Source organism: Wolbachia endosymbiont (group B) of Sphaerophoria taeniata, assembly GCF_947179355.1.
GTDB lineage: Bacteria > Pseudomonadota > Alphaproteobacteria > Rickettsiales > Anaplasmataceae > Wolbachia.
The window spans coordinates 115344-230686 of record NZ_CAMXAW010000001.1; the positions used below are offsets into that span (position 1 = coordinate 115344).

The following is a 115343-nucleotide window of genomic DNA, read 5'->3' on the forward strand; positions in this document are numbered from 1 at the left end:
TCTTGTGTTGATCCTCTTAATCCTCTAATCTTATGTTTTATAGTGAGTGTATGCTGTTTTCTGGATTCACGACTTGGTTTGACTAATAATTTATAACCCCTCTTATTATTTTTCGTAGAGTAATGCCTTATTGAGAAACCAAGAAAATTAAATCCTGGCTTTTCTCCATTTTGAGTATGAGAAATCTTTGTTTTTGAAGGTTTCAATTCTAGTCCAATGGTTTTGAGCCATTCTTCAACTATCATTTTTGCCTTCAGAATGATTTCCTTACTCTCATGTATGATGATAAAGTCATCTGCGTAGAAAATTACACTTAATGAGCTTTTTGCTTCTCTACTGCTTGCAACACCACATTTCATCTTCCTATATTGAAGAAGTTCACTCCATAACGTTTCTTTGATATATTGTTCTAATCCATTTAATGCAACACAAGCAAGTAACGGTGAGATCGTCCCTCCTTGAATTGTACCACGTTTTGTGGATTCAAATTTTCTGTTTTCCATTACTCCAGCTCTTAACCATCCTTTTATAATTCTTCTAAAGGTTGGTGTAGTGTTAAGTTTTTCCAACAGAGCATTTTGATTAATATTATCAAAACATCCAGAAATATCAGCATCTAAACAGTACGCTGTTTTCCAATTCAGTGAATTAAATATGGCTTCAATAGCATCATGACATGACCTACCAGGTCTAAAACCATACATGTTCGGTTCAAATCCTACCTCCCACTCTGGCTCTAGTGCCATTTTCATAAGTGTTTCTTTTGCCCTATCTGAGATAGTAAGTATACCAAGAGGGCGATATTCTATTGGTTTTCCAGGTTTTGGAATCCAAACACGTTTTGATGGTTTCGCTTTTTCTCTAACATTTAAAGAATATGCTAATTGCAATCTTTCTTTATGATTAAGATTTGCTTTTCCATCAATACCTGCAGTTTTCTTCCCTCTGTTATCTTGAGTTACTTTTCTGACAGCAAGTAGTTTTGCACTTATTGAATTGAGTAATAATCTTTGAAGTTTATGTACCTTCTTCTTATCATTACATATTGCAGCTTGGTAAATTCGCTTTTGTAGCTTAAATACAAATTTCTCAACTTTACGCCAAGGAATTGTATTCCATTCATACCTAACAAATTGTTGGTCTATAACATATTTACTACTATTCACCACTTTACCTTCCAAATTATAGTGTCCACGTCTGCATATCCCAAATATTACTTTGGGCATTAGCTTCTTGGACAATCCCTCCAATGTAAGTGCTTATGGCTGGCTGCCTACTTACATTCAAATGAATATAAGAGCACCTATATGGTTATCCCGTTTCACGATTTTGTTTCGTGTTAGACTTAGGTTCTTACTTTTTACCGGAAGCTGAGAACATCTATAATCAAAGACATCTAACTTTAATTCCTCGTATGCTTCATACCATTTTGGTCTATGCGTAAAACAACCTTAATTTCGCATATTCAATATAACGACAATTCAATCATAAGTTTCTCTCGTAACCATATCTAACTCTGTTTGCAGGAGTTTGCTATAAGGTTTAGCATTACCTGCTTTTATCTCATGCTTGCATCCTAAAGGTTGCCATTCTTTAAAATGTGAGACATACATTATCCCTGATGTCTAGGGAAGATGGAATCTAACCATCACAAAATCGCAACTTCGGGTCGCACATATGTAATATTATTGGCTACGTTTGGGGAATAGGTGGACCGCTTATGACCGTAGTGATAATAGGAGCAGCTTTACTTGCAATATTTGGTAGAATGCCGTGGCCTGCTCTTTTCGCCCTCGGTGTATTTTGCGCTGTGTTTTTTGGCGCTAAAACTATTGTCATAAAAGTAATGGGTGGTATAAACTCTACAAATGCCTCTTTTATGGAAGAATGTGGAACGGGAGATAAAAAAAAGAGTCAATAGGACTATTTCTTTCTAAAGCAGACTTGGTGCACAGCTTCAACTATATCTTCCACTTGTGGTAATGCTTTCTTTTCTAGGTTTGCAGCATAAGGTAAGGGGACATCCTTGCCGGTTACCCTTACGACCGGAGCGTCAAGGTAGTCAAATCCTTGTTCCATAACCATGGCTGAGAGTTCTGCTCCTATTCCTGCAAATGGCCAACCCTCTTCTATGCTTACTAATCTATTGGTCTTCTTAATAGAGTTAATAACTGTTTCAGTGTCAAGTGGTCTTAAGGTTCTGAGGTCGATAACTTCAGCTTCTATTCCTTCACTAGAGAGTAAATCTGCTGCATTTAACGCATCCATTAGTTTCAATGAAAAAGCAGTGATAGTTACATCCTTTCCTTCCCGTATAACAGCAGCTTTGCCTATCTCAAGTAGATAATCTTTATTTGATAGCTCAGAGTCAGGAACTTCATGCTCATGTCCATAAGCGATCTCGTTTTCTAGAAATATTACAGGATTAGGGTCACGAATTGCAGCTTTAAGCAGACCTCTGCAATCGGAGGCAAAGTAAGGTGCTATTACTTTCAACCCTGGAACATGCGAATACCAAGATGCAAAGCACTGAGAATGTTGTGCTGCAACTCTTGCTGCAGCACCATTTGGTCCACGAAATACTATAGGGCATCCAAGTTGTCCACCCGACATATAATTTGTTTTTGCTGCGGAATTCACAATTTGGTCGATAGCCTGCATAGAAAAATTAAAAGTCATAAACTCGACTATTGGCCTCAGTCCAGCAAATGCTGCTCCAACAGCAAGACCAGCAAATCCATGTTCAGTAATGGGTGTATCAACTACCCTATTTTCTCCAAACTCTTTCAGTAATCCTTTCGTTACTTTATAAGCACCATCATACTCTGCAACTTCTTCACCCATGATAAATATATCAGGGTCATTTTGCATTTCTTCTCTGATCGCTGTGCATAAAGCTTCTCTTACACTTAAGATTGCCATTTGTAAACCTGTAGATTTCAACTGAAATAACTATATCAAAATTACCAGGAAGCGCACAAGTTAAGTTTTACAAGCATCATGTTGCATTGAGCATTGAATACTTACTTCTTTTAATTCAGTAGGTTGCGGTGATAGTGCGTATGTAACTCCACCGACTATCAATGAAGACATCACAGAAGTTGCAATCATCAATAGAATTGGTAATTGGAAGGCTATACTAAAGGCAACACCTACTGTCAACATGATTGCAAAGTTTACAGAAGCAATTTTTAAGAAAGACAGTTGTCTTTTTTCTGTTTTTTCTAGTAATACTTTATTTGCTTTGGTTTTGCTTAATTCACTATTAAGTGTTGTATTCTCGTTTTCCAGATCTTTTATTTTTTGCTTTAGTGATTGATTCTCTTTACTGAGCTTATCAACTATTTCTAACCGAGTCTCATGTCCAGCTACGTCACTCTTTGATTTTTCTAGTTCTTTCTCAACATGTTTTAATTCTTTACCTGGCTTTTCTAACTTCCGAATTTGGCTATCTTTCAACTGAACTTGAGTTTGCAGGCTTTCTAAAGTTTGGTTATCAACTTCATTAGCTGCCCCGTCGTAATTTATTTCGGAGTAGGAAGAAGTATCAAACGTAGTTTCAAGTGCTAAACCGTTGTCGTCACTACTAACGCTTTCACCAATAGGAGTCTGTTTACCACTATATGTAACACTTCCTCTTTGCGGTGACTCAAATTTTTCTACCATATTCTTAACACCAGCATGTAAGTATTGCTCACTTACTATACTGTCACTACTTTCGCACGTCACAGGAGCCTGTTCACCACTACGTATGGTATTGTATTGTTTCACAGAATTTATAACATCTGCTGATACATCAGTTTTTTTCTCATGCTTTGTATAAAAATTTTGTTCTGCTTTCTTTAACATTTCCTCTATAGCTTCTTTATTCTCTGTATTACCAACTATCTCTCTTGGAGTCTTATTTTTACTTTTTAATGAAGGATTGACTCGATTGTCATTTAGTAACCGTTTTACCATGTCTTTATGTCCACAAGAAGCAGCAATATGCAAAGCAGTTAGCCCATCATTTTTAGAACCATCTTTTACTCGAGCGCTAACACTTGCTTTCTTTTTCATTAGAAATTCCGCTATCAAAAGATTGTTGCATGCTGCAGCAAGATGTAACAACGTCCAATCTTCTGCAGCTTCTTCTGAAAATTTTATACTAAATTGATGTTCTTTACTAAAATTTTTACTAAACTTGTTGTACTCTCCTGCATCTTTTCCTTTTAACTCATTCTTTATTCTTTCAAGTAAATTATCTTCATCCAAACCTCCACTTTTACTTACCTCATTTATTATTTCAAAAAACTTCTCCTTCTCTATTGCCACAACCTTTCCCTCTCAATTTATTTTTATCACTGCATAATCTCACAAAAAAGTTAAATTTATCAAAATTCTATATTTTATATAAAATAAAATTTCCTGTTTCCAAAAATTGGTAAGCATGTTTTTGATGAGATTGTAGAAAACATACTTTTATGACACCATTTGTTGTACGAACTAACTTGGCGAAAACAGATGTTCATATAGTTGTGTGGCAAAATGTTTTGCACTAGTTATGCTACTTCGTTTTCCATAACAGTTAAAAAAATTAGTAGCAAGTTGTTGTGAGTTTATGTATTTTGAGGCTGTAATGGTCAAAGGTACATGAAGTATGATCAGAGTTAAAGGTGCAAGAGAGCATAATTTGCAGGGTATTGATGTCAATATACCAAAAAATAAGTTAGTTGTTATAACTGGACTAAGTGGTTCTGGTAAGTCTAGCCTTGCATTCGATACGATTTATGCAGAAGGCCAACGCCGATACGTCGAAAGTCTATCGGCTTATGCACGTCAATTTCTTAATATTCAAGATAAACCAGATGTTGAGTCAATCACAGGCCTCTCTCCTGCAATATCAATTAATCAAAAGTCGATCTCAAAAAATCCAAGATCAACTGTTGGAACCGTTACTGAAATTTACGATTATGTACGTTTGATATATGCACGAGTGGGAATACCTTATTCGCCTGTAACTGGGTTGCCAATAACGAAACAGGCTGTATCTCAAATTGTAGATACTATTATAGCATTACCTTTAGAAACTAAAATATATATACTTGCTCCTATTGTGCGTGGCAGAAAAGGAGAGCACTTCAAAGAGATATTGGAAATTAAAAAGCAGGGTTACGTGAGACTAAAAATAGATGGTGAAACATACAATATAGATGACTTGCCTAAACTCGACAAAAACAAGAAACATGATATTTTTGTTATTGCAGATAGAATCTCCATGTCAGATGATATAGGAAATCGACTACCAGGCAGTATAGAATCAGCATTGAGGCTGGGCCATGGCTTAATGTATGCAGAAATAGTGAACTTACCTGATAACCACAATTCCGAGTATAAAAATGGTCAAACTTTAACTTTCTCAGAGAATTTTGCATGTCCTGAGTCTGGCTTTACTCTTGAAGAAATAGAGCCAAGATTGTTTTCTTTTAACAGCCCCTACGGTGCATGCAGTTCATGCAGTGGGCTCGGTAAAAAACTAAGTGTTGATGCAAAGCTAATAGTGCCAGACGAAACGCTCTCGATATCTGAAGGTGCTTTAAAGCCAATTGGATCAATGTTCCGTCAAGTGCATACAAACTATGGATTGCTAAAAAATGCAATTCTATCACTGGCTGAAAATTGCAAATTTAGTCTTGATGTTCAGTGGAAGAATATAGACCAAAAAGTGAAGGATTTAATACTTTTTGGCTCTAGAGAAATGAAATTTCAAGGTTTGGTCAGTATCCTAGAACGCCAGATGGATTACGATGCATCACTTATTGATAGGTATTGTTCTGTTACTGACTGCAAAGAATGTGCTGGCTATAGATTGAGAAAAGAAGCACTTACAGTGAAAATTGACGAAAAACATATAGGTGAAATATCAAGGCTCAGCATCGATGAATCCCTTAAGTGGTTTGGAAATTTATCAGACAAACTTACAGAACAACAAAGGCAAATTTCAAATAAAATATTAAACGAAATAATCAAAAGGCTGACATTTTTAAAGAATGTAGGGCTAAATTACCTTACACTTGACCGTGAATCTAGCACTCTCTCTGGTGGTGAAAGCCAGAGGATCAGGCTTGCTTCGCAAATTGGCTCTGGTTTAACAGGAGTGCTATACGTGCTTGATGAGCCCTCAATTGGCCTTCATCAATGTGATAATGATCGATTAATTACCACACTTAAAAATCTGAGAGACATGGGTAATACTGTGATTGTTGTTGAACATGATGAAGACACAATAATGGCTGCTGATTATGTGATTGATATTGGTCCTGGAGCTGGCGTGAATGGAGGAAAAATCGTTGCAGAAGGAACACCAGATCAGGTACAAAAAAATTCAGAAAGCATAACAGGACAGTATTTAAGTGGAAAGAAGGAAATTTCAATTTCAAAAAGAAGAAAGCAAACAACTCAGTTCATAAAGGTAATTAATGCTTGTGAGAACAACTTAAAAAATATAAATGTTGAATTTCCTATAGGGAATTTTATTTGTGTTACTGGAATATCAGGAGGAGGGAAATCAAGTTTAGTGATAGAAACATTATATAAATACTCAGCACACAAGATAAATCATTCATCTGCAAGGCATGGTCAATGCGACAAAATAGAAGGCCTTGAGTATATAGATAAAATTATAGAAGTTGATCAATCGCCAATTGGTAGGACCCCAGCATCAAATCCAGCAACATATGTTGGTATGTTTACTCACATCAGAAATTGGTTTGCAGGTCTCCCAGAGTCGAAGGCACGAGGTTACAATATAGGCCGATTTTCATTTAATACCAAGGGAGGAAGATGTGAAGCTTGTAAAGGTGATGGGCATTTAAAGATCGAGATGCATTTCCTACCGGACGTTTATGTGAAATGTGAGCAATGTAGAGGACAGAGGTATAACCGAGAAACATTGGAAGTTACTTACAAGGGAAAATCAATTTCTGATGTGCTTGATATGACAATAGATCAAGCATGTGACTTTTTTGAAAATCTTCCAATGATAAAGGAAAAGTTGATTTCTTTACAGGAAGTAGGGCTTGGCTATATAACGCTTGGACAGTCGTCAACAACGTTGTCCGGGGGTGAAGCACAACGAATAAAGCTGTCTAAGGAACTATCAAAGCGATTTACCGGGAAAACATTGTATATTCTCGATGAGCCAACAACTGGGTTACATTTTGAAGATGTAAATAATTTACTGAAAATACTCCATAGGCTAGTTGATTTAGGAAATACTGTTATAGTTATTGAGCACAATTTACATGTTATAAAAACTGCTGATTACATAATAGATATTGGTCCAGAGGGTGGAGTAAAAGGTGGCGAAGTGGTTGCTGTAGGAACTCCAGAAAAAGTTGCACAGACTCCAAAAAGCGTTACAGGCAAGTATCTTAAAACATATTTATTGGTAGGGTCGAGAACTGGCGCGCCTCTTTAGGGCTTGGTGGCTGATCCATTATTTTCATGTTGGGCCTCAATCCAAAATTCCCATGTTTACGTTTCCAGCTCCCGCCTCGTCAAACGCAGCATGCAGTTTTCCCGCACTACGCTTTCCTAGCAGATTCTTACCAAAGTTTATAACATCTTGTACTGGGGCTGCTTTCGGAACGTAATATCTTAATCTATAGTCTTTATATAGACCTAGTGTTTCGTATATCCATTCGCTACTCCACCTCTCCCAGCCAAATCCTTTTGCTTTTCTAGCTTTCATTAATTTGCGTCTTACTTTCTTCTCTACCCATAGTTTCACGTAGTTAAAGTTTCGACCTGAGTTTCCTATCCTAAAGTAGTTTGTCCACCCTCTCAGTATTGGATTAATGATATTTATCACTTTCCATATTGGTTGCGATTTGTGGTCGCGAAATACCTCCTTCAATTTTTGAAGTAAGTTTGTCCGCGCTTTCATCTGTGGTGTTGTTTGTACCCTCCACTTTCCTTGTTTTGTGATCTTCTCTCGAAAATCAAATCCTAGAAAGCTGAATGTCTCTCTTTCCTTTAGGTTAATTACTTTTGTCTTTTCTTTATTTACTTCTACCTTTAGTTTTGCTAATTCTTCTTGTACTCTTCTATACACTAATTTTTCTAGCCATTCCCATCTCTGGTGCCCATCTATCAGTATCACTAAATCGTCTGCCCATCTGGCGTATTCTATATGTCGATATTTTCCCTCTTTTGTCACCTCTTTTGCCTTCTCTAGCATTTTATCTACCTCATTTAGGTATATATTGCTTATTAGTGGTGAAAGTGGTGATCCTTGCGCTATTCCTCGTTTCCCTCCTACTTTGAGGATTAGCTTGATCAAGTGCATGATTTCTTTATCATTTACTCTTTTGGAAATCTTTTCCATAAGAATATGGTGTCGCACATTGTCGAAGTAGGATTTCAGATCTATGTCAATAACTTTTGTATTGCCTTTGATTGCTGCTTTCGATACTTTATCAATTGCTTCATGCGCTTTTCTCCTAGGTCTATATCCATATGATCCGTCCTGAAAGTCAGATTCAAATATTGGTTCAAGTATTAGCTTCAGTGCTGTTTGCACTATTCTGTCCCGGATGCAGGGTATGTTCAACGTTCTGAGTTTTCCCCCAACTTTTGGTATTTCCTTCCTCCGGTTCCTATTTGGGCTATAGGTTTTGGTTATTAGTTCGTGTCTTATTTGTTGAAGATACTTTTCTAAGCCTTCTGCCTCTATCGATTCAAATGTCACCCCGTCTATTCCTGGTGCCCCTTTGCTCTTCTTTGTCAGCTTATATGCTTCTTCTAGTGTCTCCATCTTGCAGACGTGAACATAGATTCCCCAGAATCGCCATTCCGGTTCTGTTTTCGCTTTGGTATATATCTTTCTTCTCAGGTCTTGTAATTTTATTGGCATTTTTATCATTTTTACCTTTACCTTCCTTTTTGTTAAAAGATTTCTACTAGTAGGGTGCCTTTGCTCCATGAGAGTTACCTCACTTCTTTACTACTACGCACCCATCCGCCACCCTCTCATCTTCGGTTCTTTTCCTGTTTTCCAGTTATAGAACCTACCACTCCAAGGTATTTCTCCTTGGGATGAGGAGGGCTTCTCCAGTTGCTTTGTATGTCCTCATTACCATGCTATCACTACCACCCCGCTGAAGTAGAACAATTGTATCAGTCGTTTTTCAACTGCCTATTCTGCTTTCGCCCATTGACCGCTGGCTCAGCCTTCAGTTCTTATCGTTTTCGAGGCCACCTATATGTTTGCTTTCGCTACGGCCTGGTAATTCGCCATTATCCTATGATAACGTTGTCGGTAGGCTTCAACATTTTGCTTTCCCTCCACATTGCTACCCTAGCTACAGGACTTCGACTTTTATCCTGGTGGGTCTACCTCCCACTGAACATACTTGCCTTCTCTGGACACACGATCAAGTATCGACTATTTCTTAATAATTAGGTTATGAGGAGCATTTTAAAAGGTATACCTAACATATTTAATTCATGAATCTTCTCTTATTAAAAAAAGCTACAGATCTCATATTTCCAAACGTATGCGTAAGTTGTGAACGTATAATTGATAAAAGTTATGATTTATGTAGTGAATGCAATAAAAAAATCAATTTTTTAACTAAGCATTACTGTAATGTTTGTGGTGTAGTAATTCCAGATAACATTGATACATGTGGTAAATGCATCAGTAACCCTTCACCATTTAAAGTATTAAGATCAGTTTTTGCTTATGATGAACATAGCAAAAATATGATTATAAATTTTAAATTTTTTGATAATTTAAATTATGTGAAAGTCTATGCAAAGTGGATGTACAAAGCTAACAAAGACATGTTTCAAAATGCAGAGGTCATAGTTCCCATACCGCTACATAAAATACGCTTATTTAAACGTAAATATAATCAAGCAGCATTGCTCGCGAAGGAATTAAGTAAGTTATCTAATTTATCTTATACACCATTTGCAATAAAACGTATTCGTCACACCAAACCTCAAGCTGGTCTTTCACTTAAACAGCGTGAAAAAAATTTGAAAAATACTTTTAAAGTAAGTAACAGCGAAATTATCAAAAACAAAATCGTGATATTGGTTGATGATGTAGTAACAACTGGCGCAACCGCAAGGTCTTGCTCTCAGGAAATTTTAAACTCTGGTGCAAGAGAAGTGAGAGTGCTATCGCTTGCAAGAACTGTATGAAAATCAGCTTTAAGGTATAATTTTCATTTTTGAAAACTGTTTAGTGTCTTAGTACTAACTTCTGTATCATTCCTCTTAAAAAAAAGTCTAGTTATAGTGTATACGGAGTCTATAATTATAGCTCTTTTTCTAATAGTTCGAATAGCTGAATATTCTTTCTGGCTAAATTTTTTATAACAAACCAATGATTTGATTAAAATCAGGAGAATATGGAGGCAGATATATAACTTCAGCACCGACACTTTTAACAAAGTCACTTATTTTCTATGAAAAGTTGCATTATCCAAAATCACCCAGCAAAAAGCTTGAACTAGCTATTAAAAACGTCTGTATCGCAATAGCCTTCAAAAATCATAGGCGCCATAATTTTTCCCTTATTCAAAGCTGCAATCATATTTTTGAATACTCACTGCATTCAGAAAAAAATAGGTACATGCTAGTGTAATAGCACTGGATGTAATAATTGGAACAAGTAAAAAAGCCTCTATTAGTTTTCTTATAGAGCTGGCTGGTTTAATGCTGTTATTATTCAATGATGCAAAATAATTTTCACTAAGGTTGGCCATCCATTTTGCGCCAGATAAGACCCTCTCACTATTTTTTTTAGATAAGTTGACTTGTATTTGCTTTCCCATGTTTATAATTATGCTAATAATAAATATGATAAGATCAATATAAATTTTTTACTTCCGTGTTTTTTCTATTGTTGTTTATAATGACTATAGTTACATCACATATTTCTTTCAATTAAATGGATCAGTTATTTATTGCAAATCACTGACTTTTTCAATGGTTTCTTTTTTTAAATAATTCCTAAAAATGTGTTTACTTTTGTTTGTAATTGTGTAGTAACTGCAACGTAAAGTTATAGGGGGTAAAGATGGATTTTGAAAATCTGAAAAAGATATTAAGTGCAATTGATAAAGATGCAAGTGTAAATAAAGATAACGTAATTAATAAAATAAAAGAGGTATTGCGAAGGGAAGATACAATAGCGTATCAAGAGTGGGAAAATAAAAATTTTAGTATAAATCATACATTCATCCAAAGTGATCCTGATGCCGAATTTACATTATTAATTGCAGCTGCAGCAGCTGGCTGTAAGGATTTAGTGAATGTTTTATTAGATAGGCATGTGGATGTTCATGTAGAAGGTGAAAATAGAGAGACTGCTTTGCATCATGCCGTTTATAGTCGATGTGTAGGTGTAGTAAATGCTCTACTAAAAAAAGGTGCTGATGTTAATGTAAAAGACAGAAGTGGTAGTACTCCTTTGCATTATGCTACTATATATAAATTCATAGATGTAGTAAATGTTCTACTAAAAACAGGTGCTGATGTGAATGTAAAAGACAGAAGTGGTAGTACTCCTTTGCATTATGCTACTATATATAAATTCATAGATGTAGTAAATGTTCTACTAAAAACAGGTGCAGATATTAATGTAAAAGATGAAAATGGTTGTACTCCTTTGCATTATGCTGCTGCAAATGGCTATATGGAGATAGTAAATGCTTTACTAGACAGAGGTGCAGATGTTTATGAGAAAGATAATTTGCAGAAAACTCCTTTGTATTATGCCATTATAAATCACCAAGAAGATACGGTAGAGAGTATAAAAGGGTTTTTAAAAAATAAAGTAGTTCAAGGTAGTGTAGTTGTTGGTGGCTTAGTTGCCATGTTAGGGAATTTTGTAACATCGACGCTTTTTATAACCGAGACAATGGAAATTACATTAACATCTGTTACGGCAGCAATAGCTGTATCTGCATCAACAGCATTAACATCTGGTTATGCTAAATATCTAATGTCAAAATTCGATAACGAAATAAAAGAAATAAAAGAGCGACAAAACGTAATGGAAGGGAGGCAAAGCTTAACAGAAGGGTGGCAAAGCTTAACAGAAGGGTGGCAAAGTGTAGATCTACAAAGCATATGTATACATAATGCTCTTTCGTAAATTTTTACTTCCGCACTTCTTTAGTGTTGCTTATAATAACTATAGATTTAGATCTTAATTAGAGGCTTTAATTACCTACTTTAAGTTATTGAATTTCTTATCATAGCATCTTTCATTCCAGTACCCTGGAATGAAAGAAAAAGAACACTGAATTAAAAATACAACATACCATCTTATATCTTAATACTGCATAATACCTCGATCATAGATTGATTAAGGATGCCTTAAGTTAGTCTTGCTTTACTATGAAAAGCTTGTACTCTTTAAATGTATTATTTATAAATTAACTGTTTATAAGCTAAAATATGTCTAATAGAGCTAATATAACTTTTTTTATAGCTGGTGCTATTGCTTCCCTTACATTAATTACATCTGGAGTTTTTGCTGTAGCTCCTTACGTTGCATTTTTATCTTCAGTTGCAGCTTTAAATATAGCTCCCCCTGTTATTTTTATTTTATTTGCGCTTTCTGCAGTAGTAATTGTGTTTTCATATAAAATGATTAAACAAAATAAAAAATCTCAAGAAAACTCGAAAGCTGAAGTCGAAGAGCCGAATAAAGGGTTAAGGAAAGAAGAAAATAAGCTAACTCCAATTAAAGAATTAGAAGATGGAAAGGATAAAGAAAATAAATACGGGTTTAGTGATCTAGAAGAAAAAGTTCATAGAATTTCAGAGAATTTTGTAACGAAAGATGAAGTGAATGGGTTAAAAAAAGAGGTTAGTGATCTTTCTGCAAGGTTAATTAATAGTCCTGCAACAAAAAATGAAGTAGAAGCAAAGCTGAATATGGAATTTTACGCAAAAGATGAAGAAAGAGGGTGGAATACAACATTTAGTGATATTATATTACCAAATGACATAAAAGAAAAGTTGAGAGGAATTTGTGAGTCAAAAAGCGGAGGATATCTCTTGTACGGTCCACCAGGAACTGGTAAGACTAGTATTAGTAAGGCAATTGCAAATCAAACTAAATCTCTGTTTGCGTTTATGTCTGTTTCTGCGTCTTGCTTGTCTAGTCAAAGGAATATAGATCAAGTTTTTGAGAAAGCAGAGACAAACAGTCCTTGTATGATTTTTATAGATGAGATTGACGGAGTTGGTAAAAAGCGAACTGTTAATGAGGATGCAGGGCCTTTAACTTATTTACTCACTAAATTGGATAAAGAGTTTTTATCCTCAAAAAATATAACGGTGATTGCTGCAACTAATCATAAGGATCATTTAGATACTGCGTTTACTAGGGGTGGTCGTTTGGAGTGTATTGAGGTTCCTGGGCTGGATAAAGAAAGTACACGTAGGGGAATACTAAAAGAATATCTCAAAGAATTAAGCCCTCTAAATATTGAAACTATTGTAAAGAGTACTAATGGTTTTTCACCAGCAAATCTGATTGGTTTAGCCAAGTATATACGAGAGGAGAAAAGTAAAGGCAAAAGCACTCCTATTTTCACTTTATGTGAAAGATTTAAGAAGGAACATAACATTGAAGATAAGAAGAATGAGAAACATAGTAACGGAAAAACTAAAAACAAGGATACAAGGCTATCATCTGGAAGCTTCTCTAGAAGTTCATCAGTAAGCTCTTCATTGAGTGATGTATCTTCTCGAGGAAGTAAGTGGCAAATCGAGGAATAAAGAGAATTACTACACAGTCTGGGATGACGTCATGCAAGTCGAATCATGTCATTCCAGTGCTTGACAATAGTTTTTATCCAGAAGGGTCATTGAACTTCTAAAAGGGTGTCATTCCAGTACTGGAATCTAGGAATTTTTTGAGCACGCAAGTTATGCCAAGTTTTTTGTTGGTAAGAAAGGCTGGATCCCAGTACTGGGATGACAGGAAGAGGGCTACTCGGGTGACATCGAAGGGGCTACTTGCATGACAACAAAGGGGCTTGCTTGCATAACTCAAATTCAAAGAAAAATCATTTAATGTCATTCCAGCGCGTGACGCTGGAATTCAGAAATAAAGAACAATGGATCCCAGTGTCAGCTACTCGGATGACAGGAAAAGGGCTACTCGGATTACATCCTTTTTTTCCTGGATACCAGTCGCATGACACTACTATATAGTAGGTCCCAATTTTATCCCAGTCTGGGATCTTCTTTCAAAAATTCAAAACAATCTATTAAAAAGGAGAATATTATGTCTACAATAATTTTATCATCAATTTTAAGTAAAGCGGGCAGTATTTTTGGGCCAATTGGCCAGATTGCTGGCTCAGAACTCGGTGCTCTGCTTGGTGCACAGCTTGATAATGCAATATTTGGTCTTGATGCCGAGCAAAAGATAACGCATGGGGCGAGGCTGAAAAATCTGCAAGTTCAAACCTCAACTTATGGCAAAGCAATTCCAATTATCTATGGCACTGCTCGCATTGCTGGAAACATTATTTGGTCACAGCCAATAAAAGAGGAGGCGATAACCACTCAAAATAAAACAGGAAGAGGTATAAATATTACATATAACTACTATGCAACACTCGCAATTGCAATTTGCAAGGGGAAAGTAGAAAAATTAAATAGAATCTGGGCGGATATAAAATCGCTTAGTTTTGATGAAATAGATTATACTTTTTACCACGGCAGAGAAGACCAAAACCCTGATCCGTTTATGTTATCAATCGAAGGTGAGAAGAATGTACCAGCTTATAGAGGAATATCTTACATAGTCATCAAAAATTTCCCTTTGGCAGACTATAGTAATCGTGTTCCGGTGTTTACATTTGAAGTGCAAACTGCACTGAAGCTCAGTGGATTCTCAGTAGCAGAAAACATTAAAAATATCAATATCATACCAGGTTCAGGGGAGTTTGTGTATGATACGAAAATACAGAAGAAAATTGCACGAGAAAAAATAAGCAGTAGTCAATATATTCCCTATGGACCGGTACAAAGAGTAAATCACAATAATCACACAAAAAAGAGCGATGCTATGCTTTCTTTGGACCAATTGAAGGAAAGTTTACCAAATGTTGAATGGGCATCGGTAGTGGTTAATTGGTTTGCAAGCAGTTTGAATATCAAAGATTGTAAAATATATCCTGCAGTTGAATTTCAAGACGATTCTGCTATAGTGCCTGATGATTGGCAAGTGGGAAATATAACCAGGGATAATGCCCAGCTCATTTCAAAAGATAATCATGGAAATCCAAGATATGGTGGTACAGTTAGCGATGCAGCACTAATAAGATATATAGAAGAGCTGCATAGCAGAGGTTATAAGGTGATGCTCTATCCAATGCTCTTGCTTGACACAAAAAACAAAGAGTGGCGAGGAAAATTGAGCGGTACTCCTCAGGATATAAGTGATTTTTTTGAGAATCAGTATAGCAAATTCATAGAGCATTACACGAGCATTGCCAAACAAACTAAAGTGGAAGGGTTTATTATTGGTTCTGAGTTTGCTCAGCTTACCAGAGTAAAAGACGTAGAGGGTAACTATCCTGCAGTAGCAGAGCTAGTTAAAGTTGCAAAGCAAGTAAAATTTCAGCTTGGAAAAGAAGTAAACGTAACTTACGCTGCCGATTGGAGTGAGTATCATTCATATGATGGTTGGTATAATATGGATGAACTATGGTCTTCACAGTTCATCGATGTTATTGGCATAGATGCTTACTTTCCACTCACCGATGGCGAAGAACCTCCTTTTGGCTATTCTGCGAAAGATGTAACGGGTGGTTGGAGCAGTGGGGTAGGGTATGATTATTTTTACGATTACTCAAAAAGTGATCCTGAGAAAATAAAGTATAATGACAGCGAATATGCGTGGAAAAATATCGAGAAATGGTGGAGTGAAGTTCATGTAAATCCAGGTGGTAGTAAAACAAAATGGCAACCAAAAATGAAGAAAATATGGTTTACCGAATATGGATTTCCCAGTATGAACGGCTGCACTAATGAGCCCAATGTGTTTGTTGATAAAGGTAGTATAGAGAGTAAATATCCACGATACTCAAACGGAGAGGTGAGCTTTCTTTCGCAGAAAACTGCAATCGAAGGAACATTAAAAAAGTGGCAAAGCTCAGAAATGGTGGAGAAAATGTTCCTCTGGGCGTGGGATGCAAGGCCATTTCCTTATTTCCCCAATTTATGTGACATGTGGGCTGACTGCCATAACTGGCAGACCGGGCACTGGATTCAGGGAAAAATTTCACAACTTAATGTTTCCGATGTTTTGTCTGATCTGTTGCAAAAGGTAGGTCTCAAAGGCGATCAGTTTGATACAAGTGATGTTAAAGGATTACTATCTGGGTATGTAATAAATGATCAGCAACCCGTACGCTCAATTATTAAAATGCTGCGAAGGTGCTATTTTTTTGATGTGGTTGAACAGAACTCAAAACTGAAATTTATTCAAAAGGGCAGGGGAGTGAAAACTGAAATACCAATTGGCGAGATGGTTACCAATAACGTTGCAAAACTTGTTAATATTAGTCAGCTAGATTTAAATAGTAAAGTCAATGTTGTCTATTTTAACCGCAATTTTGGCTATCCAATTGATGTGAAATATGCTGAACTGCCAAAGCAGGGCAATGCTGCAACAGTTGAAATACCTCTCATTATGGAGGAAGGGGAGGCGCAAAATATAGCTGAAGTTTTACTTTATTCTTCGTGGCAAGAGAGAAATGTATACAACTTTAAGCTCCCGATAAAATATGCATGGCTTTTACCAAGTGATGTCATAGCAATTTCAGATGGCGAGAAAAGACATACGATGAGAATTATAAAAACAAAGTTTGAAAGCATGTCCATTCAAGTAATGGGAGTTGGTTATGATCCCTCTATATACAAGCTCTCCTTTCCTTCAACAAGATCACTTATGCTTAAAGAATACCCTCCTTCTCGCGTCAGTAAATCTATCATGGAAATGATAGATTTACAGCATATTAAAGGTAATATCGCAAGCTTTACTTTAATTGGTGAAGAAGAGAATTGGAAAGGAGCAACGCTCTTTATTTCGTATGATGATAAAGATTATAAGCCTATCGCAAGTGCAAATATACAATCTACTTACGGATATGTAATCGAATTTACCGATGAGGGAATTACAGTAGTACTGCGTTTTGGTAAGATAGACGTCATGAGTCCAACTGTGTTAGCGCTGGTTGGAAAAGAGGTAATAAAATTCGAAAGAGCAAAGCTCATAGGTAAGAATAAATATCAGCTTATCGACCTAATTAGAGGCCAAGAGGGTACTAAGAAATATGAACACACCTCAGGTGAAAAATTTATTCTACTTGATGATTCAATAATTTCTTTTGAAGTGCAAAAAGGTAGAAAGTTTTATCTTAAGGCAGTCACTTACGGTGATTCATTAGATAATACGGAAACAAAAATTGTAAACTGAGAGAGCGTAAGTGAAATCTTAATGTCTAGTTGCATTTTATTAAAAAATCCACTATATTATAAACATAGCAATATAGTGAGGTAAAATAATGATCGGTAATGTAAAAAAATTATCAAATGAAGCGCCAATAATACTAACTTGGGTACCAAGAGTATATGGTGCATCTTTACCAGATGGTAAAAACAGTGACTTTAATTACTTAGATATAATAAAAAATCATAAATTAATAAATAAAGAAGAGAGGGATATATATTTGATTATCAACGGTCCTGGGTTCAAAGAAAATCAAATAGATGATTTAAAATGTGAACTGAAAGGAATTGAAGGAGTACATGTTATAGACTTGCATCAGTATGACTGGAGCGAAATAGATCAAGGATGGAAGATAGATGGTAAAGATACTAGTATCAAAGATTTCTTTAGAGATATGTATAACATGACAGATGAACAAAGAACATACTTTGCTGTTGAAATAGATACTTTTAGATTAGTTGCTCTGGCACTCTTAAAGCAGTTTACAGGACACGAAGGTGGGATATATATAGACTTTGATTCTTTAAAAGCCATTGACTCTCATATAGGGAAGGATATAACAATTCCTGAGGGAATATTGTTAGGGGCTGTATTGGTAATACCTGACCCGAATAGTGGAAGAATTATTCAAATAGCCTTAAATAATGATCTAGTTGCAATAAATGATTCAAGCGTAGCAGCTGATATTTTATCTGAGTATAAGGATAAAATATTAAGCCAAAAAGAAATGTGCAGTGATATAAAACAACGTTTACCATTGTTAATGGATGAACTATTGGATAAAGATCTTGCGAAGCTGAGAGAAAAGAAAGAAATTACAGAGGAACAAATAGAAATAATTGAGGGAGAGGCAAAAAAAACAACCAAAGAAGGGGTAAACAGATACGTAGATGATCTTGAAAAGAGAGGAATAGTAGCGTTGTATGATACGCAACCACAAAATTTTCAATATCTTAATTCATCATATCTTGGTTGTTCTTCAACAGGTTTTAACTTAGGTCACGTACACATTCAAAAGGTAGTTACTAAAGGACTGATTGGTGAAGAAGTTAGCAGATGTAAGTTATTTACTTTTGGAAGGAACAATGGTAATTATGTTTTTAAGCAAGAGAGCGACCTATCCTGGATGAAGGGAAAAGATCTATACCGTGAACGAGTAGATAATAAGCTGGAAGGAGCAGAAGTAGACAGGGTAGCAATGGAAAAGCTATCGCTTACATAACAGTTATTAAAGAACTTTCTAGTATCGTCGATTCGGTGCTAGAAAATTCAGTAAAGTAGTTAAAATATTAGCTGAAAAATAATTTTCTTCGAAACAGTCACCTACATATAGAAACGAGAATGTTTAAGCCCCTAGGAGATTTTATTTGTACGCCGCTAAAATTTCATTATAATATGAGTATATTAATGTGTTGAGGTAAAATAATGATCGGTAATGTAAAAAAATTATCAAATGAAGCGCCAATAATACTAACTTGGGTACCAAGAGTATATGGTGCATCTTTACCAGATGGTAAAAACAGTGACTTTAATTACTTAGATATAATAAAAAATCATAAATTAATAAATAAAGAAGAGAGGGATATATATTTGATTATCAACGGTCCTGGTTTCAAAGAAAATCAAATAGATGATTTAAAATGTGAACTGAAAGGAATTGAAGGAGTACATGTTATAGACTTGCATCAGTATGACTGGAGCGAAATAGATCAAGGATGGAAGATAGATGGTAAAGATACTAGTATCAAAGATTTCTTTAGAGATATGTATAACATGACAGATGAACAAAGAACATACTTTGCTGTTGAAATAGATACTTTTAGATTAGTTGCTCTGGCACTCTTAAAGCAGTTTACAGGACACGAAGGTGGGATATATATAGATTTTGATTCTTTAAAAGCCATTGACTCTCATATAGGGAGGGATATAACAATCCCTGAGGGAATTTTATTAGGGCAAGTTACTGCACATGTTAATCAAGAGACCGGCAAAATTATTAAAACGGATTTAAATAATGACCTGATCGCAGTAAGTTGTTCACGTATAGCGATTAATATTTTATCTAAATATAAAAGCGAAATACTGAGTCAAGAAAAAATGTGCTATGAGTTAGCAGGGCGTTTATCTAATCTTGCGAAAGAAGAAAAATCACGGTTTTTTGCTATTTATAAAGAATTGGGAGAGAAACAGCTGTTAGATGATGAAGCGAAGAAAAAAGGGAAGAGTGTTATAGAGGAATTAGATAAGATAGAGCGCAAAATAGTTGATCTAAGAAATGGTAAGATAAGAGAACTATATGATCCGCTAGTCTGTCATTATTCTAGGTATCGTGAAATAGGTTTAAATTTAGGTCAATTTTATACCGTGGAAGTAGTCCGTAATGGATTGATCGGTCAAGACGAAAGCAAACTAGGGCTATTTTTTTTCGAAAAGAACAATGGCAATTACGTTTGTACAATAAATGGTGACCTATCCTGGATGAAGGGAAAAGATCTATACCATGAACGAGTAGATAACAAGCTGGAAGGAGCAGAAGTAGACCAGATAGCAATGCGCTTGCATAACAGTTGTTAAAGATAGAAAGTCCTTTAAAGCAAAGGTTTTAAATAATTGACAGTCAATAAAATATAATACTAGTATTAATCTATGTGATAGAGGGAATAATATGGCAAAAAAAATAGTTAATGCATTAAAATCTGAAGTGGAAAAGCTCAAGTATGCTGATTTAAAATCTGTGCCAATAAAATCAGATTGTTGGAACTCTGGTTACAACACATATATTGACCTTGGTAGATCACACAACCTTACTATTAATGAGAAAGAAGTGCCTAATGAGCTTATTGAGAAGCTATATTCAAAACATAAAGATCTCATTTTAGAAGATGAGAATGGAAGAAAGAACTATAGTCCATTTCTTAAGCAAATTTTCATAAAAATATTTGAATATGCTGGTGCAGAAGTTCCGAGTGACTCTATCATGGAAGAATTGATAACTAACTATCATCAAGAAGGGTATAATCATTTTCTGTTTCTTCATATATTAAAGGCTCTTTCTCCATTTGGCTTGCTTGTGTTAGATTCTAGCATAACAATAACTTATAGTATGGATTGCCGTGACTCCAATTGTCTAAAATTTAATTTTACCATGGATTGTATAAAGGTGTGCAGCAGTGATCTTGTTAATGATATTAAAACACCAGGTTTTTGCAGTTCAGTAGAATTTAAACTAAAATGTAAGGGTCGAAATGTAACATATGAAGATGGTAAAGTGCTTATTAATATTCCGAAAGAGCTGAAAAATTATAAAGCAAGTGGTAGAAGTTTGTGTGACATTACTATTGAGTATTTTCAAGAATTTTTTGGAAATTTGGGATTTAAATTTGAGACAAAAGTGGAACATAGTCTAGGTGAACCACTTAAAGGTATCCGTTCAGGAGAGTGGTTTAAGAAACAATAGATAAGAGGTTTTGGAAAGGATTGAGACCCCTTTGTTTCCATGTTAAGTATAACGAAATTATCCGTTCAAGGAATGCATTTCCCCGCTTTGATTGGTATCCGTTCAGCGGAGTGGCAGAATAAGGTAGACAAGGTGATCTAAAAAGATAATCATAGAGCAAAAGTGAGGTAATGTGGTAAACCTTTTAGAGCTTTGCAAAAATTTACAGCAAAAAATAGAAAAGTTAGAAGCAAAAATAGAAAAGCTGGAAAGGGAGAATGAAAGTTTAAAAGCAGAGAACAAGGCTTTAAAGATAGAGAACGCTGAATTAAAGGAAAGGCTTGGTTTAAACTCGAAAAATTCATCTCTACCAAGCTCTAGAGAGTTGTACAAAATAAAAAAGGACAAGCCAAAGAGCGACAGAAACGTTGGTGGTCAGGTTGGTCATAAAGGAAGTTTTCGCGCCAAAATGGATGCAGATGAGGTGATAAAAGTAAAGTTGTCATCTACTTGTGAATGCGGAGGAGGGATTGCAATATGCAATGGACCGTACATTCATCAAAAAGTTGATCTTCCGGAAATTAGGCCTTATGTAGTGGAATATCAGATGGAGCATGGTCGTTGCCGGAGATGCGGAAAAAGAAGAAGCAGTAAGTTACCAGAAGGTGTTACGTCAGATACATTTGGTCCAAGGGTTAAGTCAATAATTGCAGCGTTCAGCGGATTCTACAAAAATTCAAAACGCGAAATAGCGAGTGTCGTAAATGATATCTTCAATTTGAACATAAGCGTCGTTAGCATATCAAATAGTGAACATAGAGTTGCTTCAAAATGCAAAAAAATGTATGAGCAGATCGAACAAGAGATAAGTAGGAGTAAAGTTCTACATATTGATGAAACGAGCCATTATAACAAAGGTAAACTCGCTTGGTGTTGGATGTTTGCAAGCAATACGGCAAGTTTTGTGAAGTTGACAGAGTCAAGAGGAATGAAAGTTTTAAAAAATAACGCATGCTGCAATCATAATAGCTTAGTGGTAACCGACAGGTACGCAGTATACAATTACTTTGCTGATGAAAAAAGGCAAATCTGCTGGGCACACTTAGCAAGGGATTTTGAAAGATTAGCGCATAGTTGGAATATTGAAGTCAAAGTTCTTGGCTGTTACTTAAGAAATGTAGCTACTGAATTATTTGCACTAAAAAAGGCTTTGCTAAAAAATGAGATAGATGTTTTTAGATTTGCCAGACGTGCCAGAAAGTTGCGAAAACGTACAAGGTATTACTTGAAGGAAATATCCTACTTACCTGAAGCAATTGGAGCCTCTCGAGTTGCGAAAAATATTTTGAAATCTGAAAGAATGATGTGGAATTTTTTAGATGACCCAAAAAACATTCCGCTGACAAACAACCATGCTGAACAGCAGATACGGCATTATGTCGTTTACCGCAAAAATTCGTATTTTACACAATCAAAGCGGGGAAATGCATTCCTTGAACGGATAATTTCGTTATACTTAACATGGAAACAAAGGGGTCTCAATCCTTTCCAAAACCTCTTATCTATTGTTTCTTAAACCACTCTCCTGAACGGATACTTCCTTGAACGGATAATTTCGTTATACTTAACATGGAAACAAAGGGGTCTCAATCCTTTCCAAAACCTCTTATCTATTGTTTCTTAAACCACTCTCCTGAACGGATACTTTGATTGTGTAAAATACGAATTTTTGCGGTAAACGACATAATGCCGTATCTGCTGTTCAGCATGGTTGTTTGTCAGCGGAATGTTTTTTGGGTCATCTAAAAAATTCCACATCATTCTTTCAGATTTCAAAATATTTTTCGCAACTCGAGAGGCTCCAATTGCTTCAGGTAAGTAGGATATTTCCTTCAAGTAATACCTTGTACGTTTTCGCAACTTTCTGGCACGTCTGGCAAATCTAAAAACATCTATCTCATTTTTTAGCAAAGCCTTTTTTAGTGCAAATAATTCAGTAGCTACATTTCTTAAGTAACAGCCAAGAACTTTGACTTCAATATTCCAACTATGCGCTAATCTTTCAAAATCCCTTGCTAAGTGTGCCCAGCAGATTTGCCTTTTTTCATCAGCAAAGTAATTGTATACTGCGTACCTGTCGGTTACCACTAAGCTATTATGATTGCAGCATGCGTTATTTTTTAAAACTTTCATTCCTCTTGACTCTGTCAACTTCACAAAACTTGCCGTATTGCTTGCAAACATCCAACACCAAGCGAGTTTACCTTTGTTATAATGGCTCGTTTCATCAATATGTAGAACTTTACTCCTACTTATCTCTTGTTCGATCTGCTCATACATTTTTTTGCATTTTGAAGCAACTCTATGTTCACTATTTGATATGCTAACGACGCTTATGTTCAAATTGAAGATATCATTTACGACACTCGCTATTTCGCGTTTTGAATTTTTGTAGAATCCGCTGAACGCTGCAATTATTGACTTAACCCTTGGACCAAATGTATCTGACGTAACACCTTCTGGTAACTTACTGCTTCTTCTTTTTCCGCATCTCCGGCAACGACCATGCTCCATCTGATATTCCACTACATAAGGCCTAATTTCCGGAAGATCAACTTTTTGATGAATGTACGGTCCATTGCATATTGCAATCCCTCCTCCGCATTCACAAGTAGATGACAACTTTACTTTTATCACCTCATCTGCATCCATTTTGGCGCGAAAACTTCCTTTATGACCAACCTGACCACCAACGTTTCTGTCGCTCTTTGGCTTGTCCTTTTTTATTTTGTACAACTCTCTAGAGCTTGGTAGAGATGAATTTTTCGAGTTTAAACCAAGCCTTTCCTTTAATTCAGCGTTCTCTATCTTTAAAGCCTTGTTCTCTGCTTTTAAACTTTCATTCTCCCTTTCCAGCTTTTCTATTTTTGCTTCTAACTTTTCTATTTTTTGCTGTAAATTTTTGCAAAGCTCTAAAAGGTTTACCACATTACCTCACTTTTGCTCTATGATTATCTTTTTAGATCACCTTGTCTACCTTATTCTGCCACTCCGCTGAACGGATACACTTAAAGTGTTAAAAGATGTAAATACATACCATGATAAGAACTTAAACTTGAACCAACAGTTAAGTAATTCAAGATAAGATATTGAGATTCGCATTTTTAAAGCTAGAAAACACATTCATTAAGAGAATAATTTCGCTACTGAAAGCAAAAGGCGTTTTTACAATCTTCTATCTACTACTCCCTCATGAACAGATACGTTAATCTCATCTAACTGCTCACTAACTTCTTCATTACTTGGCAAGTGTCCTCTAAGAGATAAGTTACGTACTGCATGCTGACATCGATCCAAAGGAGTTTGTAATCGCTCAACATATACTTTTGCTAGCAACTCAGCGTCAATTAGCGCTCCATGTAACTCCCTACTCTCTAGTGATATACCAAAACGCTCACACAATGCACTTAAAGAAGCCGGTGGTCCAAATTTCTTTCTTGCAAGCGGTAATGTATCTAACACTCTGTCTGAAGAGATTAATTTGGCATTCAGTTTACCAAGTTCCATGTTCAAAAATTTAATGTCAAATCCAGCATTGTGAATTACCAAAGTATCGCTAGATATAAAATTAAGAAATTCAGATGCAATCTCTGAAAATAATGGCTTATCCTTTAGAAATTCTTCGCTGATACCGTGAACTTTAAATGCACCTTTGTCTATGCTCCTTTCTGGGTTGATGTATCGATGGAATACTTTGCCTGTTGGAATATGATTAATTAGTTCTACACACCCTATTTCGATAATTCGATGGCTATTGACATCAAGACCTGTAGTTTCAGTGTCAAGTACTATTTCACGCAGCCCATCTTGTTTGGAAAGTTCTATACTTAACCTACTACTAGGATCTGACTGACTATTGGCAGCTTGTATCGTTTTTTTTCTTTTAGCTACTAATTTTTTTGTAGCACCTTCACCATCTTTTACTCTAGAGTGTCCAGGCGCTTCGGTTATTGAGCTTTTTTTTATACTATCAAGGATAACTTCTTTATCATTTAAGAATTTTTTACCGTTACCTTCTACATAAAGTGAGGTGAGATTTTTGAGTGCTATATCTCCTCCATAGTAGTGGCGCCACACTCCAACAATGTTGTTGTTTTCTACATTTAATAAAGTAAGATTTGGGAGACGTTTGCTGCCAATCAAAAATGCAAAACCTCTGTCTCCAATATTGTTATTACTTATTTCAAGTAAAGTAAGGTTTTTTAGATTGCCTTGACCTATATATCCTGCACCTTCAAAACCGAGTTTATTGTTCCTTAGAGTGAGCGAAGTAAGATGTGTAAGTTTACTTAACTCTTTTACATCTTTACTATCAATCTCTACATTTATTAAATTAAGCTCGTTAATGCCTTTTTTACTCTGTAGAAAGTTTGCTAGCTCTCTTATATCAATTTTAGCACTTACATCTGATATTGTTAAAGCTTTATCATGTACATATCCACTAAAACCCACCTTACCCTCTGTTAATATACTATGTAAATATTTTAACTGGCATCTCAGTAGCTGTCAATTGCTTATATAAGATCTTAAACAGCTGGTTTAGGTGCTGTAAAATTCATACTTTTTGTGATCAGCTAAGTAAAAAGTCAAACCTAGGGCAACTCACTAAGCTTTTCTGATTTATTGTGATACAGTTCTTGAGTTTTTTTCTTCCTTTACAAAAGAATCTGTTACTAAATCCTTTAAAGTTTTACCAGGCTTTTCTAGCAATTCAGGTTTAAGTAAATACTCAAGTTCATATATTGCTGCTGTAATTGCTATAGCAGCTAAAGCTGCAATTAAAAATGGTGAACTTATTTCTTCTGTTATGAGTGTTAAAGTTATTAAACCTCCTAGAAGCCCAATTACTGGTGGAACAATAATTGCTGCACCTCTTTCCCATAATTGTGGTTTTTTATTGAGCTCATGTTTTTGTTTCTCTTTCTTTTCTTTGTATCGTTTATATGCTCCTTTTTTTCCTTCAAGTGGAATTTCTTTAACTTGGACTTGCTGACAAAATTTGACCTTTTTTTTTGGCTTTATTTTGTCAGAAATAGAAGATTTTGATAACTCAGTGTAGTCAACTTTTTCGTTAGAACCACCCATAACTTTTTCGCTTCATCAATACCTATATTAAATTATATTCTAAATAAAGTCAAGATATTAATTACTATATTAAACTGTACTCTGAAAAAATTAAGATATTAACTACAAGCCTTGAGCCTGTTAAAATCTTCTTCAGCGTGATATGATGAACGGGTTAATGGACTTGATGCAACTACCAAGAAGCCTTTAGAATAAGCAATATATTTATAATGCTCAAACTCTTCTGGAGTAACATATCTATCAATTTTTGCATGCTTTGGAGTTGGTTGCAGATATTGACCAATTGTAATGAAATCAACTTCGGCGCTACGTAAATCATCCATAACCTGAAAGATTTCTTCTTTTGTTTCTCCAAGACCAACCATCAGCCCTGACTTCGTGAAAAGTTTAGAATTAATCTGTTTCACCATCTTTAGCAAATATAGTGAATGAAAATAACGAGCTCTTGGTCTTATTTTTGCATACAGCCTTGGTACTGTTTCGATGTTGTGGTTATAAACATCAGGTGATGCAATAGCTATTGCTTCAAACGCTCCTTTCTTATTTAAAAAATCAGGAGTGAGGATCTCTATTGTTGTTTCCGAAGTTATCTTTCTAATTTCTTCTATACACCTTATAAACTGATTTGCACCACCATCTGGTAAATCGTCACGGTCAACAGAGGTAATGACAACGTGCTTTAAATTTAACTTTTTTATTGCTTTTGCTAAATTTTCTGGTTCATGAGGATCGAGCTTATCAGGAATGCCAGTTGCAACGTTGCAAAACGCACAAGCACGAGTACAAACAGAACCGAGAATCATCACAGTAGCATGACGTTTATTCCAACATTCACCAATATTTGGACACGCAGCTTCTTCGCATACTGTATGTAAGTTATGTAGCTTAACAGTATTTAAGGTTTCATTGAATACTTTACCAGCTGGAGCTTTTGCTCTGAGCCATGTAGGCTTACTATGCATTTGAAACAGCTAGCTCTACCTCTTGTTTTGCTAAAACTTTCTTTAATCTTCTTTTTATCTTTTGCGCTTCTTTACTTAGTTTAATTGTTTTTGTGTTGAGCAAGAAAGCATCAAGATCACCTTTGTAATCTATAGTTCTTAAAGTTCTTGTCGCTATACGAAAGCTAAACTTTTTGTCTAATATATTACTCGTCAATGTAACTTTATGTAAATTTAAGAGAAAGGTACGCTTTGTTTTACGATTTGAATGCGATACCTTATTACCAAAAGACTTTTTTCTATTTGTTAACTCACAAATTCTACTCACTTCAATATACCAATTTATCCTATGTAACTAGGTTAACCTGATATAGTTAAATAGTCAACTCCCTTGCTTGATTTTTATACCGTATACTGCTTTATAGCCAAAAAACACTGTAATTTTTTCTATTACAAGAGAAACCATATGCTGCATTTCTAATGCTTTACTGCCATTTGTTACTAACAGATGCAGAACACCAGAATTTACGTTTTGTGCGTATGAGATCTTTTGTGGTTTTGTACATTCTGCTAATTCCTCTCCAACTATACTTTTCCAGTTTAAAATAAGACGTATTTCATTTTTGCTGATCTTATTTTTCATGCATTTTAATGCATAGTTTTCTATTATAGATTTTAATTTCTTTGGCCCGCTATATTTAAACATCTTTCCAGTGCTTAAAATTAAATTATATTACAACTTTCTTATACAAAAAACTAACTTATTGTTTTCATAATCCTCGGCCTCACACATAAAAAGCAGTATTTATATATCTAGCATTTGCCAGAATTTTGTGTTTCCTACCTTGTAATCATTTTTAATTTTAATTTGTTAAATTATTATGAAGCTAATTAAAATTCGAGTAAAGTATAGTATTTCCAAGAAGATTATCTTTTTACTGTATGCAGTAATTTTCTTATAGCTATCTGTTTTTTAAGATCTTTCTGCAATCCAAGCTGCTTGAATGGCCTCTAATATTTTTTCATTAAATACTTTTCATCATCATCAAACTCTTCTAAATCCAAGACTTTTCTTTTAAGTTCAGTGAATCTAATACTAATTATATCTTCATTTGGAAATTTCTCTTCTAGAGCTTCTGCAATATCTTCTATATCAAGCCATTTCATACTTTTTTAATAAATTAAACTGGTGCCCATGGGGAGACTTGAACTCCCAAGGTCGCAAAACCCACGGATTTTAAGTCCGCTGCGTCTACCGATTCCGCCACACGGGCCTTATGTTGTTTATCTAGAGTAAAATTCTACTACTAAATTGACTTCCATGTCTGCTGAATAGGGGACTTCGGAATATTGAGGCGCTCTCAAATACTTCACTGAAAGTGCTTTGCTGTCTGCCTCTAAATAATCTGGAGCCTTACGTTCTTGTTTTTGTTCAGCCTCTATTAATATAGGAATTTTTGCTGCTCTTTCCCTTATTTTTACTATATCACCAGGCTTCACTCTATAACTTGATATGTTAACCACCTTATCATTAACTGTAACATGTTTATGAGATATAAGCTGTTTTGCCGAGTAAATTGTTGGCACAAAACCAGAGTGATATAAAACAGAACTTAACCTTGATTCTAAGGCACCAATAAAATTATCAGCCGTATAACCCTTTCTTTTGTAGGCATCTAAAAATGTACGTCTAAGCTGCTTACTTGAAATTGCATAGTAGAACTTAAATTTTTTATGTGCAGCAAACTGCTTACCAAAATCAGATAACTTCTTAAATCCAAGAATACCATGCTGACCTGGAGGGTATTTTCTTTTATTGACCGAATCTTTTGCTCTACCCCATAAGTTTACACCAAGCCTGCGACTGATTCTATACTTTCTATTGATAACAGTTGTCATACAAAAATTCTCACAATCTAACTATAAATTATTAATGATTTTAACATTAAGTGTCAACTTGTTTTTGCCACTATGATATAGTATACTTCACTTTTAAGTTTTCCTATTAATACATGAATCATCTACTACTAAAATCCATGGCAAATGCTGTCCGCTTTTTATCAATTGATGCAGTACAAAAAGCAAATTCTGGACATCCAGGTATGCCACTTGGCATGGCAGATGTTGCCACTGTATTATTTGCTAAATATCTAAACCATAACCCTGATGATTCTCAATGGATCAGTAGAGATCGTTTCGTCCTATCAAATGGTCACGGTTCAATGTTGCAATACTCTATATTATATCTGACAGGCTACATTAGTATAGATGAACTAAAAAACTTCAGGCAACTTACATCAAAAACTCCAGGTCACCCAGAATTTGGCTTAACTTCTGGTATAGAAGCAACAACAGGCCCGCTTGGTCAGGGATTTGCCACTGCTGTTGGCATGGCACTTGCTGAATCGATTCTTGAAAAGCAGTTTGAAATCAGTCACTACACTTATGTAATGCTAGGAGATGGTTGTCTTATGGAAGGTATAAGCCATGAAGCAGCGTCCCTTGCTGGGCATCTTAAATTAAATAAGCTGATAGCACTTTTTGACGACAATGACATCTCTATAGACGGCTCTACTAGCCTCTCTTGCTCTGATGATGTAGAAAAGCGTTTTTCAGCGTATGGATGGAATGTTGACAAAATCGATGGGCATGACTTTGATGCTATATCCCTTGCAATAGAGCAGGCGCAAAAGTCTGATAAACCTACACTAATCTGTTGCAAAACTATTATCGGAAAATTTTCGAGCCGTGCTGGCACATCTTCTGCTCATAGTGGTGCCTTTACAGAGGAAGATGTAAAACAGATGAGAGAAAAATTGAATTGGAACTATGAACCATTTTATGTACCAGAAGATGTGAAAAACGCTTGGATGGAAACAGTTAAGAGGGCAAAACAAAACTATACATCCTTGATCAATGAAGAACTACAAAGAAGACTTGAGAAACGTTTGCCGAATAATATCGAGAGTGATTTGGCTGATCTGAAGAAACAAATATGTGAGCTCATGCCAAACGAAGCTACTCGATCTTCTTTCGGCAAAGTAATGGAAATATTGACTAAGTCTATGCCAGAACTAATTGGTGGCTCTGCTGATCTTACCGGTTCAAATTGTACTAAATATAAGCACATGCAGGCAATAGATAGTAATAATTATAGTGGCTCTTATGTACACTATGGAGTGAGAGAGCACGCTATGGCAGCTTGTATGAATGGTATGGCTCTTCATGGTGGGATTATTCCTTATGGTGGAACTTTTTTAGTATTTTCCGACTACTGCCGCCCTGCTATACGTCTTTCAGCCTTGATGAAACAGCAGGTTATATATGTAATGACTCATGACTCAATTGGAGTAGGAGAAGATGGTCCAACTCACCAGCCAATAGAGCATTTAGCTTCTCTGAGAGCTATACCAAATCTGTATGTTTTTAGGCCAGCAGATGCAATTGAAACTTTGGAGTGCATTAGCATTGCACTTGAAAAAAAAGAGTCACCTGCACTATTTGCGCTTTCAAGGCAAAATATTAATTACATGCACTCTTATACTGACCAATTGGCCAACCTATCAAAATTTGGTGCATATATACTATGCGAATATTCAGGGAAGCTAGAAGTGACGATATTTGCTACCGGATCTGAAGTTGAAATTGCAGTTGAGGCAAGAGAAAAATTACAGGAAAAAGGTGTAGGTACAAGGGTCATTTCTATGCCGTCTTGGAGGCTTTTTGACGAGCAAAGTGATGAATATAAAGGGGTAATATTAAATAATGATAGTATTAAAGTTGCAATTGAAGCTGGAAGTGAAGTGGGTTGGCATAAATATATAGGTTCAAACGGTATATTTATTGGCATGAAAAATTTTGGAGAATCAGCACCTTATGAAGCTCTTTATAAGCATTTTAATATTAGCGCTGATTATGTAGTAAAATGTGTTTGTGAAAACGCTTTTTATCATTCCACTGCCCATAAAATTACTTAATGAACTCAGCCAGTGCCGTTATTATGATATATATAACAATTTTACAAAAATAATATCATAGAATTCAAGAATTGCTACGTGCTAAAAAAAGCAAAATGCTGTTTATAAGAATAAATGGCAAACACTCAACCAATTTCTATTTGTAAATCAGGTGAAGTCAAACCTATAAAAAATTTGGGAGTGTTCATACGCGTCAAGAAAGGTGGTTTTTTTAAAAATATCTTAAATTTTTGATCAAAAACTACCTCACTCTACACTTCCGCCATTTTCTTCAATTTAAGCTACAGCACCAGCAAGGACTTTTTAACTTGCCAAACAGGTACAGATTTAAAAGCCTAAAAACTATCTAAACAACTACAAGATTAGTAGTTTGATCAATTTCAACATTACTAAGTGTTGTATTTGCCTTATACAAACAGTAACATCCTGCTGCAAGAAAAATTAATGCGGCTACAGCGAGTGAAAGACACATTGCTAAATGAAACATTGTCAAACTTGCACCAACAGCAGATGCTCCAGATAATACAAAAGAAATAGAGGCGTAACTACCTTGCCTTTTACTATTGTTGCTTGCTCCTAAGAATTTTTCATATTTACTATTTAGCTCTTTATTTTTACCTTCAAATTGTTTTTGTAGATCTTCAAAACGCTTCTCCAGTGTGCTTTCATGTTTCTTGAGTTCGGTTGTTACCATACTCTCTAATTCACTCTTTAGTTGAGTATATTTTTCAGTGATAGTCTTTAGATTATTATCCTTTAATTGAGTGTGTTCTTCAGCACATTCAGTTATTTTAGTAGTGATAGTCTGTAGATTATCCTTTAATTGAGTGTATTCTTCAGTGCATTGAGTTATTTTAGTTAAGTTTTGCCTTACACAATCTAGATCTTGTTTTACGTTGCTGTTCTCAGAATCAAGTTCTTCAAATCTTTCATCGTATTCTTCCTTTAGATTGTTAATTTGAGTTTGTATATGCTCAGATGTCTTAGTTGTTGTTTTAACCAATTGCTGTAGAATAACAACAACATCTGAATTACTATTTGCAGAGTTGTGACTTTCTACATTATCTGCATTATCAATATTAACATCACTGCTACAATTGGGTTTAGGACTATTAAGTAATTCTAGACCACCATTAACTTGCTCACTTTCAGGCCCTTGAGATTTCTTCTTCTTAATTGCCTTAATGAAGTGATTCGTGTTAATAGTGATTTTTCCTTCAATTTTAGAAAAATATATAATATCCCATGCTGTTTGATTTATTAAATCAACTATGTTTTTTTTTAATTTTTCATTTGTATAATTTTGCAACTTTACCCAACCATATAGATAATAAAAACCCGTTTGTCATAGAAACAGAATTCTATATCAAACAGCTACTGCAACAATTTCCGTTTAAGCTATGTGAACAAGCACTTTAAGTTTGTGTGGATGCACAATATTCATTTCAATTACTGCTATGTAAATTTTTAAACATTCAAATTAATTGCCTCTTTAAGCCTTGCATTAGCAATTACTATAATTTTACGCATTAGAGCTGTTATAGCTACCATCTTCTTCTTACCACTTTCAACAAGCTTAGAATAAAAGGTGCCAAGTGCAGATTTGGACCTTGCAGCAGACATGGCAGATGTAAAGAGCTTTGAACGAATATTACTTCTACCTCCTATAATCCTTCGGTAACCAACAGTTTTACCACTTTCCCTAGGATGAGGTGCAACTCCGGCAAGACTTGCTACTTCTTTTCTACTTAAGTAACCAAGCTCTGGCATTAAACACAGAAAATCTTGTGATAGCTTTTTACCTATTCCAGAAACTGTTTTAAGGATTTTTTGACGTTGTTGTAGTTCATGGCTTCTATCAATAATTTTTTGTATAGTATCATTGAGTTCGTTTATTTGACTATCGAAAAATTCAATGGTCTTCTGACAACTTTTCTTTATATGATCATTTTCAGGAGCTTCCAGTCTACACTTTTCCTGAGCTCTCATTTGCGTAATGTCATCACGACGTTGACAAAGTGCAACCAGGGTTGATTGTTCTTTTGATGTAGGTACAAATAGAGAGAGAGTTCTATGGCGTTCAAATCCATATTGAGCAAGAGCCCTCGCATCTGATTTATCAGACTTTGCTACAGTTCCGTGAGACAAGATAAAGCTTTTTACTTTACGAGTATTAGCTCGATGTACTGCAATATTCTTGTCAATAAGAAAATGTGACAAACCAAGCTCATATTTTCCTGTGTTTTCCAAAGTTACTAAAGAATTAGGTAGAATATCTGAAAACTTTTGAAATAATTGTTGCCAACCATCAGAATCATTGTCAAATTTGACAGCGTTCTTCTGTTTGTGAATTGCAACGACATTTTTAAATTTTCCGATGTCAATGCCAATAAAATTTTGATAAGATGTAACCATAATAAACCTCGATAGTTTTAGTTAATTTAAGATTGTAAACGGGTGCATATATATGTCCCAAGCAACTATTCAAACGTATCGAGAGATGGGCTAGTGTACCTTGATTTAAACGGTTGTAGTACCAATATTCTTCCGGTCGCACACGCCCATGATAGTCCTATTCCTATAGTGAGTAGGGCTATCTTTCCCTCTTATCCTCTTTTATATCACATTTTCAACTTACAATATTCTAACTCAGCTCCCGAGAAACCATCAGTTTTATCTGCAAGTTTTTCAGTATTTACTTTAACTTCCAACTCTTCAGTATCTTTGAATTTTTTTATATACAAGTTCAATATCTCCTCACGCTGGGTCTTATCTGGCAAAGGAATTTCAATATGATTAGAGAGACGGCCTGGTCTAATAAACGCTTTGTCTAAAACATCTTTACGATTAGTTGCAGCAATCACTGTTACACCTTCTAGTGGGTTGAAACCATCAAGCTCGGTTAAAAACTGATTCACAAGGCTATTAGCATAAGCAGAATTGCCGTTACCACGTTCTGCAGCAATACAATCAATTTCATCTATAAAAATTATACAAGGAGCATTTGCTCTTGCCTTTTTAAAAAGTTCTCTTACGTGCGCTTCACTTTGACCAACATACGATTTTTGAAATTCAGAGGCAGAAACACTAATAAACTTTACGTTGGCTTGACATGCAATTGCACGAGCAATTTTGGTTTTACCATTTCCGGGTGGACCATAAAAAAGGTAGCCTTTTTCTGCTTTGTGACCTGTCTTTTGAAGTAATGCTTTATTTTCTTCTGGAATAATATCAAGAATCTTGTTTAGCTCCTTTCTCAAGCTTTCTGGAATTATAATCTCATCAAGTGTTGTTTTATTTTCCGATTTAGCTGGATCAAAAATTTCTATTGAAGAGTTACTTTGTGTGAATTTATTTATCAAACTATCTATTATTCTAAAATTTTCTGTACCTTTAACATCAACTTTTTTAAGATCAGCTAAAGCTTCTGCTCCTTCATCACCGATGTTGTTGCAACTTACATCAAGTGAAGTAAGGTTTTTAAGATTACCATTAGCTAAAGCTTTTGCTCCTTCATCACCAATGTCGTTAAAACTTAAATTAAGTGAAGTAAGGTTTGTAAGATTACCATTAGCTAAAGCTTTTGCTCCTTCAGCATCAATTTTGTTCCAACTTAAATCAAGTTGAGTAAGGTTTGCAAGATTAACATTAGCTAAAGCTTTTGCTCCTTCATCACCAATATAACAGCTTTTTAAACTAAGCTTTGTAATACTAAGATTGCTCTGTAAAAAGCTTACTAATTCACTTATGTTTATTGTTTTCGAGTGCAAATCAAGAAAGTCGCCTCGAACAAATTGACTAAAATCCATTTCGTTTCTCCATTAAATATATAGATATTTTAGCCTATATTTTAATAATTATCAAATTTTTAATAAATCTAATGAAAAATTATAGAAAATGCTTGGCATCACAAAAAATTTACTTTATTTTTAAGTAGAAAAATAGTACGTACCTTTGTGAAAACGAGTTGCATGATAAGAAAGCTGGTGAAATGTTTCGAGTAACTTTTTCTTTTCCATGAGCTACTTGACGGCAAGAATAAAGTTTTAATCATTCCATGGTTTCTGTATAATTTTCAAAACTTAATTGGTATATATGAAGGTAATAATAGGTAGCGCTAGTAAACGATTAGGAGATTCAATAGCAAGTGGGCTAAATGCTCAGCTATTCCCCAATCAGGTGTCAAGATTTGCCGATGGTGAGGTAAATGTAGAAGTAGCAAATGATCTACGTAATCAAGAAGTATATATAGTACAATCTCTTTCTTCCCCTGTAAATGATAACCTTATGGAGCTTCTGCTTACAATTGATGCAGCAAAGAGATCTGGAGCTAGGAGAATAACGGCTATTATTCCTTATTACGGATACAGTAGGCAGGATAGGGTTATTAAAAACAATAATATGCAATCTGCTTTAAGTGCTAAATTAACTGCAAATCTTATTCAAACAGCTGGTGCAAATAGCGTTGCTGCTATTGATTTGCATTCAAGTCAAATTGAAGGTTTTTTTGATATACCAGTTACTAATCTAAGCTGTTTTGAAGTATTTGTTAACTCTATATACAAGGAAAACTTGGCAATAGTTGCGCCTGATGTTGGAGCAATTGGCAGAGCTCGTGCTTTTGCAAAGATTTTAGAGGAAAAACACAAGTTGGATAATGATATTGTTGTAGTAGATAAATATAGAGAAAAAGCAGGTACATCTGAGGTAATGAATGTAATCGGAGAAGTTGTAAACAAAAATTGCGTCATTGTTGATGATATAGTTGACTCTGGCGGAACATTATGTAATGCAGCTCTTGCTTTAAAAAACCGAGGAGCAAAGTCTGTAGTTTCGTGCATTACACATGGAATACTTTCAGGAAATGCAGTTGAGAAAATCTCTTCCTCTTCTTTGGATAAATTAGTAATTACGGACACCGTATTTCACAAATTTGAAAAAAATGATAAGATAGAGGTTGTTTCAATTGCAAATATTTTAATTTGCTTTATGCAAGGAGGTAAAAGTGCCAGCTAGATCAACAGAAGATGTTATCACTTCGTTAATAGAATTTGCAAATAAAAGAAAAATAACAATTACTAAGGAAGAAATGCTTAAAACTGCACAGCTTGTGAGGATTAAGTTATCCGATGATGAGATTAAATACTACTCAAAAGAACTGACAATGCTGGATTGGATACATGATACTTTGTTGAAAGTTAATACTGAAGGTGTTTCTCCTATGCGTTATGGAACTATAGATAAGGATGTCCATGTACGCGATGATATTATAAATTCTCAAAACATTAAAGAAGAAATATTATCCAATACAAAATCGGAGCATGGGTATTTCGTAGTACCGAAGGTTATAAACGATTAAGATAAAGCAAGATTTATACCGATTTTATAGATCTACTTTCAAAAATAAGACCAATCTGGTAAAGAAGCATTCGTTGGAGTAAAAACCATTTTTTGATTTTTCTTTACTAAATCTACTAAATATAATTTAGAGTTGCTTGGTGATTCTGCGTTAGTAAAGATAATTTCTCTGCCATTTGGTAGCCATGCCGGAGATTCAATTTTATGTCCCTCTGAAAGCAAGCGCTCTTCTTTGCCATCTGGCTTCATAACTCCTATGTAAAATTTTCCTGACTGAATTTTTGTAAAAGCTATCAGATCTCCTTTTGGCGACCAAACAGGTGTAGCATATCTTCCATTTCCAAAACTAATTCTCTTGGGTTTTTTGCTTTTTTTAGTGAAATCTATGATATATAGTTGCTGACTTCCACTTATATCAGAACTAAAAACCATGTACTTTTGATCTGGAGACAAAGAGGGAGAAGTACTTATAGCTGAACCTTTAGTAATTTTTTTTGTTCGTTTACTGCTTAAGTCTAGAGATAATATATTTGTTTCACCACTCAATGAGTGGGAAATAAAAAGAGATTTACCATCAGGAGAAAATCTTGGTGCAGAAATAACTCCTTCAAATGCGCTGATTATTGATTCAGTGTTATCTTTTAAATTTTTTAATATTATATAACTTTTACCATTTGTGTATGAGATATAAACAATACCCTTTCCATTTGGTGAAAATCTTGGTGTTGACACAAATTTCTCACCATTTGTTAAGTACTTTATATTACTTCCATCTTGATTCATCACAGCAATTTTACGGACGGATTTGTAATTGCTATCTTTTTCTTCAGCGATATATGTAATTTTTGTATTGAAATGCCCTTTCTCACCAATCAATCTATCATGTATCACATCTGAAACAAGATGACTAATTTTCCTCCAGTCTTTTGCTAGAAAAACAACCGACTGAGTAAGTAATTCTCTGTTTGTAAAGCTGTCAGATAAACGAAAAGATAGCTCTAAATTTCTGTTTGATACTTCACTTAAACTTACTGTGACTACAGTATCGCTTTTCCAAGACTCAACTTTCGTGTTACGTTTCACATTAAATAAGCCACAATTAGATAGATTTGTTTCAATTACTTTTGTGATGCTTTCACTTAGCTCACTTTCCACTTCTGTCTTGCATGCACATTTAGATACAACAAGATCAATATTACCAATATTGCTTTTTTTTATATCAACATATAAAACAGCTTTTGTGGAATAAGGAATAAATAACGAAATAAATAACACCAGTTGAACGAATAGCTTCATTAGATTTCTTGCATTACCTCCTGTCATCTCAGCAAATAGCTTACTTTTGAAGTTAAACTGCATGACAGTAGAGTAAATCAATTTCTGCAGTACTTGACACTGGAATCCAGAAATTTGACTGCAAGTAAGTGCACTGAGGTGGCAAGCATAAAAGTAGCTGTTTTATTCTAAAATAAACGTCTTTGACAAGGTTGCATGAAAAACTGGATTCCAGTGTCAGAGCACTGGGATGACACTCTACTGGTGGAGATTGCTCTAAAACTACAATGTTTGCCTGGGCGTTGAGATGGCACCCTTCTGGTAGATTCAAATCACAATGTTTGTATAGTTGTGTGATCTGACACTGATTTTTTTTTACGGATTCCAGTATTGCATGCTGAAATAACATCAAAGAATACATTGTTAACTTCTTACTCAAATAATGGTTAATAAAAAGAGGTATATTTCTATACCTGTTCTATTTGGACTTCAATTATAGGTCTTTTTAGTAAATATTCCTTTAAGATACTAAATATTGAACTTTCAATCTTATTTCTTATTTTTTTTATCGGTTGTGGACTAAATGCTGACTCAACCTTCTCTATGATCTTTTGCATAATGGCTGCATCTTCTTGCGCTTCGAAAACACCAGGTGCAAATACTTTTGGCTTAGCGAGCAATTTGTTTTTCTTATTCACAATTGCTGTTACTACAATAACCCCAGCATCTCTCATTCTCTCACGCATCTTTATAACGCTGCATTCTGGATGGCGTAGCAACGTACCATCAATACCAAAGTAGTCAACATCAATTGAACTAACTTTTTCTCCATTCTCCAAATTAACAATATCACCTGGTGCAATCATTATTGCTTTTTTCACACCGCACTCTTTAGCGAACTTTACATGTGCATCCGTATGAATATACTCACCATGAACTGGAATAGCTATCTTAGGTTTTATCAAAGAATACATTTCCCTTAGCTCTGCTTTTACTGGATGTCCGGAAGCATGAACATTCTCTGTTTTTTCAGTAATAACTTCCACTCCCATCTCAATAAAGGCATTGAGCATGTTATGTGCACGAGTTTCATTGCCAGGAATGATTTTTGATGAAAAGATCATGGTATCACCTTGCTGCATTTTAAATGCTTGATGACTCTTATTAGCAAGCCTTGAGGTTGCTGCCAGTGGCTCACCTTGACAACCTGTGCAAAGTAGCACCAGCTTTTCCCTTGGAAAATTTACTGCCTCCTTTGCTTCTAGAAACTCAGGAGAATCAGTTAAATAACCACTATCCTGAGCAACTTTCACTATTCTCCATAAAGATCTGCCAAGTAAAACCACTTTTCTATTTAGTGCTTTTGCAGCTTGGCTTATTGTTTCAATTCGCGCCACATTCGAGGCAAATAGCGAGACAGCAACCAATTTTTTAGACCGCTTTATTATATTGTAAATATTATCATAAATTTCACTTTCTGACTCAGGGTGATGCTTGCTTAATATATTGGTTGAATCGCAAATTGCTGCAAGCAGATCACCTTTATCGCCAATTTCTTTTAAACGCTCTATATTAGAAATTAATCCAACAACAGGTTTTGGATCAAATTTCCAGTCCCCAGTATGAAGTGCACTACCTGCTTCAGTGCTAATTAATATTGAATTTGCCTCAGGAATTGAGTGAGTTACATTTATAAACTCAACGGTAAAAGGACCCAAATTTATGCTGCCATTTATGTCTACCTCTTTCACAGGTACCACACCTTCCAATCGAAACTCCTTTAGTTTCTCCTTGAGAAAATTAACTGTAAACTTTGTTGTATATATGGGACATTGCAAATCTTCCCACAGATGAGGCACTGCACCACAGTGATCCTCATGTGCATGTGTAATTATTATTCCAAGCAAATCTTTTTTTCTTTGAGCAATAAAATCTACATCAGCGATGAGCAGCTCAACACCTGGCATAGTTTCATCTGCAAAACCGATACCAAGGTCGATCATAATCCACTTGCCTTGATAATGATATAGGCTAACGTTCATCCCAATTCTTCCTACTCCTCCAAGAGGAAGAAATAAAAACTCATTTTTGTTTATGTTCATTAATTTTAAATTATTAAAATGCGAGGATAGCAAAACTTCGACCTTAAATAAAGGAATTTATCACTTTTGCATAACTTAAAAAAATCTTTTCACTAAAAGAGAAGGCTTTCAAATTGGTAAAAAGAATTAAGTGTATACAGCTACCTCTTTATATCATTTAGCAAATTTCTCATTTTTTTTTTACTTTTCCAAAGAATCCTTCAGATTTCTGCTCTACACTTTCATGTTCCCCTTCCTCAAGCGCTTTTAATAGCTCAATCTGCTTTTGGGTTAAATTCTTTGGATTTAAAGTCTCAACTATTACCTGTACGTATAAATCACCACGAGCATGTGAGTTCATATATGGCATACCCTTTTCCCTACAACGTAGTTTGGTACCAGTTTGAGTGCCTTCAGGGACCTTTACTTTTATTTTAGCTCCATCAATTGATTGAATATCGATTTCACCACCAAGTACTGCTAGTGTCATTCTTATAGGCACTTTACAGTGTAAATCTGCTCTATTGCGAGTGAAGATCTGATGAGTAGCTATTTTCACACATACGTATAAATCTCCGCTTTTTCCACCTCTTGCTCCAGCTTCTCCTTTACCACTGACCCTTACTTTAGCTCCTTCTTCTATGCCTTTTGGAATTGAAACGGAGATATTTACTTCATCTCTTTTACGTCCACTTCCACCGCATTTCTTACATTTATTTTGTATTATTTCTCCTTCCCCATAGCATGTAGTACACGTTCTTTCAATGGTAAAAAAGCCCTGTTGAGTTCTAATTCTACCGCTTCCCTGGCATGTGTTGCACTGAACTGGTTTGATTGCTCCTTCGCTACCTGTGCCTTGGCATGTATTACATTTTATATTTGTCACATAATGTATAGGTGCTTGTATTCCTTTAAATGCATCTTCCAAGGTAATTTTAAGGTCGTAGCGCAGATCTGCTCCAGATACTCCTGTTGTACTTCTTTTTGTTCTTGACCTACTTGTACTGCCGCCGAATCCTCCACCAAAAAAATCGTTAAATATATCGCTAAAATCCCCTCCAGCTTGGCTGAAATCAAATCCACCGGAAGCACCATCGTGACCATAACGATCATAACCTGCTCTTTTTTCAGAGTCAGATAGAACTTCATATGCAGCTGTTACTTCTTTAAATTTTTCCTCTGCTTCCTTATTACCAGGATTTCTGTCAGGATGATATTTTAATGCTAGTTTTTTATATGCTTTTTTTATCTCGTCAGTACTAGCATTTCTGCTCACTTCTAGCAGATCATAATAGTCTTTTTTGTTCATATATAATAGCTCAGTATTTTACCTTTAAAGATAGGTATTACACATATGAATTTCAAGCATGACCTCTATTTCCTATAAAATATGGTGCACCCTGAGCGACTTGAACGCCCGACCTTTTGATCCGTAGTCAAATGCTCTAATCCAACTGAGCTAAGGGTGCTTGCACAAAGTTGACTTTAACAGATTTTATAGCTTATTTCAATTGGTTTAGCTAAAAATAAAACTCTTATCATGTATGAAACCTGTAAGAAATTGTACTAGCTCTCTTAAAGGATAACTTAAGTTAACAGTTTCCAATTACTTTGATTTTAGAACCGCTATCCGAATAAGAGCTTTTCACATTATACTACCAAGCTGCTAACAAATAGCGGAATGACGGTTATAGTTAAATCTAAACTATTTTGGCTATATCAGAAGACGGGTTATGCAGAAACCTTAAAATACTTCTTGCTTGCCAAGGAGAATAAATACATTCCTACAAACAAGCAGATACTCAATATCGATGCATAGGAAAACTTGAAAATTAAATCTTTAATATATATTGATAAGCATTTACCTGCAGAAATTTTGTATAGTAGTCCAACACAAATAATCGTACTATCAATGACCGATGCTATAATTAAAGTGATGAAATTTGCCATATGAAAATTCAATTTCGACTTTAATTCTTCAAAAACAACTATGCTTGAGAGAAGAGAGATTAAAATTGCAGTATATAGAACCAGTATCATAAAACTAAAATTTTGCAATTTAAAAAGACAGCATATCACTGTACACACTATTAAGCTGTAAGTAGCTTTGCTTCTACCATAAAACTCAACCATTGAGTTTACAACTAAAGTAGCTCCCACAAATAAGGCAGCACATATCATTAATTTATTTGAAGTGTTAAGTAAAGAAAGACTGATAAGCAAGAGTATTGATAAAATGGACATAATCACCTACCCAAATTTAATAATATGCATTTATTTTAATCAGACATTACACATAATGAAAAATTTGTCTAGCGTAATCAAAAGTTATTTAAACTAGTACCTAAGTCTTTCAAATCTATTCTTATAATATCCTTTATATTGAGAGCTTTCTCCTCTGTCACTTTTCCAATACATGAAAAAACTATACCTTTAAACAATTCTTCAAACTTCCGCTGATTTTGCGGGGCAATAGTTACTAATATTCTACTTTGCGATTCAGAAAACATTATTATCTTGTTTATTATGTCTGTATTTTGTGTTTTTCCTATTGGTACTAGTGAAAGATCAATTTCAGCACCAAGGTCTCCTGCAATTAGCGATTTTGCCAAAGCAATAATTAAGCCGCCTAAGTTTGGTGCAATTGCAGAGACAATTATGCCATCTTTTATTGCCTGGTTGTAACGTTCATACAACCTCCTAGCGCTCTTTGCATTAACTTTTGGCACGTTGTTATTATCTATTCCACTATATAACTGATATTCAGATCTACCAAGCTCATCGTGGGTTGTACCAAGCACATATATCAAGTCCCCTGGCATTTTCACATCAAGCGATACCGCATTTTCAATATTGTCTATAACTCCAATTGCTGAAATGAGTAGTGAAGGTGGTGCAGATATCATCACTTTCTCGCCATTTTCATCATATCCCTTAAAGTCGTTAAACATACTATCTTTTCCGGATATAAATGGTGTTTTAAATGCAGTTGCAAAGTTGTAACAAGCCTCTGCAGCTCTCTTTAGTTGCCACAGCCTTTCTGGATTATAAGCATCACACCAGCAAAAATTGTCGAGCAACGCTAGATGATTTATATTTCCTCCTGCAGCTACGTAGTTGCGTATTGCAGTGTCAATCGCACATGCTGCCATGTGATAAGTGTCAATTTCTCCATAACTTGAGCCAAATCCCTGCGATTTTACAACACCTTTGTTTGAAGAAAGGACTGGCCTCGAGACAACAGCTTCACTGCACACTCTTCCCTTGCCTTGCAGTGGTTTCAGTATTGACGATCCTTGAACCTCATGGTCATATTGCACCACTATAAACTCTTTGCTGCGTATGTTTGGTCTGCTTAGCATTTCTTTTAGTGCAAAGGTGTCATTCCAGTGCTTGACACTGGAATCTATCTCAAGCTCAACTCTGCCATCGCACGTATTTTTACATAAAGTTTTAGATTTATTTGCAGACAAAGCCTGCTGGATTCCAGTGTCAAGCACTGGGATAACAGGAGAGAATTCTGGAATAACAGCGTATGGGTTAGATTTTCCAGACCATGGCTTTGTCTGTAAATGCATTTTAGGATTACCATCATGCAGAAATTCAGTTTCGATGTCCATTATTACTGCCCCTGGGGGACATTTAACAACGGCTTTGCCACTTTTGTTGAATTCTCCAATTACACAGACCTCCACATCATGTGTTTTCATGATTTGCTTAAACGCAGGAAGATTTTCTTCTGGCACTGCTAAGGTCATTCTCTCTTGTGATTCTGATATCCATATTTCCCACGGAGCCATACCATCGTTTTTAAGGAGAACCTTGCTCAAATCCACTTCAAATCCGTCTTTTCCCATTTCACCAATGGACGATGATAGACCGCCTGCTCCATTATCCGTTATTGCATTATAAAGACCAAGATCTCTTGCTTTTACGACGGCGTTGGATAATTTTTTTTGTGTTATAGGATCACCAATTTGCACAATTGTTGAAGGGCTGTTTCCCGACAATGCCTCTGAAGAAAAAGTTGCACCGTGAATTCCGTCCCTTCCAACTCTTCCACCAATAATTACGATTTTATCACCGTTTTTGGGTTCTTTTATGTGTGAAGGTGCATTATTTATATTCCGTGGAATAATTCCGATGCTTCCAACAAAAACTAATGGCTTTCCACAGAATCTATCGTCAAAGTATACCGATCCAAGTTGCGTTGGAATACCGGAGCAATTACCAGCAACATTAACACCGTGAATCACTTCTTTCATTATATATTTTGGTGGTAAGATTTTATCAGTACGCTCTTTATCTCTATAAAGTTTGCCTTTTGATTCTTTGGCAAAGCAAAAGTAATAAGTATTCATGATAGGTTCTGCACCTTTGCCAAAACCGACTATATCTCGATTAACTCCAAGCACTCCAGTCATTGCTCCACCGAACGGATCGAGAGCTGAAGGACTATTGTGAGTTTCAACTTTATCTACAATCAAGTAATCGTCATCAAAAATTATTCCTCCTGCGTTGTCGGAGAAAACTGACACGCATATGTTAGAATTTATCTCACGCGTTGCACGCTTAATATAATGAGCATATAGACCATCTTTTATTTCATCAATAGGGGAGCAAAAAATATTGTGTTTACAATGTTCAGACCAAGTCTGTGCCAGAGACTCAAGTTCAATATCATATGGATTTCTACCGAGTTTTTTAAAGTAATCCTTTATAGCTTTCATTGCTGCCAGCGAGAGCCCTAAAGTGCCATTACCATCGATTCCATCTCTGCTGATTTTTTCAAGCTCTTGGTCACTTACATTGAGTTTGACAGATTTTGCTCCATTATTAGCTGGTGTCATCCCAGTGCTTGACACTGGAATCCATTCTTTTTTTTCCTGGTTACGCGCTGTAATGACACCAGGTGGGGTATTTGGTTTACTGTAATACTTCCAATGGCAATTGCCGTTTTCTTTATAGACAAGTGTGCAATATTCAGTAATAGGATTGAATTCCTGTTTTATGTCATCTTCGGTTGGAAAACCTCCTTGACTTAGAATCAATTTTGAACTTCTTGCCTTGATAGAAACACTTTCATCAATGTGGCCTTTGCTCATTAGATATTCTCTAACAATTTGTTTTGCCGTGTTTCCTACGTTATCGGTCATGCCAGGTAAAAAGCTTATCTCCAAGCCCCACTTTGCTTGTGATTCTATGAAGTTATATTGAACTTTTTCAAGGTTTTCATTGTAGGAATAATAACGGCAGTCTTGTATGACTTTATTATAAAATAGCCCACAAATTTCTTCATGTAATTTTGATGGTAATTCTTTGCTTATGTAAATCAAGTAAACATTAACTACCCTTCTGCGGCCAACTTGTTCACATTTATTAAAAACTTCTATTCTGATGTTTGCCATGTAATATTGTGAAAGACTTTAATATATCATAGCATAAGAAACTGCGAGCACATTTATATTTTAAATAATTTCTATACAATAAAAGTGTTGTATTAATTGTTACTGTTAGTGGGAAGAGTTTTTACTGTTAATGTGAATGAGTCCCTTTTTGATGTGCTGGTTCAGCACATATTTTCTGAATATGAAAGAGAAAAAATTCCCGAGATAAAGATCATACTTCCCTGCAAGAGGGATGTGATAGCATTGCTGAGTGCATTCAAGAATTACAGAACTATAATTTTGCCAGAGATAGTTTCACTAGAAAACATTGATGAAGAAGATTTAATATTAAATCTTGATAGAGTTAAAGTTATTAACCCGACAAAGAGAACGCTGCTACTCATTCAATTTATATTGGAGTGGAATAAAAAACACAATGATAGTTTTCCAATCGATCTAGTTTACAGTTTGCCGTCATTACTTCAATATACCCAAATAGCGGATTGTTATCAGCTTGATGAGCATTCGAAGAAAATGGAGAATTTCATAAACTTACTTATCAAAACTTGGAGTAACACTTTAAAAAATTTAGGAGTAGTAGATATACTAAAGCATAAGAGTGACTACATAAACAATATGATAGCCTCCCTGAAGAAAGATCAGCATATGATCTTTATTGGAATTGGAAAGGAGGAGATTTATAAGTTGTTGATTAAAGCTGTATACGACCTGCCATTTGGAAAGATAATTTTACCTAATCTGAATTTGAAAATTAAAGAGAAAGATTGGCAATCACTTGATAAAAAACATTATCAATATTGCCTGAAAGATCTGCTCGATTATTTAAGTATAGGCAGAGAGGATGTAAGTTTTCTGCCAGAAGCGTGTTCTGATGTCATTCCAGTGCCCAGACACTCGGATCCAGAAAACTTAACTTTAAATGAGTGCACCAGGTTGCTGTACAATAGAAACTGGATTCCAGTGTCAAGCACTGGAATGACATCATCTACTACTCAAATTACCTGCAAATTACAATGTTCGTACACTAAAAATCAGAGGGCTGGGATGACAGGCATTCCTGAACTAGATTATGTCTTTGATACAACTGCCGATCTAAGTAAAGTTAGTAATGGATATATTGGCAATATTGAAGTCATCACTTGTGATTCCAGAGAGGAAGAAGCACAGGTGACGTCACTAATTATGGAGAATGAAGGTTATGAAAACGTTTCTTTGGTTGTTTTTGATAAATTACTTGCAGTTCGTATGGTGTGCCCCATATCGAAAAACTATTCTTATGTGACGCTTCTGCTTTATAGTATTGAGATTTTGAACTCAAAATGGAACGGTGTGGCATTGCTTTCTCTTCTTAAACATAGGCTAGTGACTTTTGGTTACGCTCAAGAAGAGTACACTCGTATTTTATCTGAGTTTGAGATAGAAGTATTGCGTAGCTTTGATATAAATGGTCTTAAGGATATTATCAACGCTATTAGTACTTGTAAAAAGCTAAGATATAAAGAAGATATATTAATTATTATCAGTAGATTAGAAACTATATTTAATCTTTTACTTAATCTTATAAATTATCCTATTTCTGATATAGCAGCAGCTCATTTACAGTGTGTTAATGTGCTTTCTAATGTGAATTTTCTAGAGCTAAATGGTGAAATAGGTAATTTTACTCGTGATTTCTTAAATGCATGTGACGGTATAGCAATTGAGTGTTCCTTAGAGTTATATAGTCAAATCCTGATATTATTTTTAAAAAGGAAGTTTTTTTCTCCAGAAAATAACTTTGATAAATTTAGCTTATATCAAAATAAAGTTGTAATACTTGCTGGATTTAATGATATACCAAATTTTCAGAATCCGTTTTTGAGTGCACTGAATAGAGAAAAATTTAACCTTCCTTCTGTGCAAGAAGAGCAAGGGTGCTTTTTGTATACTTTGCGCAATTTATTTGGTGCCGGCAAGGTTTATATTACGAGGCTAGTGAGTGATAGAAAATCAATTCTATTGCGCCGTTTGGAGGTTCTGTTACAAGAACCAAAATATCCTTATCGCAATTGGCTAAGAATATTAAATACACCTGAGTGCATTGTTCCATGTACTCAGCCTATGCCAAAACCTCAAGCCAAAGTCAGAGAAGAAAAAATGCAAGTGATGTCTTGCAGTGCGGTAGAAAAACTGATTCGTAACCCTTATTCATTTTATGTTGAATACATACTGAACCTTAGACAGTTGAAAGACTTAAATTTTAAGCCATCGATATTGGAGTTTGGCACTATGGTACACAATATTTTTGCAAGATATTTACGCAACGAAAAGTCGCTGATGAGTATTGCACGAGAAATATTCTCGTCTAATCGATTCCACTTTTCAAATATGTGGTGGGTAAGGTTGCAGAGGATAATTCAATCTTTTGTTGAGTTTGATAGGACTGGAAACAATCAAGTTGAGTTGGAGAAGAGCTTTTCCTATCCGATATTTCATATTCCAGCGCGTGACACACAACTGCGCGGATGCTGTACAACTTCCACTAAGAATAAGGGTGTCATCCCAGTGCTTGACTACTTGGATCCAGAAAATTTGATTGCAAATGAACACACCAGACAATTGTGTAATAAGAGCTGGTCAGATACTCGAATGACAGAAGAAATTTTATTGACAGCAAGATGTGATAGAGTTGAGTATCTACCAGGTGGGCAAGTAGCAATTATAGACTATAAACTTGGTTCACCACCTTCCAATGAGGAAGTTATGTCAGGATTTTTCCCGCAATTAATTTTACAAGCTTTAGCAGTGGAATACACAACAAAAAAAGAAGTCTCGGAGCTTGCTTATTGGAAACTTGATTATGATAAAATAAAGGTTATTGCTTTGAAAGATTATAGACAAAAAATGCATGAATTTCAGAATATTCTACCAGATTTCTTATCTAATTATTTAAGAGATACTACTCCCTTCATTGCCTCTCCTTATTTTGATAAATTCCTGAGATTTAACATCTACAAACAACTAGAAAGGATAGGGGAGTGGTTATAAATTATATCTCCTCTTATCCAGATCAAAATAGCTGGTTGTACAGCTGGTTTACTAAGTGCAGTAGGAGAATTACTAGATTGTGATATAGACTCATCTTTGCTAGACTCAAACAACCATAAAAAAACACTAAAAAGTGATTCAATCAATTTTAGCCATTAAAACTTGAATAGTGGCTAAAATAGCTTTAAATTGTATATTTATTTTAGGAGGGGTATATGCCATCACAAAAACAGCTAAATGCGCAGCTAATTGATGCTGCTAAAAAAGGACAGCTAGATTTTGTTCAGCAAGCTATACAGGGTGGAGCAATTATTAATACAATAGATGATGATTATGGGAGAACTGCTTTAATATGGGCTGCTGACAATGGTCAACTAGAGATATTACAATACTTGATAGAAGAGGGAGCAAATGTTAATGCAGAATCTCCGGGAAACATAACTGCTCTAATTCATGATGCTGCCCATGGTCATCTTGAGGTAGTACAACTTCTAATAGCAAATGGAGCTGATTTAAATGTGAAACGTAAAGGTCAATTCTCTGCCCTAACATATGCTATTGTAAATGGCCATACGGAGATAGCAAAGCTTCTAACTAGATATCATTTAATAGCTAATCTTGATATGTCAATACCTCGCTTTCCTCTTCCTACTTGTATACCAGAGTTATCATCTTATTGGTATGACTGTAAGGATGAGCTCAATAAAATGAAGGAAGAAGATAGTGAATTATATAATTTTCTTGTAAGTAAGAGAATTAATGAACAGGTAAGAATTTGGACAGAGAGTGAGACAATACGAAATATTTCACAAGATAGATTAAATATAGAATACTCAATCTATGCTAAAGATTTAACAGGTAAAATAGAATTAGTGATATTTTTTCTTAACAACAGGGAAATAATCAATTCTTTATCGCGGTATTATAAGGTAAGAATTCAAACAATTGATCAGGTAAAAAGGCTACTTGATCGTTTCACAAGAGAACATGTAGAGCTTGAAGTAGAAATTGTTCCAGCACAATTAAACTTTAATACTCAAGAGTTACAACCCCCTAAACTAAAAACATTATCATTTGCACAAATGATTAACAATCATGCAGGATTATTTTCAGCTGCCAAAAATGGTCAATTAGAAACAGTAAGATACCTGATAGAAAAACAGAAAGAAGATATTAATTCAACAGATCACTATGGAAGAACTGCTCTAATGTGGGCTGCTGGAAGTGGCTATTTAGAGGTAGTACAGTACCTGATAGAAACAGCAAAAGCAAATGTTAATGTGAAAGATGGCTATGAAAACACTGCTCTGAATTATGCTACTAGAAACGGGCATTTAGATGTAAAAGAATATCTGAAAGGTTACATACAAAAAGAACTGCGGAAGAAATACGTCTGCATTGGCGTGAGTGGTGCAATAGGTTATGTTGCAGGTATGACAATATCATGTTCTGCGGGAGCAGCGATTGCAGTTTGTGCAGCATCAGCTACCATTAGTCTAGCGTTAGGTGCAATTTTTGGTTATACAGTTGTAGAAGTAAAAAAAGAGAAAGCAAACACAGGTATAGCTTCTGCGCTTAAAGATGTTTTCACTATTCAAGCTCTAAGTAGAATAGCCTTATAGAGGGTGAGAGTAGGTTTATTGCTTAAGGTTGCATGATTGCCTTAATAACAATAAAAAAATAATAGAAGCAAAAGATATGGCTTGAAAGTTTTCTAAGGTCTTCACTAAAAATGTCTCAACTTGACACTGAAATACAATTTGATTTAACTAATCATATATGTAGGTAATGTCAAACACTAGAATGAGGAAATATGGATAAAAAAGTTAGAATAGAATCAGATAGCTTAGGAGAAGTAAAAGTACCAAGTGAACATTACTGGGGAGCGCAGACTCAGCGTTCTTTGGAAAATTTCAAAATTGGTACAGAGAAAATGCCAGAGCCCCTGATTAAAGCGCTAGCAATAGTAAAACTTGCAGCAGCACGTGTTAACATGAAGCAGGGTAGCATAGATAATAGAGTAGGGGATGCAATCTGCTCAGCTGCAAAGGAAATAATAGACGGTAAATTTAATAATCAATTTCCACTTGTTGTTTGGCAAACCGGGTCTGGGACGCAGACCAATATGAATGTGAATGAAGTGATCAGCAATCGTGCAATAGAAATTTTGGGCGGTGATTTAGGTAGTAAATCTCCAGTGCATCCAAATGATCATGTAAACTGTGGTCAGTCATCAAATGACACTTTTCCAACAGCAATGCATATAGCAGTAGCAGAACAAATAGACCGCTTGCTTATTCCCAATCTTGAAGAATTATATAAAGCGCTAAATAATAAGGTTCATGAATTTAAAGATATAATAAAAGTAGGGCGTACTCATCTGCAAGATGCAACTCCTCTAACACTTGGGCAGGAATTTTCTGGCTATGCAGTTCAGATTAAAAAGGGAATAGAGAGAGTAAAGTCAACTCTAAGCAATGTATATGAACTTGCACAAGGTGGCACTGCAGTTGGCACGGGAATCAATACTAAAAAGGGTTTTGCTGAGGATTTTGCTAAAGAAGTGGCAAAAATCACTAATTTTCCATTTATTTCAGCAAAAAATAAGTTTGAAGCACTAGCAGCAAATGATGCTTTAGTTGAGCTCAGTGGAGCACTCAATACAGTAGCAGTAAGCTTGATGAAAATTGCAAATGATATAAGGTTACTTGGTTCTGGTCCAAGATGTGGAATTGGAGAAATAATGTTACCAGAAAATGAGCCTGGCTCTTCAATCATGCCGGGTAAGGTGAATCCAACTCAATGCGAAGCAGTGACTATGGTATGTGCTCAAGTTATGGGAAATCATGTTGCAGTGACAATTGGTGGCTCAAATGGTCACTTTGAATTGAACGTGTTTAAGCCGGTGATAATTTACAATGTTTTGCAGTCTATAAGACTTTTAGCTGATACAAGTTTAAATTTTGCAGAGAAATGCGTAGTTGATATTAAAGCAAACGAAGAAAGAATAAAGGATTTACTAAATCAGTCGTTAATGCTAGTTACTATATTAAATACGCATATAGGATATGACAATGCAGCAAAAATAGCGAAGCTTGCTTATAAAGAAAATATCACTCTAAAAGAAGCAGCAGCAAAACTTCAACTACTCACTGAGGAGGAGTTTGAAAGGATAGTGAAACCAGAGGAGATGGTAGGTTAAACTACCACCTTTTTTAGGGTTCTGTCGCATTTGTAGGGAAGTAGAAAGAAGAATGATATAATTGTCTAAAAAAAAAGCAAAGATGTTTCGTATCAATCAAAAATTGTTGCCATATTTCAAAGGATTTAGCTTTTCAGCGGATGTTATCTGTATACATGAAATGTCGATTCTCTTTGAGCTATCGAGATTTGGAAGAAATGATGAGTATAAGGGGAGCAAAATGCTACGTTACAAAGGTGGGTTATCACCACTGATAGATGAGGCAGTAAGGAAAAGAAAGAAGCAGGTTGGTAGTAGTTGGAGAGACTTACATTAAATTAAACGGTAAATGGGTTTATTTATATACTGTAGACTTGTGTGTTAGTAGAGACAAGTCTGCAGCACTTGCATTCTTTCGTAAAGCCTTCAGGAGTAACTATCTTCCTGAGAAAATTGTAATTGATAAAAGCGGCAGTAATACTGCTGCTCTTGATGATTTGAATGCAGAAATTTCTGAAGATTACAGTTCTTCAAATAAAATATCTAAATAATATTGTTGATAGATTTATCAAAAAACTAATAAAGCCAATGCTTGGGTTTAAAAGCTTCCATTCCGCAAAAGACCTGCTGCGAATCAAGCGATAAAAAGAAGGAAAGGAGGGTGACTAAAATGAAGGTTAACTAAAAGGCGTGCTTAAGATTTACAATACCAGCAATAAGGGAGTGTTAAATAGTATCCGTTCAGGAGAGTGGTTTAAGAAACAATAGATAAGAGGTTTTGGAAAGGATTGAGACCCCTTTGTTTCCATGTTAAGTATAACGAAATTATCCGTTCAAGGAATGCATTTCCCCGCTTTGATTGTGTAAAATACGAATTTTTGCGGTAAACGACATAATGCCGTATCTGCTGTTCAGCATGGTTGTTTGTCAGCGGAATGTTTTTTGGGTCATCTAAAAAATTCCACATCATTCTTTCAGATTTCAAAATATTTTTCGCAACTCGAGAGGCTCCAATTGCTTCAGGTAAGTAGGATATTTCCTTCAAGTAATACCTTGTACGTTTTCGCAACTTTCTGGCACGTCTGGCAAATCTAAAAACATCTATCTCATTTTTTAGCAAAGCCTTTTTTAGTGCAAATAATTCAGTAGCTACATTTCTTAAGTAACAGCCAAGAACTTTGACTTCAATATTCCAACTATGCGCTAATCTTTCAAAATCCCTTGCTAAGTGTGCCCAGCAGATTTGCCTTTTTTCATCAGCAAAGTAATTGTATACTGCGTACCTGTCGGTTACCACTAAGCTATTATGATTGCAGCATGCGTTATTTTTTAAAACTTTCATTCCTCTTGACTCTGTCAACTTCACAAAACTTGCCGTATTGCTTGCAAACATCCAACACCAAGCGAGTTTACCTTTGTTATAATGGCTCGTTTCATCAATATGTAGAACTTTACTCCTACTTATCTCTTGTTCGATCTGCTCATACATTTTTTTGCATTTTGAAGCAACTCTATGTTCACTATTTGATATGCTAACGACGCTTATGTTCAAATTGAAGATATCATTTACGACACTCGCTATTTCGCGTTTTGAATTTTTGTAGAATCCGCTGAACGCTGCAATTATTGACTTAACCCTTGGACCAAATGTATCTGACGTAACACCTTCTGGTAACTTACTGCTTCTTCTTTTTCCGCATCTCCGGCAACGACCATGCTCCATCTGATATTCCACTACATAAGGCCTAATTTCCGGAAGATCAACTTTTTGATGAATGTACGGTCCATTGCATATTGCAATCCCTCCTCCGCATTCACAAGTAGATGACAACTTTACTTTTATCACCTCATCTGCATCCATTTTGGCGCGAAAACTTCCTTTATGACCAACCTGACCACCAACGTTTCTGTCGCTCTTTGGCTTGTCCTTTTTTATTTTGTACAACTCTCTAGAGCTTGGTAGAGATGAATTTTTCGAGTTTAAACCAAGCCTTTCCTTTAATTCAGCGTTCTCTATCTTTAAAGCCTTGTTCTCTGCTTTTAAACTTTCATTCTCCCTTTCCAGCTTTTCTATTTTTGCTTCTAACTTTTCTATTTTTTGCTGTAAATTTTTGCAAAGCTCTAAAAGGTTTACCACATTACCTCACTTTTGCTCTATGATTATCTTTTTAGATCACCTTGTCTACCTTATTCTGCCACTCCGCTGAACGGATACGTTAAATAAACTGTGTCAAATCGCATTTTTAGTTCAACTCAATTTTCAATCTGCCAGGAAAGAAAACATCAAGTTGAGAGATAGTTAATGCCCAATCATGTACAGGCATCGTCCACTTTTCCTCTGCCTTCTTTATAGCACAATATACCTGCTTATACAAGGCATTTATGCTGGTAAATGAGCCTTTGGTCTTAGTGAATTTCCTAATTTGCCTATGTAGCCCCTCTATGGGATTGGTGGTGTAGATTACCCTTCTGACTGGGCCTGAATACTTAAAATAACCAGATAAATTCTCCCAATTGTTTTGCCAAAACCATAGGATACTTTGCACCCCATTTTTCATCCAATTCCAACAGATAATTCTCGGCAATTTCCTTGCTTGAAGCTTGATATACCTTCTTTAAATCGCTCAAAAAACTCTTCGCATCTTTACTGGCCACATACTTCAGTGAGTTGCGTATCTGATGCACTATACACATCTGCACTTCCGCATTAGGAAAGACACTGTTTATAGCTGCAGGAAAGCTTTTCAGCCCATCAACGCAGGCAATAAGGATATCTTCTACTCCTCTTTCTTTGAGGTCATTTAGCACTCCCAACCAGAACTTCACTTTCAGCCAAATAAAAACCCAAAACTTCTTTTCTGCCATTTTGCTAATATGTTATACATACATTTGCTTACACAATGCCCGTCCTCCTTGACCTTAAAAAACCATGAACACTATTGGATATACAGATTGCAGCGGACGACTGCGCCATTCGTTGATTACTGGTAACAATTTGTCAGTAATACTTGATATCTCTGCTGCAGATATTTTATATTTCTTCTACATGCGATGCTATATCCCATGCCACTGGCATATGTACTTAAAACCTTTGCTTCAAGTTCGTTTGTTTGCCTTTTTCTGACTACTTGTAGCTCGAAACTTCCTTCTCTATCTCTTGGTGTCAATAGTTCAAATACTTGTCCGTAAAGTCTTTGAATTTCTTCGGTTGTTTTCTTCGCTTTCAGCCGACAAATGGTTTTCTATCTCGCCTTCCCTCTAGCAGTTTTTTTATAAATGGTGTTAATGCTCCATCTCTTCCTGTCAATGGTCTTGTATCTTGTAAAAAGCATCTAATGTTTTAAGCTTAAGCATTAGATGGAGAAGAGAAGAACTCTGTCAGTGGTCTTAGATATAAAATCTGTAAGGTAGATAAGAGTTCTCTTCTCAAGAGTACAGGCTGGACGGTATCGTAGAAAAACCTAAATGGTTCTAATTCTGTATTCACAAGACTAGCCTTACTTTTCATTTTTAATGGTAACGCATGGGGTTATATATGATCAACAACTTTTTAGGTATAGATGTATCGAAAGATCGCTTTGATGTTTTTCTCTCGTTCATAAGCAAAAAAGGAAGATGTGAAACTAGAAAAAGGAGTTTTAAAAACGAGGATTCTGGGTTTCAAGGTTTACTTAGCTTTCTACAAAAACATAATGTAGAAGAAGTAAAAGCCTGCATGGAGGCTACTGGTTGTTATAGCGAAGCTTTGGCTGAGTTTCTGCACAACGCTGGACATTCTGTTAGTGTTGTAAATCCTTATTGCATAAAATCTTATGCAAGGAGTAAGCTGATACGACAAAAGAATGATCAGACCGATGCAGAAGTTATTGCTGATTATTGCCAAAGACAGGAACCTTCTAGTTGGACACCACCTTCTCCTGAAATGAAAAAATTAAAACATCTTTATCGTTGCTCAGTTGCGTTAAAAGATGAGTTAACATTAGTAAATAACCACTTAGAAAAAAAAGAGAGACTGCTTAAAGAAGTTGCAAGTGCTTGGGAAGACCTTGCAATGAATATAGCTCAAAAAATAGAAACAATAAAAAACTCCGTACGTGAACTATTAAATCAACATAAAGAATTGTTGGAAAATTTTCAACTTCTATTGACTATTCCAGGAATAGGAGAAGAATCAGCAATAGCTATTTTAGCTGAAGTTCCTGACATAGAGGTTTTTAGAGATGCCAGGCAATTGGCAGCATATACAGGAGTTATACCACGAAATATGACGTCAGGTTCCTCTGTATATGCCAAACCCAGATTAAGTAAATCCGGTTCACAAACATTACGTAAAGCACTTTTCTTTCCTGCTATAGTAGCTAAGAATCACAATCCTATCATTATTAGTTTTTGCCAGAGATTAAAGGAAAAGGGTAAGCATAATATGGCTATCGTTGGTGCTGCAATGCGTAAGCTACTCCATATCATTTTCGGTGTTCTAAAATCCAAAAGTGCTTTTAATCCTGACCATATCAAGAATTACAGGGCAAAGCGGTTGGAGGAGAATTTAGTACTTTAAAATCAAAAAATGCGTACTTTCTATCTTATGTAAAATAGCATTTTACACAAATTTATTTAATGTAGTTGGTTAGTGTATATGTTGATAGAAAGTATTTTTTGATTTCGTAATACAGCTTAAGATTCAATTTCTATAATTTTCTTGTTGACTGACAAGACGGTATCTTCCTTCTCGTATAGATGATAAGATATTTGTTTCTAATTCTTTATAGTCTACCAAACCGGTAGTTGTGTTTGCTTGACTCATTGTCAAACCTCCATTTTTTTATCAATTTATTACTTTACTTCTCGGTTTGACACAGTTTATTTAACACTCCCTTGGAACCTGGACAAACTGTTATCCTTGATAATGCTACTTTTCATAAGTCTAATAAGATTTGCTAAAGGAGTTGGTGCAGAAATTTTATATCTTCCTCCATATTCTCCAGATTTTAACAAAATTGAACATTATTGGTTTGCTATAAAAAACAGAACCAGGAAAAACATTCCTTTATTCAAATCTTTTCGTCATGCTGTCGATTCTTCTTTCTTATGACCTTTTTGGACTATTATGGGAAGGGCTATAATTTTGTGATTATAACCTCCATTTCCAAGTTTTTTTGACTGAAAATCTCCTGTTTCTTTTCTTCTTTGCTGCCACTCCCATAACGTAGTTCTTCCAATTTTAAATCTTGCTGCCACCGTTTCCCTGCTTTCTCCTTCTTCTAGTGCTTCCATTGCTTTTTTTATAACTATATGCTGCTGGCATCCTTACCTTCACTACTATAAAACCTTATTTTACCTCGTTTGGACTATTATGAAAAGAGCTATACTTCTCGGTTTGACACAGTTTATTTAACACTCCCGAGAAATAAGATTATGCTATTTTTTTAATGAAATTTCTTGAGTGGTAGATTATTTTTTACAGCTCTAGCTGAGGTAGCTGTCACTACCTGAAATGTAACAAATAAAATACCAATCTTAAATATTGCTATATTTCACGATAGTTTCTCAACTTGACGCACATGCTTTTGGAACATTCTCATTTGTCAAATAGTTTCTGGCATGCTACACAATCTGTAATGCAGGTTTTAACTTACTTTTACGCAATATTGATCATTCTTGAAAAGCAATCTAACATTTTCTATTCCTTGATTACGAAGCTTTGATGCAGCTGATTTAGCTACTTGAGCGTTTACAAAAAATGCTACATATCCCTTACTTTCTGCATTGTTTTGTTTTGGGTGACGTTTCTGCATTTCTTTTTCATATTGCCTTTTGTAATGAGGAGTATTTTGTATCAATTGTTCTGACCTCTTTCTTAAGTACTCGACTTTTACCTTCGCAAGCCCAGACTTATGAAGTCCTAAAACTTGTGCTGCTTTTTCTGACAAGTCTATTATTCTACCTTCAACAAATGGCCCTCTATCATTAACTCTTATAACAAGCTTTCTTCCATTTTCTAAATTAGTAACACGAACAAAGCAGGGTAGGGGCAAGGTCTTATGTGCTGCAGAAATCAAGTGACGATTAAACACTTCACCGTTGGCTGTAATTGTGCCATGATCTTCTATTCCATACCACGATGCTATTCCTACTTCTTCGTAACAGCTACAGTATTTTGGGTGGTAGGTGATACCATTTATTGTATAGCTATTGCCAATTTTATAATGACCTGCAGTGTGATTACACCTATTGCTAAAACTACAACTACTCATCAAAACGAATATTAGACATAGAAAGGCTAGTTTTTTTATCATTGTACTTAGTGAAATGGTTCGATACCATGAGGATTTTAAATTATACTATAATAAATTTAGTAATAAGTAAACGTCTACTGCCAAATATGCACAGCACTAAAAAAGGTTCTGTCGCATCTATAAACCATAGGAAAGAAGATCATTAAAGGTGGGATTATAGGAGTTATGAAGCCATTAATATAGCAAAATTCTCAAAAGTAGAAACATTATTTTAATAATTTGTCTTTTTTGAATCATACGAATATTTTCTATGCCTGTGATGGTAATCTTTGCGGAATGGAAGCTTTTAAACCCAAGCATTGGCTTTATTAGTTTTTTGATAAATCTATCAACAATATTATTTAGATATTTTATTTGAAGAACTGTAATCTTCAGAAATTTCTGCATTCAAATCATCAAGAGCAGCAGTATTACTGCCGCTTTTATCAATTACAATTTTCTCAGGAAGATAGTTACTCCTGAAGGCTTTACGAAAGAATGCAAGTGCTGCAGACTTGTCTCTACTAACACACAAGAGGAAGTCTACAGTATATAAATAAACCCATTTACCGTTTAATTTAATGTAAGTCTCTCCAACTACTACCAACCTGCTTCTTTCTTTTCCTTACTGCCTCATCTATCAGTGGTGATAACCCACCTTTGTAACGTAGCATTTTGCTCCCCTTATACTCATCATTTCTTCCAAATCTCGATAGCTCAAAGAGAATCGACATTTCATGTATACAGATAACATCCGCTGAAAAGCTAAATCCTTTGAAATATGGCAACAATTTTTGATTGATACGAAACATCTTTGCTTTTTTTTAGACAATTATATCATTCTTCTTTCTACTTCCCTACAAATGCGACAGAACCCTTTGACGTACTCAAAAAAAGAGAATAAAAGGTACCGATATTACGTATGCAACAATCACTTAAGGGGAAAGAATTGTGAATCAATAAACCGAACAATAGTAGCAGGAGAAGTGGAAAAAGAAATAATGAAGAAAGCGGAGCAGCTATATGAAAAATGGAGAGAAAAAGCAGAAGAGTGGAAAAATTTAAGTTTTGGAAAACAGAAAAAAGTAGTGAAAAAGTTAATAAGAACAGTATTGGTGAGAGAGGATGGAATAGAGGTGAGTTCTGAATCAGAGGAAAAATTTATACCAATGAAGAAGAAAGGAAACAAATGCACAGTAATCGAGCCAGAAGGAAAAACAAATAATGCGTTACTCAAAGCAGTGGTAAGAGCCCATCTGTGGAAACGGCAACTAGAAGAAGGAAAATACAGAAGTGTGAAAGAGCTGAGTGCCAAAATTAATATAGGTACAAGACGTATACACCAAATTTTAAGATTAAATTATTTAGCACCAAAAATTAAAGAAGATATAGTAAATGGAAGGCAGCCAAGAGATTTGAAGTGGGTTGACTTGAGAGAAATACCGATGCTGTGGAGTGAGCAGATGAAGAGATTTTATGGGTTTAAGCAAGCTGTCTGCCAATAAAAAATAAGATAAATGGGAGTGTTAAATAAACCATACGCGTCAAGTTAAGGAAATATCGTGAAATATAGCAACATTTGAGATGGGCATTTTATTTGTTACATTTATTTTTTAGGGAGTTCTTATCTAGAAGAAGATGATTTTTTCAGAAGAATCTATAAATTAATAACTTTATTACTTAATATATAAAATAGTTTTTTTTCGTTTCCTTTCTTCCTTATACCACTTTTCCTTAACTTGACGCGTATGGTTTATTTAACACTCCCTCTCAAAGAGGTGCTTTTAAAATGCTATTTGATTAATAACTTTACTGATATAGGTATGCCTATTTTCAAATTTGCCTCGTAAATTCCTTTCATTACTCCTCCTCATTCCTTGCCATTCAACAAAGCCTCCCAGAAGCACCATAAATACGCTTTTCAACACATATTTAATAGAGTTTGTGAAGAAAATGACACTGAACACCATTTGACAAAAGTCTTGGACAAATGGGCAAGTTGAACGTATGAATAAAACTTTTAAAAATGCTACAGTTAAAAAATATTACCACCGCTCACATCAGCAGCTCAAAAAGCATCTTTACAATTTTATGATGGCTTACAATTATGCTAGAAGAATTAAAACTCTTAATGGTCTTACACCTTTCGAATTTATATGTTTACAGTGCTCCTCATTTATTTACACTACCATCACACTCTGGAACCATGTATCTAAACTTCTGCTGAAACCTTACTGTAATTGTCCTTAGATTATCATTAAATAATATTAAAAATTTAAGCATCTAGACCCATCTGTTGTAAGAAGATAATGTTTTGCCAGTCAATATTATAAATTGACTATAGCATCTTGCTGACGGCTAAGATTTACGTTGACATCGTTAAGATAACTCTTAATGGCTGGCTGGTTATCTATTTTTCTCCTTTTAGTTTTTGTACTCTCTGTGTCTAGAAACCTTTTGTTTTCTAGCAGTAACTCTTCACTTGATACTGAAGAAGAACTTTCGCTATTTTTTTCTACATAAAGCTCTTTTAAGATTGAGACACCCTTAGCATTCAAATCAGATTTTTCAAATTGTAAGAGCGATTCTCTTTTTTCTACCTCATTTTTTAAATATGTTGATTTATCTTCATCTCTAGTAAACAACTTTTGTATAGCATATACAGTATCGAAAGTATCAAGATGATTTATCCCTATAACCTTCTCTTGTAATTCTTGCAATCGTTGAAGTTCTTGTAATGCTTTTTCTTTATCCTCTAAGCAACTATGTAAAACAGCTATATAAAACTTCACAGATAGTACGTTAGGATGATTATCTAAAAATCCATAATTTTTTTGTAGCTTCAGCACTTTCTCAAAATATTGCAATGCTTTCTCTCTTAATTCTCTTTTAATTACTTTTCCTACCTCTATTTCAACAAAATAAGGAGCCGGTTGTAAGTACTGACTACTCTCTTGATTTATCAGAATATCTTGTAGCTGCCTAAATAAAGCTTGTATACTCAATTCACGAGGTAAATCTTCTTTATGTGGTAACGCTTCTTCATTTATAGTTACTTTTTTTCTTTCTTGACTCATAAAGAAATATGCTAAGGCATAGATATATTTTGTATCTAAATTATAAAATTCATACACCTCGGAAGGATCAAGATAAGGATCATCATCGGAGTTAAAATCACTTATTTTAAGGAAAATTTCATTTCTCAGTTGTCTTACATAGTACAAAGTTGTAAATGCATCAGTATATCTTTTTTGCATTACAAATACTTCAGCTATAATAACTGCCATATCTAGATGTTCTTCTATAAGTTCCATGATTTCTTCGTTAAATGAACTAATAAATATAAAGTTATTGTATTTACTGTACGACAATGCTTTTTTATAATTTTTTTGTTTTAGATAAATAGAAAGTATTTTTTTATCCAAAGTAAGAGAAGGAAATGCATCATTTACCTTCTCTAATTTTTTTAAATCCAGAAAGATTTTTAACGCTCTATCATATAGTCCCAAACCAGCTTGCGCGCAGGCAAACTCATATTTAATTAATCTTGAATATCGATCATCTACAGCAAGTAATTGAGATAATTGTGACGTGAGATTGATAACTTTTTGATACTCATATAACTCATTTAAGCCACTTAAAATTAAACAAGGAAAATTCTTATTTTCTTCTATTAGACAGTCATATTTTTGACCATGATCAAACAAAGATAAGAGGTGAACTACATCTAAAAACCCTCCTTCAGTTTCAGATACCAATTCTATGATACAACTTAATATGTATTTTTCCTCATCTATGGTAAACTGTGAACGTATTACTTTTTTTATTAATTCATGCATAGTATAGACCTTGTATTTACCTTCCTTTTTTGGATAAATTATCGAATATTGTTCTAGCAATTTAAAAATGGAGTATAGCCTATCCTCATATCTAATCCAGGGAAGAAATAAATTGGGATCAATTGTACCATGACCAAAATAAGCCATAGCATTTAAAATTTTTAGAACTTTCTCTCCAGAACTCATCTTTTCTATTGTTTCCATCGAGATTAGTAATGTTATTTGCAGTATTCTATCGTATTCATTTTGTCTAGTGTTTCGTGGAAATTTCTGATTAAACCTTTCGTATTGTATTAAATATTCAAAAATTCCAAATGCTTCGCTCAAAGAGCTTGATCCTTTGTTTTTAATACATGCTACTGCTAGATTTATAGCTAATGGAAAACCTTCGAGTTTTCTTATTAGTGCTTTTATTTTTTCATCTTGCGACTTATCTGCTATCTCTAAAATTCTTTTTACAAGTTGTATAGATTCTTTTTCTCCAAGACTATCTAAAGACACTTCTGCTATATCTTGATAACCTTGATCAGAAGAAGTAAATAAGCAGTCAAAACCACCTCTTTTACCTCTGATCTTTAAAATTCTCTCTAGATCTTCTTTTTTAACTCCCTGAAAAAGGAATAGGCATTTTTCCTCTACTTTATTTCTTTCTCTTTCCATACACATGCTTAGCCTATCTCGGACAAGGGAATCAAAAGAACTTTCTATGGACAATATATCTTGAGTATTTACCTCATAGATATGAAGATAAACTCCTTTGTTTTCTTCAACAAATTTTCTAGCTAGTTGAGTTTTGCCAATTCCAGATGGACCTACTATTATTACTTCTCCCCCATGTAATTTTGTATATATCTCCTCTATTTGTTTCTTTCTTCCAGTGAATTCTTCTACTGGAGCACATACATCCTTAAAATTCATTTTCCCAAGTAGAGATGATAATCTTTTTATATCTGATACTTTTATACTAGGCCAAAAACTCCTAGATCTTGCTGTATTACCATGCTCTGATTCAAGTAGGTTGCTATAGTTTTGAGAGACTGTTTCAGCATGATTTACAAATGCTTCTTTTACTTTTAGATAATAAAACGAATTTGGAATTGTTTTTAAATTTTTTTCCATCAAAGATACAACATCACTATTTTTTTCAGTTCTTCCTATTAACTCTTTGCCTCCTATTATATGTTGTTCTTTTTTTCCTTCTTCTTTAACTAAGTATTTCAAATTCATATCTAAATTTTGTTTGCGCTCTTGACAACAAAATAAGATATGCTCGTTTAAAAAGCTTACCTCTTGTTCAATATGGGATTTAATTTTTACTATAAGATCCTCAATTATCTTTTTGCTTGGCATTTGGATTTCTTTATTGACAATATAAAATACCTTCTCCACTTTAGCCTTAAATTCTTGTATATTTAAGGCATCTAAAGTATACACATAGTTTTCAAGTTCTACGTTTGTAGCTTCTACTCTAATATATCTTGTATCATATGTTCTTTTCGACTTTTCACCCATAAGGGAACGGCGATAACCATACTGACTAGATTTATCCTCACTTTTCTTTCTATAATAGACGAAAGAGCCTTCACTGCCTTCTGCAATTCCGATATTTTCATATAGGTCTCTAAGATTATAACTTATTTCTCCATACTGCGCAGACATACCTTGAAAGTATGTATTTAGAACAAGGGTTTCAGCTATTCTTATATTGCTCAAATCTCTCTTATGTTCTTTCTGAATGTAACATTCAATTATCTTATCTACAATGTCATCTGCTATTTTTGAAACATGATCAAAACCTATTTTCTCAAACTGCATTTCAAAACTTTGAAAAATATTGCATCCAGCATCCATTAATATTTTTCTAAAGCCCAGTTTATATTCATTAAACGTTCCTATTAAGTCTGATAGATTAATAAAACTTTTTGTCGCTTTTGTTACATTACCTTCTCTCAAAGATGCTTTCATACCAAACATCTCCCAATCATCATGTGTTGAACATCCAAAAATACTTTGCACAAACCTGTTAATGCTCACCCCATCCGAAAATATTCTGTTCCCCTCTCTCAGTGTACTTGCAAGTATATCATATATAATAAGCCTCGTTTCAAATGATTGAATGAAACTCAGAACAAACTTCATCAAATTTGAATACTCTACTTGATAAAATTGATAATGATTATTTTCTTTATAAGACAAGCGTATTTTGTTACAGTATTTTTTCTTTTCATTGTATATAAGATCTTTTGAATCTTTCTCAGACACTATTATCGCTGTATTTAGTAGATCAGACATTGCATTTATTTCATGCTTTCCACCCCAAGTTTGAGTCATTTCCATGCATTTCAAGTATGTATCAAATATAAATTCCTGAACTTGATCACGTTTTTTTATCTTATTAAGTTCAGTACAAATTTCCTTTATTGCACTTTCATCAAAAAAATTGGGTTGGAGTTTACTAGTGTCAATATTATACTGCTCAATTTTTTCAGCACCGAATTCATGTTCAAACTCTTTTTTAAAGGTACCTCCTGTAAAATAACTTCCACTGTTACTCTCAAAAAGATCCATAATCTCAACCTTATTTTCAAATCTTCTTTGGCTGAAACATACTTCATCAGCAACCTCACAACGAAATGTCTTCGTTACCAACCGCCTCATTACACTATCTTCATAAATATTTGCATTACTTTGCATTAGCCTTTGAATTGAATGTACATCATGGTCGCTCGCAAATAATTCTTTAAACCTTTCATGAAAGGCATAATCATCAAATTTTACGGGAGTTAAGTAAGCTAAAGCAACGGACCAAAATAAGCAACTGCCATCTCCTGGTATATCAACTTCTTCATATGAAATAAGCGGTTGCAGTATCTTAGCGATATCTTTTCTGTTATTATCTTTAGCAATATCTATAGGAGTCTTTCCCTCTCCATTTACAACATCAACTTGTGCTCCTATCTTTAGCAAAAACCTAACAATTTTTAATTCTCCCACACGAACAGCAATATGTATCGGTGTATCATTATATTGATTCACCTGAAAATTAACGTTTAGACTCGGATATGCTTCAAAAAAACTTTTTAGCTTTTCAAGCTTTCTATCTTCTATAAGATTAGAACCCTCTAGAATACTAGTAAATTCTTTCTGTATTTCACTTATTAATAGTGTCTCGCTCAAGATTGGCTCAAAATGAAAATCTCCTTTATTTATTATATGTATAGTATCTTTTTCATTATAATCTGTACTTACAAATTTGGATCCTAATCCATCAATAAGAGACCCTGACCATTCATATATGGGAAGATATTCAATAACATGCAGCTTAACATTATATTCATTACAAATCATGCTTCCCTCAATTTTAGGTCTGCCACATATAGGAACCTGCAACGTATTTCCATACTTTAAATCAGTTAATGATGAAGCCACTTCTTTATTGTCCTTCTGCATTCTTTCTATATCTTCATTACTGTATTCTATACCAACCAAATAAGTCTTCCATAATTCATCATCATCAATACCAGGCCCTGGAGGTATTACTGTAGAATCTTCACGGTTTCTAGCATCGGCTATAATCTTTTCTTTCATTTCTTGACTAATTAAAGCTTGCTTCCTACAAATTTCTCTCAAAGATTTCACAGTAACACTTGTTCCTGGCTTTAATTGCTTAAGTCCTTGTACAACCGCGTGAAAGAAACCATCCCCTCCTCCAACTGCTTTCCCTATTGTAAAACCTTCTGGCAGCTGTAATATTTGCTGACTACTAGATGACAATGTGTCTTCTTTCTGCGTTCTTATTAACCTAGATTGATTATCTGTTACTTGTTCCTTTGTATTTTCTTTACCTAACATAAAGCCCCCTATATTTTAATATTCATATTTTGATTGTTTTGTCGTAAACCTCTTTTCTGAAGATTGGTTTTGACATCTAATTCATTTGATTCTTATGCAGCTGTACCAAACCAATTTGCTGTAGAAACTTTACGGTAATCCTAAGTAACTTTGATTACAGTGCGCCTTTCTTTTGATTTCTTACTAAACTAGATATATTCTTAAAAAAGCCAGGATTGCTTTCTGAATGATGTACATAATACAATTCATCTAACACCCCATGTACTCTTTACATTGAATTACATTATAGCTAAAAAGATCTAGCAGAGCAAGAACTTTTTAGCATTTTATTTTAGTTTGTATTTTTAAAACTAAAGCCAGTACTTGCAAAAACACTTCTGTTTTTTTACTGCAATGTACTCTTTCTATTTTTAAGTACTAATTCAACTTTACATATTACTCAAAACTGAAACAATACAGCCATTTCCGATAACTAAAATCAGCAAGCGTGATAACTGTTTGTTTTGGGATGAGTTGGTTTACCACGCAACCTATGCGAACTTTCCTTTATAGTAATTTTAATACAACACGAAACTAGCTATTTTAGCCTACTTTCACCAAATTTATATACGAACTAATTTGCTCAAGCTTATGGAAATAATTTAAATCTTCTATTTTTATAACCTTATTTTTACGCAACGTGTTCTCACAAATATATGACCTTTTTTGCAATTTCAGAAGAGTCAATAATTCAATTCCTTATAACACTAATTAGTATGGTCTTTTCATTAAATTTATCCTCTCAAAAAGACTGTGCTTTATTCACCTGCTTTAATGGTATTATAATATTTTACACCTAAGCCTACTCTATAAAAATTCACAATACGAATTAGTAAATAGATTATATTCAAATTGATTGTATTTATGATATATAGCGCATACAATATATTACTTGTTTATTTTAGTAGGGGGTATAGGTATGTTTAGTTTAAAGCAGGTAGTACAATATAATTTATTTGGTAGTAACGACCTTGAAGGCAATTCATCTTGTGAATTTGAAGATTTTCCTGAAGAGGTATTTGAGATTAGCAATGAAGAAAATCAAGCAATAGATAGTTTGAAAAGTAAAATAGAAAATCTACAACAAGAAAATTTTGATCTTAAAAAAAATGTAGAGTTACAAAAACACTATAAGAAAAGAGTAGAAGAGTATTACGAAGAAGTAAGTGAACTTACCAGAGAAATGCAAACCCTAGAAGGGAAAATTAAAAGGCTTGAAGTTGAATTACAAAGAAGGACGAGAAATTTAACTGAAAATGATCAAGACATCGAACAGCTAAAACAGAAAATGTTATCTAAGTGGGAAAAGTCGCCTCTCCCCACTCGACTTCAGAACCGTACGTGAGACTTTCGCCTCATACGGCTCCTCTAGGGAGTGTTAAATAAACTGTGTCAAACCGAAAAAAAAGTAATAAATTGATATAAAAAAATGGAGGTTTGACAATGAGTCAGAAAGTAGTAAACAGAACTACCGGTTTGGTAGATTATAAAGAATTAGAAACAAATATCCTGTCGTCTATACGAGAAGGAAGATACCGTCTTGTCAGTCAACAAGAAAATTATAGAAATTGAATCTTAAGCTGTATTACGAAATCAAAAAATACTTTCTATCAACATATACACTAACCAACTACATTAAATAAATTTGTGTAAAATGCTATTTTACATAAGATAGAAAGTACGCATTTTTTGATTTTAAAGTACTAAATTCTCCTCCAACCGCTTTGCCCTGTAATTCTTGATATGGTCAGGATTAAAAGCACTTTTGGATTTTAGAACACCGAAAATGATATGGAGTAGCTTACGCATTGCAGCACCAACGATAGCCATATTATGCTTACCCTTTTCCTTTAATCTCTGGCAAAAACTAATAATGATAGGATTGTGATTCTTAGCTACTATAGCAGGAAAGAAAAGTGCTTTACGTAATGTTTGTGAACCGGATTTACTTAATCTGGGTTTGGCATATACAGAGGAACCTGACGTCATATTTCGTGGTATAACTCCTGTATATGCTGCCAATTGCCTGGCATCTCTAAAAACCTCTATGTCAGGAACTTCAGCTAAAATAGCTATTGCTGATTCTTCTCCTATTCCTGGAATAGTCAATAGAAGTTGAAAATTTTCCAACAATTCTTTATGTTGATTTAATAGTTCACGTACGGAGTTTTTTATTGTTTCTATTTTTTGAGCTATATTCATTGCAAGGTCTTCCCAAGCACTTGCAACTTCTTTAAGCAGTCTCTCTTTTTTTTCTAAGTGGTTATTTACTAATGTTAACTCATCTTTTAACGCAACTGAGCAACGATAAAGATGTTTTAATTTTTTCATTTCAGGAGAAGGTGGTGTCCAACTAGAAGGTTCCTGTCTTTGGCAATAATCAGCAATAACTTCTGCATCGGTCTGATCATTCTTTTGTCGTATCAGCTTACTCCTTGCATAAGATTTTATGCAATAAGGATTTACAACACTAACAGAATGTCCAGCGTTGTGCAGAAACTCAGCCAAAGCTTCGCTATAACAACCAGTAGCCTCCATGCAGGCTTTTACTTCTTCTACATTATGTTTTTGTAGAAAGCTAAGTAAACCTTGAAACCCAGAATCCTCGTTTTTAAAACTCCTTTTTCTAGTTTCACATCTTCCTTTTTTGCTTATGAACGAGAGAAAAACATCAAAGCGATCTTTCGATACATCTATACCTAAAAAGTTGTTGATCATATATAACCCCATGCGTTACCATTAAAAATGAAAAGTAAGGCTAGTCTTGTGAATACAGAATTAGAACCATTTAGGTTTTTCTACGATACCGTCCAGCCTGTACTCTTGAGAAGAGAACTCTTATCTACCTTACAGATTTTATATCTAAGACCACTGACAGAGTTCTTCTCTTCTCCATCTAATGCTTAAGCTTAAAACATTAGATGCTTTTTACAAGATACAAGACCATTGACAGGAAGAGATGGAGCATTAACACCATTTATAAAAAAACTGCTAGAGGGAAGGCGAGATAGAAAACCATTTGTCGGCTGAAAGCGAAGAAAACAACCGAAGAAATTCAAAGACTTTACGGACAAGTATTTGAACTATTGACACCAAGAGATAGAGAAGGAAGTTTCGAGCTACAAGTAGTCAGAAAAAGGCAAACAAACGAACTTGAAGCAAAGGTTTTAAGTACATATGCCAGTGGCATGGGATATAGCATCGCATGTAGAAGAAATATAAAATATCTGCAGCAGAGATATCAAGTATTACTGACAAATTGTTACCGGTAATCAACGAATGGCGCAGTCGTCCGCTGCAATCTGTATATCCAATAGTGTTCATGGTTTTTTAAGGTCAAGGAGGACGGGTATTGTGTAAGCAAATGTATGTATAACATATTAGCAAAATGGCAGAAAAGAAGTTTTGGGTTTTTATTTGGCTGAAAGTGAAGTTCTGGTTGGGAGTACTATAGCCCTTCCCATAATAGTCCAAAAAGGTCATAAGAAAGAAGAATCGACAGCATGAAGAAAAGATTTGAATAATTGATAATGCCTTTTTTACCACTTTCCTTTCAGATAAGTGTACTTCATCTATTGTACCAAAATAGTTATCTAAGTGAAGAAGGTTGCCCCTCCTCACTCGACTTCAAAACCGTACGTGAAACTTTCGCTTCATACGGCTTCTCTCTAGCTTGGCGCTTTTCATGCATACTTCTGTGTAAACTATCGTGACAATGTCCATGTAGCATAGATAAGTTTGTGATTGTATTATTTTGCTTATTATGGTCCTTATGATGTATTTCTAAGATATCACCATTCTTAAACCAAAGTTGACAACAATCACACTTACCTTGTTGCATCTTCAGAAGTTTTATTGTTTGTGGTGATTTATCAAGTATTTTACTCATACGCTTTCCCCAATAAGTCCAGTCTCCATCATATGGAGATTTGGCTCCAATCACTTTGACATGTCGTTTAATGTCATGATCTCCGTGTTTAATAAGACGCATTCCGTTACTTGTCATATATCGCCATTTATCGTTACCATACTTCTTGAAGTATTTTCTTTTGATCCAACATCTTCCTTTGTTTGGGTGTTTAAACATTGCCCATTTCCAAAGTTTTCTAAACATTGTATTATCCATTGCACCAAAGGCTTTAGATGATACCACCGAAGCGTAGTATTGACACCATCCTCGAATAATTGGATTAAGGTGACTTATTACTGCTTCTTGTGATTCACCACGCATTTTCTTTAGCTTACTTTTAATGACTAATGAGTGTTGTTCTATAGAGTTACGACTTGGTTTGATGATAGACTTGTATGACATCTTATTGTGTTTTGTTGGATATTGCCGTATTGTAAAACCAAGAAAATTGAAACCTGGTTTTATTTCTTTCAGGAATTTTTGAGTATGAGAAATTCTTGTTTTTGAAGGGTTCAACTCCAATCCAATAGTTTTTAACCATTCTTCAATCAGAGTTTTTGCTTTCAAAACAATTTCCTCACTTTCATGAAGTACTACAAAATCATCTGCATAAGTGATTACGCTGAGTGATCTTTTCGCATTTTCCCTACATGTTCTGCCAGGTTTCGTTTTCCTGTAGCTAATTAGCTCCTCTGCCATTATTTCTTTCAGATAATTTTCTAACCCATGTAAAGCAATACATGCCAGTAATGGAGAAATTGTCCCTCCTTGGATTGTACCGCTTCTAGATGGTTGAAATATCCTATTTTCCATCACACCTGCTTTCAACCATCCTTTTACTATCCTCCTTAAAGTTGGTGTGGTATTGAGTTTTTCTAACAGTATATGATGATTTATATTATCGAAACACCCAGAAATATCAGCATCTAAAACAAATACTGTTTTCTTGATGAGTGCTTGAAATATAGCTTCAATGGCATCATGACATGATCTACCAGGTCTAAAACCATAAATGTTGGGCTCAAACTTTGCTTCCCATTCTGGTTCTAGCATCATCTTAACAAGTGTTTGTTTTGCTCGATCTGTTATTGTTGGTATCCCTAATGGACGTTTTTCACTTTTTCCAAGCTTTGGAATCCAAATGCGCCTTGATGGCTTTGCTCTCTCCCTTATATCTAAGGATTTTGCCAATTGCAATCTTTCTTTTTGATTAAGGTTAGCTTTTCCATCAATACCTGCAGTTCTTTTTCCTCTATTGTCCTGAGTTACCTTTCTCACAGCGATCATCCTAGCACTTGTCGATTTTTGTAATAATCTCTGAAGGTCATGCATCTTTTTGATATCATTACATTTAGAAGCTCGGTAAATTCGTTTTTGTAGCTTAAATGAAGACTTTTCTAGCTTGCGCCAAGGAACTTCATTCCATTCATACCTAACTTTTTGTTGGCTCATAACATATTCACTACTATTCATAACTTTACCCTCCAAGTTACAGTGTCCACGTCTGCGTATCCTAAGCATTACTTTAGGCATTAGCTTTTTAGACAATCCTTCCAACATAGAAGCTTGCAGTTGGCTACTTGCTTATTACAAAGTATAATAAGAGCTTCTATGTGGTTACTCCGTTCCATGAAACCGTTTCGCGTCAGATTTAGGTTCTTATTTTTTGCCGGGAGATCGGAAACATCTTGATTAAACGAACCGATTCTAATCATCCTTATTCTCCATACCTTTTGGTCTATGTGTACCAACCTTATTTCACATATTCACAGTAACGACAATTCAAACATAAGTTTCTTTCGTAACCTTACCTGACTCTTCTTGGGAGAATTTATTATAAGGTTTAACATTACTCCCTTTTAGCCCATGCTCGCACCTTAGGTGTTTGCCAATTTCCTAAAATGTGGACTACAATTTCAGCCAGATGTTATGGCGGATGGAATTTAACCATCACAATTTCATGACTTCCGGGTCACACCACTTCATCTCTTATCAGACGGTGCTGTTTATCCAAGTATATTATCTGAACAGCTTCTTTTGCTGAAAAGCCTATATTTACCCTTACATACTCTATCAGCTTTTCTTGGCTATCCATTACCGGGCCTCTCTTTAAACCTTCTCTTAGTGCCCTCTTGTAAGCTTCTTTTACACATTCAATTGCTGCAGCTGCATGTTCGGTCATTCCTTCTATCATTTTCAGATCATCGATTTCTCGCCCTAAAATTTCTCCTATTCCTGGGCAATTATCCATTAGAGTTTTAGTAACATCTTGTGCTTGCTTTCTGTCGTGAACTGCTCCTAGAAGTACTGCCACTATTTCGCGATCAAATAGAGCACTTCCTCCTCCACTCTGTAATACTCTCTCTATTTCTTCTGTAAGTTTTTCACTATTATTCATAAAATATACTCCTCGTTAATAACAAATTGTTTTTAATTATTTACTGCTGTTTTTTATCAGCATTGGCATAAGGCCATAGCTTTCGAGTGAAGTCAAATCAATTTTTCAATCTTTTTTACTTATTTTTTCATGAATAAGTAAAGATATTAATATATATTTGTTTTCAAGTTATGTAAAAAGGTTGTTGTTAATCAATTATTCTAGAAATAACATCAGTAGAAAAACCTAACTGAAGTAAATTATTTGTAACTTTCATTTCCTCTACTTTATCAATCTTCTCTTTGTAAAATTGCTTTCTTTGCAAGAAAAATTCTACCCATATATTTAGCTCATCTCGTGATTCCTGATTGTCAATTTTTCTATATTCTCTTGCCAAACTTAATAATTCACTTTCTCCTTCGCAATCACTTTCTTTGTACTCCTTTATTAGATCTTCAGCATCTACTGACAATTCTCTTGCTATCTCCCACAACCTTTCACTTAAAAGAGTAACGTTACCTTGTTCATAGTGATGTATCTGTGAGGGCCCTACATTAAGCTTTTTTGCTAATTCTTCTTGCGTATATCCTCTTCCATTTTTTTATCTCTTGTCCTCCGTTTGGCTCGTATCTCTCTTTATCAGCATATTCTTCAATTGATAAGCCTGTTACTCGATAGATAACCTCAGTATCAAACCCTGCCTTAACTAGATTCCTTGCAATTCTTATTCTTGCTGCTTTTACATTACTTTCTTCTTCAGCTCGGACAGATTTGGTTAACATATAAATTGCTTTGCGTCCTCCTGTTTTTTCTATGAAATTATACATTTCCTGGGTCTTAGCTTTATCAAAACAACTGTTTTCTTTTAGTACTTTTTGTCTTGGAAAGAGATTTCTAATAGGGATTGATAACGACTCTGCTAGGATTTTTAGCCTTCCAATTGGAATGCTACATGCTCCTTGCTCATATCTTAGCAGTGTATGATAGTTTATGCCTGCCTTGTCTGCTAAGTTTTTCAGGGTATATTTTTGTTTTAACCTCCAGCTCCTTACTTTTTGTGCTATCTGGTACCTTATCGAGGTATTTGTCATAAATATTATACAGGTTAATACTACCAAATAAAGATATACAAAAGGGATGCTTCATTCTATGTTTGAATTTTAGTTGAATATTTCTTCAGAATTGTGTATAATTATTAATGCTTTTTGTGTGCCGTAGAGACACAAGGAATGTTCAGGAAAGAGCAAACTAAGTGCGAAAGCTGCACAATAGATGAGGGTGGGCCCCTCGGAGCCGGTTTACAAGAGCAGGCTTCAAACAACCATAAGCTGCTTTGGTAAAGAGCCAAGGTAGTGAGCGTTATGGAAAAGGCGTAATTATGCGTCATGTGTGAAATAGAGAGATGAACGCAAGTGAACCACTGATTACACGTCGAAAGGTAATGCGATGATGTCAAAACCAGGGGAGAAAAAGTAACTTGGGATAAGCCTATCGGGAACTTGTCTACTGGGTAGGTGGCATCCGGCATATAGGTGGCATGAACCTATTTCAGGCTATTGTGTGGAACTATGGGAACCTGTCGTTTCGATGATAAGGGAGAAGTCCAAGGAGCTGAACTCTAAGGAAGAGAGTACTGATGCGAAAAACAGGGGCGGATTAGCTCGTAGTAGTGAAGAAGTTTTTGTAATGGAAATGGAGCGAAGGGGCTGAGTTATTTAGTTTTAATTATTTATCAACCGAAAGGGAAGAGTTAATGAATAAAACAAAATCTTTTGACATACCAAAGCAACTGATTTGGAAAGCTTATAAACAAGTATCCAAAAACAGAGGTGCGGCAGGTGTAGATGAGGTCTCGATAACAAAGTTTGAAGAAAATCTAAAAGATAATCTATACAAACTGTGGAATCGGATGTCATCCGGAAGTTATTTTCCAGAACCAGTAAAAGCTGTTGCGATACCAAAAGATACAGGAGGACAAAGAACTTTATGTGTTCCTTCAGTATTCGACAGGATAGGGCAAACAGCAGCTACTATGTATCTCGAACCGTTAGTAGAGCCGGAATTTCACGAAGATTCGTATGGTTATAGACCAAACAAGTCTGCACTGGATGCGGTAAGTACAGCGTGTAAGAGATGTTGGAGAAGTGATTGGACGATAGATCTTGATATTTCTGGATTTTTCGACAATCTGGATCATGTGTTAGCACTGCAAACTATCAAGAAGCATACAGATTGCAAGTGGGTCATACTGTACGTGGAAAGGTGGATGAAAGCCCCGATTCAACTAGCAGATGGCAGTAAGGTAGTTAGGAATAAGGGAGTTCCACAAGGAGGTTCTGTAAGCCCAATCATTTCTAACATATTTATGCATCATGCATTTGATATGTGGATGAGGCAAAACTACCCAACAATACCATTTGAGAGATATGTAGATGATGCAATGGTGCACTGTAAAACCCAGAAACAGGCAAAATTCATAAAAGACAAGATCGAAGAAAGATTGGCTGAGTTTAAGCTAAAATTACATCCTGAAAAGACACAAATAGTGTACTGTAAGGATGACAATAGGAGAGATGTGTTTCCAATACAGAGCTTTGACTTTCTGGGTTACACGTTCAGACCTAGACTGGCAAAGAACAATAAAATAGGAAACTATTTTGTCTCATTTCTACCTGCAATTAGCAACAAAGCCAAGAAGAAGATCAACCAAACCATAAGGTCATGGAAAATACGTAGGCAAACATATACAACACTAGAGAAAATATCAAAGAAAATAAATCCTATAGTCCGAGGCTGGTATCAGTACTATGGCAGGTTTTATAAATCAGAGATGTATCCATCTCTTAGAAATGTAGAGTGGCACCTAGTAGGATGGGTCAGAGCCAAATATAAGAAACTTCGAAATCATGGAAGACTAGCAAAGCAATTTCTAGCAAAAGTGAGAAAGAGGTCTCCAAATATTTTCTATCACTGGACACTAGGATTGGGATCAAAAGGCTGAATAACGGGAGCTGTATAAATTGAGAGGTTTACGTACAGTTCTGCGAGAGACTGGTGGGGAAGCTCCGCCGGTCTACTCTCCAACTGAACTAAAAGATAGATTTTTAACGGAGAGGGTTTACTATACCAATGGTAGTTATGGTGGTTATGGGTATGGTGATGGAACTATTACACGCACTGAGTTTAAGGCGAACTGGCATGAGAGTTGTGATGATAGTAAACTTGGATTGAATGAGAAGTCATTTGTAAGTGAATATGTCACTTCTGAAGAATCAGCATTTTGTTTTCGCGAGCTAAAGAAAAAAGGTTATTTGAATGACAATGGGCATCAAACAAAAGTTTCTTTTACCTTGAGAAACGAGCTTCCAATTATTTGCAGGTATGGTTCGACTGGTCGTCACATTCAAAACACCTTGGGAAGAGAAGGATTTCCTCGAGAATATGGACATAGCTATGATTATGGTAATTATCAAGAGTTGACTAAGGCCAAGTATTTTGTAGGTAAGGAAGCGCCTATGCCGCTGCAGCCTGATAGTTTTGCTAGAGAAATTCCTAGAATGAATGAAACAGCCTCACGTGATATTTGGGAGAGATTGAAAGAGTCTTGGTATCTGATAGAAGACAATGAAAAAGTTGATCTATCTTTAGGTCATGGTAAAAGGGGAAAATCTTTTATTAAAGGCACACTGCTTGATGATCTTAAAAGTGTTAATGCTGATTATGGATGGTATGAGTTACCTCTGGAAGAGATATTGATTGAATATTTTGCTCAAAAGCGGGATTTATCATCATTGAAGGTAAGTTTGCGAGATGCATTTGTAAGGTGGGGTAGTATTGAGGAAGCAAATGCAAATAAGATTGTGAAAATGTTAGAAGAGAAGGGATACTTAAAGAATCCTTTTGCAAAAGAGTTTAATGAGGTACTGGAGCGGTATCAGCCATATGTTCACGAAATAGTTAGTGTTTTATCGGAACATTTTGCTAAACGGCTTGGTGAAGCAGAGTTTGATGTTGAGTCTTATAGTATAGATGCAAATGGTAATCATGGTCATTTTTATACTGGATTTGATCGTTACGAGATTGGCTATCGTAATAATACCAACCAAGTTAGCAATGTGAAGTTTCAATCTTTTGCTTCATCTGAAAGAAAACAAAATTTTTTAATGAAACATGATAGTCGAGGAAATGTAATTCAGGCTTTGCATAAAGGTATTGAGCAGATTGATTATCATCCGGTATCAAATCGTGCTACAAAAATAAAATTAACTGACGGTAGAACATTAGAATTTTACTATGATGCACGTGGTGAACGTGTACTAAAGAGAGTATATGATAAAGCAGGGGAAACAACAAAAGAAATACACTATATAAGAGATGAGTTTGGTCGAGCATTAGTAGAAAGGGAAGTTACTTATATTGCTGGAGGTTTGAGACCAGACGTATCAGTAACAGCATACATCTATGGTCCGAGAGGGTTGTTTGGGTTTATTAGGAATAATGAGTTTTATAATGTAATAACTGACCATGAAGGCTCAATAAGGTTAGTGGTAAAGGGTGATGAAGTTGTAGCAGCGTATGATTACTTACCATATGGTAATTTAATGCGTAAGTACGAAAGTGATCCTGAAGGTCAAATTTCATATCGTTATACTGGTCAAGAATGGGATGAAGAAATAGGTTTATATAACTACCATTCAAGATTTTATGATCCGAGTATTGGCCGTTTTTATCAGATTGATCCGAAGGAGCAGTACTTTAGTCCATACAAATATGCTGGTAACTCACCGGTATCAATGGTTGATCCAGATGGAGAGCTTGCCTTTTTGGCTCTTCTACCATTTATTATAGCTGGAGCTACAGCAGGAGGGTATTTAGGTGGAGCTGCAGCGAATAATAGATGGGATTTTACGGTATGGGATTTTAAAAGTAAAGAGACTTGGCTTGGTATAACAGGTGGAGGAATTGCTGGAGCATTTGTACCGGTAGGATTTGCTGGATCTGTAGGTGTGTTTACCTCTGGTTTTGCTACTGTGGGATTATCTACAACTTCTCTTACTACGATAGGAGGTTTCTCTGTAAGTGCATCGAGCCTAGCAGCTATCGGCGCAACTACTGCCTTAGGTACTGGTGGTGCGTATTTAAGTATGAGTAGTGCTAATAATGAATGGAATCCTGGCAAGTGGGATTATAGATCGCCTGCAACATGGAATGCAGGGTTTCATGGGTTTGCACTAGGCTCTAGCATACCGGCTGGAATCCATGGTGCTAGAATAGCTTACGGAAAGTTAAGTTCTAGTTTGAGTAGAGGTGCTTTCATTAGTGGTGGTGGAGCTTTCAGTGTGGGGTCATTTGTTAAGAGTGGATTTGACAATCAGTGGGATTTTTCAAAGCCTGGAATATATTATGGTGGACTACAAGCACTTGATGATGCTACTAATTTGCCGGTGTTTGCACGAAGCTTTTTTAAATCTGCGCGTAGGGGTTTTAAGGATATAGCAAAGGGAATGGGTCGTAATCGTGGTTATAGTCTTCTTGAGGGGACACACAATCATAGGTACGTACCTTACGCTGCCGGAAAAATGGCTTTGAAGGTACTGGGAGTGTCTGTGCCATCACTTATGCTTACTGAGCTGAATGAGGGACTGGATATGAGTAACCCCAGCACTTATTTTTCCATAGTTCGTCAAATGGCTATGGTCAATCAAAATTGGCTGATTGGTAAATCTTTTTACCGAAAATCAGGATTTAAAAAAAGGTTAGAGATTAATGAACAAAAAAAATTATTGTCTAAGCGAATTGCAGACGATGCTATTGATTCATATATGAGTAAACTCAGAAGTACACCAGGGAGCAGTAGTGCTGACAATGCCATGATTCCCAACAGAGCAGTTGCTGTAGGAATGACTGATAGATATGCAGTAGCTGGATTTTCAGGAAACAAAGGTAAGGGATTTATAGCGTTCTATCGTCATAATAAATTCAAGGCCTATGAGCCACTAGATGAGTTATACCTAGAAAATAATAAGTATATTGCTAATAGAGAAGTAAGTGCAAGCGATGATCCTGTTCGTAATCTAGAGATTATCACAGCAATTAATAAAGTTCAAGAGGATATAAAAAGGGATAATGCAAGATTGTTGAATAATATTAGTGCAGAGGATTTATCTAAAATGTTACCTGGTTTGGGGGTGGATTTGAGGGAGCGTGTGGTTCAAGAATTGAAGGCAACTCTAGGAAAGGATGTGATGATAGATAAGGGTGATTTAAGCAGAAAAATGGTAGAACATCTAGAAAAAGTGAATACCAATTATGTAGAATATTTACATAAAAAGATTAAACAATATCAAGATAGAATGAAAGAGTTAGGAAGAGATATTAAACAAAGTACAGGACAAGAAAATAAAATCAAGGAACTAGAAGGGTTGCAAAAAGAAGTACGAACCCTCAAGGGCTATCTGAGAGAACAGAAAATTGATGATCTAAAAAAACAAGTTAATTTGTACCTGAACAAAGGAAACGAGCTTGTTGAGCTAATTAATAGCCTTGATGATAGGCTGACTCATTGGGATTACAACAACTGTGCTGAGCCTCACGTCATTACAGCGTTATCTAGGGGTAGGGAAATTTTCGCTAATCAGGCGTTAAATATCTATCAAGCATTCAGAGAAGACATAAAATTTCTGGCTACTTATAAAATAAATCGTGAAACAGGAGAGTTAGAAGATTTTCCTAGGTGTGGTAAATGTACGATATCAACTCAAACAATTCATAATGTTATGACAGATCCTGATTGGTCTGCCTATCTTAGTTACAACATAGACAATTATAATGAAAAGTTAGGGCGTTATGGTAAGAATGTACCACATTTCCTTCTGACTATAACAAATAGTTCGTTGAAAGCAGAAAATTCTAGTTCAATCAGAGGAAAAAGATCGGTATTTGTTGGACATGGTGAAGTAGAGACTATACCAAATCCTCGAACTAGGTCTAGTAAACTAACTTCTATTTCAAATCAACTAAGTAAGGAAAGTATTATTGATATAAACAAAAAAATTACAAATAGTGCTACTCGAACGTCTTCATGGATAAATGATTTATTTGGTTGGATAAGAAGCTCTGTGAGTGGGTTATTAGGTTCTGAGTTACCTGAAGTAGTATCAAGTACTAAAAGTCCAATCTCACAAGTTGATGCAAAAATGGATGTAAATGGTACAATAATGTTACTTGATGTGCTCATTAGAAAAGTTACAGGTCAGAAATATATTTCTACAGCAGATCAGTCTATATCTCAACTAGAAGCACAGGGCTATGCACTCAATATTACAGAGGTATTTAAGAAAGTAATAGAGCAAGCTGGATTAAAAAGTGGTGTATCAATGCATCGATTAAATATTGATTTTGTGGAAATACAGAAAGAAGTTACAGGAAAAATCATGAGTGGTAAATTTGATGAGATCTCAGGAGTTTTAAGTTCGTATTTAGAGAAAGCATGTCCTAGTAGAGAAGCAGGATGTCCTGGTAAGTTAAGTTCGAAGAAGTTTGACAAGTTTATGGTAGAGTTTAATAGCAGGCTAAATGTTGTACTAAATCGATCAATACAACGGATATTACACAACGGAGATGGTAGATTAGAAGTTGATGGTGCAAAGCAAATGAATTTAGAGCCTCAAAGTTATTTAAGTAATGCTTCCGTTCAAGGCCATTCAAAGGACAAAGTATCAACTTGTCTTTCTGAGATAGGAGTAACCAAGCTTGGAGGTAATCTCAATAGGTAGGTTATAATATAAGAGGTAATATGCCAAGTAGTGGGAAATTTAAAGTGAAGGTAGCCAAAATAATTAGGGAAACAACCAGTAGCAAGTTTGATAGTCTTAATGCTAAAATGGATGAAGTAGACATTAAATGCTAAGTGATTAATGTATTTTCCATATTGAACTTACAGCACGTAGCTTTGATATAGAAGTTTGGGTAACGTTATGATAGTAATTTATATAATTCTTTGTGCAATCTTCATAGCTGTTTTAGATAGTTCACTAGATTCTTAATTAGGTGATATGTCGAACTTAGAGAAGGTTTTCATAAATGTTGAAGTGAATAATTATGTTTTTTCCTTGAGTTGTAAAATTTCAGAATGAGAGAGACCGGTAATTTGAGCGATAACATCTATAGAGACACCGGCCTTGAGTGAGTTTTTGGCTACTTCGATTTTACCTTCAATTTTACCTTTTTGATGGCCGATTTGGATGCCTTCTTGTCTACCTTCTTGTCTACCTTTTTGAGTGGCATCATCGAGTTTTTGAGCAAGGACAGCCTGTTCATCACGAATACGTTTGATCTCTTGTTCATAGGCAATAAATTCTTTTTCTGACCAGTTGAATCTATTTAGTTCTTCATAAGCTCTTTTAATTATTAGATCACTTCCTATTATTCTCTCTAGCTCTTCTTCACTAGTTTCGTCTGCATATCTAAAGAAGTAGATCCATTTCTCGACTATACTTGAAAGCTGATCTTCCTTGGTTTTTGTAAATTTAGGTAACTCAATAAATATAAAGTAAAAATCTTTTAGATCATGTTCATTAGTATCTTCATCACGAATAGTATGCTTTGATTTGTACTCAGACTTATCAGGAAATAAAATACAATCTGCTATAGCAATAAAGATAATTTCCTTAAGGTCATGGTATTGATCACCCTTACTAGCTTGTCTTGAATAAGCTTTAGCTGCGTAATATTGGGCACGTTTTTCAAAGCCTTTGGTTTTAGCGACCTGCATTTCGACTATCACTTGCAGCCCATTTTCATCTCTACAGAGAACATCAACAATGCTTTGTTTTTTAGAAGCAATATCAGGGTCTTGAATAGTACTTAAAAACTCTATATCCTTTATTGTACTTTTGCCAGTGAAGCCAAGAATATCATTAAGAAAGTGAATAAGGATATCTTTATTTTTTTCAGTACCAAAGATACGCTTAAACGATATATCATTCTTGGGATCGAGAAACTTAGAAAGAGCCATGATAAATTAACCTAGAAAGCATTAATAATTATACACAATTCTGAAGAAATATTCAACTAAAATTCAAACATAAAAGTTTTTGTATATCTTTATTTGGTAGTATTAACCTATATAATATCTATTTCTGTATGGCAAAGTATACTACTGTTTCCATAAGGTACCAAATAGCACAAAGAGCAAGAAGCTGGAGATTAAAGAGAAAATATACCCTGAAGGATTTAGTAGGCAAAACAGGCATAAACTATCATACGCTGCTAAGATATGAGCAAGGAACATGTGGCATTCCAATTGAAAGGCTAAAAGTGATAGCAGAAGCGTTATCAATTCCTATTAGAAATCTCTTTCCTGGGCGAAAAGTACTAAAAGAAAGTAGTTGTTTCGAGAAAGCTAAGACCGAGGAAATGTATAATTTTATAGAAAAAACAGGAGGACACAAAGCAATTTATGCATTAACCAAATCTATCCGAGCTGAGGAAGAAAGTAATATAAAAGCAGCAAGAATAAGAATTGCAAGGAATCTAGTTAAGGCAGGGTTTGATAATGACATTATCTATCGAGCAACAGGCTTATCAACTGAAGAATATGCTGATAAAGAGAGATACGAGCCAAACGGAGGACAAGAGATAAAAAAATGGAAGAGGATATACGCAAGAAGAATTAGCAAAAAAGCTTAATGTAGGGCCCTCACAGATACATCACTATGAACAAGGTAACGTTACTCTTTTAAGTGAAAGGTTGTGGGAGATAGCAAGAGAATTGTCAGTAGATGCTGAAGATCTAATAAAGGAGTACAAAGAAAGTGATTGCGAAGGAGAAAGTGAATTATTAAGTTTGGCAAGAGAATATAGAAAAATTGACAATCAGGAATCACGAGATGAGCTAAATATATGGGTAGAATTTTTCTTGCAAAGAAAGCAAATTTACAAAGAGAAGATTGATAAAGTAGAGGAAATGAAAGTTACAAATAATTTACTTCAGTTAGGTTTTTCTACTGATGTTATTTCTAGAATAATTGATTAACAACAACCTTTTTACATAACTTGAAAATAAATATATATATTAATATCTTTTCCTATTCATGAAAAAATAAGTAAAAAAGATTTAAAAATTGATTTGACTTCACTCGGAAGCTATGGCTTTATGCCAATGCTGATAAAAAACAGCAGTAAATAATTAAAAACAATTTGTTATTAACGAGGAGTATATTTTATGAATAATAGTGAAAAACTTACAGAAGAAATAGAGAGAGTATTACAGAGTGGAGGAGGAAGTGCTCTATTTGATCGCGAAATAGTGGCAGTACTTCTAGGAGCAGTTCACGACAGAAAGCAAGCACAAGATGTTACTAAAACTCTAATGGATAATTGCCCAGGAATAGGAGAAATTTTAGGGCGAGAAATCGATGATCTGAAAATGATAGAAGGAATGACCGAACATGCAGCTGCAGCAATTGAATGTGTAAAAGAAGCTTACAAGAGGGCACTAAGAGAAGGTTTAAAGAGAGGCCCGGTAATGGATAGCCAAGAAAAGCTGATAGAGTATGTAAGGGTAAACATAGGCTTTTCAGCAAAAGAAGCTGTCCTGATAATATACTTGGATAAACAGAACCGTCTTATAAGAGATGAAGTGTATTTTGGTACAATAGATGAGGTACACCTATCTGAAAGGAAAGTGGTAAAAAAGGCGTTATCAATGGAAGCAGCGTCAATAATATTAGCTCATAACCATCCAGGAGGGAGTTTAGAACCATCAGAAGATGATAAAGTAATGACTAGAGAATTAGTATCAGCATGTCAAGGAGTGGGAATTGAACTAGAGGATCACATTATTATGACAGACAAAGGATACTGCAGTTTTAAGGAAAGAGAGCTGTTATAAAACAAGTTTCAATTGCTTGAGAAGTTTGGCTACCAACTACTACAAAACAATACAAAGAGCATAAGTAGCAAAAAAACTTAGTCAAGAATCTGAAGAGAGATATTGGAGAATTACAAAATATAAAAGATCTTTGTATAGTTTGTATATTAAGTTGTGATTAAAGAATAAAAGTCCTGATAAAGCTATTCTTTTATTATAAATAGTTGCAAGATATACAAGATCTTTTTATAATTTGCGTATTAAGTTAATTATAAAGCAATAAATTGCTCTATAGACTTGAATAATATGCTTAATATGAGAGGTTATATGACTACTAAAAAAGCAGTATCATTTGATGATATGGATGGAAATACTTATGAGTTAATCATTGATTCTAAAAAATTACCAAAAGGACTATATAGTGCTATTAGGCGTACTAGCAAAAAAAATCAGCAGCTTATACTTGTAGACGAGACTGATCCGAAAATATTTGATGATAAAAGCAGGTTTGAGAAGCCTGAAGGTGTGTCTTCCCCTAGCGATGTTTCTGAAAAATCAATCAATCTTGGAGAAGGACGTGAGGTTTATAACAAAAAATCTTCAAATCGTCAAAATCCGTTTATTCCATCTTTAAGCAAGATAGAGCCAAGTGCAAGTGAAAATGCAGAATTGAGGTGGTTTAAAAGTAGAGTGGTAAAGGCAAAAAGCGTAGAAGAACTGAACAAGACTATAGACCAAGCACTAAGTGCTGGAATCAGGATAAATGCGTATAGCGAAGGGCAGAAGAGTTTTGCTGATACAGTAATATCGAAAATGCCTTTGATCAAATGCAAAGAAAATGAGAAGGAAGACATAATATGTGAATTGATGCTAAATGGAGCAATATTCAGTTACGATCTATTGCAGGATAAGGGAATAAGTGAAATGCATAACAAACTGTATCAAGAGATTCGTCCACAGATAGATGAGTGGCTTAAAGAACTGAGAGAAATCGGTGAAAGTGCTATTGAAAATGAAGGAATCATAGAAGACGTGGAAATAGATAATAGGATGTTTGTGCGACCCGAAGTTGCGATTTTGTGATGGTTAGATTCCATCTTCCCTAGACATCAGGGATAATGTATGTCTCACATTTTAAAGAATGGCAACCTTTAGGATGCAAGCATGAGATAAAAGCAGGTAATGCTAAACCTTATAGCAAACTCCTGCAAACAGAGTTAGATATGGTTACGAGAGAAACTTATGATTGAATTGTCGTTATATTGAATATGCGAAATTAAGGTTGTTTTACGCATAGACCAAAATGGTATGAAGCATACGAGGAATTAAAGTTAGATGTCTTTGATTATAGATGTTCTCAGCTTCCGGTAAAAAGTAAGAACCTAAGTCTAACACGAAACAAAATCGTGAAACGGGATAACCATATAGGTGCTCTTATATTCATTTGAATGTAAGTAGGCAGCCAGCCATAAGCACTTACATTGGAGGGATTGTCCAAGAAGCTAATGCCCAAAGTAATATTTGGGATATGCAGACGTGGACACTATAATTTGGAAGGTAAAGTGGTGAATAGTAGTAAATATGTTATAGACCAACAATTTGTTAGGTATGAATGGAATACAATTCCTTGGCGTAAAGTTGAGAAATTTGTATTTAAGCTACAAAAGCGAATTTACCAAGCTGCAATATGTAATGATAAGAAGAAGGTACATAAACTTCAAAGATTATTACTCAATTCAATAAGTGCAAAACTACTTGCTGTCAGAAAAGTAACTCAAGATAACAGAGGGAAGAAAACTGCAGGTATTGATGGAAAAGCAAATCTTAATCATAAAGAAAGATTGCAATTAGCATATTCTTTAAATGTTAGAGAAAAAGCGAAACCATCAAAACGTGTTTGGATTCCAAAACCTGGAAAACCAATAGAATATCGCCCTCTTGGTATACTTACTATCTCAGATAGGGCAAAAGAAACACTTATGAAAATGGCACTAGAGCCAGAGTGGGAGGTAGGATTTGAACCGAACATGTATGGTTTTAGACCTGGTAGGTCATGTCATGATGCTATTGAAGCCATATTTAATTCACTGAATTGGAAAACAGCGTACTGTTTAGATGCTGATATTTCTGGATGTTTTGATAATATTAATCAAAATGCTCTGTTGGAAAAACTTAACACTACACCAACCTTTAGAAGAATTATAAAAGGATGGTTAAGAGCTGGAGTAATGGAAAACAGAAAATTTGAATCCACAAAACGTGGTACAATTCAAGGAGGGACGATCTCACCGTTACTTGCTTGTGTTGCATTAAATGGATTAGAACAATATATCAAAGAAACGTTATGGAGTGAACTTCTTCAATATAGGAAGATGAAATGTGGTGTTGCAAGCAGTAGAGAAGCAAAAAGCTCATTAAGTGTAATTTTCTACGCAGATGACTTTATCATCATACATGAGAGTAAGGAAATCATTCTGAAGGCAAAAATGATAGTTGAAGAATGGCTCAAAACCATTGGACTAGAATTGAAACCTTCAAAAACAAAGATTTCTCATACTCAAAATGGAGAAAAGCCAGGATTTAATTTTCTTGGTTTCTCAATAAGGCATTACTCTACGAAAAATAATAAGAGGGGTTATAAATTATTAGTCAAACCAAGTCGTGAATCCAGAAAACAGCATACACTCACTATAAAACATAAGATTAGAGGATTAAGAGGATCAACACAAGAAACAGTAATAAGACAGCTTAACCCAATTACTAGAGGGTGGAGCAAATATTATTCTTCGGTTGTGTCAAACAAGACCTTTAGGTTTATTGACAGTGTAATGTTTAGAAACATCTGGAAGTGGGCAGTCTACAGGCACCCAACCAAAGGAAAATACTGGATTAAAAATAAATACTTTAAAAAGTATAAAAACGATAATTGGCGATTTATGACAAATAACAAAGTTCTTCTTATTAAGCACGGAGATCATGCTATTAAAAGGCATGTCAAAGTGAAAGGAACCAAGTCTCCATATGATGGCGATTGGGTTTATTGGGGTAATCGTTTAAGGAAGATACCAGATAAACTACCAAGAGTAATAAAATTGTTGAAGTTACAACAAGGTAAATGTGGTCATTGTCAACTTTGGTTTAAAAATGATGATATCTTAGAAACACATCATATTGACCGAAACAGACGTAATAATATGAAAAAGAATTTATCCTTGTTACATGGACATTGTCACGATGAATTACATAGAAAGTGTGCATGACAAGCACCAAATTATAGAGGAGCCGTATGAGGCGAAAGTCTCACGTACGGTTCTGAAGTCGAGTGGGGAGAGGCGACTTTTCCCACTTAGATAACTTTATGAAATTTTCTGAAAATAGTAAGGTAAATATTGCAAGAGTATTGGAAGGTACAAAAAATTTAGGATTAACCACAGGAGAGGTAAAATTAGGAGGTGATGTTATAGAAATGGGAAATAGTAAGGTTGAGGTTAGAAGTGAAAAAGAAGGTGAGAGGAATTACGTTGATGTGTCTGACAATAGTGCTTTTGAGATAACATTTCCTACAAGTATTGGTAGCCTAAAAATTGTAGTATACCATAATGCGGAAAATGACAGTCAAGTAGAGGTCAGAGTAGCAGATAAAGAAATGTGGTCTGAACTACAAAAGAGAGGGGAAAATATAGGAAAAGAGTGTTTTTTTGGAGGAATGACGGTCACAGAAGCGGTAGAAAAAGGAAGTTTTCCTAGGAGTGGTAAGTGGAGTGAAGAAAAGGTAAAAGAAGAAATAAAGGCGATTAGTAATAATGAAGCATTATCATGGGTTGATAGGGTGTGTGGAGGTAGTAAAGAAACCTCTCGAAAGCTTTAGAACCTGTACGTGATCTCAAAAAAGGGATAGAATGAGAGGATAAAGTATATAAAGTAGGATATGCGAAATTTATATCCAAGTGATATAAGTCGAGAAAAGTTTGAGATTATTGTAGCAGATCGTGTGTCCAGAGAAGGCAAGTATGTTCAGTGGGAGGTAGACCCACCAGGATAAAAGTCGAAGTCCTGTAGCTAGGGTAGCAATGTGGAGGGAAAGCAAAATGTTGAAGCCTACCGACAACGTTATCATAGGATAATGGCGAATTACCAGGCCGTAGCGAAAGCAAACATATAGGTGGCCTCGAAAACGATAAGAACTGAAGGCTGAGCCAGCGGTCAATGGGCGAAAGCAGAATAGGCAGTTGAAAAACGACTGATACAATTGTTCTACTTCAGCGGGGTGGTAGTGATAGCATGGTAATGAGGACATACAAAGCAACTGGAGAAGCCCTCCTCATCCCAAGGAGAAATACCTTGGAGTGGTAGGTTCTATAACTGGAAAACAGGAAAAGAACCGAAGATGAGAGGGTGGCGGATGGGTGCGTAGTAGTAAAGAAGTGAGGTAACTCTCATGGAGCAAAGGCACCCTACTAGTAGAAATCTTTTAACAAAAAGGAAGGTAAAGGTAAAAATGATAAAAATGCCAATAAAATTACAAGACCTGAGAAGAAAGATATATACCAAAGCGAAAACAGAACCGGAATGGCGATTCTGGGGAATCTATGTTCACGTCTGCAAGATGGAGACACTAGAAGAAGCATATAAGCTGACAAAGAAGAGCAAAGGGGCACCAGGAATAGACGGGGTGACATTTGAATCGATAGAGGCAGAAGGCTTAGAAAAGTATCTTCAACAAATAAGACACGAACTAATAACCAAAACCTATAGCCCAAATAGGAACCGGAGGAAGGAAATACCAAAAGTTGGGGGAAAACTCAGAACGTTGAACATACCCTGCATCCGGGACAGAATAGTGCAAACAGCACTGAAGCTAATACTTGAACCAATATTTGAATCTGACTTTCAGGACGGATCATATGGATATAGACCTAGGAGAAAAGCGCATGAAGCAATTGATAAAGTATCGAAAGCAGCAATCAAAGGCAATACAAAAGTTATTGACATAGATCTGAAATCCTACTTCGACAATGTGCGACACCATATTCTTATGGAAAAGATTTCCAAAAGAGTAAATGATAAAGAAATCATGCACTTGATCAAGCTAATCCTCAAAGTAGGAGGGAAACGAGGAATAGCGCAAGGATCACCACTTTCACCACTAATAAGCAATATATACCTAAATGAGGTAGATAAAATGCTAGAGAAGGCAAAAGAGGTGACAAAAGAGGGAAAATATCGACATATAGAATACGCCAGATGGGCAGACGATTTAGTGATACTGATAGATGGGCACCAGAGATGGGAATGGCTAGAAAAATTAGTGTATAGAAGAGTACAAGAAGAATTAGCAAAACTAAAGGTAGAAGTAAATAAAGAAAAGACAAAAGTAATTAACCTAAAGGAAAGAGAGACATTCAGCTTTCTAGGATTTGATTTTCGAGAGAAGATCACAAAACAAGGAAAGTGGAGGGTACAAACAACACCACAGATGAAAGCGCGGACAAACTTACTTCAAAAATTGAAGGAGGTATTTCGCGACCACAAATCGCAACCAATATGGAAAGTGATAAATATCATTAATCCAATACTGAGAGGGTGGACAAACTACTTTAGGATAGGAAACTCAGGTCGAAACTTTAACTACGTGAAACTATGGGTAGAGAAGAAAGTAAGACGCAAATTAATGAAAGCTAGAAAAGCAAAAGGATTTGGCTGGGAGAGGTGGAGTAGCGAATGGATATACGAAACACTAGGTCTATATAAAGACTATAGATTAAGATATTACGTTCCGAAAGCAGCCCCAGTACAAGATGTTATAAACTTTGGTAAGAATCTGCTAGGAAAGCGTAGTGCGGGAAAACTGCATGCTGCGTTTGACGAGGCGGGAGCTGGAAACGTAAACATGGGAATTTTGGATTGAGGCCCAACATGAAAATAATGGATCAGCCACCAAGCCCTAAAGAGGCGCGCCAGTTCTCGACCCTACTGGAGTCTTGCAGGAAGAGAACAAAGCCGAGAACACTTGATTTATATGATGTATTTTGTGGAGTATTATACGTCCTAAAAAGTGGATGCCAGTGGAGAATGTTACCAAAAGAGTTTCCAAAATGGCGGAATTGTTACGACTATTTTAAGAAGTGGAGTGAAAAAGCAGATGCAAATAAAGAAAGTGTTCTGGAGCTGGTATTAAAAAAAAATAGTTGGCGTAGTTCGACAAAACAATGGTCGGAAAGAAAAAACCAGCTTCTGCATAATTGATGCACAAAGCGTAAAAAATGCAGATACTGCTGAAGAAAAAGGCTATGATGCTGGTAAAAAGATTTCAGGAATAAAACGCCATATTGCAGTTGATACTCAAGGTCTACCACACGCAATTTATATCACAACAGCAGAAATAACTGACCGTAGCAGTGCTGTAAAAATGATCAAAAATGCAAGAGAAAACCTCTCTGAAGTCCAAAATATACTAGTTGATGCGGGTTATACGGGAGAAAAATTTGCAACTCAAATAAAAGATATTATTGGAGCAACTGTTGAAGTGATAAAGCGCAGCGAATTACACATCTTTGCTGTATTGCCGAAAAGATGGGTTGTTGAGAGATCTTTTGCTTGGTTGGAAAAATGTAGGCGATTGTGGAAAAATTGCGAGCGGAAACTCAATACTAGCCTGCAAATGGTTGTTCTAGCCTTTACTGCTTTACTCCTCAAAAGATTATGAACAGGCTCTTACACGCTGTACTTACCGCATCCAGTGCAGACTTGTTTGGTCTATAACCATACGAATCTTCGTGAAATTCCGGCTCTACTAACGGTTCGAGATACATAGTAGCTGCTGTTTGCCCTATCCTGTCGAATACTGAAGGAACACATAAAGTTCTTTGTCCTCCTGTATCTTTTGGTATCGCAACAGCTTTTACTGGTTCTGGAAAATAACTTCCGGATGACATCCGATTCCACAGTTTGTATAGATTATCTTTTAGATTTTCTTCAAACTTTGTTATCGAGACCTCATCTACACCTGCCGCACCTCTGTTTTTGGATACTTGTTTATAAGCTTTCCAAATCAGTTGCTTTGGTATGTCAAAAGATTTTGTTTTATTCATTAACTCTTCCCTTTCGGTTGATAAATAATTAAAACTAAATAACTCAGCCCCTTCGCTCCATTTCCATTACAAAAACTTCTTCACTACTACGAGCTAATCCGCCCCTGTTTTTCGCATCAGTACTCTCTTCCTTAGAGTTCAGCTCCTTGGACTTCTCCCTTATCATCGAAACGACAGGTTCCCATAGTTCCACACAATAGCCTGAAATAGGTTCATGCCACCTATATGCCGGATGCCACCTACCCAGTAGACAAGTTCCCGATAGGCTTATCCCAAGTTACTTTTTCTCCCCTGGTTTTGACATCATCGCATTACCTTTCGACGTGTAATCAGTGGTTCACTTGCGTTCATCTCTCTATTTCACACATGACGCATAATTACGCCTTTTCCATAACGCTCACTACCTTGGCTCTTTACCAAAGCAGCTTATGGTTGTTTGAAGCCTGCTCTTGTAAACCGGCTCCGAGGGGCCCACCCTCATCTATTGTGCAGCTTTCGCACTTAGTTTGCTCTTTCCTGAACATTCCTTGTGTCTCTACGGCACACAAAAAGCACTAGTAATTATACACAATTGTGAAGAAATATTCAACTAAAATGCAAACATTTTGTATATTGGTAGTATTAACCTATATAATATTTATGGCAAATATCTCGATAAGGTACCAAATAGCACAAAAAGTAAGGAGCTGGAGGTTAAAAAGAAAATATGCTCTGAAAGATTTAGCAGGCAAAGCAAACATAAACTATCATACGCTGCTAAGATATGAGCAAGGAACATGTGGCATTCCAATTGAAAGGCTAAAAGTGATAGCAGATGCATTATCAGTTCCTATTAGAAATCTATTTCCTAGACGAAAGGTGCTAAGAGAAGATAGTTGTTTTGACAAAGCTAAGACCCAGGAAATGTATAATTTCATAGAAAAAACAGGAGGACACAAAGCAATTTATGCATTAACCAAATCTATCCGAGCTGAAGAAGAAAGTAATATAAAAGCAGCAAGAATAAGAATTGCACATACACTGAAATCCCTAAATGGGGAAAAGCCAGGATTTGATTTTCTTGGATTTTCAATAAGGCATTATCAAACACGTCAAAATAAGAGAGGTTACAAGTTATTGATTAAACCAAGTCGTAAATCTATAAGTCAACACTTGTTATCTATAAAACATAAGCTTAAAGAGTTGCGAGCAGCGCCACAAGAAACTGTAATAAAAGAACTTAATCCAATAATAAGGGGTTGGAGCCAATATTACATCTCGGTAGTCTCAAGCAAAGTCTTTAATTTATTAGACTACTCTATGCATAACAAACTTTGGAAATGGGCTGTCTATAGACACCATGACAAAAGAAGGTGTTGGGTTAAAAGAAAATACTTTAAAAAGTATGGTAACGACAATTGGAGATATATGGTAAATAACAAGTTATATCTTATTAGACATAGGGATCATGCTATTAAACGACATATCAAAGTAAATGGAAATAGATCTCCGTATGATGGAGATTGGCCATATTGGGGAAATCGTTTAAGTAAATTACCAGATCACGAGTAATAAAATTACTGAAGTTACAGCAAGGTAAATGTAATTATTGTTATCTTTGGTTTAGGTTTAACACATGTACATCATCAAGATTGCAATAATAACATGAAAAATCTATCCTTGCTTCATAAGCACTGCCACGATCAATTACATGGAAGTATGTATACCAAATTAGAGAGAAGCCGGATGATGGGAAGTCCGGTTTTGAAGTCGAGTGGGGAGAGGTGACTTTCTCCACTTAGATAACTCACTAGCTGGTTTTGAGTTCTGGAAATGGTTATTTTATCTAAATTTTTAGTAGAATGTATTGCTAGGCCAAAGAGATATATAACTCTTTAGTCAAAAACTTAAATAAAATAGCCTGAAGATAAAATATTAAAAGACACATAAAAACTACTTGCATTGCCAATTGTATTGATTAGCATATAACAAAATTTAGGTTTTTATGTGAAATAGAGAGGGATTTTATGCAAGATATAAAGACTAACCCACAAGCAACTAGTTCAGATAGGGAAGAAAAATCTTTTCAGTTTAAAAATAGAATAAGACGTCAATATAACCCTGATGATACTAATATTGCCAAGTTGTTTCTTATGATACGTGAACACAAAACGGGCAATCCTGAGCTAGACAAGACTAATGCAATTAAAGAATTACTTGCTCAAGTAGAAAATATTAATGATATAGATCTCAATGATGGTGGTAATACACCACTACATGTTGCTGTAAGCAAAGAACATCAAGACATTGTCGAACTTCTTTTGAATGTGTCTGGTATAGACCAAAACATTAAAAATAATCAAGGTAAAACTCCACTCGATATTGCTAAGCAATCCAATAAGGAAAAGATTATTGAAACTTTAGAAGAACATTTAACAGAATCTTCTAATCAAGCAGAAAGACTTTCTGCGCAAGAAAAGGAAGTGCATGAAAAGCTCAGAAAGTTTGTTGAAGATTTTGTTTTTATTTATGAACGCTCTTTATCAGAGTACTATGAGAGACTAGAAAATCAAATAGGAAAGCCAGGTAAATGGGCTGAGTTTGCTAATAAAATAATGGATATAGGAAAAAGTGGAACAGAAGACATAAAAATAAAGGCCTTTTCTCTTATTGGAATTAAAGTTCTTCAAGAAGCAATATTCAGCATTGGTAGTAGTTATAATAGAGCAGAGCTGGCTTTGTTGCATAGCGAGTAGAGATGGGAGAAAAAAAGGGAGAAAATCTAAAGAAAGTGGTTACTCTATTAAGAAATGAACATTTTGTAGAGTATATGCCACAGAAGATGAAAGTCAGTAATCATAAAGAGTATAATCAATTTTTAGAAAAAAGAGGAAATGTCTTTCATTTTATCGATGAAGCTATAGAAAACTGGTACGAAAGTTCAGAAAAAATTCCTGGAGATTTATAGCGATAAGGTTGTTATTGCAGTACATATAGTTGTTAATCTATTTAGAATAGGCTTAAGGCAAGCAGTTGGATTTATAAAAGGATATTTACAAAGTATAGTGAAGAATCTCCAAGTATTCACAAGCTTCTCGTCAAACTTAATTTGAAATTATGTGACCACAGAACAGATAAAAATGACATAGAGAATATTGAAATTGCTATAGATAGTACTGTAATCCATATTTATAGTAACAGTACTCAACATAACAAAGATAACGCCAAGATAAGGAAGTATAATGGTACAGATCAAATAAGAAAGCTACATGTTGCTTTGGACGAAAACAGCAAAAAGGCAATAGCAATTCGATATACTAATTTTCTTTCACATGATAGCATCTAAAATACTAAAGGAAATGGGTGATATCTATAAGATTAAGTCTCTGCGTGCAGATGGAGCTTATGATACAGATAATTTATATAAGTTGTGCAATCAATACAATTTGAAACCCATCATAAAGCCAAGAAAAAATCTGCAGCAATATAGATTATCTATCAGAAAGAAACAACAACATTAGTATAAGGAAAACTTACAATTTAACCCACTGGAAAAAGAAGACAAGGTATGAAATACGTTCACGTATCGAGAGTTTTTTCCTGAGGCTCAAAAAAACATTTGGATTTAGTTTTAAGAATAAATCTGAGGTAAATCGCTCTCAAGAGGTGCTTTTAAAATGCTATTTGATTAATAACTTTACTGATATAGGTATGCCTATTTTCAAATTTGCCTCGTAAATTCCTTTCATTACTCCTCCTCATTCCTTGCCATTCAACAAAGCCACCCATCTTGAAAACTTCAGAAAAACTTACTTGTCGCTTTTAACCTGCTTAAATTTCCAAAACCAATCTATTTGGATCTTCTATGTAATTTTTGATTTTCACAAGGAAAGTAACTGCTCCTTTGCCATCAACTATTCTGTGATCGTAAGAGAGGGCAATGTACATCATAGGTCTGATTTCAATTGAGCTACTCACAGCAACTGGTCTATTTTGTATTGAGTGCATGCCAAGTATTCCAGATTGCGGAGGGTTTATTATCGGAGTAGAAAGAAGTGAACCATACACACCACCGTTTGAGATAGTAAATGTTGCACCTTCCATTTCCGATACTTGCAGCTTACCTTCTCGTGCTTTTTTGCCAAGAGCAACTAAAGTTAGTTCAATTTCAGCAAATGACATTTGATCAGCATCACGAATAACTGGTACAACAAGACCTTTGTCAGTGCCAACAGCAACACCTATGTCATAGTAATTTTTATATACAATTTCATCACCTGAAATCTCAGCGTTAATCTCACGAATTTCTTTTAGTGCTTGCACTGCTGCCTTTATAAAAAACGACATGAAACCCAGTTTTATTCCATATTTCTTTTCAAAAGTTTCTTTATACTTTGCCCTCAGATCCATGACGTTTTTCATGTCAATTTCATTGAACGTGGTCAGTATTGCAGCAGTATTTTGCGATGCTTTCAAACGAGCAGCTATTACTTGCCTTATTTTGCTCATTTTCACTCGCTCTTCTCTTCTCTCTCCACTTACTACACTTTTTGGCAATTCATATTGTTTTACCGGAGGTTGTTCAGCTTTACTCATATGGTCTATCACATCCGCTTTAGTTATTCTGCCTCCCATGCCAGTTCCTTTTACATTTTCTGCACTAATTGCATTTTCTTCCATAATTTTACGAGCTGAAGGGGCATCTTTTTTATCAGCGCTTTCGCCTTTATCTTCTTTTTTCACTTCTTCTTTTACTTCTCCTACAGCAAGTTTTGCCAGTAATTGATCAGGGCTAATTACATCATCTTCTTTCACAAAAAATTCAGTTATTTGTCCTGAAGCTTCTGCAGTTAGTTCTAGCGCCGTTTTATCAGTTTCAATTTCAAAGATCAAGTCATCTACTTTTACTGCTTCGCCGATATTTTTCTTTATTTTTACTATACCTTCCGTAACTGATTCACCACCAAGAGTTTTTGGCGCTCTGATTTCTATAATTTTGATCATAAAATAACTTCTACATAAAACTTTCTATAAATTTATACATGAAAAGAAACATAAATAAACTAATAAATTCATTAGGCCTTTTGTGTGCCGTAGAGACACAAGGAATGTTCAGGAAAGAGCAAACTAAGTGCGAAAGCTGCACAATAGATGAGGGTGGGCCCCTCGGAGCCGGTTTACAAGAGCAGGCTTCAAACAACCATAAGCTGCTTTGGTAAAGAGCCAAGGTAGTGAGCGTTATGGAAAAGGCGTAATTATGCGTCATGTGTGAAATAGAGAGATGAACGCAAGTGAACCACTGATTACACGTCGAAAGGTAATGCGATGATGTCAAAACCAGGGGAGAAAAAGTAACTTGGGATAAGCCTATCGGGAACTTGTCTACTGGGTAGGTGGCATCCGGCATATAGGTGGCATGAACCTATTTCAGGCTATTGTGTGGAACTATGGGAACCTGTCGTTTCGATGATAAGGGAGAAGTCCAAGGAGCTGAACTCTAAGGAAGAGAGTACTGATGCGAAAAACAGGGGCGGATTAGCTCGTAGTAGTGAAGAAGTTTTTGTAATGGAAATGGAGCGAAGGGGCTGAGTTATTTAGTTTTAATTATTTATCAACCGAAAGGGAAGAGTTAATGAATAAAACAAAATCTTTTGACATACCAAAGCAACTGATTTGGAAAGCTTATAAACAAGTATCCAAAAACAGAGGTGCGGCAGGTGTAGATGAGGTCTCGATAACAAAGTTTGAAGAAAATCTAAAAGATAATCTATACAAACTGTGGAATCGGATGTCATCCGGAAGTTATTTTCCAGAACCAGTAAAAGCTGTTGCGATACCAAAAGATACAGGAGGACAAAGAACTTTATGTGTTCCTTCAGTATTCGACAGGATAGGGCAAACAGCAGCTACTATGTATCTCGAACCGTTAGTAGAGCCGGAATTTCACGAAGATTCGTATGGTTATAGACCAAACAAGTCTGCACTGGATGCGGTAAGTACAGCGTGTAAGAGATGTTGGAGAAGTGATTGGACGATAGATCTTGATATTTCTGGATTTTTCGACAATCTGGATCATGTGTTAGCACTGCAAACTATCAAGAAGCATACAGATTGCAAGTGGGTCATACTGTACGTGGAAAGGTGGATGAAAGCCCCGATTCAACTAGCAGATGGCAGTAAGGTAGTTAGGAATAAGGGAGTTCCACAAGGAGGTTCTGTAAGCCCAATCATTTCTAACATATTTATGCATCATGCATTTGATATGTGGATGAGGCAAAACTACCCAACAATACCATTTGAGAGATATGTAGATGATGCAATGGTGCACTGTAAAACCCAGAAACAGGCAAAATTCATAAAAGACAAGATCGAAGAAAGATTGGCTGAGTTTAAGCTAAAATTACATCCTGAAAAGACACAAATAGTGTACTGTAAGGATGACAATAGGAGAGATGTGTTTCCAATACAGAGCTTTGACTTTCTGGGTTACACGTTCAGACCTAGACTGGCAAAGAACAATAAAATAGGAAACTATTTTGTCTCATTTCTACCTGCAATTAGCAACAAAGCCAAGAAGAAGATCAACCAAACCATAAGGTCATGGAAAATACGTAGGCAAACATATACAACACTAGAGAAAATATCAAAGAAAATAAATCCTATAGTCCGAGGCTGGTATCAGTACTATGGCAGGTTTTATAAATCAGAGATGTATCCATCTCTTAGAAATGTAGAGTGGCACCTAGTAGGATGGGTCAGAGCCAAATATAAGAAACTTCGAAATCATGGAAGACTAGCAAAGCAATTTCTAGCAAAAGTGAGAAAGAGGTCTCCAAATATTTTCTATCACTGGACACTAGGATTGGGATCAAAAGGCTGAATAACGGGAGCTGTATAAATTGAGAGGTTTACGTACAGTTCTGCGAGAGACTGGTGGGGAAGCTCCGCCGGTCTACTCTCCATCATAATGCTTGATTATTTCCTCCTAATACATGCAAAATTAAAATACTAAGTAAATTGAAATAAGATTATGGATTTTGATAAGGCAGGCAATGCAGAAGACTTATATAATGAAAAACTTCAACTGATATGTAAGACTTATAACAGAGAATTACTATCAAATCAAAGAGTTGTTGATGGCATCAATTCAATGGATTACAGTAAGCTTAAAATCTTATGCAAGTATCATAATAAGTTTAGTCACAAAGGTATTGAAGAATTACTATTAGATGAGAGCATTGTTAATCACATCAACGATTATGATGATGAAATGTTTAGGTCCATGCTAAATGATGCACCTGCGGAGCACAATATTCTAGAAATACTAAAAGGTGGGAAGGTTTGCAATATCAACAATGAATTCGAAAGTAGTGATAGTGAGGAGAATGAAGAAGATTATGGATATTATGATTACGAGGAAGATGAAAAAAATGATCCGAATAACTTCGCTAAAGAAGCACTAGGAAATAAAGGAATTAATGAAAAACATGTTGATGATGTTCAGTTTTGCAACGATGCAGATGTGGGAATACCACTAGAAAATCAAAATGCTATTAGGAATATCCGTTTTATTCAATGGATGATAGTTGAGAGTGATGGTAAGCTTAGTGAGCAAAATGTTACAGAATTACTAAAAGATTCGAGTTCTATTGATCGAATTAACTCTCTTGATGATAAAAAGCTTCAACTTATACTCAAGAGTGATAAGTTTAGTGGTGAAAATATTATAGAGTTATTAGGAAATCAAAGAGTTGTTGAATACCTCTATTTTATTGATTATGAAAAATTTGAACTCATTCATAATAGTGATAAGTTTAATAGTAGCAAGTATGCTAGTAGCAGTCACAAAGTTATAAGGTTGCTAGAAAATCAAGAGCTTGTTAAGCACATCAATTTTATTGATTATGAAAAACTTCAATTCATACTTTGTAATGATAAGTTTCTTCTTAGCGATATTATAATACTACTAAAAAATCAGGAGGTTGTTGAGAATATCATTTCTTTTAACATTGAAAAATTTCGACTCATATTTTATAGTGATAAGCTTAACTGTGTAGATACAATAGAATTACTAGAAAATCAGAAAATTGTTGATTGCATCGATTCGATTGCTCTTAAGAAATTAGAACTCATATTTAATAATGGGAATTTTAGTTTTGAAAATATTATAAAAACACTAAAAGATCAAAAAATTGTTGATTGCATCAATTCAATTGCTCCTGAGAAATTAGAACTCATATTTAATAAGTTTAGTTCTCAAGATATTATAAAAGTACTAGAAGATCAAGATGTTGTTAAGGGCATCAATTCTGTTACCACTAAAGAGCTAAAAGCAATAACAGATAATGTTACTGGTAAGGTATTTGTCAATATATTTAAAAATTTTAAACCTAGCGTAAAGTCGACTTTGAGGCTTGCTATACTCCTGCGTAAAGCTGGTAAAATTACAGATATTAATATCGATTACTTGAACAACAAGGAACGTATTTACGAAGATATAATTAAATATGTTCCCCAAGAGCTGGACATAAATATAGAGTCACTTATACCACTCCCTACATTTAAAAGATATACTGAATGCGAAGAACCTGTGTCAAAATTATATAATTTATCTTTAGAGCAGGTTATTGAGAATATAAATCCACATAAAAGAGCCAGGTATTCCTAACACCACTAAATTCATTTGTTTATAATAATTTCACTATATCGTAAAACCATCTATATCAGACTATTTTTACTATATTTTCTTGGTAAAATCACTGGCAGCTGACACCGAGGTTGAGAAAATTTTTGTAATATAGACTATCAATGATTTTTCAGTAATAATATAGTTTTAGGTGGATATAGTGAACGTTTCATACAGAGATATAGACATTAAGCTAATTAGAACAGGTTGAATTCAAATGTTGAATCTAGAATCTCTGCCAAAACATCTAGCAATTATTATGGATGGTAATGGTAGGTGGGCAAACAATCAAGGAAGGGTAAAAATTGATGGCTATAGAAAAGGCAGTGAGGTTGCATTTGATATTGCTAAGCATTGCACAGTCCTGGCCATACCTTACTTAACTTTGTATGCATTTTCCATGGAAAATTGGCTCAGATCTGAAAACGAAACAGACTACCTATTTAATTTATTTTACTCCACTTTAACTAATGAAGATAAAATGAAATTCATTTACAATTGTAACATTAAGTTAAATTTTATTGGCAATTTAAGTCTATTGTCCAGTAAAATATTCGATCAAATCAAAAAAGCAGAAGAAGTGACACATAAGAACGATGGTCTATTACTCACTGTTGCAGTTAGTTATGGAGCAAAGCAGGAAATTATACATGCTATCAACAACGTCATAAAAGGAAATATTGATTGCGTATTGGAAGAGGAATTTGAAAAATTTCTGTATACTAAAGATTTGCCAAAATTGGATTTATTAATTCGCACTGGTGGCGAAAAAAGGTTAAGCAATTTTTTATTATGGCAAGCAGCTTATGCTGAATTGTATTTTTGTGATACTTTGTGGCCCGATTTTTCTTGTCAAGATTTGACCAAAGCACTAGAAGATTATACAAAAAGAGAAAAAAAATATGGTAGATAATAACTTTATGGTTAGAATATTGTCCTCAATAGTAATATTACTCATATTTTCTTTTGCTACATATTTCAGTGATTTATCATTTTATCTACTAATTTTTTCAATTGCAGTTTTATCTTCTTTTGAATGGTATAATCTAACTCAGGGCAATAGAATCTTATACATTTTCGCATTACTATTAATCGCACTACCAAATGCCTCGCTAATATGCCTATATAATCTACCACAGGGAAAATATGCATTAGTATGGCTTATCTTAACTATTTGGAGCATCGATATTGCTGCCTATTTTTTCGGCAAAAATTTTGGTAAAACTAGAATTTGTCCAATCATTAGCCCTGGGAAAACTTGGTTAGGACTTTTTGGTGCAGTCTTAGCTGGAATAGTGTGTGCAATTTTTGGCTCAATATTTTTGAGTTTATTTCCAATTTTTTATTCTCCAATAATTGGTTTGATAGTTGCTATTCTAGCCCAACTTGGAGATTTCACTGAGTCACTCATCAAAAGAGTTTACAATGTTAAAGATAGTGGAGGTATTATACCAGGCCATGGAGGAGTACTCGACCGTATGGATAGTTTCATTTTTACTGCCCCTCTCATTGCTATTTACATAAGCTAAAAAAATGAAGTACTATTAACCTTTGGTTCTTTCCTTCTTGCTTATTACTTTCACCTCAACAGATTGAAATTCTTCGGCACTCACTATTTCATCCATTGACTTATTACAATAAGGACAATACATTTCTCCTTCTTTGTGTAAGTATACTATTGGATGACCAGAACCATCATCATTCTCATCACCACGGCAGCAAACTATTACATTATTATCCCTCACTTTTAACATGTCTCTCCTTTAGCTTACAATATTTTACACATCTAACATACTCGTTTGGAAATAAAAAAGACAACAAATACTTATTCTCCATTTTCTACCCTATTTAGATTAATCAATTCACTTTGGACACTTTTTGACACAAAGTTGCTAACATCTCCTCCTAATCTCGCTATTTCCTTTACAAAACTTGATGAGATAAATTGAGTATCCTCAGATGCAGGAAGAAATATAGTTTCGATTTCAGGAAAGAGCTTATAATTTACCCAACTCATTTGAAACTCGTAATCAAAATCCGATACTGCTCTCAGTCCTCTAATAATAACAGAAGCATTTTGCTCTTTGGCAAACTTCACTAGCAACCCATTAAAGGATATAATATCTGCATCAATTCCTGCTCCTTTCACTTCATTTTTAGCCATGCTTGTGCGCAGTCTTATGTCAAAATTAGTATGTTTATTAACATTCTCTGCAACACCAATTATCAACTTATCGACTAGCTTACATGCTCTTTTTATTATGTCAAGGTGCCCAAAAGTTATGGGGTCAAATGTACCAGGATAAATTCCTATTTTGTTACTAATGTTCATTCTTTGTTTCTATACTTCAAAAACTTTTGATGGACATGATAACGTTTTTTATCTAAAAATGAAAGTACGTAGTTGGCCTGATAGCTCAGTTGGTAGAGCAAAGGACTGAAAATCCTTGTGTCGCTGGTTCGATTCCTGCTCAGGCCACATTCTTTTTCTTAATGTTCTATAATATATTATAATATTAATATAATTATTTAGGAAATAATGTATAAATGTTACAATAGAATATTTAATATACTATTAATTACATTTCTACTATTAAGTAATATCGCTTATAGTGAAAAAGTAAACAAAGAATTATCTGCTTTGACAGTGGAAAATGCAGTAAATTATAATATAATTGTTGGTTTATTGCAAACAGATGAATCTCAAAATATCTATGAGATATTCAATAATTTTGGGGTTAAAACTATATTCATTGACTACGACAAAATAATTAATCTAAAAGAAATCCAAGAAGAGTTCGCAAAACAAGATGAAATATTGGCAAAAAAGCTGATACTAGATCGAATAAAAGTTGAAGTTGCAAAATTTATCAAAGAGCAAAAGATAAACAGAATATTTATTTCAGATAACTTTCATTCAGCTCTTAACCCTTACCGCCAGCTTGTGAATGAAGCAATTGTAAAAACAGTAGATGACAATCCTACAATTCATTTGCTTGCCATATGCGGTGGTTTACAAGACATTATGCATGCAAAAGAAATTGAAATAACAAATGTTGTTAATGATGAGAAGAATCATTTAAAATCATCATCCTATCCACAAAAAGAGAATATATCTCTTCAGCAGATAAAAATTGTTCCAGGTAGTCGTTTGGAAAAAGTGGTAGCTAGATTTTTACTACCTAATCAAAATGGCTGGTTTTCAACTTATTTTCCGAATGCTCATTCAGGTACAGTAAGTAATACTACAGAGAATAGAAGAAGGCTAGAGCTACTTGGATATAAAATTGCAGCATTTGCCAATGACGGGGTAATAGAAGCTATCGAAGATAAGCATGGTAATATTTACTTTCAAAGTCATCTAGAAGCCCTTGTTGTCAAATCAGATAAAAACTCTCGTTTGTCAAGCCAAAAGGTACGTCAGGTTTCAACACTAGTTGCTATAGCGATTATAAATGATTTTCTTCATCGCGTTTAATGCTAAAATAAGGAAAATCATTTAATGTCATGCCAGTACCCTTTTTCTTGTCATTCCAGTGCGTGACGCTGGAATTCAGTTTTTCATTTCATCAAATTTAGCATAAGCTCAAGTTTGCTTATAAATTTTTCTGGATGCCAGTGTCTGGGCACTGGCATGACATTATGGAATTTGGGCTCCAGTGTCAACTACTCTAATGACACCTGATTATGATGAAAGAAATCTAATGATTTATATAAACCCCATAGCATGTCGAACGAAGCTTTTTTTAAGAAAATCTGAATTTTCAACTACCATTAAACCAAGATTGCTCAGAACTTTAACGCAAAGTATTCTGTTGGAAAATATTCTATTTAGTCCATCAGTTGCAAGTGCCATAGTAAAATTATCAAAGTATCTATCACGTGAAATTTTCTTCAATAGATAATTACTGCCAACATCAATGCCAGAGGATTTTGCAGCAGTTATTTGTCTAATAACACTCTCTACATCTCTCATTCCAAGGTTAAGTCCTTGACCTGCAACTGGATGGATTGAATGTGCTGCATCGCCAATAAGCAAAATTCTGCTTTTATGAAGCTTTCTCGCAAAAGTATAGCCCTTCCCATAATAGTCCAAAAAGGTCATAAGAAAGAAGAATCGACAGCATGACGAAAAGATTTGAATAAAGGAATGTTTTTCCTGGTTCTGTTTTTTATAGCAAACCAATAATGTTCAATTTTGTTAAAATCTGGAGAATATGGAGGAAGATATAAAATTTCTGCACCAACTCCTTTAGCAAATCTTATTAGACTTATGAAAAGTAGCATTATCAAGGATAACAGTTTGTCCAGGTTCCAAAATCGGTGTCAGAAACTGCTCAAACCATTTATTAAAGATATCCATATTGCAGTGGCCTTCAAAGGTTAACGGAGCAATTATTTTTCTTCCACTTAAGGCTGCAACCATGCTAATTCGTTGAGTTTTCTTCCCAGATTTTAGGGCATAAAACCGCTGTCCTTTCTGGCAATACCCATAGGTTCAGTGTCCAGACTCATCTATATACACTAATTCTTTAGGTTCTTTTGTTGCTATAACCTTTGAAAATTGAGCTCGCTTTTCTTCATTTCTTTCTTTATATCCGTAGGTCTTTTTTTTCTTGTGAATCCTATATTTTTAAGTGCTCGATGAATTGTTTGTCTACTAATATTGCCCCAGCATCTCTGACTGAGTTTTGCCACCTTGCTCATTTGCAAATTCGGCAAATGCATTCCAGTCGGTAATTTTATGCCACGCTTCCAGGCTTTTTTGACTGAAAATCTCCCGTTTTCTCACGTCTTTTCTTCCACTCATATAAAGTTGTTTTTCCGATCTTAAATCTCTTGGCAACAGTTTCTCCACTCTCTCCTTCATCCAATGCTTCCATTACCTTTTTTCTTAAGTCATAACTATATGCTACTGGCATCCTTACCTTCCACTACTATCAATCCATATCTTACTCTTTTTGGACTATTATGAGAAGGGCTATAAAACTCAAAGGGTAAGATTTTCTTTCACCCTCTAATTCAATTTCTCCCAAATAAGAACCAAATCTTTTTTTGAGTTCTATGATAAACTCCTCTTCAGATAAGCTCATCAGCATTTTTGAAATTTCGCATTTTTCTGTCCAAACTATTGAAGAAGTATAGCCATCAACTATGTTTTTTAAAATTTTTTGAATTTAGTCTCATTTGTTGATAATTTTGTATTTTTATTCAATTGAAAAATGTATTTTGGCAACAAAAACCCTAGTTTATACAGAAAGAAATTTATATCAAACAGCAAGCACTGCTTAGATTTTATGGTTAACGAATATGTGCTTTAAATGTGTGTAGACGCACATATTCGTTAACCTATTTTCTATACAGATTTTTTTTATTTCATATTAATTGCTTCTTTAAGTCTTGCATTGGCAATTACTATGATTTTTCGCATTAGAGCTGTTATAGCTACCATCTTCTTTTTACCTCTACCAATAAGATCAGAATAAAAAGCACCAAGTGCAGATTTAGATCTTGCAGCAGCCATAGCAGCTGTGAAAAGCTTTGCACGAACATTGCTTCTACCACCTGTTATCCTTCGGTAACCAATAGTTTTACCGCTTTCTTTTGGATGTGGAGCAACTCCAGCAAGACTTGCAACTTCTTTTTTGTTTAGGTGGCCAAGTTCTGGCATTAGATACACAAAAACTTGTGATAACTTGAGACCTATTCCTGGCACTGTTCTCAAGATCTTTTGACGCTTTTGTAACTCTGGATTTTTATCAATAATTCTTTGTATGGCATCGTTGAACTCATTTATCTGACTGGTAAAAAAGTCTATTGTTTTTTGGCAACTTTCCTTTATATAGTCGTTTTCAGGTGCTGCAAGCCTACATTTCTCTTGAGTTCTCATTTGCGTAATGTCATCACGACGTTGACAGAGTGCAACTAAGGCGGTTTGTTCTTTTGACATAGGCACAAATAGAGATAGAGCACTATAGCGTTCAAAACCATATTGAGCAAGGGCTCTTGCATCTGATTGATCTGTCTTTGCTAAAGTTCCATGTGATATGATAAAACTTTTTACTTTACGAGTATTAGCTCGATGTACAGCAACATTCTTATCAACAAGAAAATGTGCTAAGCCAAGCTCATATTTTCCAGTGTTTTCTAAAGTTACTAGAGAATTAGGTAGGATATCTGAAAATTTTTGAAACAACTGTTGCCAACCAGTAGCATCATTGTCAAACTTGATAGCGCTCCTTTGGTTATAAGCTGCAGCAACATTTTTAAATTTTCCGATATCAATGCCAATGAAATTTTGATAAGATGTAATCATAATAAATAACCTCGATAGTTTAATTAATTTAAGATTGTAAACGGGTGCATACATATGTCCCATGCAACTATTCAAACGTATCGAGAGATGGGGCTAGTTTACCTTGATGGCTACGGTTGTAATACCAACTTTCATTCGGTCGCACACGCCCGTGATAGCCCTATTCCTATAGTGAGTAGGGTTATCTTTCCCTCTTATCTCTTTTATATCACATTTTTAACTTACAACCTTTCATTGGCAAAATTGCAAATGGACCACCAGGAAAAAACCTCTCTACAGCTAAGTTTTGGTGATGTAGTTCATGTTTTACATTAAATACCATGCTATTTTGTTTATAATCAAATTTTATTATTGTTATAGAAAACAACTCTGGCAGCTTAGAGTTTTTACCTTCAGCGCAGATAAATAGCGATGATATCAATTTTTGATCATTATCAAGAGTAACTTCCACGTATCCTTCGTCACAAGCGATTGTTTTATAGAAACGTGGAGAATATATATTGAGTTTATGCAAAAAATTATTATTAATTGCATTCCATATAATAGCGCTCTTGATTACATAACCCATTGGCTCTTCACCAACCATTTTATGGTCATAATGAACAGTAAATGGGCTATCTCCATCTAATATGCATATATCAAGTATTGGTTCAGCTTCATCTTCTAAGAACTGCCAAATTCCTAATTTTTCTAGTATTTTTTTTGACCCTTGAGAAATAGCAAATGCTCGATTATCATCAACTGCACGTGGTAAACTATTTTTCTCAATTACGGCTACAGATACAGAGTCATTACTCAGGCCAATAGCAGTAATAAGACCAATTAGCCCACTACCTGAAATGATTACATCGTAATTCATTTTATTTACCTAAAATTACATTTTATTCGTTTTGAAAATAGTTTAAACAAACTTTGTAGATGCTGGACTTCTTATCACTACCTTAGTATACCTCAGATTAGTAATAAAGTATTAATTATTTTATGCTAAAATAGGTTTTATTTTATTAAAGGAGCTAGATTATGACTACAGATTGCAAAAAAGAATTACTAAATTGCATTAACAAGTACAGAGAAGAACTTGCAGAAAATAAAGCAGCAATTAGACAAACTTTAACTAGCGATAAAATTAATATAAGCGATTACTTTTATCAGGGTGATAAAATCTGTAATGAAGAACTATTTAATGTAGGAGGCGAGTGTCAAGATACACAACGTGGTAAATATACGTATGATGAATGGAAGCAAAAAATTGAAAAATCTCACGCTAACGAGTTGTTAAAAGACAAAAATTTGCAAGAAACGTTAAAAAGCAAAGATTCGCAAGAAGAGTTAAAAGGCAAAATATCAAAGAGTCTTGAGGATTATAAACAGTATCATGAAAAGGTTCTGTCGCATTTGTAGGGAAGTAGAAAGAAGAATGATATAATTGTCTAAAAAAAAAAGCAAAGATGTTTCGTATCAATCAAAAATTGTTGCCATATTTCAAAGGATTTAGCTTTTCAGCGGATGTTATCTGTATACATGAAATGTCGATTCTCTTTGAGCTATCGAGATTTGGAAGAAATGATGAGTATAAGGGGAGCAAAATGCTACGTTACAAAGGTGGGTTATCACCACTGATAGATGAGGCAGTAAGGAAAAGAAAGAAGCAGGTTGGTAGTAGTTGGAGAGACTTACATTAAATTAAACGGTAAATGGGTTTATTTATATACTGTAGACTTCCTCTTGTGTGTTAGTAGAGACAAGTCTGCAGCACTTGCATTCTTTCGTAAAGCCTTCAGGAGTAACTATCTTCCTGAGAAAATTGTAATTGATAAAAGCGGCAGTAATACTGCTGCTCTTGATGATTTGAATGCAGAAATTTCTGAAGATTACAGTTCTTCAAATAAAATATCTAAATAATATTGTTGATAGATTTATCAAAAAACTAATAAAGCCAATGCTTGGGTTTAAAAGCTTCCATTCCGCAAAGATTACCATCACAGGCATAGAAAATATTCGTATGATTCAAAAAAGACAAATTATTAAATAATGTTTCTACTTTTGAGAATTTTGCTATGTTAATGGCTTCATAACTCCTATAATCCCACCTTTAATGATCTTCTTTCCTATGGTTTATAGATGCAACAGAACCGTTTTTATAGGATTGGGGCTAAAGAAAACTTGCATGTAAATGTATCAAGGTATAAAATTATAAATATTAAGAATGAATAGGTTAGTTATGAATCTTGTAACAAAATCCGCTATCGATTTTACTGCTTCGGCTGTTCTTGCTAGTGGAAAAATAGTTGATGATTTCTGTTTAAGTAAACATATAAAGGATAAGTATGCTGTCCTTTTTTTCTATCCACTTGATTTTACTTTTGTCTGTCCAACTGAGTTGATATCATTTAGCAACAAAATAGAAGATTTTTCAAAACGTAATGTTGAAGTGATAGGAATAAGTATAGATTCAAAATTTTCACACTATAAATGGCGAAACACTCCAGTTAATGATGGTGGTATTGGAGAGGTTAGCTACAATTTAGTGTCTGATATCAAAAAGTCTATATCAAGAGACTATGGGGTCTTATATGATGACTCAATTGCACTAAGAGCAACTTTTGTTATTGATGATAAGTTTGTTGTACGTCACCAATCGATAAATGATTTTCCTTTAGGGCGTAATATCGATGAGTTTATTAGAATTATTGATGCAATAAAACATAATGAAGAGCATGGTGAAGTATGTCCAGCAGGGTGGAAAAAAGGTAAGCCAGCAATGCAGGCAAGCGATGAAGGAGTGGCTGATTATCTAAACTCACACAGTGCAGAATTATAAATTGAGTACAAAAGTTCTTATTATTGGATCTGGAGCAGCGGGTTATGCTGCTGCTATATATGCAGCACGTGCAAATTTAGAGCCAATTGTAGTAACAGGAATGCAACCTGGTGGTCAGCTTACAATTACTACGGATGTTGAAAACTATCCAGGTTTTATTTCTATACAAGGTCCAGAACTCATGGAACAAAAGAGGTTGCATGCAGAGAAGGCGGGAGCAAGAATAATAGACGATGAGATAAAAAGTGTAGAACAACTTGAAGGTTCTGGTGAATATGGATTTAGATCTTGTGGTAATGCTAGTGACTACTATTCAAATGCAATTATAATTGCATCTGGTGCACAAGCAAAATGGCTTGGCCTGGAGAGTGAAAAGAAATTTCAAGGTTACGGAGTTTCGGCATGCGCAACTTGTGATGGTGCATTTTTTAGAAATAAAGTTGTAGCTGTGGTTGGTGGTGGAAATACTGCTGTTGAAGAAGCAATATTTTTAACTCGATTTGCTAAGGAAGTTATACTGATACACAGGCGTGATAAGTTAAGAGCAGAGAAAGTAATGCAAGACAGGCTCTTTAAAAATGATAAGATAAAGGTAATATGGAATCATACCGTAGAGCAGATTCTTGGAGAAGAAAATCCTAAAAAAGTTACTGGCATTACAATTAAATCGACAGACATCAATAAAACCCAGGAATTGAAAGTAGATGGAGTGTTCATTGCAATTGGGCATGCACCAAATACAGGTATTTTTAAGGGCTTTGTTGAAATGGATCAGCAAGGTTATATAATTACGAAACCTGGAACAACTCTAACCAGTAGGGCAGGGGTGTTTGCTGCTGGTGATGTTCAAGATAAGGTATATCGCCAGGCAGTAGTTGCAGCAGGTACAGGGTGCATGGCTGCACTTGATGCAGAAAAATTTTTGGAATCATAATTAGTTCTAAAATTTTTAACTAAATTACTTGCAATTTTCTTTGTTTTTTTTATAATTATGTTAATAAATTATAGATTGAGGAGAATTTAGTATGCTTTCGAGAAGTAATGTAGGTTTTAGAAGAAGTGTTGTTAATGGACGAACTAAAAATCAAATAACTTCAGGACAATCAACAAAAAAATTATTTAAAGCTATTCAATTTCAAGGCACTGATGATGAAAGAGTAACACCTGAAGAAGCTTTGAATCATTTTCAACAAGCATTGCAAGAAGGTGCGGATGTTAATGCGTTTGATCAGGGATATACACCATTAATGACTATTATCATGGGTGTTGATGATAGTCCTACAAACTTAAAAATGATGACTTTGCTTTTACAGCACCAGAATTTAAATGTTAATATTCAAGAAGATAAAGAACTCAATACAGCTCTACATCTAGCTTTTCGTATGGAAAATAGGAGTTTCGTACAGATGTTACTTAGACATCCTGAATTGAATCCAGTCATTAGAAATGATTATGAAGATCGTTATGGGAGCAGAAAAAGTTATACTCCTAAAGAATATATTGAACAAATTGGGAGAGAGCAGAAGAAAGATTTTTCACATCTTACAAAAGAAATACAAAAAGCACAAACAGGAAAAGAATTATTAAATGCTCTTTCTAATAGAAATATTGACCGAGCAAAAAGACTATTAAATCAAGAACTCAACCCTAATTGTTGGAAAAGAAATTCAAATGGAGAAATAGAAACACCACTTAGCCTGATTATCAAATCATGTTTACAAGGAATAACAGAAAGTAACGAAGAAGTATTGAGAAAACTTTTAAAACATAAGGAGCTAGATTTTAGTCAAATAAAGCCAATATCAGCTATAGAGCAAAATCTATGGGTGAAGCAAATAATTGAGCAAGTTATGAAAGAGCGATTAACTGATGCTATTAATAGAAAAGATTTGGATGATATAAAAAAATTAGTAGAAGATAATTGCTTTATGAATGATCAAATTGTTATTGAGTTGCTTAAAAGTTTTAATCCTGTCAGAGAATATCTAAATGGAAAATTCCCTGCAACTGTGGAACAGTCTTCAGCAAATGTACATAATGTTGCCCCGGAAATAAACGACGATTTGATTGCTCAAGAATTGCAGCAGCTCGAAAACCTTAGAAATGAGCTTGAAAGAACAAAAATTCGACTTACAGAAAAAGAGAAAGAGCTGAATAGGGTTGTAAGTGAAAGAGACACTAACAAAATTTCACAGTTAGAAAGGAATTTTAGGCAAGAGAGATCAGAACTTCAAGCTCAAAATCAAGACTTAAAGAACAAAAACAGAAAACTTTCAGAAGCAAACATTTATAATAGAAGGCAAAGTAACTATGCCTATGCTTCTTTTGTGTTATCTGGAGCGTTTGCTGTTGGTGCATGTTTAACAATATCGAATTTAGAAATATGTATTTCACTTGCTGTAGCTGCACTTGTTTTCATTGCAATTGGGTGCTACTGTTCATATAAAGCAAGTACAGTACTGAGTGATGTGACAAGCACTGAGCTTGGTAATGTTATCAGTTTAGGATGAAGTTAAGGTTTTTACTTCTTCTCTAAACTCTACTGAAAGTTTTATACATCCTGAAAATACCTTGATAATTCGAGTGAATGTGAACCTGAGTGGTTTCAAGACTTAAATAGTTGTTGTAAACTTGCTTTTATTATCTTTTAGTTCAAGAAATTAAAAGTTTAACGATGAGAATTATAATTACAGACCAAAGTAAAAAGTAGGCTTTTCCATTTGATTTATTTTTCACCTGTAATTTTTTGTCAGCTATTAGGTTTAATTTTTCTATAAGGCTAAATATTCCTTGGATTGTTTTGATGGGATAAGAGCTTTTAATTTTTTCCCTATACCCTATTTTACTTTCATGTTGACTGTTTATCCATGTTTCAACTACTTTCCACATATTGATTTCTGGATAGACTTTCCTACATGTTCCTTCTAATAAAATCATAGTTTTCTGCAGCAATAACAATTGTGTTTGAACTTTCATATCAAAATCACCAGTTATTTTTAATAGCTGAGTAAGTAATCGAGCAAATGAAATCTTCTGTATAGGCTGTCCAACAATGGGCTCACCTATTGCTCTGCAAGCTGTAACAAAATTTCTATGCTGTGATGGAACATAACCGGCTCTAAAGTGCATTTTTGCAACGTGATCATAATCCCTATTTAAAAAGCCTTTGAGTATCTCTATAACGTAATAGCATGTCTCACGATCTATTCTACCCATGATTCCACAATCCAGGGCAATAATATTGTTATTACTATCGATCATTAAATTTCCAGGATGCATATCAGCATGAAAAAAACAATCCCTATATACCTGATTACAAAAAGATTCTATAAGATTGATAGCTATTTGCTTTCGGTTATTCAGCTTTTCAACTTCGTATATTGGTATAGCTTCCATCCATTCTAATGTTAAAACCTTTTTTGAAGTTCTACTCCAATCTATTTCAGGTACGTAGAAACCTCTGTCATGTTTAGTATTTTCCTTCAGTTCCGAAGAGTGGGCAGCCTCAAAGCGTAGATCTAACTCTAATCGGCAAATTTCAGCAAAAGTTTTGACTAATTCAACTGGCTTCAGCCTTTTTGATTGTTCACTAAATTTTTCTGCAATTTCTGCAAGCCAAGAAAGCATTTTTATATCCCTTGAGAATGTTTTCTCAATATTTGGCCTCAAAACCTTTACAGCAACTTCCTTACCCTCAATTGTAACTGCTCTATGCACCTGAGAAATTGATGCTGCTGCAATTGGCTTTTCAGAAAAACTTGAAAAAATGTCGCTTAATTTACAATTAAACTCACTTTCTATAGTTTTAACTGCTATTTTATACGAAAATGATGGCAATCTATCACATATCAATAGCAAGTTATTTGTTATGTCCTCATTTAAAATATCAGTGCGTGATGAAATGGATTGCCCAAATTTAATGAACACCGGACCTAATCTTTCAAGAGCACGCTTTAGTTTATGACCTTGTATTTTATTTATTGATTTTTTTGATGGTGGAAGTAAATAAGGTAACACATTGTAGCGTGTTAGCACTGTAGTTATTTGCAGAAGACGTAGAATATTTTGAATCATTTCGCTGCGTAACTGCCAAATATTTCATTTATCTCCATAATTTCATCAGGTTTACCTTGATAATAGATAGTATTATTTATGCAAATTATGTAATCTGAGGATGGTAGAGCAGAGTTAAGGTCATGAGAAGTCATGAGAATCGATACTGATCGTTCTTTTGCGATTTTATTTATAATATCATAAAATTTAGCTCGTGCGTTAATATCCATTGCACTGACTGGCTCATCTAAAATGATCAAATCAGATTCTGAAATTAAACAGCGTGCAAGCAGCAGTAATTGTGTTTGTCCTGCAGAGATTTCTAATACTTGATTTTTTAGGATGTTACCGATACCAACCAATTCTATTGCTTCTGTAACAATGGGTTGATTTTTCTTCAATTTCTTCGAGGAGCTATTGAAAAGGAAAGACTCAACTGTTATTGGCATCAAATTACCAATACTAAAATTTTGTGGCATATAGCTAATTTTTATATTGTCAGCGAATACAATACTGCCAATAAAACCTTTATTTATACCAGCAACTGCTTTCACTAAAGAGGTTTTACCTCCGCCATTTGGACCAAGTATTGTAACTATATCTCCTCTTTGTACTGATATGTTGATATTATCAAGAACTTTTTTATTACCGTATGAAAGAGTAAGGTTTTCTATTTTTAGAATGCAGTTATTGACATTACTTAACTTTTTGGCGAAAATTGACTTCTTCTCAATATTTATATGAGACATTTACTGATTTTTTTTCTATTACTTTCACTTACACTATACTACAATAGTGCCTTTTCATCCAATTTAAAAATTGTAGCTACAATCAAACCTATACACTCACTTGTAGCTTCTGTTACAGATGGGATTTCAAAGCCAGAATTACTAATGTACGAAATAGTGTCTGAACATAACTACATGCTCAGGCCTTCAGATGCAAGTAAATTAGAATCTAGTAATATTATATTTTATATCGATGATTCTTTGGAAACATTCATTAAAACTTTCGCTAAAGAAAATAAGAAGTTAATACCGCTATCAAGTGCAATCGATCTACTTCCTGCTCGACCACATTCATTTTCTAGTCACATTCAAGATGAAAAAGATTTGCATATTTGGCTGAGTCCTGAAAATGCAAAAAGTATGATACTTTCTATCAGTGCAACATTATCTAATATAGATAAAGAAAATACCTATCGATACAATACTAACGCAGAGGAGGCTATAAGAAAGATAGACCAAGAAGTAGAAAAAATTACGAAAGAATTGGATGAGTTAAAAAATCAAAAATACATAGTTACTCACGATGCTTATCAATATTTCGAAAAATATTTTGATTTAAGTTACCCAAGCGCCATTCTTTCTATAGAAGAGGATTCTTACATAGGTATGAAGAGTTTAATGAAATTAAAAAAGGTAATGAAAGAGGAAAACGTTAAATGTATTGTTTCTCATTCACGAGAGGATAGCATAAAGCCTAATGTCTTTTCTAGTGACGTAAAAATGGTGATTCTTGATCCTATTGGATCAGATGTAGAGCCTGGAAAGGATGCATATCTAGATATAATCAGCAGCATTGCACAAAATTTCAAGTCTTGTTTCACTGAGTAATGAGTTCTTTTATCTATTCAGATAGCATTGCAAACTTAGTGCTTTCTATTCCAATCACAACTATACCGACATTATCTACCAGAAGTATATCATCCCAGTATCAAGTACTGGGATGACACCTTCTACTACGCAAATTACCACAATGTCCGCACGGCTATACACGTGATGCTGGAATTCTTAGCACAACTTTTGATTTATGAAAAATCAGTGTCTGCATTTACTTCTATTTTTTTATCTATTTTATTTTGCCATTTTACTGCTTACTCTGTATTCAAATTACATGAACCTTTTTATATTAGGCAAGCTCAGGTTATTTTTACGTTTATATATTGATCCGATCTAGTCCAATAAACCCTCTAAGGAAAACCCTTAGATTTTTGACCTACTAACGTGTGACACTTTAGGTTTTAGAGCGTTTTCTGTGTTTTATACTTTATGTTTATTAATTGTATAATGATCAACACTATGAGTTTCACCTTCCCTTCCATTATATCTCTGAGCTTTATTATTAGAGTATAACTTGATTATAAACTATATATAACAATAAACTTACTTTAATTTTTCTTCTTTAAATAATACGTGTCTTCTGACCACTGGGTCATACTTCCTAAACTCGAGCTTTTTGGGAAGGTTCTTAGGATTACGTTTTTTTACACAAAAATAGCCTGTTAGTTTCTCTTCTCCAGTTTTTGTTGTTTTAGTTGCAGTGCTAACTAGCTTGACAAGCAAAGAAGCATTTTTTTTCGCCATAATTGTTAGTGATATAATAAACTCTATGCAAGTTTAGAACGCAAAACACTGAAAGTCAACCCAATAATGCAGGTCGCAAAATTCTTGACAATCAATAATATATTAAGTAGTATAAAAAGATTTCAGAATGAAAAGCAGACGGTAAATAAGTGGCGAGTGATGGCAAAAGGTTATTATTGATAGAAAGTACTACCTGTTCTAACGAGGTAAGGGTTGCCCTACTAGTTAATGGTAGGGTTGTAGAGTTTGAACAAGAATTCAAGGAAAAAAGACAATTAAGAGGTAATATATACGTTGCTTATGTAAAGCGTATAGAGCCTGCTTTGCAGGCCGTGTTCATTGAGTATGGAAAAAATAAGCAAGGTTTTTTGTCTTTTTCTGAGATATCTCTAAATTACTTTAATATTCCAGAAAAAGAGAAGGAAATTTTCCCTGACGAAGGCTATTCGAGCGGTGTGGACTGTTCAAATGATAATTGCACAGAAGAAGGCCTGGATTCTACAGCTAGTAATGAATCCAGCAGTGGTTTTGTGAGGGAGGTACCTTTACATAGAAAATATAAGTTACAAGATGTGATTTCAGTAAATCAAAAGTTATTGGTTCAATTAACTAAAGAAGAACGAGGAAATAAAGGAGCTTCATTTACAACATACGTAACTTTGGTCGGTAGATACTGTGTTTTCATGCCCAATTCCATAAGTAGGGGTGGAGTATCTCGCAGAATTGAAGATACCAACGTTAGAAAACAGTTAAAGGATATATTAAATTCAATAAATTTACCAAAAGGCTCAGGTTTAATAGTAAGAACTGTTGGTGCAGGAAAAAGTAAGAAAGAAATTGAGCAAGATTACGATAATTTGACCTTATTATGGCAAAATATCCAGCAAAACTTCTCTTCTTTAAATGTTCCATCATTAATTTACAACGAAGCAGATGTAGTTATGAGATCTGTACGTGACTTTTGTAGTAATGATACAGAAATTATAGTATCTGATAGAGAAGTTTGTGAAGCGGTAAGAAAATACACTAAAAATGTGTTACAAGGAAAATTACGTCCTAGGTTATATAGAGGCTCTGTTCCAATCTTTACTTACTATCGAGTCGAAGATCAAATTTCTGAATTATATAGCAATAGAGTAGAATTACCATCTGGTGGGTCTTTGGTGATAACCTTAACTGAGGCATTTGTTTCAATAGACGTAAATTCAGGGAAAATGACAGGAGAAGATAACATAGAAGAAACAGCTTATAGAACTAATATGGAGGCATTATCTGAAATATCAAGGCAAGCGAATCTCAGGGGCTTATCAGGGTTAATAGTTGTTGATTTTATTGACATGTTGAAACTTGAGTATTGCAAAAATGTTGAATTTGCTATCAAGCAGGCGTTTAAAGATGATAGAGCTAAAGTTCAATTTAGCTTTATCAATGACTTTGGTTTAATGGTCTTTTCAAGACAAAGAATTAAACCAAATATACAGGAAATTAATACTACAGA

The 115343-nt window shown here is 34.8% G+C and carries 84 protein-coding genes, 3 tRNA genes and 19 pseudogenes (2 of these 106 cut by a window edge); 53 read left to right on the forward strand and 53 right to left on the reverse strand.

Features of this window, described 5'->3' with window-relative positions:
- Together ONG75_RS00590 and ONG75_RS00595 are read right to left on the reverse strand one after the other, a co-directional pair.
- On the reverse strand, positions 1-1226 hold the 5' portion of the coding sequence (locus ONG75_RS00590) for a reverse transcriptase domain-containing protein (protein ID WP_214303292.1). Its footprint begins 529 nt before the window's first position; the window shows 1226 of its 1755 coding nt (coding positions 1-1226); its start codon is at positions 1224-1226; its stop codon lies off the left edge, out of view.
- Positions 1227-1481: 255 nt separating this feature from the next.
- Positions 1482-1613: a hypothetical protein gene (locus tag ONG75_RS00595; protein ID WP_255521118.1), complete on the reverse strand. Its 132-nt coding sequence runs from the start codon at positions 1611-1613 to the stop codon at positions 1482-1484.
- 59 nt (positions 1614-1672) lie between these two features.
- On the opposite strand from ONG75_RS00595, the pseudogene ONG75_RS00600 reads away from it, so the two are divergent.
- Positions 1673-1921, forward strand: a pseudogene (locus tag ONG75_RS00600) (TrbC/VirB2 family protein); the annotation flags it as partial.
- 2 nt (positions 1922-1923) lie between these two features.
- On the opposite strand, the gene ONG75_RS00605 reads toward ONG75_RS00600, so the two are convergent.
- Both ONG75_RS00605 and ONG75_RS00610 read right to left on the reverse strand, forming a co-directional pair.
- On the reverse strand, positions 1924-2922 hold the full coding sequence (locus ONG75_RS00605; RefSeq protein ID WP_264375491.1) for a pyruvate dehydrogenase complex E1 component subunit beta: 999 nt from the start codon (positions 2920-2922) through the stop codon (positions 1924-1926).
- A gap of 60 nt (positions 2923-2982) precedes the next feature.
- Positions 2983-4314, reverse strand: coding sequence for an ankyrin repeat domain-containing protein (locus ONG75_RS00610; protein WP_264375492.1), 1332 nt, complete (start codon positions 4312-4314; stop codon positions 2983-2985).
- Between the two features lie 325 nt (positions 4315-4639).
- Here ONG75_RS00610 and uvrA point away from each other — a divergent pair, with 325 nt between their 5' ends.
- Positions 4640-7459 carry an excinuclease ABC subunit UvrA gene (gene uvrA / locus ONG75_RS00615; RefSeq protein WP_264375493.1) on the forward strand — a complete coding sequence of 940 codons (2820 nt, stop codon included), beginning with the start codon at positions 4640-4642 and terminating at the stop codon, positions 7457-7459.
- Positions 7460-7495: 36 nt separating this feature from the next.
- Here the strand turns inward: uvrA and ltrA (ONG75_RS00620) are convergent, their stop codons facing one another.
- Positions 7496-8965 carry a group II intron reverse transcriptase/maturase gene (ltrA, locus tag ONG75_RS00620; protein WP_264375419.1) on the reverse strand — a complete coding sequence of 490 codons (1470 nt, stop codon included), beginning with the start codon at positions 8963-8965 and terminating at the stop codon, positions 7496-7498.
- A gap of 524 nt (positions 8966-9489) precedes the next feature.
- Here ltrA (ONG75_RS00620) and ONG75_RS00625 point away from each other — a divergent pair.
- Positions 9490-10194 carry a ComF family protein gene (locus ONG75_RS00625; protein ID WP_010405036.1) on the forward strand — a complete coding sequence of 235 codons (705 nt, stop codon included), beginning with the start codon at positions 9490-9492 and terminating at the stop codon, positions 10192-10194.
- Positions 10195-10309: 115 nt separating this feature from the next.
- On the opposite strand, the pseudogene ONG75_RS00630 reads toward ONG75_RS00625, so the two are convergent.
- Positions 10310-10591, reverse strand: a pseudogene (locus tag ONG75_RS00630) (transposase); the annotation flags it as partial.
- Complete coding sequence (locus tag ONG75_RS00635; protein WP_264375494.1) at positions 10569-10829, reverse strand: hypothetical protein; 261 nt, start codon at positions 10827-10829, stop codon at positions 10569-10571. The pseudogene ONG75_RS00630 and the gene ONG75_RS00635, both read right to left, overlap by 23 nt.
- Positions 10830-11074: 245 nt before the next feature.
- On the opposite strand from ONG75_RS00635, the gene ONG75_RS00640 reads away from it, so the two are divergent.
- From ONG75_RS00640 to ONG75_RS00665, 6 genes are all read left to right on the forward strand, one after another.
- Positions 11075-12154 carry an ankyrin repeat domain-containing protein gene (locus tag ONG75_RS00640; protein ID WP_264375495.1) on the forward strand — a complete coding sequence of 360 codons (1080 nt, stop codon included), beginning with the start codon at positions 11075-11077 and terminating at the stop codon, positions 12152-12154.
- Positions 12155-12459: 305 nt separating this feature from the next.
- Positions 12460-13791 (forward strand): AAA family ATPase, encoded by a 1332-nt coding sequence (locus ONG75_RS00645; protein WP_264375496.1) that lies wholly within the window; start codon positions 12460-12462, stop codon positions 13789-13791.
- A gap of 511 nt (positions 13792-14302) precedes the next feature.
- A complete protein-coding gene (locus ONG75_RS00650) occupies positions 14303-17506 on the forward strand; it encodes a glycoside hydrolase/phage tail family protein (RefSeq protein WP_264375497.1) in 3204 nt (1067 codons plus the stop codon).
- Between the two features lie 88 nt (positions 17507-17594).
- Positions 17595-18761, forward strand: a complete 1167-nt coding sequence (locus tag ONG75_RS00655) for a hypothetical protein (RefSeq protein ID WP_264375498.1) — start codon at positions 17595-17597, stop codon at positions 18759-18761.
- A gap of 203 nt (positions 18762-18964) precedes the next feature.
- Entirely contained in the window at positions 18965-20113 is a 1149-nt protein-coding gene (locus tag ONG75_RS00660) for a hypothetical protein (protein WP_264375499.1), read from the forward strand.
- Between the two features lie 91 nt (positions 20114-20204).
- Positions 20205-20996 (forward strand): hypothetical protein, encoded by a 792-nt coding sequence (locus ONG75_RS00665; protein ID WP_264375500.1) that lies wholly within the window; start codon positions 20205-20207, stop codon positions 20994-20996.
- On the opposite strand, the gene ONG75_RS00670 is transcribed toward ONG75_RS00665, so the two are convergent.
- A complete protein-coding gene (locus ONG75_RS00670; RefSeq protein WP_264375501.1) occupies positions 20983-21156 on the reverse strand; it encodes a hypothetical protein in 174 nt (57 codons plus the stop codon). The genes ONG75_RS00665 and ONG75_RS00670 overlap by 14 nt on opposite strands.
- Positions 21157-21168: 12 nt before the next feature.
- On the opposite strand from ONG75_RS00670, the gene tnpC (ONG75_RS00675) reads away from it, so the two are divergent.
- On the forward strand, positions 21169-22551 hold the full coding sequence (gene tnpC, locus ONG75_RS00675) for an IS66 family transposase (protein WP_264375454.1): 1383 nt from the start codon (positions 21169-21171) through the stop codon (positions 22549-22551).
- Positions 22552-22679: 128 nt separating this feature from the next.
- On the opposite strand, the pseudogene tnpC (ONG75_RS00680) reads toward tnpC (ONG75_RS00675), so the two are convergent.
- The 9 genes and pseudogenes from tnpC (ONG75_RS00680) to rpsD all read right to left on the reverse strand — a co-directional run.
- A pseudogene (gene tnpC, locus ONG75_RS00680) lies at positions 22680-23963 on the reverse strand (IS66 family transposase); the annotation flags it as partial.
- Positions 23964-24200: 237 nt separating this feature from the next.
- Positions 24201-24860, reverse strand: a complete 660-nt coding sequence (dnaQ, locus tag ONG75_RS00685; protein WP_372436136.1) for a DNA polymerase III subunit epsilon — start codon at positions 24858-24860, stop codon at positions 24201-24203.
- A 795-nt stretch (positions 24861-25655) separates the two neighbouring features.
- Positions 25656-26120, reverse strand: a complete 465-nt coding sequence (locus tag ONG75_RS00690) for a hypothetical protein (protein WP_264375502.1) — start codon at positions 26118-26120, stop codon at positions 25656-25658.
- 98 nt (positions 26121-26218) lie between these two features.
- Entirely contained in the window at positions 26219-27082 is an 864-nt protein-coding gene (gene lipA / locus ONG75_RS00695; protein WP_108784143.1) for a lipoyl synthase, read from the reverse strand.
- Positions 27075-27389: a 50S ribosomal protein L28 gene (gene rpmB, locus ONG75_RS00700; protein WP_006012685.1), complete on the reverse strand. Its 315-nt coding sequence runs from the start codon at positions 27387-27389 to the stop codon at positions 27075-27077. Before rpmB ends, lipA begins: the two co-directional genes overlap by 8 nt.
- A gap of 54 nt (positions 27390-27443) precedes the next feature.
- Entirely contained in the window at positions 27444-27767 is a 324-nt protein-coding gene (locus ONG75_RS00705; protein WP_006012687.1) for a DUF721 domain-containing protein, read from the reverse strand.
- A 267-nt stretch (positions 27768-28034) separates the two neighbouring features.
- Positions 28035-28228 (reverse strand): annotated as a pseudogene (iscX, locus tag ONG75_RS00710) (Fe-S cluster assembly protein IscX).
- A gap of 20 nt (positions 28229-28248) precedes the next feature.
- Positions 28249-28335, reverse strand: a tRNA-Leu gene (locus tag ONG75_RS00715).
- 10 nt (positions 28336-28345) lie between these two features.
- On the reverse strand, positions 28346-28960 hold the full coding sequence (gene rpsD, locus ONG75_RS00720) for a 30S ribosomal protein S4 (protein ID WP_006012690.1): 615 nt from the start codon (positions 28958-28960) through the stop codon (positions 28346-28348).
- 113 nt (positions 28961-29073) lie between these two features.
- On the opposite strand from rpsD, the gene tkt reads away from it, so the two are divergent.
- Positions 29074-31038 (forward strand): transketolase, encoded by a 1965-nt coding sequence (tkt, locus tag ONG75_RS00725; protein ID WP_264375503.1) that lies wholly within the window; start codon positions 29074-29076, stop codon positions 31036-31038.
- Between the two features lie 346 nt (positions 31039-31384).
- Here the strand turns inward: tkt and ONG75_RS00730 are convergent.
- The 3 genes and pseudogenes from ONG75_RS00730 to ONG75_RS00740 all read right to left on the reverse strand — a co-directional run.
- Positions 31385-32350, reverse strand: a pseudogene (locus ONG75_RS00730) (TomO hydrophobic C-terminal domain-containing protein); the annotation flags it as partial.
- A 155-nt stretch (positions 32351-32505) separates the two neighbouring features.
- Positions 32506-33453: an IS110 family RNA-guided transposase gene (locus ONG75_RS00735; RefSeq protein ID WP_264375505.1), complete on the reverse strand. Its 948-nt coding sequence runs from the start codon at positions 33451-33453 to the stop codon at positions 32506-32508.
- Between the two features lie 206 nt (positions 33454-33659).
- Positions 33660-34847, reverse strand: a complete 1188-nt coding sequence (locus tag ONG75_RS00740; protein ID WP_264375506.1) for an AAA family ATPase — start codon at positions 34845-34847, stop codon at positions 33660-33662.
- Positions 34848-35133: 286 nt separating this feature from the next.
- On the opposite strand from ONG75_RS00740, the gene ONG75_RS00745 reads away from it, so the two are divergent.
- Both ONG75_RS00745 and gatC read left to right on the forward strand, forming a co-directional pair.
- Positions 35134-36054 carry a ribose-phosphate diphosphokinase gene (locus ONG75_RS00745; protein WP_264375507.1) on the forward strand — a complete coding sequence of 307 codons (921 nt, stop codon included), beginning with the start codon at positions 35134-35136 and terminating at the stop codon, positions 36052-36054.
- Positions 36044-36397, forward strand: a complete 354-nt coding sequence (gene gatC / locus ONG75_RS00750; RefSeq protein ID WP_052264736.1) for an Asp-tRNA(Asn)/Glu-tRNA(Gln) amidotransferase subunit GatC — start codon at positions 36044-36046, stop codon at positions 36395-36397. Before ONG75_RS00745 ends, gatC begins: the two co-directional genes overlap by 11 nt.
- Before the next feature lie 38 nt (positions 36398-36435).
- On the opposite strand, the gene ONG75_RS00755 is transcribed toward gatC, so the two are convergent.
- From ONG75_RS00755 to ONG75_RS00775, 5 genes are all read right to left on the reverse strand, one after another.
- Complete coding sequence (locus ONG75_RS00755) at positions 36436-37692, reverse strand: Tol-Pal system protein TolB (protein ID WP_064085826.1); 1257 nt, start codon at positions 37690-37692, stop codon at positions 36436-36438.
- A gap of 446 nt (positions 37693-38138) precedes the next feature.
- The gene (locus ONG75_RS00760; protein ID WP_264375508.1) at positions 38139-39773 is read right to left on the reverse strand and encodes a ribonuclease J; all 1635 of its coding nucleotides are present in this window, start codon (positions 39771-39773) and stop codon (positions 38139-38141) included.
- Between the two features lie 169 nt (positions 39774-39942).
- A complete protein-coding gene (dnaJ, locus tag ONG75_RS00765) occupies positions 39943-41061 on the reverse strand; it encodes a molecular chaperone DnaJ (RefSeq protein ID WP_264337075.1) in 1119 nt (372 codons plus the stop codon).
- Between the two features lie 82 nt (positions 41062-41143).
- A tRNA-Arg gene (locus ONG75_RS00770) sits at positions 41144-41221 on the reverse strand.
- A gap of 852 nt (positions 41222-42073) precedes the next feature.
- Positions 42074-45160 carry a phosphoribosylformylglycinamidine synthase subunit PurL gene (locus ONG75_RS00775; protein WP_264375509.1) on the reverse strand — a complete coding sequence of 1029 codons (3087 nt, stop codon included), beginning with the start codon at positions 45158-45160 and terminating at the stop codon, positions 42074-42076.
- Positions 45161-45268: 108 nt separating this feature from the next.
- Here ONG75_RS00775 and ONG75_RS00780 point away from each other — a divergent pair, with 108 nt between their 5' ends.
- The 4 genes and pseudogenes from ONG75_RS00780 to ONG75_RS00795 form a co-directional block, all read left to right on the forward strand.
- On the forward strand, positions 45269-48187 hold the full coding sequence (locus ONG75_RS00780) for a PD-(D/E)XK nuclease family protein (RefSeq protein WP_264375510.1): 2919 nt from the start codon (positions 45269-45271) through the stop codon (positions 48185-48187).
- A 215-nt stretch (positions 48188-48402) separates the two neighbouring features.
- The gene (locus ONG75_RS00785; RefSeq protein ID WP_264375511.1) at positions 48403-49809 is read left to right on the forward strand and encodes an ankyrin repeat domain-containing protein; all 1407 of its coding nucleotides are present in this window, start codon (positions 48403-48405) and stop codon (positions 49807-49809) included.
- 191 nt (positions 49810-50000) lie between these two features.
- Positions 50001-51389, forward strand: coding sequence for a class II fumarate hydratase (fumC, locus tag ONG75_RS00790; RefSeq protein WP_010401666.1), 1389 nt, complete (start codon positions 50001-50003; stop codon positions 51387-51389).
- An 82-nt stretch (positions 51390-51471) separates the two neighbouring features.
- Positions 51472-51986: pseudogene (locus ONG75_RS00795) on the forward strand (IS6 family transposase); the annotation flags it as partial.
- A 136-nt stretch (positions 51987-52122) separates the two neighbouring features.
- On the opposite strand, the gene tnpC (ONG75_RS00800) reads toward ONG75_RS00795, so the two are convergent.
- The 4 genes and pseudogenes from tnpC (ONG75_RS00800) to ONG75_RS00815 all read right to left on the reverse strand — a co-directional run bounded on the left by tnpC (ONG75_RS00800) (position 52123) and on the right by ONG75_RS00815 (position 54535).
- Positions 52123-53505: an IS66 family transposase gene (tnpC, locus tag ONG75_RS00800; protein ID WP_264375454.1), complete on the reverse strand. Its 1383-nt coding sequence runs from the start codon at positions 53503-53505 to the stop codon at positions 52123-52125.
- A 106-nt stretch (positions 53506-53611) separates the two neighbouring features.
- On the reverse strand, positions 53612-53926 hold the full coding sequence (locus tag ONG75_RS00805) for a transposase (RefSeq protein ID WP_264375512.1): 315 nt from the start codon (positions 53924-53926) through the stop codon (positions 53612-53614).
- Positions 53856-54362: pseudogene (locus ONG75_RS00810) on the reverse strand (transposase). Before ONG75_RS00810 ends, ONG75_RS00805 begins: the two are co-directional and overlap by 71 nt.
- Positions 54350-54535 carry a transposase gene (locus ONG75_RS00815; protein ID WP_264375513.1) on the reverse strand — a complete coding sequence of 62 codons (186 nt, stop codon included), beginning with the start codon at positions 54533-54535 and terminating at the stop codon, positions 54350-54352. The pseudogene ONG75_RS00810 and the gene ONG75_RS00815 overlap by 13 nt, the downstream one beginning before the upstream one ends.
- Positions 54536-54903: 368 nt before the next feature.
- On the opposite strand from ONG75_RS00815, the gene ONG75_RS00820 reads away from it, so the two are divergent.
- A complete protein-coding gene (locus ONG75_RS00820) occupies positions 54904-55926 on the forward strand; it encodes an IS110 family RNA-guided transposase (RefSeq protein ID WP_264375440.1) in 1023 nt (340 codons plus the stop codon).
- Positions 55927-56049: 123 nt separating this feature from the next.
- On the opposite strand, the gene ONG75_RS00825 is transcribed toward ONG75_RS00820, so the two are convergent.
- Positions 56050-56172, reverse strand: a complete 123-nt coding sequence (locus tag ONG75_RS00825) for a hypothetical protein (protein ID WP_264375462.1) — start codon at positions 56170-56172, stop codon at positions 56050-56052.
- Between the two features lie 59 nt (positions 56173-56231).
- Between ONG75_RS00825 and ONG75_RS00830 the strand changes: the two are divergent.
- A pseudogene (locus ONG75_RS00830) lies at positions 56232-56460 on the forward strand (transposase); the annotation flags it as partial.
- A 29-nt stretch (positions 56461-56489) separates the two neighbouring features.
- On the opposite strand, the pseudogene ONG75_RS00835 reads toward ONG75_RS00830, so the two are convergent.
- The 3 genes and pseudogenes from ONG75_RS00835 to ONG75_RS00845 form a co-directional block, all read right to left on the reverse strand.
- Positions 56490-56673: pseudogene (locus ONG75_RS00835) on the reverse strand (IS630-like element ISWpi11 family transposase); the annotation flags it as partial.
- A gap of 322 nt (positions 56674-56995) precedes the next feature.
- Positions 56996-57664, reverse strand: a complete 669-nt coding sequence (locus ONG75_RS00840) for a septal ring lytic transglycosylase RlpA family protein (RefSeq protein WP_012481726.1) — start codon at positions 57662-57664, stop codon at positions 56996-56998.
- A 163-nt stretch (positions 57665-57827) separates the two neighbouring features.
- Positions 57828-58455, reverse strand: a pseudogene (locus ONG75_RS00845) (IS6 family transposase).
- Positions 58456-58521: 66 nt separating this feature from the next.
- Here ONG75_RS00845 and ONG75_RS00850 point away from each other — a divergent pair.
- A pseudogene (locus ONG75_RS00850) lies at positions 58522-59148 on the forward strand (recombinase zinc ribbon domain-containing protein); the annotation flags it as partial.
- 408 nt (positions 59149-59556) lie between these two features.
- A pseudogene (locus tag ONG75_RS00855) lies at positions 59557-59893 on the forward strand (integrase core domain-containing protein); the annotation flags it as partial.
- Between the two features lie 77 nt (positions 59894-59970).
- On the opposite strand, the gene ONG75_RS00860 reads toward ONG75_RS00855, so the two are convergent.
- Positions 59971-65334, reverse strand: a complete 5364-nt coding sequence (locus ONG75_RS00860; RefSeq protein ID WP_264375514.1) for an ankyrin repeat domain-containing protein — start codon at positions 65332-65334, stop codon at positions 59971-59973.
- Positions 65335-66292: 958 nt separating this feature from the next.
- Between ONG75_RS00860 and ONG75_RS00865 the strand changes: the two genes are divergently transcribed.
- Both ONG75_RS00865 and ONG75_RS00870 read left to right on the forward strand, forming a co-directional pair.
- Positions 66293-66718, forward strand: coding sequence for a hypothetical protein (locus tag ONG75_RS00865; RefSeq protein ID WP_264375515.1), 426 nt, complete (start codon positions 66293-66295; stop codon positions 66716-66718).
- 98 nt (positions 66719-66816) lie between these two features.
- Positions 66817-66945 (forward strand): hypothetical protein, encoded by a 129-nt coding sequence (locus ONG75_RS00870; RefSeq protein WP_264375441.1) that lies wholly within the window; start codon positions 66817-66819, stop codon positions 66943-66945.
- 123 nt (positions 66946-67068) lie between these two features.
- Here the strand turns inward: ONG75_RS00870 and ONG75_RS00875 are convergent, their stop codons facing one another.
- Positions 67069-68091, reverse strand: coding sequence for an IS110 family RNA-guided transposase (locus ONG75_RS00875; RefSeq protein ID WP_264375440.1), 1023 nt, complete (start codon positions 68089-68091; stop codon positions 67069-67071).
- 198 nt (positions 68092-68289) lie between these two features.
- Here ONG75_RS00875 and ONG75_RS00880 point away from each other — a divergent pair.
- Positions 68290-68805 (forward strand): annotated as a pseudogene (locus ONG75_RS00880) (transposase); the annotation flags it as partial.
- Positions 68806-68962: 157 nt separating this feature from the next.
- Here the strand turns inward: ONG75_RS00880 and ltrA (ONG75_RS00885) are convergent.
- From ltrA (ONG75_RS00885) to ONG75_RS00900, 4 genes are all read right to left on the reverse strand, one after another.
- Positions 68963-70816, reverse strand: coding sequence for a group II intron reverse transcriptase/maturase (ltrA, locus tag ONG75_RS00885; protein ID WP_264375516.1), 1854 nt, complete (start codon positions 70814-70816; stop codon positions 68963-68965).
- A 439-nt stretch (positions 70817-71255) separates the two neighbouring features.
- Positions 71256-71681 carry a JAB domain-containing protein gene (locus ONG75_RS00890; RefSeq protein WP_264375517.1) on the reverse strand — a complete coding sequence of 142 codons (426 nt, stop codon included), beginning with the start codon at positions 71679-71681 and terminating at the stop codon, positions 71256-71258.
- A gap of 187 nt (positions 71682-71868) precedes the next feature.
- Entirely contained in the window at positions 71869-72198 is a 330-nt protein-coding gene (locus ONG75_RS00895; protein ID WP_264375546.1) for a transcriptional regulator, read from the reverse strand.
- Positions 72199-72214: 16 nt separating this feature from the next.
- Complete coding sequence (locus tag ONG75_RS00900; protein ID WP_264375518.1) at positions 72215-72751, reverse strand: helix-turn-helix domain-containing protein; 537 nt, start codon at positions 72749-72751, stop codon at positions 72215-72217.
- A 469-nt stretch (positions 72752-73220) separates the two neighbouring features.
- On the opposite strand from ONG75_RS00900, the gene ONG75_RS00905 reads away from it, so the two are divergent.
- Genes ONG75_RS00905 through ONG75_RS00915 form a run of 3 tightly spaced genes read left to right on the forward strand, consistent with a single transcriptional unit; the run spans position 73221 to position 79435 of the window.
- Positions 73221-73370, forward strand: a complete 150-nt coding sequence (locus ONG75_RS00905; RefSeq protein WP_264336130.1) for a hypothetical protein — start codon at positions 73221-73223, stop codon at positions 73368-73370.
- Positions 73371-73413: 43 nt separating this feature from the next.
- Positions 73414-74661: a group II intron reverse transcriptase/maturase gene (ltrA, locus tag ONG75_RS00910; RefSeq protein ID WP_264336129.1), complete on the forward strand. Its 1248-nt coding sequence runs from the start codon at positions 73414-73416 to the stop codon at positions 74659-74661.
- Between the two features lie 19 nt (positions 74662-74680).
- On the forward strand, positions 74681-79435 hold the full coding sequence (locus tag ONG75_RS00915) for an RHS repeat-associated core domain-containing protein (protein ID WP_264375519.1): 4755 nt from the start codon (positions 74681-74683) through the stop codon (positions 79433-79435).
- 323 nt (positions 79436-79758) lie between these two features.
- Here the strand turns inward: ONG75_RS00915 and ONG75_RS00920 are convergent, their stop codons facing one another.
- The gene (locus tag ONG75_RS00920; RefSeq protein ID WP_264375520.1) at positions 79759-80676 is read right to left on the reverse strand and encodes an Rpn family recombination-promoting nuclease/putative transposase; all 918 of its coding nucleotides are present in this window, start codon (positions 80674-80676) and stop codon (positions 79759-79761) included.
- 128 nt (positions 80677-80804) lie between these two features.
- On the opposite strand from ONG75_RS00920, the gene ONG75_RS00925 reads away from it, so the two are divergent.
- The 9 genes from ONG75_RS00925 to ONG75_RS00965 all read left to right on the forward strand — a co-directional run bounded on the left by ONG75_RS00925 (position 80805) and on the right by ONG75_RS00965 (position 89239).
- The gene (locus tag ONG75_RS00925) at positions 80805-81350 is read left to right on the forward strand and encodes a helix-turn-helix domain-containing protein (protein WP_264375521.1); all 546 of its coding nucleotides are present in this window, start codon (positions 80805-80807) and stop codon (positions 81348-81350) included.
- A 16-nt stretch (positions 81351-81366) separates the two neighbouring features.
- Positions 81367-81696 (forward strand): transcriptional regulator, encoded by a 330-nt coding sequence (locus tag ONG75_RS00930; protein ID WP_264375547.1) that lies wholly within the window; start codon positions 81367-81369, stop codon positions 81694-81696.
- Between the two features lie 189 nt (positions 81697-81885).
- Positions 81886-82554, forward strand: coding sequence for a JAB domain-containing protein (locus ONG75_RS00935; RefSeq protein WP_264375522.1), 669 nt, complete (start codon positions 81886-81888; stop codon positions 82552-82554).
- 306 nt (positions 82555-82860) lie between these two features.
- On the forward strand, positions 82861-83616 hold the full coding sequence (locus tag ONG75_RS00940) for a hypothetical protein (RefSeq protein WP_264375523.1): 756 nt from the start codon (positions 82861-82863) through the stop codon (positions 83614-83616).
- Between the two features lie 35 nt (positions 83617-83651).
- Entirely contained in the window at positions 83652-83783 is a 132-nt protein-coding gene (locus ONG75_RS00945) for a hypothetical protein (RefSeq protein WP_255521118.1), read from the forward strand.
- Between the two features lie 255 nt (positions 83784-84038).
- The gene (locus ONG75_RS00950) at positions 84039-85793 is read left to right on the forward strand and encodes a reverse transcriptase domain-containing protein (RefSeq protein ID WP_214303292.1); all 1755 of its coding nucleotides are present in this window, start codon (positions 84039-84041) and stop codon (positions 85791-85793) included.
- Positions 85794-85855: 62 nt separating this feature from the next.
- The gene (locus ONG75_RS00955; RefSeq protein WP_264375524.1) at positions 85856-86401 is read left to right on the forward strand and encodes a hypothetical protein; all 546 of its coding nucleotides are present in this window, start codon (positions 85856-85858) and stop codon (positions 86399-86401) included.
- A gap of 570 nt (positions 86402-86971) precedes the next feature.
- Positions 86972-88441, forward strand: coding sequence for a group II intron reverse transcriptase/maturase (gene ltrA / locus ONG75_RS00960; protein ID WP_264375419.1), 1470 nt, complete (start codon positions 86972-86974; stop codon positions 88439-88441).
- Positions 88442-88449: 8 nt separating this feature from the next.
- A protein-coding gene (locus tag ONG75_RS00965; protein ID WP_405197619.1) for an IS5 family transposase occupies positions 88450-89239 on the forward strand; the annotation gives its coding sequence in 2 pieces (ribosomal slippage) (positions 88450-88719 and positions 88721-89239; 789 coding nt in all).
- Here the strand turns inward: ONG75_RS00965 and ONG75_RS00970 are convergent.
- Positions 89226-89624, reverse strand: a complete 399-nt coding sequence (locus ONG75_RS00970) for a reverse transcriptase family protein (RefSeq protein WP_264375525.1) — start codon at positions 89622-89624, stop codon at positions 89226-89228. The genes ONG75_RS00965 and ONG75_RS00970 overlap by 14 nt on opposite strands.
- A 43-nt stretch (positions 89625-89667) precedes the next feature.
- Positions 89668-89817, reverse strand: coding sequence for a hypothetical protein (locus ONG75_RS00975; protein WP_264336130.1), 150 nt, complete (start codon positions 89815-89817; stop codon positions 89668-89670).
- Positions 89818-90263: 446 nt separating this feature from the next.
- Here ONG75_RS00975 and ONG75_RS00980 point away from each other — a divergent pair, with 446 nt between their 5' ends.
- The 3 genes and pseudogenes from ONG75_RS00980 to ONG75_RS07860 all read left to right on the forward strand — a co-directional run bounded on the left by ONG75_RS00980 (position 90264) and on the right by ONG75_RS07860 (position 93341).
- Positions 90264-91175 (forward strand): group II intron maturase-specific domain-containing protein, encoded by a 912-nt coding sequence (locus ONG75_RS00980; protein WP_264375526.1) that lies wholly within the window; start codon positions 90264-90266, stop codon positions 91173-91175.
- A 455-nt stretch (positions 91176-91630) separates the two neighbouring features.
- Positions 91631-92359, forward strand: coding sequence for an ankyrin repeat domain-containing protein (locus tag ONG75_RS00985; RefSeq protein WP_264375527.1), 729 nt, complete (start codon positions 91631-91633; stop codon positions 92357-92359).
- Positions 92360-92433: 74 nt separating this feature from the next.
- Positions 92434-93341, forward strand: a pseudogene (locus ONG75_RS07860) (IS5 family transposase).
- Between the two features lie 93 nt (positions 93342-93434).
- Here the strand turns inward: ONG75_RS07860 and odhB are convergent.
- Positions 93435-94607, reverse strand: coding sequence for a 2-oxoglutarate dehydrogenase complex dihydrolipoyllysine-residue succinyltransferase (odhB, locus tag ONG75_RS01005; protein WP_264375528.1), 1173 nt, complete (start codon positions 94605-94607; stop codon positions 93435-93437).
- 435 nt (positions 94608-95042) lie between these two features.
- On the opposite strand from odhB, the gene ONG75_RS01010 reads away from it, so the two are divergent.
- The 5 genes from ONG75_RS01010 (at position 95043) to ONG75_RS01030 (ending at position 99818) form a co-directional block, all read left to right on the forward strand.
- On the forward strand, positions 95043-95192 hold the full coding sequence (locus ONG75_RS01010) for a hypothetical protein (protein WP_264336130.1): 150 nt from the start codon (positions 95043-95045) through the stop codon (positions 95190-95192).
- A gap of 43 nt (positions 95193-95235) precedes the next feature.
- Complete coding sequence (gene ltrA / locus ONG75_RS01015) at positions 95236-96483, forward strand: group II intron reverse transcriptase/maturase (RefSeq protein WP_264336129.1); 1248 nt, start codon at positions 95236-95238, stop codon at positions 96481-96483.
- Between the two features lie 150 nt (positions 96484-96633).
- Complete coding sequence (locus ONG75_RS01020; RefSeq protein ID WP_264375529.1) at positions 96634-98271, forward strand: hypothetical protein; 1638 nt, start codon at positions 96634-96636, stop codon at positions 98269-98271.
- Between the two features lie 235 nt (positions 98272-98506).
- On the forward strand, positions 98507-99202 hold the full coding sequence (uppS, locus tag ONG75_RS01025) for a polyprenyl diphosphate synthase (RefSeq protein ID WP_264375530.1): 696 nt from the start codon (positions 98507-98509) through the stop codon (positions 99200-99202).
- Positions 99192-99818, forward strand: coding sequence for a phosphatidate cytidylyltransferase (locus tag ONG75_RS01030; RefSeq protein WP_264375531.1), 627 nt, complete (start codon positions 99192-99194; stop codon positions 99816-99818). Before uppS ends, ONG75_RS01030 begins: the two co-directional genes overlap by 11 nt.
- A gap of 15 nt (positions 99819-99833) precedes the next feature.
- On the opposite strand, the gene ONG75_RS01035 is transcribed toward ONG75_RS01030, so the two are convergent.
- Both ONG75_RS01035 and coaD read right to left on the reverse strand, forming a co-directional pair.
- On the reverse strand, positions 99834-100043 hold the full coding sequence (locus ONG75_RS01035; RefSeq protein WP_007302836.1) for a zinc-finger domain-containing protein: 210 nt from the start codon (positions 100041-100043) through the stop codon (positions 99834-99836).
- A 71-nt stretch (positions 100044-100114) separates the two neighbouring features.
- Entirely contained in the window at positions 100115-100621 is a 507-nt protein-coding gene (gene coaD / locus ONG75_RS01040; protein WP_007302835.1) for a pantetheine-phosphate adenylyltransferase, read from the reverse strand.
- Between the two features lie 74 nt (positions 100622-100695).
- Here coaD and ONG75_RS01045 point away from each other — a divergent pair.
- Positions 100696-100768: transfer RNA gene (locus ONG75_RS01045), tRNA-Phe, on the forward strand.
- A gap of 60 nt (positions 100769-100828) precedes the next feature.
- Positions 100829-101767 (forward strand): gamma-glutamyl-gamma-aminobutyrate hydrolase family protein, encoded by a 939-nt coding sequence (locus ONG75_RS01050; protein ID WP_264375532.1) that lies wholly within the window; start codon positions 100829-100831, stop codon positions 101765-101767.
- A gap of 231 nt (positions 101768-101998) precedes the next feature.
- Here the strand turns inward: ONG75_RS01050 and ONG75_RS01055 are convergent.
- The 5 genes and pseudogenes from ONG75_RS01055 to ONG75_RS01075 form a co-directional block, all read right to left on the reverse strand.
- Positions 101999-102376, reverse strand: a pseudogene (locus tag ONG75_RS01055) (FAD-dependent monooxygenase); the annotation flags it as partial.
- Positions 102377-102390: 14 nt separating this feature from the next.
- Positions 102391-103211, reverse strand: a pseudogene (locus ONG75_RS01060) (IS630 family transposase).
- Positions 103212-103274: 63 nt separating this feature from the next.
- Positions 103275-103436, reverse strand: a pseudogene (locus ONG75_RS01065) (2-octaprenyl-6-methoxyphenyl hydroxylase); the annotation flags it as partial.
- A gap of 224 nt (positions 103437-103660) precedes the next feature.
- Positions 103661-104605 (reverse strand): IS110 family RNA-guided transposase, encoded by a 945-nt coding sequence (locus ONG75_RS01070; protein WP_264375534.1) that lies wholly within the window; start codon positions 104603-104605, stop codon positions 103661-103663.
- A gap of 226 nt (positions 104606-104831) precedes the next feature.
- Positions 104832-105464 (reverse strand): annotated as a pseudogene (locus ONG75_RS01075) (FAD-dependent monooxygenase); the annotation flags it as partial.
- Between the two features lie 161 nt (positions 105465-105625).
- Between ONG75_RS01075 and ONG75_RS01080 the strand changes: the two are divergent.
- The 5 genes and pseudogenes from ONG75_RS01080 (at position 105626) to ONG75_RS01100 (ending at position 109936) form a co-directional block, all read left to right on the forward strand.
- Complete coding sequence (locus ONG75_RS01080; RefSeq protein ID WP_264375536.1) at positions 105626-106006, forward strand: hypothetical protein; 381 nt, start codon at positions 105626-105628, stop codon at positions 106004-106006.
- Positions 106007-106053: 47 nt separating this feature from the next.
- Positions 106054-106680 (forward strand): annotated as a pseudogene (locus ONG75_RS01085) (IS6 family transposase).
- A gap of 146 nt (positions 106681-106826) precedes the next feature.
- A complete protein-coding gene (locus ONG75_RS01090) occupies positions 106827-107426 on the forward strand; it encodes a peroxiredoxin (RefSeq protein WP_010401485.1) in 600 nt (199 codons plus the stop codon).
- A complete protein-coding gene (gene trxB, locus ONG75_RS01095) occupies positions 107413-108360 on the forward strand; it encodes a thioredoxin-disulfide reductase (protein ID WP_264375537.1) in 948 nt (315 codons plus the stop codon). The genes ONG75_RS01090 and trxB overlap by 14 nt, the downstream gene beginning before the upstream one ends.
- Positions 108361-108451: 91 nt before the next feature.
- The gene (locus ONG75_RS01100) at positions 108452-109936 is read left to right on the forward strand and encodes an ankyrin repeat domain-containing protein (protein WP_264375538.1); all 1485 of its coding nucleotides are present in this window, start codon (positions 108452-108454) and stop codon (positions 109934-109936) included.
- Positions 109937-110078: 142 nt separating this feature from the next.
- On the opposite strand, the gene ubiB is transcribed toward ONG75_RS01100, so the two are convergent.
- Entirely contained in the window at positions 110079-111500 is a 1422-nt protein-coding gene (ubiB, locus tag ONG75_RS01105) for a 2-polyprenylphenol 6-hydroxylase (RefSeq protein WP_019236358.1), read from the reverse strand.
- Positions 111497-112228: a metal ABC transporter ATP-binding protein gene (locus ONG75_RS01110; RefSeq protein ID WP_264375539.1), complete on the reverse strand. Its 732-nt coding sequence runs from the start codon at positions 112226-112228 to the stop codon at positions 111497-111499. The genes ubiB and ONG75_RS01110 overlap by 4 nt, the downstream gene beginning before the upstream one ends.
- Between ONG75_RS01110 and ONG75_RS01115 the strand changes: the two genes are divergently transcribed.
- On the forward strand, positions 112220-113095 hold the full coding sequence (locus tag ONG75_RS01115) for a zinc ABC transporter substrate-binding protein (RefSeq protein WP_029237600.1): 876 nt from the start codon (positions 112220-112222) through the stop codon (positions 113093-113095). The genes ONG75_RS01110 and ONG75_RS01115 overlap by 9 nt on opposite strands.
- A 549-nt stretch (positions 113096-113644) precedes the next feature.
- Here ONG75_RS01115 and rpmG read toward each other — a convergent pair.
- The gene (gene rpmG, locus ONG75_RS01120; protein ID WP_012481745.1) at positions 113645-113845 is read right to left on the reverse strand and encodes a 50S ribosomal protein L33; all 201 of its coding nucleotides are present in this window, start codon (positions 113843-113845) and stop codon (positions 113645-113647) included.
- 149 nt (positions 113846-113994) lie between these two features.
- Between rpmG and ONG75_RS01125 the strand changes: the two genes are divergently transcribed.
- Positions 113995-115343: the 5' portion of an Rne/Rng family ribonuclease gene (locus ONG75_RS01125; RefSeq protein ID WP_264375540.1), read on the forward strand. The gene runs 409 nt beyond the window's last position; only the first 1349 of its 1758 coding nucleotides appear in the window; the start codon lies at positions 113995-113997; its stop codon lies beyond the right edge, outside the window.

What these genes read in the sequence shown, in the direction of transcription:
- ONG75_RS00595 (WP_255521118.1), bottom strand. Translation starts at nt 1,613, where the DNA reads ATGTATGTCTCACATTTTAAAGAATGGCAACCTTTAGGATGCAAGCAT.
- ONG75_RS00605 (WP_264375491.1), bottom strand. Translation starts at nt 2,922, where the DNA reads ATGGCAATCTTAAGTGTAAGAGAAGCTTTATGCACAGCGATCAGAGAA.
- uvrA (WP_264375493.1), top strand. Translation starts at nt 4,640, where the DNA reads ATGATCAGAGTTAAAGGTGCAAGAGAGCATAATTTGCAGGGTATTGAT.
- ltrA (WP_264375419.1), bottom strand. Translation starts at nt 8,965, where the DNA reads ATGGAGCAAAGGCACCCTACTAGTAGAAATCTTTTAACAAAAAGGAAG.
- ONG75_RS00625 (WP_010405036.1), top strand. Translation starts at nt 9,490, where the DNA reads ATGAATCTTCTCTTATTAAAAAAAGCTACAGATCTCATATTTCCAAAC.
- ONG75_RS00635 (WP_264375494.1), bottom strand. Translation starts at nt 10,829, where the DNA reads ATGGGAAAGCAAATACAAGTCAACTTATCTAAAAAAAATAGTGAGAGG.
- ONG75_RS00640 (WP_264375495.1), top strand. Translation starts at nt 11,075, where the DNA reads ATGGATTTTGAAAATCTGAAAAAGATATTAAGTGCAATTGATAAAGAT.
- ONG75_RS00645 (WP_264375496.1), top strand. Translation starts at nt 12,460, where the DNA reads ATGTCTAATAGAGCTAATATAACTTTTTTTATAGCTGGTGCTATTGCT.
- ONG75_RS00650 (WP_264375497.1), top strand. Translation starts at nt 14,303, where the DNA reads ATGTCTACAATAATTTTATCATCAATTTTAAGTAAAGCGGGCAGTATT.
- ONG75_RS00655 (WP_264375498.1), top strand. Translation starts at nt 17,595, where the DNA reads ATGATCGGTAATGTAAAAAAATTATCAAATGAAGCGCCAATAATACTA.
- ONG75_RS00660 (WP_264375499.1), top strand. Translation starts at nt 18,965, where the DNA reads ATGATCGGTAATGTAAAAAAATTATCAAATGAAGCGCCAATAATACTA.
- ONG75_RS00665 (WP_264375500.1), top strand. Translation starts at nt 20,205, where the DNA reads ATGGCAAAAAAAATAGTTAATGCATTAAAATCTGAAGTGGAAAAGCTC.
- ONG75_RS00690 (WP_264375502.1), bottom strand. Translation starts at nt 26,120, where the DNA reads ATGGGTGGTTCTAACGAAAAAGTTGACTACACTGAGTTATCAAAATCT.
- lipA (WP_108784143.1), bottom strand. Translation starts at nt 27,082, where the DNA reads ATGCATAGTAAGCCTACATGGCTCAGAGCAAAAGCTCCAGCTGGTAAA.
- ONG75_RS00705 (WP_006012687.1), bottom strand. Translation starts at nt 27,767, where the DNA reads ATGTTTAAATATAGCGGGCCAAAGAAATTAAAATCTATAATAGAAAAC.
- rpsD (WP_006012690.1), bottom strand. Translation starts at nt 28,960, where the DNA reads ATGACAACTGTTATCAATAGAAAGTATAGAATCAGTCGCAGGCTTGGT.
- tkt (WP_264375503.1), top strand. Translation starts at nt 29,074, where the DNA reads ATGAATCATCTACTACTAAAATCCATGGCAAATGCTGTCCGCTTTTTA.
- ONG75_RS00735 (WP_264375505.1), bottom strand. Translation starts at nt 33,453, where the DNA reads ATGGTTACATCTTATCAAAATTTTATTGGCATTGACATCGGAAAATTT.
- ONG75_RS00740 (WP_264375506.1), bottom strand. Translation starts at nt 34,847, where the DNA reads ATGGATTTTAGTCAATTTGTTCGAGGCGACTTTCTTGATTTGCACTCG.
- ONG75_RS00745 (WP_264375507.1), top strand. Translation starts at nt 35,134, where the DNA reads ATGAAGGTAATAATAGGTAGCGCTAGTAAACGATTAGGAGATTCAATA.
- ONG75_RS00755 (WP_064085826.1), bottom strand. Translation starts at nt 37,692, where the DNA reads ATGAAGCTATTCGTTCAACTGGTGTTATTTATTTCGTTATTTATTCCT.
- ONG75_RS00760 (WP_264375508.1), bottom strand. Translation starts at nt 39,773, where the DNA reads ATGAACATAAACAAAAATGAGTTTTTATTTCTTCCTCTTGGAGGAGTA.
- dnaJ (WP_264337075.1), bottom strand. Translation starts at nt 41,061, where the DNA reads ATGAACAAAAAAGACTATTATGATCTGCTAGAAGTGAGCAGAAATGCT.
- ONG75_RS00775 (WP_264375509.1), bottom strand. Translation starts at nt 45,160, where the DNA reads ATGGCAAACATCAGAATAGAAGTTTTTAATAAATGTGAACAAGTTGGC.
- ONG75_RS00785 (WP_264375511.1), top strand. Translation starts at nt 48,403, where the DNA reads ATGCCATCACAAAAACAGCTAAATGCGCAGCTAATTGATGCTGCTAAA.
- fumC (WP_010401666.1), top strand. Translation starts at nt 50,001, where the DNA reads ATGGATAAAAAAGTTAGAATAGAATCAGATAGCTTAGGAGAAGTAAAA.
- ONG75_RS00805 (WP_264375512.1), bottom strand. Translation starts at nt 53,926, where the DNA reads ATGAAAAATGGGGTGCAAAGTATCCTATGGTTTTGGCAAAACAATTGG.
- ONG75_RS00820 (WP_264375440.1), top strand. Translation starts at nt 54,904, where the DNA reads ATGATCAACAACTTTTTAGGTATAGATGTATCGAAAGATCGCTTTGAT.
- ONG75_RS00825 (WP_264375462.1), bottom strand. Translation starts at nt 56,172, where the DNA reads ATGAGTCAAGCAAACACAACTACCGGTTTGGTAGACTATAAAGAATTA.
- ONG75_RS00840 (WP_012481726.1), bottom strand. Translation starts at nt 57,664, where the DNA reads ATGATAAAAAAACTAGCCTTTCTATGTCTAATATTCGTTTTGATGAGT.
- ONG75_RS00860 (WP_264375514.1), bottom strand. Translation starts at nt 65,334, where the DNA reads ATGTTAGGTAAAGAAAATACAAAGGAACAAGTAACAGATAATCAATCT.
- ONG75_RS00865 (WP_264375515.1), top strand. Translation starts at nt 66,293, where the DNA reads ATGTTTAGTTTAAAGCAGGTAGTACAATATAATTTATTTGGTAGTAAC.
- ONG75_RS00870 (WP_264375441.1), top strand. Translation starts at nt 66,817, where the DNA reads ATGAGTCAGAAAGTAGTAAACAGAACTACCGGTTTGGTAGATTATAAA.
- ONG75_RS00875 (WP_264375440.1), bottom strand. Translation starts at nt 68,091, where the DNA reads ATGATCAACAACTTTTTAGGTATAGATGTATCGAAAGATCGCTTTGAT.
- ltrA (WP_264375516.1), bottom strand. Translation starts at nt 70,816, where the DNA reads ATGCCTAAAGTAATGCTTAGGATACGCAGACGTGGACACTGTAACTTG.
- ONG75_RS00890 (WP_264375517.1), bottom strand. Translation starts at nt 71,681, where the DNA reads ATGAATAATAGTGAAAAACTTACAGAAGAAATAGAGAGAGTATTACAG.
- ONG75_RS00900 (WP_264375518.1), bottom strand. Translation starts at nt 72,751, where the DNA reads ATGACAAATACCTCGATAAGGTACCAGATAGCACAAAAAGTAAGGAGC.
- ltrA (WP_264336129.1), top strand. Translation starts at nt 73,414, where the DNA reads ATGAATAAAACAAAATCTTTTGACATACCAAAGCAACTGATTTGGAAA.
- ONG75_RS00920 (WP_264375520.1), bottom strand. Translation starts at nt 80,676, where the DNA reads ATGGCTCTTTCTAAGTTTCTCGATCCCAAGAATGATATATCGTTTAAG.
- ONG75_RS00925 (WP_264375521.1), top strand. Translation starts at nt 80,805, where the DNA reads ATGGCAAAGTATACTACTGTTTCCATAAGGTACCAAATAGCACAAAGA.
- ONG75_RS00935 (WP_264375522.1), top strand. Translation starts at nt 81,886, where the DNA reads ATGAATAATAGTGAAAAACTTACAGAAGAAATAGAGAGAGTATTACAG.
- ONG75_RS00940 (WP_264375523.1), top strand. Translation starts at nt 82,861, where the DNA reads ATGACTACTAAAAAAGCAGTATCATTTGATGATATGGATGGAAATACT.
- ONG75_RS00945 (WP_255521118.1), top strand. Translation starts at nt 83,652, where the DNA reads ATGTATGTCTCACATTTTAAAGAATGGCAACCTTTAGGATGCAAGCAT.
- ONG75_RS00950 (WP_214303292.1), top strand. Translation starts at nt 84,039, where the DNA reads ATGCCCAAAGTAATATTTGGGATATGCAGACGTGGACACTATAATTTG.
- ltrA (WP_264375419.1), top strand. Translation starts at nt 86,972, where the DNA reads ATGGAGCAAAGGCACCCTACTAGTAGAAATCTTTTAACAAAAAGGAAG.
- ONG75_RS00970 (WP_264375525.1), bottom strand. Translation starts at nt 89,624, where the DNA reads ATGAATAAAACAAAATCTTTTGACATACCAAAGCAACTGATTTGGAAA.
- ONG75_RS00980 (WP_264375526.1), top strand. Translation starts at nt 90,264, where the DNA reads ATGGCAAATATCTCGATAAGGTACCAAATAGCACAAAAAGTAAGGAGC.
- ONG75_RS00985 (WP_264375527.1), top strand. Translation starts at nt 91,631, where the DNA reads ATGCAAGATATAAAGACTAACCCACAAGCAACTAGTTCAGATAGGGAA.
- odhB (WP_264375528.1), bottom strand. Translation starts at nt 94,607, where the DNA reads ATGATCAAAATTATAGAAATCAGAGCGCCAAAAACTCTTGGTGGTGAA.
- ltrA (WP_264336129.1), top strand. Translation starts at nt 95,236, where the DNA reads ATGAATAAAACAAAATCTTTTGACATACCAAAGCAACTGATTTGGAAA.
- ONG75_RS01020 (WP_264375529.1), top strand. Translation starts at nt 96,634, where the DNA reads ATGGATTTTGATAAGGCAGGCAATGCAGAAGACTTATATAATGAAAAA.
- uppS (WP_264375530.1), top strand. Translation starts at nt 98,507, where the DNA reads ATGTTGAATCTAGAATCTCTGCCAAAACATCTAGCAATTATTATGGAT.
- ONG75_RS01030 (WP_264375531.1), top strand. Translation starts at nt 99,192, where the DNA reads ATGGTAGATAATAACTTTATGGTTAGAATATTGTCCTCAATAGTAATA.
- ONG75_RS01035 (WP_007302836.1), bottom strand. Translation starts at nt 100,043, where the DNA reads ATGTTAAAAGTGAGGGATAATAATGTAATAGTTTGCTGCCGTGGTGAT.
- coaD (WP_007302835.1), bottom strand. Translation starts at nt 100,621, where the DNA reads ATGAACATTAGTAACAAAATAGGAATTTATCCTGGTACATTTGACCCC.
- ONG75_RS01050 (WP_264375532.1), top strand. Translation starts at nt 100,829, where the DNA reads ATGTATAAATGTTACAATAGAATATTTAATATACTATTAATTACATTT.
- ONG75_RS01070 (WP_264375534.1), bottom strand. Translation starts at nt 104,605, where the DNA reads ATGATTACATCTTATCAAAATTTCATTGGCATTGATATCGGAAAATTT.
- ONG75_RS01080 (WP_264375536.1), top strand. Translation starts at nt 105,626, where the DNA reads ATGACTACAGATTGCAAAAAAGAATTACTAAATTGCATTAACAAGTAC.
- ONG75_RS01090 (WP_010401485.1), top strand. Translation starts at nt 106,827, where the DNA reads ATGAATCTTGTAACAAAATCCGCTATCGATTTTACTGCTTCGGCTGTT.
- ONG75_RS01100 (WP_264375538.1), top strand. Translation starts at nt 108,452, where the DNA reads ATGCTTTCGAGAAGTAATGTAGGTTTTAGAAGAAGTGTTGTTAATGGA.
- ubiB (WP_019236358.1), bottom strand. Translation starts at nt 111,500, where the DNA reads ATGATTCAAAATATTCTACGTCTTCTGCAAATAACTACAGTGCTAACA.
- ONG75_RS01115 (WP_029237600.1), top strand. Translation starts at nt 112,220, where the DNA reads ATGAGACATTTACTGATTTTTTTTCTATTACTTTCACTTACACTATAC.
- ONG75_RS01110 (WP_264375539.1), bottom strand. Translation starts at nt 112,228, where the DNA reads ATGTCTCATATAAATATTGAGAAGAAGTCAATTTTCGCCAAAAAGTTA.
- rpmG (WP_012481745.1), bottom strand. Translation starts at nt 113,845, where the DNA reads ATGGCGAAAAAAAATGCTTCTTTGCTTGTCAAGCTAGTTAGCACTGCA.